Consider the following 87,610-nt stretch of genomic DNA (forward strand, 5'->3'; position numbering starts at 1 on the left):
AACATAGACTTTTTCTTTTTTGTATTGAATTAAATATTTTTTACCGCACCAATTCAAAATATTGATGCTTTAATCTGTACCGTTGATTGTTTGAATGGTACCGTCTTCATTATATTCCATTTCGCATACCTTCAAGCTCCTTAACCATGTTCTACCTCCGGACGGCATGCTATCGTGATGAAACAAATACCATTTCCCCTTAAAGGAACTAATTCCGTGGTGCGTAGTCCAGCCCACAACCGGAGTAAGGATAACGCCTTGGTAGGTAAAAGGCCCGTAAGGGTTATCACCAATGGCATAACAAATACGGTGCGTATTCCCGGTGGAGTACGAAAAATAATATTTCCCTTGATACTTGTGCATCCATGAAGCTTCAAAGAAACGCCTATCGTGATCTCCTGCGGAAATGGGAACCCCGTTAACATCTACAATTACAATTTCTTTAGGGCTTTCGGCAAAAGACAGCATATCGTTAGACAATTTGGCAACCCTTGAGGGCAATGCAGGGCTATTATCTTCTGGTTCGTGTCCGCATTCTATGGCCTTGTTGTTTCGGTAACGCTGCAATTGTCCGCCCCATATTCCGCCAAAATACATGTAATGCGAGCCATCTTCATCCTCAAAAACACACGGATCTATAGAATAACTTCCCTTCATTGGTGCATCAATTGGTTTAAAGGGGCCATGTGGTTTATTGCTTACGGCAACTCCTATTCTAAATATGTCCAGTTCGTCTTTTGCAGGAAAATACATATAATATTTACCGTTTTTATGGGCTACATCGCAATCCCAAAGTTGCCTGTTGGCCCAAGGAATATCTTTAATGTCTAAAGCCACGCCATGATCGGTAATTTTTTCATCAATGGTTTCCATAGACAATACATGGTAATCTTTCATGTTGAAGTGATCGCCATTATCGTTTTCGGGAATGCCCGAATCTATGTCGTGCGAAGGATATATGTACAGTTTTTCATTAAAAACATGTACCGAAGGATCGGCCATGTATAAATGATCTAATAAGTATTTCTTTTGTTTCATCTGTTAATATTTTATTGTTTTTAATGGTCAGATGGAATGTGCCTTTAATTATTATCCCGGTCGGTATCTAAAATTTAGTTATGGGCATTTTATAGTAACCGGGTTATTCTGAAAGCGTTTGCTTAATTATTTTATCTACTATGGGTTTTGGGGCATAATTTCTACTAAATAGCAAAGGATAATCCTTCCTCCCGGGAACAGGCCAATTATTTTTCCAACTATTGGCATCGGTAACGCCCCATAAAGTAACCCTTGTAACGGCTTTTTCATGTTTCTCAAAAAGTTTAAAAAACGATAAATACCTTTGCTCAAAGGCAGTTGTAACCGAGTCTGGAACCGATTCCCGATAGGGATCCATTTGTTGTTTGTACTCAAAACTTTTTGTTACTTCTGCCCCCGCATTTTTGTCGGGGAATGGCAATATGCTTATGTCCATTTCGGTAATCATCACCTTACATCCCAGCGAAGAAAAAGCCTCCAAACTGGCTTCAAAATCTTTAATATCGGGATTGTCCAGACCCAAGTGGGATTGCATCCCAATGGCATCTATGGTTATTCCCTGTTTTTGAAGTTTTTTCACCATGGCCACTACCCCATTCCGCTTTGCGGGAATAGACATGGAATAATCATTGTAATACAGTTCGGCATCGGGATCTGCTTCACGGGCAAATTGAAAAGCCAGTTTTATATAATCTTCACCTATAATTTGATAAAATTTTGAGTTCCTGTATGTTCCATCATCGTTAATTGCTTCGTTAACAACGTCCCAACCCTTTATTTTTCCTTTGTAGCGTGTCACGATGGTTTGAATGTGATTTTTCATTCGGGCTATTAAAGTTTCTTTTGAGACCATTTTTCCAGCATCATCAACAAAAAACCAGTCTGGAGCTTGAGAATGCCAAATCAAGGTGTGGCCCGTTACCACCAAATTATTGTCCGTACCAAATTGAACAAACTTATCTGCCAGGGAAAAGTCAAATTTATCTTCCCGGGGGTGAATCCTCTCGCTTTTCATACAATTTTCGGCAACAATGGCGTTGAACTGCTTTTTTATAATATTGGTGGCCGCCGTATCTTTTCCCATTATTTGATAAGCGTTCATGGCGGCGCCAATTAAAAACTTCCCTTTAAATGCTTCTTTTAGGTTTAACGAAGTTTCTTGTGCATTCACAGAAAAAATTGTGAAGCATACTATTAATATTGTCTTTATTAATTTCATCTATTTAAAATTTCATTTATATCAAGTTATCCAACCCGGCGTTTCTCTAAATCTTCTTGAATTTGCATTTCTTTACGTTTGCCAATTTCATACATAAACAAACTTGTAGCGGCCAGTAAAAAGGTAATGGCCGGATATATGCTTACGGATAATTGTATTCCTAAAACAGCTTTTTCTGATTGTTCGGTTAAAAGTTCGTTATAACCATAAAACCCAAGAATCCCGGCCACCAATGCTCCACCAATACTCAATCCAGCCTTTAGGCCAAAAATCATGGCCGAAAAAATTATGGCGGTGGCACGGCGGTTGTTTTTCCATTCTGAATAATCGGCAACATCGGCAATCATTGCCCACAAAAGCGGTGTGGAAATTCCATAAAAGAAACCATGTATGCACTGTGTAACAAAAACCAAGTAAATAGCCGAAGGACTGTAAAAATAAAAAGCAATTAAGGTAATTGCAGAAAGTACGATGCTGAAGCCAAAAACATTACGCTTTCCGTATTTATCGGCAATGGGCTTAGAAATTCCTATTCCAACAATCATCATTACAATACCAATAGCATTAAAAATGCTAAAACCAGAGGTAGCGGGATCGTCTGGCCATTTAAAACCATGCATTCCCATGGAAACAAGGAGTTTGTTAAGGCTAACTATTAAGGGATTGAACCCAATATCGTTAAGAAACCCCTGAAGACTGGAAACACTTAAATAATTATCAAAATAATAAACATACATGCCCCCTTTTAGGGAAAGGGTTATAAAAATAAAAATGGTGGCCAACAGCATGGCAAACCAAGGTTTATTTTTAAATAAATCTTTTAAATCGTCCTTAACAGAAGTTTTTTGTTCTTCCTTTGGTTGGATCCGTTCCCGGGTGGTCAAAAAAGTAATAATAAAAAAAACGATTCCAATAATGGCAAATATGGTAATAGCCCTTTCAAACCCGAGTGTTTTACTTCCGTCACCAAGAATATAAACCAGTGGCAAAAGCAAACTTTGCACGATAAACTGCGCAATCATAACCGCAGTAAACCTATAGGAAGATATACTGTTCCTTTCTTTCATGCTACCCGTCATGACACCGCTTAACGAGGCATACGGAAGATTGTTTGCAGAATAGATAACAACCAGCAATATATAGGTAATCAAGGCATAGGTTATTTTACCGTTTAAACTGTATTCGGGTGTCCTGAACGCCAAAATTGCCATTAATCCAAAAGGAATGGCCGTCCATAATATCCATGGCCGGAATTTTCCCCATCGCGTTTGGGTCCTGTCGGCAATAATTCCCATAACGGGATTAAAAAAAGCCCCTGTCATTCCGCCAACAAAAATTATGGTAGATGCAATGTTTGGCGGGATTTTGTATACATCTGTATAAAAAAATGCCAAAAAGGTCATTAAGGTTTGAAAAATCAAATTGGCAGCCAAGTCGCCTAAACTATACCCCAATTTTTCCAAAAAGGAAATTTTTTGTTCGCTTCCTTTCATCTTAATCGTGGTTATAATTGGTTAACAGCTTAATAGAAATGCTATTTACGAATGAATTTTTCATCTATTTAATACGTTTACTTCTGAATAAAAAAATTTAGCCCTTTCCATATATCCATGGAAATGGACGTGGTCAACAAATTTATTTTCAAGCTTTTAATACTGCTGAATTATTTGTTACAATTAGTTTACAATAGGTTACACAAAGCATATTTCTTGCTCTTTACAAGCTTTTTTGGCTACCTAAAACATTTTTTATGCTTAAAAACTATTACGGTGCTAACTGTTCTTTTATGTGGAAGTAATTAAAGTCTGCATACCCGCCTGTTGTTTTTGTAGCATAATTAAACAGGCCAAAACGGTAGCCCATAAAGTGGGAAAGGGTATATTTCATTTTTAGTTGATTTCCTATGGAATGCCACGATTTCCCGTCCAAACTATAGTAAAATTGAGCCGTGTCCTTCATTTCCCTGTAATTGCATGCAGCACTGAGGTAAACGGTATTGGCAGTTATCGGGATTTTTGCATGGATCGTGGGTTTACCAGATTCATAATTTACCTGAACGATGTACTTTTTTCCGTTTTTATATTGAACCCCTACATAACCATAATATTCCTGTAAAAGAACCAGTCCGGCCACATCGCCTTCTTTCATTGCAGCAATATCAACAGCAGTGCTCCCGTTGCATATGGGGCCAAAAGTACGTTGGGTCAAGGTGTTTTTTGTTGCCACCACGGAAGAGTCCAAACGGTTGGTTGTCAATCGAAGATACCCCCGTCTATCGGTAACCGACCAATAAACTTCATCCGGGTTATGGTTCCATTGCCATACCAATGGCAAAAAAGGTTCGTTTGCTTCTCGGTTAAACTCGTCGGAATTTACTATTCCGGGAATCAAGCCATTGCTAGCCGGAAGATTTAACGTTGACGGGACTTTGCCGTTAACCCCTAAAACCGGCCAATTATTTTCCCAATGAACAGGAACCAAATAAGGAATGCGGCCTACAGCGCCATTATCCTTAAAAAGATAGGCAAACCATTTGCCATCGGGTGTGTCAATTAATCCTCCTTGAGCTACACCTTTGTCTTGAAAGGTTAACCTACCTTCATACGGGCCGCCAATTTTATCTGCCCGGTGCACGACCACTGTTCGCATGCCCCCTTTTGGCCAGGTAATATTGAATAAATAATATTTGCCCTTCACCTTAAAAAGTTGAGATCCTTCTGCTGGGAGTGCAATATCGTTACCTGCCGGTGCGCTTGCATTTGTTATAAGCGTTCTTTTGGTGCCTTCTTTAAACCCGGACAAATTTTCTTTTAGTTCTACTATTTTAAGGTCTCCGCCACCATAAATCATGTATATTTTTCCATCATCGTCAAAAAACAAGGTATTATCGTGAAAGCTCGGCTTAAAAGAAAGTTCTTTCCATTTGCCACTTTCTATAGTATCGGTTGAAAATATATACGTTTTCCCGGTAGTCGATGAAAAAGTAGAAACATAAAACGTCCCCTCGTGATAACGCAAACTGCTCGCCCATGAGCCTTTTCCGTAGGCATTTTCGCCGCTTTCCAGATTTAGGGCATCGGTATTCCCCAATGTTTCGTAAGCATAAGATGCCAATTCCCAATTTATCAAGTCGGTAGATTTCATAATGGGCACCCCAGGATTCATATGCATGGTCGTACTGCTCATGTAATAGGTATTTTCAACACGAATCATGGACATATCGGGAACATCTGCATAAATAATCGGGTTTTTTGCGGTTTCTTGCCCGGTCGCTATTTCAGAAAAAAATAGAACGAGTAATATTTTTAGATAAATTTTCATATTTATTTTTTGATATTTTTCTACTGATTGGTTTATAGTTGCCTGTATGCTTGCCTACCAAGGTTTAAAACAAATATAGGGTTTGATGCTTTTAAATGATATTTGTATGTTACAAATCCTTAATAATGCGATACATAGTCTATTTACCTACATAAAATGACACCAGTGCTAAGAATCTTCAAATAGGCAAAGGCACTTTTATATGATTTTAAATTTGAACTTCCGCCATCTTTTCTACTAAAATTATTGCCTATATTGCAGGCTTTAACTTATTAAAATTAAAATATGAAAGAATTAATTAGTAAAATCGAAACCGAAATCGAAGCCTTTCAAAAAGATGCAAACAGCCAATTGGAAAGCGGTAATAAAGCAGCTGGAACTAGAGCCCGTAAATCGTCTTTAGAACTTACAAAATTGTTCAAGGAATTTAGAAAGGTTTCTTTGGAAGCTTCAAAAAAGTAAATAAAAAAGAAGAGGTTGCCTTGTCGGGCAACCTCTTTTTAAATAACTTGCTAACTAATTATTCAAAATGTGAAAACTAACTCTCGGCACAAAGTTGGATATATATTTTTTAAGGCATGTTACCTGTAAATTATCAAAATATTAATTTGATCCAACAACTATCCCAAAGCCGTTTTCAGTAAGAATTATTTGTTAATAGCCTTCCATATTTTCTTAAAAATCGATGTGTTTTCAAAAACACCCTTAAAATTTTCCGCTTGCGGGCCATATGCAAAAACGGGCACCATAATTCCGGTATGGTCTACGGTCAAAAAATCGGCTTGTACGGTACCGCTTTCTATATCTCCACCAACAATGCCCAAACCAGAGGTTTCATGGTCGGCGGTAATTACCACCAACGTATTTTTATGAGTATCTGCAAAGCGAAGTGCTTGGGCTATGGCCCGATCGAAATCAAGCATTTCTTTAATTATACCCTGAATGTTATTTGAATGTCCGCCATTATCTATTTGAGCACCTTCAACCATTAAAAAAAACGGTTCCTCTTTAGAACCAAGCACTTCAAGTGCCTTATGGACACTATTTGGCAACGCATTCTCTCTTCCATTTATCATCGAAGGGGCTTTTTCGTCCCCAAGATAAACCGCGATTGGCTGATTAAAATCGGTAAATGAGTCAATCGTTACCGTTTTAAACTGCTTTCCAATGGTATTTTCTTCATTTTTACCCCCTGCCATAAAAAAGTCAAGTTTGCTATGCACGAGGTCCTCCACGATTCCATCTGTATTATCACGCTCTGCACGGTGCGCATAAAAAGATGCTGGGGTTGCCCCATAAATGGCATCGGTAGAAACAATAGCGGTATTAAACCCCTGCTGGTTTGCCATAGTTACTAAATTGTCAAGCGCCTTTCCTGCCGGATCCACACCAATGGCCCGGTTGTTGGTTTTAGTACCGGTAGCCATGGCAGTTGCGCCTGCGGCCGAATCGGTTATTAAATTATCAAAAGATGCCGTTTTGGCCAATCCAACATCCTTAATTCCAGTTAGCGTGAGCTCCCCACGGTTGGCAATCATGGCAGCCGATATTTGTGCAAGTCCGTTTCCGTCGCCAATCATTAAAATGATATTTTGCGGGGTTTCGTCCTTGTTATATCCATAAACCGGCTTGTATATTTCAATTGGCTCTTTTTGGCTATATGTATTATTGGCAAGCTTGCTTAAATACTGTTTTGCAAGGGCTGGCTCATCGGTATTTATGTAGTCTACGCCCAACTTTGCCAAATTGGCCCATGCCGTTTTGGTATCGGGAGTTGCCCAGAACCTAAATGGCCTTGAAACATCATGCGCCTTTTTAATGGCGCCTTCTACCTTTTCCTGCTCCTTGGCCACCATTCTGCCATAACCGTTCCATACAGTGTATGTTTTAAAGCTTACACTTACCAAGGCTACTTTTTTTAAGTCTATTTTGTCCAGATTGTTCAGGTTTTGATGGTCAAACCATATAAAATCGGGATAATTATTGTAGTCTTCAGGCTCAGGCCTGTTTCCCGAAATTACAAAACGTACTTTTTTATTGTCTATAACAGATGGGTACCTTTTAAGGACTTCGACCAATTTATCAAGGGTTTTATAGGCATCGGATTTTATATCGACCAATAATTGCAATTCCCTTAATTCTCCCGACGCCGCCAAACTTTCCAGTTTTTTTAAGTACATGTTTTCCAAAGTGGCCTTGGCATCTATTTCATCTTCGCTATGCGTTACGTAAAGTTCATTGTTTTTAAGAAAAATGTCGGCTTCTATGGAAGCGGCACCATTACTAAAAGCATACCAAAACGGGAGTTGCTGTTCGTAATCGTTGTGGGAATGTACCTTAAAGGTTTCCTGAGCGAATAACGTAAAATTGATTCCGTTGGAAAGCAATAAAAAGTAGGCCAAGGTTAATTTTAGAATATTCTTCATATTTATTTACAGCTTGTTTTATTTATAGCATTCTGGTTTTTTTACCCAAAAACACTAGTATTTCATACAAAAATAAGTATTAGTACCCTTCGTTTTGTTCTAAATATCCCGAAACATTGGAAGCACCATCAATGGCATCCTGCGGGATTGGGAATAGTCTATGGTGAACATCTGCATCGGTTTTTTCTGTCCAGGAATCTTCATAATGACCAAAGCGGATTTGGTCGGTTCTTCTAAAACCTTCCCAATATAGTTCAAAACCACGTTCCCTATAAAGCGTCTCTAGGTCAACAGCCGGTAAAGCCGCTGGAATTGGCGCACGTGCCGTTCTGGAAGTGCGTACCACATTCACATCTGCCAAGGCTCCTGCATTGTCGCCATTTCTCAATTTGGCCTCTGCACGCATCAAATAAATTTCGGCATACCTCATTAGCACCAAATCCACGCTACTATAATTATTTCCGTTAGGCGAAGTATTGCTAAATTGATATTTAGAAGTACGGTAACCATTGGCATGGCGCCTTCCTTCGTTTGAAAAATCAACTTGCAGTATGTGGTTTACATAGCCCACATCTTTGTCGGGGCCATTTCCTTTTGTCTGTTTTACCGGATAGATACGATATCCCCCGTCGCAGGTATAAAAAGATCCGTTTTCGTCTTTTCTAGGCCCCCAAATAATGCCACGTATTATTCCCCTGTCAATTTCAAAATCTTCCGCAGCAGTACAATAATAATGGTCTTCATCGTTCAACGGTGAAAGGCCGGTAAGGTCTTGAAGTGCTTCTGGAATGTCTTGATTCTTTTTATAGAACCTTGCATCGGCTTCTGCTGGGTCTACATTTCCGTAGGCATCTACCCAAGTTTGATAAAAATCGGATGTAATTGCCGGGCCATCGGTACCGTCTGCGCTAGGAAATTCGGGTCTTGGAAACCATGAGCCCGCAAGCGACCAATATGCCCAACGGCTATGTTCGTTGTTCATTACGCCCCGTTGGTCTGCCGCAAAGATCAGCTCGGGATTATCATGGTTATCGTCGTTGAACAAATCGAAATATTCTGAAGAGAATGAAAAATTGCCCGAATTTATTATTTCATTGGTATAGGCTATTACCATGTCCATATCTTCATTGGTGAAGCTTGGAGTTCCATATGGATCGCGATATACGGCCGCATTAAGGTACAATCTTGCCAAAAACCCCCAAACGGCCGCTTGGGTTATCCTTCCGGGGCCTTTTTGGGTATTTATTACATCTACCACCGAGATTAATTCGCTTTCAATATAATCAATAGCTTCCTGCCCGCGGAGTATCTGGGAAATTTCTTCTGAAGATTCTTTTTTAAACGCAATTCCCCAGCTATCCAATGTCAACATATTTAAGTATGCCCTTAAAGCTATCATTTCGTTAAGAGCTCCTTCGGCCTCTGTATTTCCCGCCTCGGCAAGTGGTTTTAATACTTCAATAGCCGAAAGGGTCCTGGAGATATTTTTGGTAAGCTCGTTCCAGGAACTTCCCACCAAATCGTTGCTTGGGGAAATATTATGTGTATGCGCTTCCAGAAATTTACCACCATCGTACCAATCGGTACCGCCACGATAGGGCAAAATAGCCTCATCGGCAGGGATTAACTGTAACCCGTAATAATTAGTATGCCTCCAGGTCCATGCAACCTGGCCATAAGCCGGGGCTATGGCCCCACTTACAGCCTCTGCCTGCCCGCTACCTTCCAAAGATTCGTCTATAACTTCTTCGTCTAAATCGGTACAACTTAAATTGGACAATAAGCTAATCCCGAAAAGTGCAATTATAATTTTATTCTTCATTTTTGAAGTCTTTTTTTGATTAAAATGATATGTTTAAACCGAACAATAGGGTTCTTGTTTTTGGGTAGTTGAAATAATCGATCCCGAAAGTCTGAATACCGTCAATAGTAAGGTTTGAATTAATTTCAGGGTCAAATCCGCTGTACTTTGATATTACAAACAAATTCTGCCCTGTAACCGAAAACCTAATGTTATGGATTAAATCTCCCATTCCTAATAACTCCGGCCTTAAATTGTAACCCAATGTGGTGTTGTTTAACCTCAGGAAATCGCCATCTTCCAGATAACGTGTAGAAACAGTGTTAGAATTGGTAATATCTTCGTTTTCGTATTGTGTTACAATATCGGTGGTATTAAAGTTGGAAGCCAATAGTCCTTTTGTAAAGAGGGACATTGCCGTATGGTTGTACACCTTGTCTCCGGAAACCCCATTAAAGTTAATCCCCAAATCGAAATTCTTGTACTTTAGATTTACGTAAAAGGCATAAATAATATCCGGCAAGGCGCTTCCGGCCACCCTACGATCATCAGACAAAATACTTAGGCCGTCGTCTCCAATGCCCATAAATTCCTGCATGTAAAAAGACCCTATGGCCTCTCCGTTAAGGTTCCCGTTAATGGTGGCATCGGTTTGCCCGGCACCTTGTGCGGCTCCTGTTGTTAAAACTTCATATGGAGAATCTACCACTTCATTGTTGGTGTAAGAAATGTTCCCGCCTATATTAAAAGTAAAGTTATTGCTGAAGTTTCCATTGTAGTCCAAAGAAAATTCTACCCCGCTATTTTTAATTTCCATGTCCGGAATATTGGTCCAATATTTATCGGTTGGCTGAACCGGGTCTGCCGGGGTTACTTCAAGCAATATATTTTCTGATACTTTATTGAAGTAATCTATAGTTCCCGTTAACCTGTTATTAAAAAAGCCAAAGTCCAGACCTATATCGGCTTGTGTTGAAACTTCCCATTGAATATCGGGGTTTGCCAAGCGTGTAAAAATCGTGCCATAAGGATAATCTTCAATAGAACTTTCGTCGCCGTTTATCGGATAAGAATCGTTATCATCTTTACTATCGGTATAACTTAATTTGGTGATTTTTGATGGAATTTCCTGATTTCCGGTCTTACCCCAACTGGCCCTTAATTTTAGGTTGGTTACCACGCTTGAGGCGCTTAAAAAATCTTCGTTCATGATGTTCCACCCCAATGCAACCGATGGAAAATAACCATATTTGTTGTTCTCCCCAAATTTTGAAGAACCATCTCCCCGCATGGTTGCGGTTATTAAATACTTGTCGTTATAAATATAATTAAGCCTCCCAAAAAAAGACTGAAGCTCGTTTTTAACAGCATATGTGTCCATATAAGTCGGGGTGCTTTCTCCACCGATCTGGTCTTGGTATTTTGGGTCGACTCCATTATCAGAGAATCCTTCCATTCTAAAACTTTTTTGCTCCTCGTATGTCTCTTGGTATGTTTGCCCCACTAAAAAAGTGAAGTTGTGCTTATTTTTGAAGAAATTATAGGTCAATGTATTCTCCACCAGCGTATTTTTATTGGTGGTGTAAATAGAATTTAAAGACCCGTTTGTATAATCTTCCAACAAAGAATATGGCTTGTATTGAATATCCCTATTGGTTGAAGAATAATCTACGCCAAGGCTCAACTTATAGGTAAGTCCCTTTACTATTTTAATTGAAGGGGCAATATTTGCCAAAATACGGTTGTTAACCGCCTCGTCGCTATATATTTCTTCTCTAGTAAAAGGATTTAGCATATTTTCCAACAAAGTAGGTTTACCATTGGTATAAACTGGCGTTGTAGGATTAAGCTGAAGCATGTTCCCAACAATTGATTGAGCATCTGCCCTTGAGTTTTCGATCCTGTTTGCGGTTAAATTGTACTCTACCCGCAAATGGTCGTTGAATGCCTTTTGCATGAGATTTAAGCGACCGGAATACAATTTTAGGTCGTTGGACTTTAATATACCCTCTTGATCGTTTACACCCAACGATGCACGGTACGAAAAATTATCGGAAGTATTGCTCAACGAGAAATTTACATTTTGAGAAAAGGCTGTCCTGGTCAATTCGTCCTGCCAATCTGTGTTGGCCCCGCCATCATCTAAAGTTCCCCCAACAGCTACCACTTGCTGCCTAAATTCATCGGCACTAAAAACATCCACTTTATTGGCCAAGGTAGAGAAACCGGAAGTCACGCTCAGGTCCATCTGGGCCTTATCGGTTTTTCCATTTTTGGTTGTTATCACAATTACCCCATTTGCACCCCTCGACCCGTAAATGGCCGTTGCCGATGCATCTTTTAAGACATCTATTTTTTCAATGTCCTGCGAGTTGATAAAGTTTAAAGGGTTGGTGGCCACTCCTGTGGACGAGTTGTCCAGTGCAAAGCCATCGATAACGTACAAAGGTGTTGTTCCCGAGCGCAAACTACCCACCCCGCGAATAATTACATCTTGTGTAGCACCGGGTTCGCCACTAACAACCGACACATTTACACCGGCAACCTTTCCTTGTAAAAGCTGACCGGGGTTTGTTACCAATCCCTTATTAAAGTTTTCGTTATTAACCGAACCGATAGCCCCTGTAACATCGGCCCGCTTTTGGGTACCATACCCAACTACAACAACATCTTCCAATTGCATTTGGTCGGTCTGCATCGCTATTGTAAGCGGTTGGCTGCCCATAACTGTTATGGTTTGGGACTGCATTCCAAGATAACTAAACTTAAGGACATCGCCCCTTTCAGCTTCTATGCTGAATTTTCCGTCAAAATCGGTAACGACCCCTATATTTTTCTTCTCAACGGTTACATTAACACTTGGAATGGGGAAATCGTTTTCGTCTAAAACTATACCTGTAATGGTAGCCTGCGACCAACTTACGGAGGTCCAGCCCATCAATACTAAAATTACTACTAAATTTAGGTTTTTAATCATGCTATTTTAATTAGTTGAATATTAATCAACGAAGTAATAACATGAATTACTAAGGCGGGTTATGCTTAAGTAATGAAAACACTAATGTTAGTAAAAGTGAACGTTAACAACTTTAACAAAAAGTTATGTGCGTAAAAAGAATAAGAAATCCCTTGGCATAAACCTAACCTATAATTTATTATTTATCAAGTATTTGATGTTTATTTATTCCGAAAGAAAAAACTTAAGTTATCAATGTTTCTTTTTGAATATTTTTTTAATAAGAATTACCACGAAAACTGCTACAGATCCAACAATTAAACCAGTAAGGAAATCTTTAATTATTGAAGGCATGTTTGGAAGGATATGATGAAGGTACTCGATATTATGATTAAATATCCCTCCCGAGACCAATAAGAGTGCAAGTGTTCCCACCACCGACAGTCCTTTTATAACCCATGGCAAAGAATTTACGAGGAACCTTCCTATTTTATCGGATATGGTATTGTCCTCATCGTTTAACTTAATGAGCTTATACCCATAATCATCCATTCTAACAATAAGCGCTACAATTCCATAAACCCCGATTGTGGCCAAGATGGCAACTATGCTAACCACAAGAATCCTTGTTACCAAAGGTTCTTCAATAACGGCCCCCAATGCAATTATTACAATTTCTATGGAAAGTATAAAATCGGTTAGTATTGCCTGTTTTATCCTGCTTTTTTCAAATTCTTCAAGTTCTTCCTCGGGAATGGTCACTGGCGTTTCTTCATCAACGGTTGGTGCATGCGGGAAAATAAATTCGTATATTTTTTCGGCTCCTTCGTATGCCAGGTATATTCCGCCCAAAATCAAAATAACAATAATGGCAACGGGCAGGTATGCACTAAGCAAAAAGGCAATGGGTAAAATAATGAGCTTGTTAAGGAAAGACCCCTTTGTAATGGCCCATAATACAGGTATTTCCCTATTGGCTACAAAACCCGTGGCCTTTTCTGCATTTACCGCCAGATCGTCGCCCAATATTCCGGCGGTCTTTTTGGTTGCTATTTTGCTCATGGAAGCAACATCGTCCATTAATGCAGAAATATCGTCTAATACCGCAAAAAAACCTGATGCCATAGAAATATAATTTTTATTGATTGATTAGCTCTTTTTACTCACTATATGAGATTTATAATGCCTCGAATGTTTGCACCGAGGTTGTATACTTCAAACAAAATAAAAGAATATTATCCAAATAGTATACAGAACACGTTATTTAATCGAAAAATTTTTCCGAGTGCCATGTTTCGGTAGAATCTGCTACGTTGGCAACTATTAAATACCCTTCTATTTCGGGATCGTTTTCAATAAACTTCTTGGATTTTTCCTCGCCCATGGCCATACAGGCTGTAGCATACGTATCGGCAATAGCCGATGATTTGGCTTTAATGCTAACGCTAAGCAGGTGATGCTCTACCGGAAACCCGGTTTTGGGGTTTACTATATGCGCATGTTTTTTGCCAAGGCTATCGTAATAAAATTTGCGGTAGCTTCCGGAAGTGCTAAGTCCGGTATTTTTTAAGCGAACAGTGCTTATAACACTTCTTTCTTTAACCAACGGGTCAAAATTAGGGGCTTCAATACCAATTAGCCAAGTTTTGCCTTTTTGGTTTAAGCCACGGCACTGCATTTCGCCACCAATTTCCAACATATAGTTTTTTACCCCGCTTTTGTCCAGAATTGAAGCCAAGGCATCTAGCGTATACCCCTCGCCCATGGCACTTAAATCTATTGCCGCATTTGGTTTTAAAAAAGTTATTTTAGTTGTCTCCACCGTCAAGATACTGTCAAAAGCTGTTAAACCCAGTAATTTGTTTACCTTAAGGGTATCTATCTCTGAACGGTTTTCGAATTTTGACTTCCATGTACTTATTAACGGATAAATGGCAGGATTAAAATAACCATTTGTCTCGGTATAATAATGCTTTGCTTTTTGCAGCATATCCAAAAAGGTTGCCGAAGGATTGTTGTAAACCCCTGTTTTATTAAGAATAGATATTTGAGACTCGGCAACATACGTATTGGCCGCAATATTAACTTGCTGAAAAACGGAATCTATCTGTTTTGTATAATCTTTTTCTGAATCTATTTGAAAGTGATAATACGTACCAAACACATCTCCTTTTAAATCTTGATAGGTGGTACTTTTTTCTTGCTGGCAGGCTATTATAAACAGTGCTGAAAATATGCCCATTGCAACCTTGTAATACATTTTATCTATAATTTTAATGGAATGCAAAAGTAACCAATTTAGTTAATGATGTTTTTTAATTTTTTAACCCTGCCCGATTACCGTTCGGGCAGCGTGGTTAAAAATTCACTCCTAACTTTAAGGCAAATCGGTTTCCTTCCTTAGAATTAAACAGAGACATATCCATATTAATTAGCTTGCTTGCCACTATAAAAACACCTCCGCCAAAAGAGTTGTGCCAAAGTCCGGAGTCATCGTTTTCCAGCCATACCCTTCCACAATCGGCACCTCCGTACAGCCCCAATTGAATTGGGAGTATCCTTGTTTTAAAAGAATTAAAGGTATAACGCAAATCGCCATTGAAAACCAAACTGTTTTTTCCGGTAAACCTATTAATTCTATAGCCCCTTAAACCACTGTTCCCGCCAAGAAAGGGCGCCTGATAAAATTCAAAATCATCGCCAAAGTTTAATTGGCTTTGCACATTTGTTTTTAAAACCAGTTTATGGTCTTTGCTTAAACGGCTATAAAATGTAAGTTGAGGTTTTAGGTAGGCAAAACCATGCCCAGAATTGGATAAGTTGAAAGTATATCCCGTAATTGCATTAAAGAACATCCCCCTGCTTGGGTTAATACCAAGGTCGTAACTTTTGTATGTATAGCCCAATTCCAATGTAGTAAAGTACTTCCAGTTGAAAAAATCATCATCTAAGTTGTATTCCCCTATAAAACGGTCCGGAGTATTATCAACTTGGGCCCCTTCAAAAATAAAGGTTCCTCTAAATGTGCTTCCATACGGCGATCTTTTGGTAAGCCCCAAATATCCTTTAAGGTTACTTAAATTTGTTCGGTAGTAATCCATCCCGAGATCGTCTTCCAGATTTTCGGTTTCATTGCCATATCCATAGAAATTCCTTGCATATGTAGGGCTGTTATATTTAGCGCCAAAAGAGAGGTTTAGTTTTTTTAATAAACCTGCCACTTCTCCATCATAAGTAAATTCAACACCTTGTGTTGCAAAATGATAACGTATCCCAAAGCTGTGCTTTGTAGAAAACGGGTTCCTTTCAAAACCATAATTGGTTATTGTATAATTTAAGCCCGCTATAACTCCGGCATCTGGATTAAAACCTAGCCCGGGAACCAAGGTATATGTTGAATATTTGTTTTTATTGTACGTAAAAATATTGTTCTCGTATATATCAGTAAAGCGTTTCACACCTCCATTGTTAACTGCGACGGTATTGTTTTTTGATTTATAATCGTAAAAACGCACTTTTTTGCCGTTATTGATTTTAAATGTGTCGTTATTTTGGCCTCCAACCAAACGTACCATTATGGGATTTTTAGCCTTGCCGTTCACTTCAAATATATCTTTATCATCCAAGCCATAAATCCATATTTCCTTGGTAATATTGCTGTTAAAAATCCTGTTTACTATTATATCGGCTTTTTTTCCGTCTTTTATCCTAGAAATAACTACGTGTGTTTCTTTGTTTTTGGCACGTATAACTTCAATATAATCATCTTTATCGGTACCAAACAATACGGCTACTTTATTTAATGTTTTGTAATAATTGTTTGCAATATTCCCCAAAAGCACTTTTCGTTCTTTTAAGGTCGTTTTTATTTTTTCTAAAGATTGGTCCTGTACTTCCCGGGGCACTTGTTTAAATGCTTTTTCAATTACATCATCTGTAAGGTTTTCTTGTATATAGGTCGCTTCTTCCTGCCAAACGGGCAAAGTGCTGTTTTGAATAAGAACACGGTCCATTGGCATTGGTTCGGTATTAAACCATTCTATATTTTTAAGCTCAGGTTCGTAACGCTGCATCATTTTGGCCGGTGCTACCAATGTTCTTACTGAACTCAAGAAAGCACCATCAAAATCGGAAAAAGCCTGATCTCTGTCCCTCGGTATGGGGCGGTATATTTTTTTATTTCCTTCATCAAACTCTGCCCACCGCCATTGATCGGTATGCCTGTCCCAGTCGCCAATGAGCATATCGAACAAACGCGCCCTGATGTATGCCCTTTCATCTAAGACATATTTCTCGTCTTCCCGTAAATTATCAAAAAGGTCGTCTGTACTTTCAATATCATCGGGACGGCCAAAACTTTCCAGATCTTGGTGCTCTTTTCCGGGCCGTTCTTCTATTAAATACAGTTCGTTTCCATATTCATCGTTATACTTTCCAAGCCTTTGTTGTTTGGGTATGTAATACAATTTAGGATTTGTATGATAAACCCCAACGGCATTAGACAATATCGGGATTGGGTAGGCAGCATATGGATGTGCCGATGTATAGAAATCCAACAAAAGATCTTCTGGCAGGGTTTGGGTAAGATCTTCCGTAGTTAAAATCTTGTCTTTCAGCACAACACTTTGCAAAAACTGAACGGCACTTTTTTTAACCGCCCTCATGTTGTATTCCTTGCCTCGCTTATCTACGAGCCTTAATGTTTTTGTTTGATGCCCGCCGCCCATGCGTATTGGCGTGAGACCACCGTATAGCGTATCCAGAACAGCTACTTTTGCCTTAATGGGCGTTCCATATATCTCGCGGTAATGGTCGCCCCAAAAACCTTTGTAGGTATTTGAAACTTCTGTTTTCTCTTTGGGGTAAACCGAAGTGGTAATGTAGCTCGGGTAATTTTTAGGGAAATTATAGTTTTTAATGGCCGGAGTAGGCGGATAAACTTCCGTTTGAAAAGCAAGCATTTCCTTACCGTCTACAGCCGTAAAAAACCTCACCCATGAAGATCCGTCTTTATAAACGTCAATAACGGCATATCCCTGTTTCCCCGAACCAAAAATTGCATTTCCGGTTAATTTTGTTGCTGATTCTTTTGAACCAGAACCTGCAATTACCTGTTTTATTTTATTGTTGACGATATATTGTAGGGAATGGTCGTGGCCCGATGCAAATATTACATTTGCCGGCGCTTCTATGGCAATGGATTCTATTCTTTTTTTAAATTCCTGATATCGTTGGTTTTGAGTATCTTGAATAGAAACTCCGCCAGATTTTCTAACATGCTCGATCAATGATGCTATTCCGGGCATGGGAACCTTGCTTTGAAATGGAAACAATTGTTTCCCGGCCGCAAAATACCCACCATGTGTTCCATATGTAAACAATGGATGATGAACCGCCACAATGATGGTTTTTCCTTCATTTTTTTTCAGCATTCCTTCAAACTCGATAAAAAATTTCTTTCTCGTTTTTATTTCACAATCGTCGTTTATGGTCGGGTACTTGTCCCAATCTTCTAAAAACCACTGAGAATCTATCGTTATTAAATGAACCGCTTCAGAAATTTCTATTTCGTCCAAACCGCATGCATCACTGGGCAATAAAATTTTTTTTCTTTTAATAATATCCTCAATAAAATCTTCTTGCCTTTCTATTCCTTTAACCCCGCCATTGTACCAGTCGTGGTTCCCGGGAATAAAAATTACTTTGGCAGCTGCATCTTTTACGGCATTTATTTGGGTGGTTAATTGGTACTCGGCATTTTCCCTATTTGCCTCGTCTTCCGGGGGCATTCCATCGGGATAGATGTTGTCGCCCAAAAAAATGGCAAAATCATTTTTAGTACTTTTAGACACAGCCTTCCGGAAAAGCTTTAAGGCATCAGACGGTTCGCTATTGTTAGAACCTCCCGCATCGCCTATTAAATAAAAACACCGGTCTATTTCTTTATTTTGGGAATCTTCCTTGTAATTTTCCCTTACAAATTTCGACTGGTATGTTGCGCAGGAAAACATACAACACAAAAAAAGGAAGATGAGGGTTTTATCAAAGTATTTTTTTATCATATTTTCAATTAAATGCAGATTTTATCGTAATATTATATTCAAAGATTTAGATATTAAAATTCCATGAACGATATAGTTGATAAGTCGTCGGACTATGTAAAAAACTTACTAATTACGAAGTTAGGTAAAAACTATTTATATCATAATCTGATCCATACAGAAAGAGTAGTTTCGAGTGCAAAAAAATTATGCGAAGCACTTAAAATATCTGCTGAAGATGAAGAAATTATTATGCTTTCTGCTTGGTTCCACGATACGGGATATACGCAAAACCCTACCGAGCATGAAAGGGAAAGCTGTAAAATTGCCAAACAGTTTTTAGAAGAAAATGGCTACAATAATACCGAAAAGCTCAACAAGGTATGCAGTACCATTATGGCCACTAAAATGGGTGCGCTGCCCCAAAATATATTGGAAAAAATAATTAAGGATGCCGATAGTTCCCATTTGTCAAAAGAAAGTTATGTTAATACTTCTGAGATATTGCGACAAGAATTGGCCGCTACCGGTGTGGCCGATTTTTCCATGGACGAATGGAGGAACAAAAATATAAAGCTTTTTGCAACCATGCATCAGTATTATACGGCTTATGCTATTGAAAACTGGAGCGAGGGCAAGATTAACAACCTAAACCAACTGATTAAAAAAAACAAAAAGGACAAACAAAAGGAGAAGAATGAAAAATTAAAGGCCAAGCTGAAGCAGGAAAACCCCGAAAGAGGCATACAAACCCTCTACAGGGTTGCGCTGCGCAACCATATTCAGCTTAGTTCTATTGCAGATACAAAAGCAAACATCCTCCTTTCCATTAATGCCATTATTATTTCGTTGGCCCTTTCCAACCTGATTCCAAAATTAGATAGTCCCTCCAATAGCCATTTGGTGTTGCCTACTTTGGTACTGGTTATTTTTAGTGTTATCTCGGTAGTTTTTGCCATCCTCTCTACCAAACCAAATGTTACACGAGGAGAATTTACCGATGAAGATGTTGCCCAACGCAAGGTAAACCTGCTATTTTTCGGTAATTTCCATAAAGTTCCTTATAAAAAATATGAATCGGTTTTAAGGGAAATGACCAAAGAAAAGGAATATATATACGAATCTTTGACCATGGACCTGTATAATCTTGGGCTTGTATTGGCCAAAAAATATAAACTCTTACGAATTACTTATATGGTATTTATGGTAGGGTTGATACTATCGGTCTTTTCTTTTATTATAGCTTTTTCGTTTATTTAGCAATTACCTTCATAAGATCGTTAAACGTCAATGGGCTCTTTCCTTCGGCATAGGTATACAATATTTCTACCGACATGGCCTTTAGCCCAATAACGCCCTGTAATTCCTCCAATTCATTAATTTCCACCTTGTCATAAAGCATGCCCTTTGCCTGCAATAAACGTATGTACCTTAAATATTCTTCTTCTTCCTTTTTTTGAGAATACACAATGGTAATCTTGCCAGGTTTGGTTATGCGTTCGTTGGTGCCTTTAATATGTGCCTTGTCTATACGTTTCTTTATTATTTCATATCTGGCATTGTAGGTCCCATCGACATCAAAGCGCTTTTCGTCCATTCTAAATTTAATGGTAAGCGGAGAACTGTGCACCAAAATCAAGGAAGTAACGTCCAAAGGCACCCCAAGGCTTGGTTTTAGCTCGTAATATGCATTTTCCATGGCACACATTACCACCAATTGCCATAATTTTAGGTTTTGAAGGTATATATCGCTGTAATTTTTTGTAGGCGCAATAACATTTCCGATGTACATGGTGTGGTCTACCCCATCTGTTTTGTACCTTTCAAAATAATGGGGGAAAATATGCTGGGCCTCGACTTGTTTTTCATCCAGTATCCTGGCCATTTTTTTGTTCATGCTTGTAACGGCATCATCATACTTTCTACGTTGGTCGTAAATCATCTTCAAAGATGGGTCCAATGCCTTTTCATAATGAGTCACCATTGCTGCCAGGGAACTGTTGAATATGGCTATTTGCTCCAACGATGGATGTATTTCTTCTTTTAGAAAATCCATCACAATTTGTTCGGTCCCTGTTTTAAAAGATTTTTTTACTTCTTCTAAATACGACAATACCCTAAATTGATATTCCTCATAAATTGGGAATTTCATCAAACTGGTGACGCGGTCGAATATTAGGCTTAACTGTTCAAGCTGCGTTATTAAATCTTTTTGGGTTGCCTTGTTCCTGGCTATAGACGAGTTTTTAATGTCTATTTGCCCATACAAAGGAAATACATCCTTAAAAACAATATCTTTAAAAGAAATAATATTCCCTCTGTTTTTTTCTTCCAAATAATGTTTTACCTCTTTTACAAATTTCCACTTTACACTTTCGTGAATGGAAGTATACTCATTTTGAATAATCGCCTCAATGGCATTGGCATGCTCGTTTTTATTGCGGATAACCGCTGCGGTGATATACGGAAGAACATCGTTAAGCTTGTTGGCATTGATGCTGTTTAACTCGTATTTTCTTTTAGAAACCAGTTCTAGTACGCCCAAAAGCTCTTTTTCGTTTGTTATGGGAATTAAAATGGCGCTTTTATATCCTTGGTGGTACAATGCCCTGTATGGCATTGCGCCTTGCGATAATTTATAAGCTTTCTCAATATCTGAAATTGAAAAGTATTTTTTTTCGCCTTTGAGGATCTGACTCGATTTTTCGCACAAAATGGTGTCGCAGTCTTCTTCATGCTTTTCCCATAGCAAATAACTGGGCAGCCCTTTGGTTAATTTCTCAAAAACATACGAATGCTCATCGTATCCAGAGAAACCCGTTTGTAAATCGCTAATATTGAAAATAGACCGGAATATTTCCTGAAAACGGTTTAAAAGTATGGCATCGCTGGACGATTGTTCCAACAAGGTCGTTTTTAAGTCGGAAATAGAATCGTCTATGGTTACGTCAAAAATATTAGAAATAACAAAACCGCTCGCAATCCAACTATTGGGCGGAAATTTTTCTTTCCATAACTCAAGGTTGTCAAAACCATCCAAAAGTTCTTCGATATCTTTATCGGTAAGGGTCTTTGCTTTATCGGTCGGGAGAAATTCCATAAAGTCTGCATTGTACTGTATTCTATAATGCCTTAAAATACCGTTCTTGTCTGGAATGTCGTAAAAAAGTGGTTTTTTATAGGCCAGATCGCCTTTTTTATAATAAAACGATAAAATTACGGCACATTGAAGAATGTACATTTGTTCCTCGGGCACGTTCCTAATTTGCAAATCGTAACCGTCCCCTGCATCTTTTAATATTTTTTTAAAACGCTGGGAAGACTTAAAGATGTTATTGTCAAAAGGAAGTCCGGCCGTTTTTATTTCGTTGTTGGAAAGTATGGGCGAAAACGAATCCTGTAAAAGTATTTCTATTTGCTCTTTGTAATCCCCGCATTTGTTCAAGTCTGAAAAACCATGCCTCAATTCCGGATAAGCATCTGCCATTTCAAGTATTTGCCTTGCATTTTCGGCCTGAAGCTTCGAGCCGTTCTTGGCTACTTCTTCGTACATTTCCAAAAGTTTATTAAAACTAATGCTTATTTTAAATGGGGAATCGTGTAAATAGCTTTTCATGCCAAAAGTATTATATCTTTATGTCTGTCGGTAATTCCTACAAAACTTACAATAGCATACTGTAAAAATACAAATAAAATATACGCAGCAATAAAAAGAAATATGCCCCGATAGGTATGTTCAGGGCATTAAACCATATAAAATATTAAGGCCAAGCTTAAAAAATAGCCTTAAATGTTGTGGCTTCATTCACTTCTTCATTTTTATTGTCTTCAAACATGTCCATAAAGTTTTCGGCACTTGTCCAAACGGTATGCAGCATTCCTCTGTACCTGTCTTTCATTTCATCGGTAGCATTGCTTCTTAAATCTTTAAGCATTTGCTGTTGTATTTTTGCCACTTCGGGCTTTCTCCAAGAGCATGTGGCCACATCAAAGCCGTGCATGGCAAAATAAGACGCCGTTGGGTCTGCCCTTTCGTAATGCCAATCGCAAATCATTACATCTTTGGGTATTAAATTAATGGCCCTATACGTATTGTTCATGCTTGCTTCCCACATTCCCATTCCGGTTGTTTTGCCATCAATAAGCCTATCTCCCCAAATCCATAAACGCTTTCCAGAAGCTGCCAAATGGTTCCTTATCTTTGTTACTTCTCCAGCATATAGCTCGGCTTTATCCCTTCCGCCACATCTGGGGCAATTTGGGTCTGCTATATAAAAAACTTCGTCCATTCCTGCATGAAAAGCATCTGCTTTAAAAGCGGCAGTTATTTCATCTACCAAATCAAATACTACTTTGTGCACTTTTGGATGAAGCGGACAATAGCTTTTACAATATAGCCCTTCCTTATTTGGCCATTCGTATTCTTTGGGCATTTCTATTTGTGGGGTTTCGTCAAATTCTGGGTATACTTCCAAAAGCTTCCCCAAAGATCCCGCCCAGGACTGATGCCCCAATAAATTTATCTGCGGAATAATTTTAATACCGGACTTCACGCATACTTCAACAATTTTATCAACATCGGCCTGTGTCAAACCATCTTTTTCTGCCAATTCGGGATGCGATTGGTATTTGAAGTTATAATCTACCCTTAAAACCATGGTGTTGACCTTCCGTGGGGCAACTTCTTCTTCTATAAATTTTACAAACCTGTCCACGCTTTTATGTTGGGGAGCCGCTATGGCCAAACCCCTTAAAGGCAAGGTGTCTTGCGCCAATAAAGTAAAGTTGATGCATAGAAAAAATAATAGCAAATACGTATTCTTCATTTTTTTATAATTTAAGTTTGATATTGATTTTTGATAAAAGGGCGGCAAAGCCAATCATGGCAAATGCCCAAACAACAGAGCCCAAAACTGCCAGTAATACCGATTCTTCCTGCTTGTAAAACAAAATATTCAACCCCAGTCCCCAAATGGTAAAATAAATAATATCGGGGGCAAGATATGTGGTAAGCGAATTTTGCCCGGCGGGTTTAAATATAGCGCTCCATTTTATAAGCTTTAAATAATCTATTATGAAGAAAAGAACACAAAAAACCAAAATGCTTATACCGTTACAGATCATTGCCCAGCTTGGGGTTCCCTGAATTTTTGAAATAATAAACCAGTTTCTCAATATAAAACCGCTTGTTAATACCAATACTCCAAAGGGAATCAATATTTTAAACAATTTATCTGGTTGAAGCTTGTATTTTTTTAAAATCATACCTACCAATAGCCCGCAGATAACAATTGAAGGCACATTCCCACTCACCAAAACTCCAAAATAGGGTGCTACCCCGTCTAAAAAAGTTAAAAGTCCAAGCAGTGAAAGTACATTCAAGGCAATAAAGAGTAACCAGATCAAGCTAACCTTTACAAAGCTTCCTTTTGCAAGCAAATAAGAAACCGAAGCGGCAAAATATCCCCAGCCTATCAAACCTAAAATTCCCCACCAGCTGGTAATTAACCATTGCGGGTCATTGGGGGTTCCTGCTTTAAAAATAAAGGCAAGTATAATTAAACCAATTACGCCAATAAGTTTTAATGCCTTGAAAACAATGTTGTAATTTTTAGAGTTTGGGTACGTATTCCAAATTAAAAATATAGAAATATAAACCAATATGGCCCAAAGGTTTTGGTTTATCCCGGCCAGTTCCGGATTTAACCTATGGATATTGACCATCAAAACCCCAATTAACAACAAGCTCAGGGTTCTAACTGCAATGTGCCAAAGAAGCTTGGCCGTGCCCTCCCCTTTTTTTTGCCTATACATAAAGGCAAATGGTATGGATAAACCAACCATAAACAAAAAGCCCGGAAAAACCCAGTCGGCTAATCCCATGGCGTCTTCGGTAGCTTTGGTGTGCACCATCCATTTTGGCACGCCGGGTTCGTATAAGTCGTTAACAAAAAGCATGAGGAACAAGGTAATTCCCCGCATTATATCGATAGCTAATATCCGATTGAAGTTTTTTGCATTCATCAATTAATATTTAAATACATTTCCTTTTTTATCCGTAGAAACCACATACTTTAAAGCCGCAATTACCATCCTGTTTTGAACAGCTTCCTTAAAAATCCTGCTCCCGTGACCTATATTCATATAAACCATCCTGTATTTTGTGTGCGTCCAAACTACAGGAGTATCACCACCTTGAATAATGTCTTTTAGCCCAAATGGATAGTTGTCTTCCGAAAGGGATGCCAATACTTTTACATCGGGGTTTTCGCGCGGGCTGGGTTTCCACTGGTACCATTCATTAGCTGGTGCTATATAAGTTTTGGGCATGCCTTTGGTTACGGGGTGCATTGTATCTTCAACTATAATTTTTGCGGGCATTGGTGGCCAATTATTAGTATAAAAAACAGCGCCACCCAAAAAATCAACAAACCATGGCCAATTGGCAGTTTTATCGTTGTATGCCGATACATGAAACCCGAGCCATCCACCGCCATTATCCATATATTTTTCAAAAGCTGCTCTTTGCTGTTGGGTATGCGGAAAATCGTTTAACATGATTATCAACGAATACGATTGCAGATCGTCCAACAATAAATCGTCCATATTGGTTGTTGTTTCCAATATAAAACCATCTCCAATGGTTAAATCTTTTAAGTAAGCAATTGCGTCATTAGCAAAATTTACATGGGCTTCTTCTACTTCCGTGCTATAAAAGACCAGAGCTTTAAACCTAGGAAACTGTGCGAAAGAATAAAACGAACATAATAGAACAAAGAGATATAGATTTCTCTTAAAAAAAAGTTGTAATAACATGGTTTTAGGTTGGTTGAATTTACTGAATTCATCTTGACTTTTTTGATTGAAGCCAGGATGAGTTCGTTATAAAACGTTCCTAAATTAAATATTAAATTATTGTAAACAATTAGTTTTCGGTAACTTTTTTTTGCGGTAAAATTGTCAAGGTTGTTTAGCTACAATCTGCTGTTGTTCGTCTAAAAAACAATGTTCGGATTATTTAAAATGAAGATATTAGTTGTTTTTTCATACACTGGGCAATTTCGGCCTGTCCCGTCCCAATTACCAAAAAGCAATCAAAAGGATGTTATTCTTGGCAACGAAACTTAAATTTCCCCTTGAGGTTTTATAGCACGATCCAAATGCACATATCCGCCATCTACATACAGCAATTGCCCGGTAGTGTGGCTGGATTTAGAAGAAAGTAAAAAAGCTGCTGTATTGGCTATTTCTTCCGGGGTTGTCATTCGGTTTTCCAACGGAATACGAGCTGTAATTTCATTTAACTTTTCTTCTGGATTCGAAAACGTATGAATCCACTTTTTATACAAAGGGGTATAACTTTCGGCAACCACAATGGCATTCACCCTTACTTTATAAGGCAATAATTCTACCGCCCATTCGCGCGTTAAGGCATTTCGGCCACCATTGGCGGCGGCATAGCCCGAAGTCCCGCCTTGCCCCGTTTCTGCCGTTTTAGAGCTTATGTTTACAATGGCTCCTTGATTTTTCTTTAATTCCTTCAAACAAAAATGTGCCATTAAGTAGTAATGGGTCAAGTTTTTGTTGATCGAGGCCATAAAACTTTCAAAATTGCCATTTTCGAGTGAAACCCCATCGTTAACCCCGGCATTATTTACCAATCCGTGAATGGTTCCATGAGTTTCTATTACTTTGGCAACAACCTTTTTACAAGCATCCGGATCGGTAAGTTCTGCTAAAACGTAATCGGCTTTTCCACCATTTTCTTTAATTTCTGTTACGGCCTTTAAAACATCTTTTTCCGTGCGTCCAACAATAATAGGCAATGCGTCCTCCTTGGCCAAAACCCTGCTAATTCCAAGCCCAATGCCTTTATCGCCTCCAGTTACTAGTATAATTTTATCTTTCAATGCTAAGTCCATATCCCTAATCTTTTAGTATGCCAATTTCTGCATAAGTTGCCCGCACATCGTCGCCCGCCACTTTTATCGCCTTCAATTTAATATATTGTGCTTCAACGGGCGTAAAATTTACCTCCTGTTTTATTCTGTTGTTTACAATATTCCCAAATTCTCCTTGGGAAATCTTTTTCCAGTTTTTCCCGTTCGTGCTTACCGAAAACTCATAATCGGTTATAATCCCAAATGGAAACCGGGCCTGCATTGGTGTGTACGAAAATCCTTTTATAACTATATTTTCCCCAAAATCTATGCTAATTTCCCTTGCCGTATCGCTGGCATCGGTCGCCCAATACGTTTCAGGGTTGGCATCAATTACCTTTGCAACAGCTGTTTGTTTTCCCGAAGAAGCTTCCAGCACCTTCCAGTTCTTTTTGGCGGTTTCCAGTTTTTTGGTCAACACACCTGTTTGATCCTCTGTTTCGGGATTGTATGCAATTACTTTCAATATTTTTGGTTCGTTCACCATAAACGGTCGGGAATATTTAGGTGAATTTAAAGTAGGTTCTGTTCCGTCAACGGAATAATAAATTTCTATGGCATCATCTGGAACTTGCAATGAAACCATTCCATTTTTATTTCTTTTGATGATGGGCTGCACCAATAAATTAGGGGCATTGTACAAGGCAATATTCGACAGTAGAATAGGTCCTTTTGATGCTTCTATTGCTATTTTCACTTTTGATGCCTCTATCCTATCAAACCTTAAAATCCGTTTATAACCAATGGTTGTTTGTTCGTCGATAAGTTTCCATTTTCCATCTACTTTGGCTTCTATTTTAAACTTTTTAACACGCTGCCCAAGCGGAATGTATTCCTGCAATAAAACCCGGTTTACCATTTGTGGCTTATGGAATGAAAGCGTAACGCTTGCCGAAGTAACCGAATCTTCCGTTGCCCAATACGTGTTTTGGTTGCCATCAATGGCCATGTGGGCCCTGTAATTTTTGCTGCGGCTATTGGAAGCCTCTGTTTTTGCCTCCGAAACCACGTTTTGGGCAAAATCCTTATCCAATTGCCTGCGGAGCTTCATCAGTTGAATTGAATCTTTTTCGTGAACCAGCCCACGTTTGTCTACCGGGATGTTCAACAAGAAAGATGCATTTCTTCCAACCGATTTGTAATAAATATCCACCAATTGCGCCAAGGTTTTTACTTGATGATCTTCCGAAGCATGATAATACCAGCCCGGCCTTATGGAAACATCGGCTTCGGCAGGCAACCAATGTGTACCATCCTCGTGACCGCTTCGCAATTCTTTGTAGCGTGGCCAGCCGGGGTATATTTCATCGCGCCGCATAATGCTCCAATTGGTTTCGTTTGCCCAGCCTTCTTCATTGCCCACCCAACGTATATCGGGGCCGCCATCGCTAAAAATAACGGCTTTTGGCTGTAGTTCCCTAACAATTGCAATGGCCTTTTCCCATTGGTAATAGGTTTTATTGTCTATTTTGCGTTCTTCATTGGCACCGCCGTAATACCCCGTTCCGCCGTTGGCCCCGTCAAACCAAACTTCAAAAATATCGCCGTAATTGGTCAATAACTCCCGTAACTGCTGATGGAAAATAGCAACGTATTCGGGTTTACCATAATTTTTATTGTTTCGGTCCCAAGGAGAAAGGTACACGCCAAATTTCAATCCGTTTTCCTTGCAAGCTTCTGCCAATTCCTTAACAATATCCCCTTTTCCATTTTTGTAAGGCGAATTTTTAATGGAGTGCTCGGTAGTTTTGGTAGGCCATAAACAAAACCCGTCATGATGTTTTGCAGTTAAAATAATGCCTTTCATCCCTGCTTTCTTCACTGTTTTTGCCCATTGCCGTGTATCGAGATGGGTGGGGTTGAACGTTTTAGGCGATTCGCCTCCCAAGCCCCATTCCATGTCTGTAAACGTATTCATATTAAAATGAACAAACGCATAATACTCCAACGGTTGCCATGCCAATTGCCTTTTGGAAGGTATTGGCCCGACGGGCGCAGGTTCTTTCTCGGCACAGGAAATAAAAGCAAGTGCGGTAAAAAATAGCAGGAAAACTTGTTTTGTCATTTTACTTTTCAATTTTATTCAGCCCTTCGCCCAAATACATTTTTGTATTTGCCTTTAGGTTAATTGTTTTTGTAGTGCTTCCGTATTTTACATCAACAGATTTATTTATCGGGGAAAGCAAGGTCAATGTAACCAATTTCCCGTTATTCCATGTTATGCCTACCTCGATATTGCCCCTTGCCATAAGTCCGCTTATCTTTCCTGTTTTCCAGTTTTCCGGCAACGTTGGCAGAATGCGCAAGAAGCCTTCATGCGATTGCAGGAGCAGTTCTGCAACTCCTGCGGTATAGCCAAAGTTCCCGTCGATCTGAAAAGGCGGATGCTCGTCAAACAAATTATCGGCCAGGGAAATTTCAAAAAACTTATTGATATTTTCTTCTGCCGATTGTTTATCGAGCAACCTCGCATTGAAATTAATCATCCATGCCCTGCTCCATCCTGTGCCGGCGCCACCATGTTCCAACCGGTATGCTATAGTTTTTTTGGCAGCTTCAAAGGCTTCGGGGGTTGCTTCGGTAATATCGTCTCCGGGATGCAGTGCATATAAGTGCGATATGTGCCTATGTCCCTTCTCCGGTTCATCATATTGTTTGTCCCATTCTAAAATACGCCCGTCTTTGCCTATAATTACCCCCGATTTTAAATCTTTTTGCTTTGCTTTTACTTCAGCAATAAAATCATCTTCAATATTTAAAACGGTAGCCGCCTGTAAAGTATTGGCAAACACCTCGGCTATAATCTGTTGCCCCATTGCCGTGCCTCTTGACACAGCCGCAGGCTTTCCATCGGTAGCAAGATAGGAGTTTTCGGGAGATGTTTCCGGGTACGAAATCCATTGCCCCGTGGCTTGGTCCTTTTGTAGCCAATCTAAGTAGAATAAGGCCATTTCCTTTAAGTACGGATATGCTCTTTCCTTTAAAAAAACCGTGTCTTGCGTAAAACGGTACTGCTCCCAATAATGTTGGGCAAGCCACCCGCCACCGTGTATCCATGACCCCCAAAAGGGCTGTGCCGCGCGCATAAAGGTAGGCGCCCATAAATCGGTGGTATGGTGCACCACGGCACCGCGATTGATTCCATATTGTTCTTTGGCCGTAACTTCCCCCCTTTTTACCAGTTTATCGGCAAAATCAAATAGCGGCAGTTGGCATTCACTTAAATTGGTAACCCCGGCGGGCCAGTAATTCATTTGTAAATTGATGTTTAAATGATAATCGGCATTCCACGGCGCAACAATATGGTTGTTCCACAGCCCTTGAAGGTTTGCGGGGTTGGTTCCCGGCCTGGAACAGGAAATTAATAGGTAACGCCCATACTGGAAAAGTTTTGCTTCCAGATCCAGATCGGGGTTCCCTGCCTTAAATTTTTGCAACCGTTCGTCTGTTGGAAGTGAATCCAAAGTTTCCTCGCCCAACTTAAAAGCCATACGGTTGTATAACTTACCAAAATCTTCGGTATGCTTTTTTAAAAGTTCATCAAAAGGTTTTAAAGATGCCTTTGCCATATTTTCTTCGGCTACCTTCTCAAATTCTTCATGATAAAACGAGGTTTGCGTTACCAAATAGATTACCGCCTTTTTCACGCCCCGTAATTCCAGCTTCCCATTATTGGATTTTATTGTCCCGGAGTCTGTTTTTGCCTTCAAACGGGTTTGAAAGTGCACCCCATCCTTCATTGGGTGCGGCTGATCGGCTACTTTTCCTTCCAATTGGGTAACGGTGCCATTCATTACCATTTCGTTTTCTTCCGGTGTATGTATTTCCACGGTTGGTTGCCCTGCATCGTCGGGCCTTGATAATTGCAGGTCGAAATCCATTCCCGCGCCTGCCGATGTTTCCAATTGAATAACCAATGCATCATCTGGCCGGGAAGCTATTACCTTTTCGGTATACAATTCCCCATCTACTTCATACGTTACAGAAGCCAATGCGTTTGCAAAGCTCAATCCGCGTTTGTATTTGGTAACTTTGCCCTTGTGCTTAAAATCTATAAGCAGGTCTCCCGCAGTTTGGTGCGACCTTGTAATCCCTTTAAACGAAAATTTATCAACAATAAACTTATCGGCTTCATGCACTTTGCCTTCATCGATTAATCTTCTCAGTTCTTTTAAATCTTCGGGAGTCCCTTTGCTGTTCCCAAGGTTAGCGCCCCCGGGCCACATGGAATCTTCGTTTAACTGTATGTGTTCTTTATTGGTGTCTCCAAAAACCATGGCGCCCAAACGCCCGTTTCCCACTGGAAGTGCCTGCATCCAATCTTTTGCTGGCTGTTTGTACCAGATATCGGTTATACCGTTCTCTTTTTGTACCGATGCCTCCTTGCAGGAAGAAAGAAACATTGCCATAAAAGCTAGGCCAAGGTATTTTAATTTCATGTTGGTCGGTTTTTTTAGTTGTCTATATTATAAAATTGTATGGCGTTTGTACCCATTACCCTTTCCAGTTGATTGCCTTTGAAGTAATTGGTTATAATTTCCTTTACCTCTTTGTATTGGGCAGCGACCAGGCAAACAGGCCAATCGGAACCAAATAGTAATCTTTCCGTTCCAAAGGCATTGGTTGCTACCTCAAGAAAGGCAGTAAGGTCTTGCCCGTTCCATTTAAAGTTTTCTGCCTCGGTAACCAGGCCGGAGACCTTACAAAACACATTTTTATGCAAGGCTAGCCCGGTAATGGCATCTTTCCATTGTGTATCCATACCGTTGGATACTGCCGGCTTTGCCATATGGTCGAGCACAAACTTTTGCCGGGGGAAACTACGTACCAAATTAATTGCCTCGTTTAGTTGCCGGGGCTTAATTAATATATCGTAACTTAGATTATGCTTGCCCAAGGCCTTTATTCCCCTTCGGAAGTTGCTTTGTTCCATAAATCCCATAGGTTCTGCTTGGACAATATGCCGAACTCCCTTAAATTTTTTATACGATGTAAAATGAAGCAGCCGTTCCTCCACATTTTCGGCTAGCAAATCTACCCAGCCTACGACCCCTTTTATAAAATTATGCTCCTCTGCTAGTTTCAACAGGAAATCTGTCTCTTCTTCCGACTGATCTGCCTGAACTGCCACGCAACCATCCATATTATTTTGCTCCAAAACACTTTTTAGGTCGGCGGGCATAAAATCCCTGCGGATTTCCTTCATAGCATCGGTTATCCAAGCATCACGAACCGGGTTGTACTGCCAAAAATGTTGGTGGCTGTCTATTTGCATTGTAATTACACTTTTTGGTATGCCTTTGCCGTTTGTTTGGAAACGCCCAAGCCTTCTATTCCCAATTCTACCTCATCGCCGGGCCGTAAATAACGTTGTGATTTTAAGCCCATCCCTACACCAAAAGGGGTTCCCGTGGAAATAACATCTCCGGGGAGCAATGTCATAAACCCGCTAATATAACTTACAAGGGTCGGGATATCAAAAACAAAGTCGGACGTGCTGCTGTCCTGCATCATTTGTCCATTAAGCTTCAACCATAGGTGAAGGTTGTTTGCATTAGCAATTTCATCTTTGGTAGCAATAAAAGGTCCCAGCGGTGCAAAAGTATCGCAGCTCTTCCCTTTTACCCATTGCCCCGACCGTTCTATTTGAAATTCCCTTTCGCTATAATCGTTGTGCAACACATAGCCGGCAACATGATCCATGGCATCTTCTTTGGCAACATACGAAGCTTTTTTACCGATTACAAAGGCAAGTTCTACTTCCCAATCGGTTTTTTTACTGTCCTTTGGAATAATTAGATCGTCGTTGGGACCCACAATGGCCGATGTTGCCTTAAAAAACAGTACCGGCTCCTTTGGAATGTCCATCCCGCTTTCTTCGGCGTGTTTTGCATAGTTAAGTCCTACGCATATCAATTTTGAAGGCCGTACCAAGGGCGGACCCAAGCGTACCTCGGTTGAAATTTCCGGGCAGTTGGCCTTGTTTACACGCAACCATGCACGCAATCTATCCACACCCCCGTTACCAAAGAAATCTTCGTTGTAATCTTCTCCAAAAGCAGTTACGTCTATGCGTTTTCCATCTTCAAGTTGTATTCCCGGTTGTTCTTTACCTGCTTGTCCAAATCGAATTAGTTTCATCTATATATTTTTTGTTGTATTTATCCGTTTAACTTTATAAACCCGCCATCAATGGGGAAATCTGTTCCCGTAATAAACGATGCTTCATCGCTGCACAGGTACAGGGCAAGATTGGCAATCTCCTCTGGCTTTCCCATCCTTCCCATGGGTTGTGTTTTAGACAACTTCTCAAACATTTCCTTTTCTTTCCCAGGATAATTGCTGGCAATAAAGCCATCTACAAAAGGCGTGTGTACCCGTGCCGGGGAAATGGAATTACAACGGATGTTCGCTGCAACATAATCCTTTGCTACCGAGTATGTCATGGTTAACACCGCACCTTTGGACATGGAGTACGCAAACCTATCGGAAATCCCTACCGAAGATGCTATGGATGCCATATTGATAATTACGCCGCCGCCATTTTTTTTAAACACCGGCACCAAGGCATGCATGCAATTGTATACCCCTTTTACGTTCACGTTGTAAATACGGTCGAAATCTTCTGCCGAAGTGTGTTCCACGTTCCCCACATGCGCAATCCCGGCATTGTTGATTAAAATATCCACTGTATGTCCTGCAACTATCTCTGCTACAACGCCGCTTACCTGTTCCTGGTTGGATACATCGCATTTTTTCCAGCTTCCCTTCCCTCCTTTGGCAAGTATGCCTTCTATGGTTTCCTGTGCATTGACCTCGTTGTGCTCCAAGATGTGCACAAAGGCGCCGTTTTGGGCAAAATTCTCGGATATCGCTTTCCCGATACCGCTTCCGCCACCGGTTATAATAGCTGTTTTATTTTTTAAACTGAATCCCATGTAAATAATCGTTTCTGTTATACTGATTTCCATTCCTTTCCTTCCGGAAAGCTGTAATCTTGTATTGATTTGCTCTTCATAGTAATGCTGTACCCCGGCTTTTGTGGCGGCATGTACGCACCGTTCCTTATAACTACCGGATCCAGGAAATGCTCGTGCAAATGGTCTACATATTCTATCACCCTGTTATCCATAGACCCGCTTATGGCAATAAAATCTATCATCGATAGGTGTTGCACGTATTCGCAAAGCCCAACGCCCCCGGCATGCGGACAAACAGGGATGTTAAACTTGGCCGCCATGAGCATTATGGCAAGATTTTCGTTTACCCCACCTACCCTACAGCTGTCTATCTGGCAAATTTGCATGGCATTGGCCTGCATTAACTGTTTAAAGATAACCCTATTCTGGCAATGTTCTCCGGTAGCTACTTTTATGGGGGCAATGGCCTTTGCAATCCTTGCGTGGCCCAGAACATCGTCGGGACTGGTGGGTTCTTCTATCCACCAGGGGTCGAACCTTTTAAGGGATTCCATGTTTGTAATGGCTTCATCTACGTCCCACTTCTGGTTGGCATCCATCATTAGCTGTAGGTCCCCGCCTATCTCCTCCCGGATAATGGTTGCCCGCCTTATGTCGTCTTCCAGGTTAGAACCCACCTTGATTTTCATATATTTAAAGCCTTCTTTCTTTGCTTCCCGGCACAACCGTCGCATTTTTTCATCGGCATAGCCCAGCCAACCCGCAGATGTGGTATAGGCCGGATATCCTTTTTTAAGCAAATAATCAATCCGTTCCTGTTTTCCTTCTTCTTTTGCCTTTAAAAAGGCAATGGCCTCTGCCGGGGTAACAACATCGGTTATATAGGTAAAGTCTATGCACCTTACCAGTTCTTCAGCAGGCATATCTGCCAAGAGTTTCCACAGGGGTTTCCCTTCTACCTTTGCATAGAGGTCCCATACGGCATTTACAAGGGCACCCGTGGCCAAATGGATAACTCCCTTCTCTGGCCCGAGCCAGCGCAATTGGCTATCGCCCGTTATTAGCTTCCAAAAAGCCCCCATGTTGGCGGTAAAACCCGATAACTTTTTGCCTTTTATTAAATACGACAACGATTGTATGGCCGCCGCGCACAATTCGTTCCCCCTACCTATGGTAAAGGTAAGCCCATGCCCTTCGTACCGCGTATCATCTGTTTTTAGTATTACATAAGCAGCAGAATAGTCGGGATCGGTGTTCATTGCATCAGATCCATCCAAAAATTTACTGGTCGGGAACCGAATATCCTTCACCAAGACATCTATAATAGTAATTTCTTTATCCATCATTAAAATTAATCTTTTCAAATTTATTTTAGAAGGATATTAAATTCCACCCCTGAGATTACAAACCATGATACTTTTTTTGCCCTTGGTGTCTATTGGGCATATAAATCGAGAAATTCAGTAGGCGACATCTTCTTTATCTTTTTAAACTGCCTATTAAAGTTGGAAATGTTGTTAAACCCGCTATCGTAACAAATAGATAGTATCTTTTGCTTCCCCTCCAACAAAAGTTTGCAGGCATACCCTATTCTAATCTCGTTTAAATAGGCTGTAAATGTTTTACGGTGGATGCGTTTAAAGAACCTGCTAAAAGCCGAAGGGTTCATATGGATAACCCGGGCCACATCTGTGGCACTTATGGGGTGATTAAAGTTTTTAAATATGTACTCGTAGACTGCTTTTAGGTTCTTATTGTCCCCTTCGCTAAAAGAAGTCAGGAAACCCTTGCTCGATAGCACACTATAGCCTTTATGACGAGCCAACTGGTCCAGCACATCGAGCAATAACAACAACTTTTTAAAAGGCGACAGCGACGCATCGGCTTCGGTCTTCTTCAATAGGTCTACGGTTTGGGTAGGAAGGTTGTGGAACACCATACCTTGCTGTGCTTTGTCCATAAGATGGTTTATTTGCCTTAACTCTTTGGTGCCCATAAAGGAATTTCCTAAAAAATCCTTTCTAAAGTGAATAGAAATGGCATCTGCCCGTAGTTTGGACCCATCTTGGTAATATGCGGCATCGTTTATCCACATATGCGGAAGGTTTGCCCCTATTAACACCACGTCTCCTTCATGAAATTTCTCGATACTATCGCCAATAAAGCGTGTTCCCGTACTTTTTAGTACCAACACGAGCTCTAATTCGGGATGATAATGCCAAACTTTGAGGAAATGCTTGTGTTTGTTTCTGGTAACCGAAAAAGAATTGAACTCCGTATCTGTCCTGTCTAAATAATGAAGCTTCATGGTGGCCCTGTATTACTGCTATTTAAAAACCGAATGTACAAATATTTATCCTTTCTATCATTTTACCCTTTTTAAATATCAAAAAGCAGTTCTTATGTATTTTATGTACCTGCACACGCATATTTTTTGCCTGCAATCGCATTTTTCACCTCTGCACATGCACATTTTATCCCTGCAATCGCATTTTTTACCCCTGCACACGCACATTTTACCTCTGCAATTGCATTTTTTTGCCTGCTTATCCATTTTTTTGGCTTCCCACGTACAAATTTCAGCTTCCTATGTATCTTTTTCCCTTCCTCATATATATCAAATAACTGATAAATAGTTATAAAGTGTCATTTTTTCTTCTGAAGGAAAACTATGTTTAAGAAAGATTGTATTTTGTGATGCATAACCTATTAATGTCAACCAAAAAAGAATATTTAAGCAATCTTATAACCAAAACATCGATGAAAAACCGTTACTTACTTATAATTACCATTTGCTGTTTGCTGTTGTCGTGCCAAAAACAAGAAACAAACTTGCGTACGCAAATAGATAAGGCTTTACAAACAGCCGCAGAGCAATACATATACATGGCCAACCGCCTGCCCGATGGCCGTTTCCCTAAAACATACCATAAAACTACCGATAGCCTGGAAACAAGCAACTCTGGGTGGTGGTGCAGTGGTTTTTATTCGGGTACGCTTTTATATTTATATGAAGCAATGGGCAATGCCGAATTAAAAAACGAGGCCTTAAAATCGTTGCAGGCCCTTAAAAAGGAACAATACAATACTTCTACGCACGATTTGGGGTTTATGATGTACTGTAGCTTTGGCAATGCCGAACGGCTTGAAGACTCCAAAGCATATAAAACAATCTTGATGAACAGTGCCAGATCTTTGGCTACGCGCTACAACGATACCGTTAAGGCCATACGCTCCTGGGACAGCGCTCCTTGGAACAAGGCCGAAAAAGGCGATCTGGTTGTTATTATAGATAATATGATGAACCTAGAGCTCCTCTTTTGGGCAAGCAAGCATAGCGGAGACCAAAAATATGCCAACATAGCCATTGCACATGCCAACACGACCTTGGAAAATCATTTCCGGGAAGATTACAGCTCGTACCACGAAGTAATTTATAGCGAGGCCACGGGAAAGGTAAAGAAACGCATTACCAATCAAGGTGCCGCAGATAATTCGGCATGGGCCCGCGGACAGGCATGGGGGCTTTATGGATATGTGGTTATGTACCGGGAAACAAAAAATGAAAAGTACCTGCAACAGGCCACCAACATTGCACATTTTATACTGAATCATCCAAATTTCCCCAAGGACGGCGTACCTTATTGGGATTTTAACGCACCAAATATCCCGGATGCCCTACGAGATTCGTCGGCCGCAGCAATTATTGCAGCTGCGCTCATGGAACTTTCTACCTATACCAATGGGAAATACCTTGCCGAAGCCGAAAATATATTAAAAACCCTGCTCTCTCCCGAATACCTTGCACAAAAAGGTACCAACGGCGGATTTATTTTAAAGCACGGCGTAGGGCACATGCCTGCCAACTCGGAAGTAGACGTTCCTTTGACCTATGGCGATTATTATTTGGTGGAAGCTTTGCTAAGATATAAAAAGCAACAGGCCGCCCAGTAACGGGAACGGGATGTTAAATGCATTATAATACCGTTGCCATGTGGCTCGCGAGCGTATCTATTTAATATCTTTGTAACAGTAAACAGCTATATACAACATGGAGCACCTGGAGGACAAGAAAATTATATTATTCGATGGCGTATGCAACCTTTGCAACAGCACCGTGAATTTTGTTATTGAAAGGGACAAGAAAGACGTGTTCCGGTTTGCTTCATTACAAAGCGATATAGGAAAAAAGCTGTTATCCGAAAGAAATATAGACCCCTCGGTAACAGATTCCATTGTACTTATAGAGCCTAATGTGGCCTATTATGTAAAATCGTCGGCCGCCTTGGAAATTGCAAAGGAAATTGGCGGTTTTTGGAGCGTTCTTGGTGTTTTTAACTATATTTTGCCAGAAAGCCTCCGCGATGCCCTGTATAATTTTATTGCCAGGAACCGCTATAAATGGTTTGGCAAAAAAGAAGGTTGCCCGCTCCCTACCCCAGAGCTTAAAGCAAAGTTTTTGGACCAGTACCCATAAAAAAAAGGGAAACCAAGCCATATTGATTGCCCTTTTTTATATGTTTCGTACAAACATTTATACCAGCAACTGGTAACTTTGCTTGGCTATTTCCAATTCTTCGTTGGTAGGGATGACCAAGACCAATACCTTGGACGATTCCTTGCTAATAATCCTGTTCTCGCTGGAGCGTACATTGTTTTTGTAGTTTTCAAGCTCTATGCCCAGATAATCCATATCCTGACAGACCATGCGCCTCAACACACTGCTGTTCTCGCCAATTCCCGCGGTAAACACAATTACATCCAGTCCGTTCATGGCCGCCGCATAGGCGCCAATGTACTTTTTAATCCGGTAAGCGTTCATTTCCAGTGCCAATTGGCATTGCTGGTTTCCGTTGGCGGCGGCTTCTTCTATTTCGCGCAGGTCGCTGTAGCCCGTTAAGCCCAACATGCCACTTTTTTTATGGAGCAGTTCGCTAACATCGTTGAGGGAATACCCCAATGTATTTACCATATAAAAAATAATGGATTGATCTATGTCGCCGCTGCGCGTACCCATAATAAGGCCGTTCACAGGGGCAAAACCCAACGAATGGTCTATACTTTTCCCGTTTTTAATGGCGGTAATGCTGCAACCGTTCCCCAAATGGACGGTAATTACCTTTGATTTCTTTTTACTGATAAAATCCTGTGCCTTCTCTGCAACATATTTATGGCTTGTACCATGAAAACCGTACACCCGGATGTAATTTTCGTCTAATAATTTATTCGGAATGGCATATCGGTATGCTCTTTCCGGCAACGTTTGATGAAAAGCCGTATCGAAAACGGCAATTTGCGTTGCATTGGGAAATACCTGTTCGGCCACCTCAATGCCCGTATAATTATGCGGGTTGTGCAGCGGGGCCAAGGAAAACAAGCGCTTTATGGTGGCCTTTACATCTTTGTCTATTACAATGGTATCGGCAAAATCTTTACCGCCATGTACTACGCGGTGGCCAATGGCATCGATTTCTTCTATATTGGCAATGGCGCCTTTCTCGGTATCCATCAATAAAGCAGCTATTCTTTTTAACCCGTCTTCGTGATTGGCAATTTTAACCTGCTCGGAAATGTTCATCTTCTTCGATTTGTAATGAATGACCGAATTGTCCAGGCCAATTCGCTCAACAAGGCCGGCGGCTATTACTATTTCACCCGGCATTTTAATAAGTTGAAATTTTATGGAAGAACTTCCCGAATTGATGACTAATATTTTTTTCATGTTTCCTTATTCTAATTCTCTGTTTCCTTTATTTTTATTTCTGCTCCCAGTTATATTCCCTGTGCCTGTATTGCGGTTATAATAACCGTATTAAAAACATCGTCTACGGTACAGCCCCGGCTCAAATCGTTCACCGGTTTGTTAAGGCCCTGCAACATGGGGCCTATTGCCAAAGCACCGGTTTCCCTTTGCACGGCTTTGTAGGTATTGTTTCCCGTATTCAGGTCGGGGAATATCAATACGCTTGCCTGTCCGGCTACTTCAGAGTCGGGCAATTTGCTTTTTCCTACGGTAATGTCTACGGCGGCGTCGTACTGAATGGGGCCTTCGACCTTTAAGTCCGGGCGCTGGCTTTTTACTATTTCGGTGGCCTGCCGCACCCTGTCCACATCGGCTCCTTTCCCCGATGTACCGGACGAATAGGAAAGCATGGCTATTTTAGGTTCGATACCAAAGGCGCTACTGCTTTCGGCCGATGAAATGGCAATTTCGGCAAGTTCTTCGGCGGTAGGGTTTGGGTTAATGGCACAATCGCCAAAAATAGACACACGATCTTCGAGGCACATAAAAAATATGGAAGATACCACCGAGACCCCGGGTTTGGTTTTTATAAACTGAAGCGCCGGGCGAATGGTATGCTGTGTGGTATGTACGGCGCCAGAGACCATTCCGTCTGCGTGCCCTTTGTAAATCATCATGGTGCCAAAATAAGAGACATCGCTCATCCAATCTCGGGCAATGTCCAAGTTTACGTTTTTATGCTTCCGCAGTTCGTAGAAAGTAGTAACGTAATCGTTAAAATGTTCTGATTCTGTAGGGTTTACAATATGTAGTTTTTCAACATCGAGCACAATTCCCAGATTGTTTATTTTATCCAGGATCTTGTCCTTCTCGCCAAGCAGTGTGATATCTACAATATCAATGGCCAGTAAACGGGCCGTGGCATGTAAAATCCTGTCGTCGGTACCTTCGGGCAGGACAATGTGCTTTTTGGCCTGCCGCGCGCGGGTTATAAGTCCGTACTGAAACATTCTTGGAGTAACCCCTTTTGTTTTTTTAAAGCTGGTAAGGCGTTCTGCAAGTGTATCTATGGAAACATGGCTCTCGAAAGTACTAATGGAGGTTTCTATTTTCGGGATGCTATCCGCATAGATATTCGATTTTATATTCCCTACCTTATTGGTTACGCCAAATGTACCGCCTTCGACCGAAATAATGGGAACCACCTGCGACAAACCATCTATTAATTTTAAAATAGGCTCTTCCGGGATAAGTCCGCCCGTTAAAATAATACCCGATATACGCGGATAATTACTGGATATGTTTGCCTGCAAGGCGCCCAAAATAATGTCTGCCCTGTCTCCGGGGGTAATAACCAAGCTGTTGTGCCTTAATTTGGTAATGTAGTTTCTTAATTGCATGGCCCCAACGCCAAAACTCCCTGTTTGATTGTCCAGAAATTCTTCTCCAAAAAGTACTTTCCCGTCCAGCTCCAGAACAATTTCTTTTATAGTTGGGTTCGCCAGCGATTCTAGCCGCGGAATTGCAAATACATCCACATCTTCCGGGAGAAAATTTCTAAGCTCCTTTTTAGCAACTTCCAAGTTTTCGGCATTTATTTTATTGGCAATGACCGCTATTACGTTTACATCTTTATTGATAAATGTATTGTATGCCAATTGCAAGCTCCCGGCCAAGTCTTCTTTTGTTTTATGTACACCACTGGCAACCAAAATGGCAGGAATGCCCAGATTCTTGGCTATTAACACATTTACATCGAACTCAAAAACACTTCCTTCACCAGAAAAATCGGAGCCTTCCACCAAGATAAAGTCGAACTGTTCTTCAAGTTGCTTGTATTTTTGAATAATGGTATCGATAATTTCTCCGGACTTTCCTGTATTTCTTTTCTGGATTACTTGGTTTCTGGTAAATGCATACGCATCATCATAAGACATATCAACATCAAAATAAGAAAGTACCGTATCTATATGGTTGTCCTTTTCTCCTTTTTTATCATCTATAACCGGCCTAAAATAACCTACTTTTGCCGTTTTTCCCAACAGGGTGCGCATTAAGCCCAATGTTATGAGGGATTTACCACTATTGGATTCTAATGTAGCAATATAAATGCCTTTATTCATTGTTCTTTTTTATAATTTGGAATAAACGCGGGGGATGGTATCGCTTATATTTTTCATTTTCATATCAAAAATACGCTATATAAAACAGCTTTCCTAAATGTTTTAATACCTTTATCGCCTAATTTGAATTTATAAAGATGTCCGCACGGAAATTTAAACTTTGTTCGGCAAAAATTAAAATTTCATTTTTTGTGCAAACAGCTGAATTATAATTAATTTCAATATACATGAAACGATTGTTCATAAATATAAAAGAATTATTGCAAGTAAGGGAAGCCAACACGCTTAAAGTAAGCGGAAAGGATATGAAGGTATTGCCAAGCCTTAAAAATGCCTTTCTCCTTGTTGAAGGCGATACCATTGCAGCATATGGGGCCATGGAGTCGGTCGATACAAAAAATGCAGATGAAGTAATTGATGCTACCGGAAAAATGATACTCCCTACATGGTGCGACAGCCATACACATTTGGTATATGCCGGAAACCGCGAGCAGGAATTTGTAGACCGGATAAACGGGTTGACTTATGAAGAAATTGCCAATAAAGGGGGCGGGATTTTAAATTCGGCAAAAACCCTGCAACAAACCCCGGAAGAAGAACTTTATGAACAATCCAGAAAACGGCTGGAAAATGTTATGAAACTGGGCACCGGGGCCATTGAGATAAAAAGTGGTTACGGACTTACCGCCGAAGCAGAAATTAAAATGCTCAACGTAATAAAAAAATTAAAAGAAAACTATCCGGCAACCATAAAAAGCACCTTTTTGGGCGCCCATGCCGTTCCCGAAAACTATAAAAACAATAAAGACGGGTATGTACAAAAGGTAATTGACGAAATATTACCGGAAGTTGGCAAAAGCAAACTGGCCGATTACATCGATGTGTTTTGCGAAAAAGGCTATTTTTCGGTAGCCGATATGGAAGCTATTTTAGAAGCTGCAAAAACATATGGATTGACACCCAAAGTCCATGTAAACCAATTTAATGCCATTGGTGGGATTCAAGCTGCCGTAAAGCACCGTGCACTAACGGTAGACCATTTGGAGGTAATGCCAGATGAAGATATTGAAGCCCTAAAAAAGACCGTGACCATGCCCGTGGGGCTTCCGTTATGCTCTTATTTCCTGAGCATTCCTTATGCCCCGGGAAGAAAGCTTATTGAAGCAGGACTGCCTTTTGTTCTGGCAACCGATTACAACCCCGGTTCATCGCCCAGCGGAAACATGAACCAAGTTGTTGCGGCCGCCTGCATAAAAATGAAGCTTACCCCGGCAGAGGCCATTAACGCGGCTACCATAAACGGTGCCCATGCCATGGGAGTATCCAGAACCCACGGAAGTATTACCAAAGGAAAGAAAGCAAATATTATTTTAACCAAGGAAATACCTTCATACGGATTTTTACCATACGATTTTGGAAACAATAATATAGATAAGGTGATGATAAACGGAGAGTTTGTATCGTAATTTTAATTTAGTTATATGTAAAATATCAACTTTACAACTTTCAACTTTACAACTTTCAAACTTATAAAAACACATGAAGACCACTCAACCAAAAGCCATCATCATTATGGGGGTTTCCGGATCGGGAAAAACAACCATTGGCGAACTGCTTTCTTCCAAAACCAACATTCCCTTTGCCGATGGCGATAGTTTTCATCCGCAGGAAAATATAGACAAGATGGTGGCCGGGCATCCTTTAAACGACCAGGACCGTTTAGGCTGGCTACAGGAAATTAATAAGTTTTGCACCAAAAACATTAAACAGGGCAAAAGCTGTATTGTGGCCTGTTCTGCCCTGAAACAATCTTACAGGGCCATTTTGCAAAACGGTATTGAAGAACAAATGGTGTTTGTATATCTTTTGGGCACTTTTGAGCTTATACAAGAACGCTTGGGCAAGCGGAAGTCTCATTTTATGCCTGCATCGCTGCTTAAATCGCAATTTGAAGCCTTACAGCCCCCAAAAGATGCAATTACAGTGGATATTGACAATACACCGACTGCAATTGTGGAAAAAATCATGGAGCAATTGCCATAATTTTATATAAAAAAAGCATCAGCTGAAAGGACAACTGATGCTTCTCTATGTAAATTGGTTAGTTACTATGTTTAGCGTAGGTCAAACTCAGTAGAACCCAGTTCTTTTAAATTCTGGTCGTACACTACAACGCTATATTTTCCTTCAACAAAATCTTCCCCTTCTTTATTGATAAAATCGCATACATCCAACGTAGTATTTTCATAATAAAAGCTGGAAGCCTTGCTATAAGTCACACTTACAGACTCGGTAGTTTCATCGCCTTCTTTGGCGGCTACGGCACGTTCTCCCATTATAGTCCCTTGAGGGTCTGTTACCTGGATATAAAACTGCTTAGCACCTGGCTTTGTAATTTTATTGGCACCTACGGTATAGCATATTTTAAGTTTATCTGCCCTTCTGTTGTTTTTTACCGAAACAATTTTACCGCTATTACGCTCTTTTACGGCTTCAGCAGAAAATTTAGAAAGCCCTAAAGCAGCTCCGGTTTCTACAACCTTGGCCAATTGTGTGTTTTGCATAATTAAAGAATCTGCAAACATGGACTGCTCTTGTAAAGCAACTTTCGTGCTGTCTCTTTGCATGGCCAACATGGTATTTGACGTTCTAAGCGAATCGTTTTGGGCAAGCAAATATTCGCGTTCTTTGGTAAGTTGCTGTACCTGCCTTCTATAACGGGAAAGCGAGCTTATATCGGCTTTCATTTGTTTTACAGAGTCTATATAGGTAGCAATTTTATTACGTGCTTCTACCAATTCGGCATTTGCCGATTCACTTTCTGAAATAGCCCTGTCGTAATCCGACTTTAAGTTATTAAGGTCGTCTATCACGAGGTTTTTCTCTTTATTAAGCTTCTGTGTTGTTTCTTTCTTATTGTTATACAGGCTAACTGTATAAATAAGGGTACCGATTAAAGCGGCAGCTAGCAAACCTGCTATAACTTTTAAACCATTATTGTTCTTTGTTTCTGTCATAAGTTTGTTTTTTTTAAAATTTGGTTCAGCAATTTAATCAATCTTTTTTAAATTGCTTTACGAATATATATACGCATAAAAAAAAGATTTAGATTATTTACATTCTTTTAATTGTACCTTAACATTATCTTATGGCATCTAATTTGGTTGTATACGACCTAAAAAAAATAACTGCTTTAATTGCTCCCAGAAAGGGAGAGCAAAAGCTGGGGGAACACATTGAACTGCTTCATATAAACGATACTTTGGAGACACAGCTTAGCGGTTCTGATGCTAAGTATGTATTACTGGGAATACCCGAAGACATTGGCGTTTCCGGAAATTTAGGCAAGGTCGGTACCCGAAATGCATGGAATACTGCCCTGCCCTTTATTTTAAACATACAGCATAACAGCCACACAAAAGGAAACAAAATACTTTTGCTCGGACACCTTGATTTTTCTGGGGAACTTGAATATATAGACTCCTTGAGCGGTGAACAAAAAATAGAAGAAGCCAGAAAGATTACCGAAAGCATAGACAAAGAGGTGGCCGACCTTATATATAAAATAATAGCCAGTGGCAAAAAGGCCATTGTTGTTGGCGGTGGCCATAATAATGCCTACGGATTGCTAAAAGGTACCTCGCTCGCAACGGGAAGTGCAATTAACTGCCTGAACGTAGATGCGCATACCGATTTTAGAAAACGTGAAGGAAGGCATAGCGGGAACGGGTTTTCGTATGCTTTCCACGAAGGTTTTTTAAACAATTACTATATTTTTGGAGTACATGAAAATTATACCTCAAAAAAAATATTCAAGGCCATTGAAAAGGAAAAAAAGATCAAATACAGTACTTTTGAAGACCTTTTTATAAGAAGGGACAAAGGTTTTGATTTTGAACTCAATGAGGCCATAGACTTTATAAAAACCGAGAAATACGGACTGGAAATCGATATGGACTCTATCGAAGGGATGCCCAGCAGCGCCAGGACAAGTTCTGGTTTGTCATTAAATATGGTGCGGGAAATTGTTTTTAAAGGCAAAAAAAGTAAAAACAATGCCTACATACATATTTGTGAAGCGGCACCCAATACAAAAAACAATACCGAAATAACCCAAGTGGGCAAGGCCATTGCGTATTTGGTATCCGATTATATAAGAAAATAAATGAACGTTGAAATAATTCCCTTCCGGCAGGAATATGCTATTGATTTTAAAAACCTGAACATAGAATGGCTTGAAAGGTTTTTTGTTGTAGAACCCCATGACCACGATGTACTGCTTCATTGCAAGGAAAACATTATAGACAAGGGCGGGGCCATATTTTTTGCGAGACTCAACAATGTCATTGTTGGCTGTTTTGCCCTTATGAAAATAGAAAGTGGGGTATTCGAGCTTACCAAAATGGCAGTTTCTCCCAACTACCGCGGCCATAAAATTGGTCAGAAATTATTAAAGTTTTGCATAAGCCATGCAAAAGAACAAACGTTTAAAAAAGTTGTCCTGTACTCCAGCACCAAACTGGAAAATGCCATTTATCTGTACCGAAAATATGGTTTTAAGGAAGTACCGTTGGAAAAAGACAATCCATACATGCGGGCCGATATTAAAATGGAATTGGATGTTGCTTTGCACCCAACAAACCACCTCAATAGGTAATCACAATGCTTTTTCAAAACATACGCTCATAGCTACACCTTGATATTGCCCATAATTAGGGATTGGTAAATATCCGTTTTTTCTATATATATGTATGGCCCCGGCATTATCCTTGTCGGTTTCCAAAACACACTTTGAAAACCCCAATTCCACAGCCCATTTTTCCAGTTCGTTAAGTACTGACAGTGCAATTCCCTTACCCCTGTATTCGGCACGGGTATACATCCTCTTTACTTCCATAACTTCAGGATTATACTGCTTTATGGCCCCGCAGCCAACGGCCATGTTGCCATTATACGCCAATACAACATGTTTTATGGCGTCAAGGGTGTTAAACTGACCATAAAACTCCTGATTTTCACCATTCTTTTTGGCCAAATGTTTATCTAGTTTCCCAACCAAGGAAATAAAGTCCTTATCGGTAGACGTTGTCCTTCGGTAAACGAGCATGCTATACAAATTTTGCAATTTCTCTGGCGTCAATCTGTCCATGGGATTCATTATGGACAACCTTTCCGCCTTTTATAAGCAATAATTGCGGACTTTCGTGAACGATGTCGAATTTTTCGGCCACGGCATTTGATATGTCCCGATACGTCAAAATATCCAAAAAATACAACTTTGCCGAGGCTTCCGGAATATTGTAAGAAGCTTCAAAATTGTTCAATGCAAACCTGCTAATGCCACAACGGGTGCTATGCTTGAATATAACCGCGCAGACAGATCGAGATTCTTCTATAATTTCATCAAGCTGTTCCATGGAATTTAAAGGATTCCATGCAAGACTTTTTTTATTGTTTTCTTCGGAGCTTCCAAAGATAGATTTAAAAAAATTCATAACTTTAAAGTATCTATTTTCCTACTACATTATTCATGAAAATGTCAAAATGGCGTTTATTTTTTTTAGAAAAATGTCAAAATGACAGTTATTGAAATCGGAACGCAAATTGCTAAAACAAAGAAAAGTAATTAACATACAAAAATACATATGAACTTAAATAATTTTACAATAAAATCTCAAGAAGCCATTCAACAGGCCCAGCAAATTGCGCAGGGTTATGGGCATCAACAAATAGAGAACGAGCATATTTTTAAAGCCTTGTTTGATGTTGACGAGAACGTGCTTCCCTTCATCTTAAAAAAACTAAACGTAAATGTACCCTTGCTCAAGCAGGTTTTAGACAGTACCTTAAATAGTTTTTCCAAGGTAGAAGGCGGAGAGCTTATGCTGTCCCGTGATGCAGGGGCAACATTGAACGAAGCAAGTATCATTGCAAAGAAAATGAACGACGAGTTTGTTTCGGTTGAGCATTTGTTATTGGCCATTTTCAAGTCTAAAAGCAAGATTGCCCAAATTTTAAAAGACCAAGGCGTTACCGAAAAAGGGTTAAAAGCGGCCATTGAAGAACTCCGTAAGGGAGACCGTGTAACTTCTGCAAGTGCAGAAGACACATATAACTCTTTAAACAAATACGCCAAAAACCTCAACCAGTTGGCCAACGACGGCAAACTGGACCCCGTTATTGGCCGCGATGAAGAAATACGCCGTGTATTGCAAATACTTTCCAGAAGGACCAAAAACAACCCCATGCTCGTTGGCGAGCCAGGTGTTGGTAAAACTGCTATTGCCGAGGGTTTGGCACATAGGATCATACAAGGCGATGTGCCTGAAAATTTAAAGGACAAACAGATTTTCTCTTTGGATATGGGCGCGCTTATTGCCGGTGCAAAATACAAGGGTGAGTTTGAAGAGCGCCTAAAAGCCGTAATAAAAGAAGTCACTTCTTCAGACGGGGATATCGTACTCTTTATTGATGAAATCCATACGCTTGTGGGCGCCGGGGGCGGCCAAGGAGCCATGGATGCCGCCAATATTTTAAAACCGGCACTGGCACGTGGGGAATTGCGTGCCATTGGAGCAACCACCTTGGACGAATACCAAAAATATTTTGAAAAAGACAAAGCCCTGGAGCGGAGGTTCCAGAAAGTAGTGGTAAACGAACCAGATACCGAAAGTGCGATTTCTATTTTAAGGGGGATTAAAGAAAAATACGAAACCCACCACAAAGTCCGCATTAAAGACGAGGCCATTATTGCCGCCGTAGAACTGTCGCAACGGTATATCACAAACAGGTTTTTGCCCGATAAGGCCATCGACTTAATGGATGAAGCAGCTTCCAAACTACGAATGGAAATCAATTCTAAACCAGAAGAACTGGATGTGCTGGATAGAAAAATCATGCAACTTGAAATTGAAATCGAAGCCATAAAAAGGGAAAACGACGAAACAAAACTGAAATCCCTTAATGCCGATTTGGCCAACCTTAAGGAAGACAGGAACGAAACCTTTGCCAAATGGAAAAGCGAAAAAGACATTGTAGACGATATACAGACTACAAAAGAGAATATTGAAAACTTTAAGATTGAAGCCGAACGCGCTGAGCGTGACGGAGATTATGGTAAAGTAGCCGAAATACGCTACGGAAAGATAAAAGAAGCCCAAGAAAAACTGGAAACGCTCCAGAAACAGCTTCAAGAAGAACAGTCTCACGGCAGCAGTTTAATAAAGGAAGAAGTTACCAACGACGATATTGCCGAAGTGGTTGCCAAGTGGACGGGCATACCCGTAACCAAAATGCTACAAAGCGAACGCGATAAACTTTTAAAACTAGAAGATGAGCTCCACAAAAGAGTTGTTGGCCAGGAAGAAGCCATACAATCGGTTTCTGATGCCATTAGAAGAAGTCGTGCCGGGCTTCAGGACGCAAACAGGCCAATTGGCTCCTTCCTTTTTCTAGGGACCACTGGTGTTGGTAAAACCGAGTTGGCCAAAGCGTTGGCAGAATATCTTTTTGACGATGAAAGTGCCATGACACGTATCGATATGAGCGAGTACCAAGAACGGCATTCGGTAAGCAGGTTAGTAGGCGCACCTCCGGGATATGTAGGTTACGACGAAGGCGGCCAACTTACTGAAGCGGTACGCCGCAGACCTTACTCGGTAGTTTTGCTCGACGAAATTGAAAAAGCGCACCCAGATACTTTTAATATTCTTTTACAGGTTTTAGATGAAGGAAGGTTGACCGATAACAAAGGCAGGCTGGCCGATTTTAAAAACACCATTATTATCATGACCAGCAATATTGGTAGCCATATCATCCAGGAAAAGTTTGAAGCCACCAAAGATATTGAAAGCGCAACCGAAGCCGCTAAAGTTGAAGTGCTCGGGCTATTAAAACAAAGCGTGCGCCCGGAATTCATCAACCGGATTGACGATATTGTAATGTTTACACCGTTAACACAGGCAAATATCAAGGATATTGTACGCCTTCAGCTTAAAGGCATTACCAAAATGGTCGCCAAGCAAAACATTACCCTGGACGCAACCGAAGAAGCAATTACGCATCTTTCCAAAGTAGGGTACGATCCACAATACGGAGCCAGGCCCGTAAAAAGGGTTATACAGAAGGAAGTGCTAAACAACTTATCCAAAGAAATCCTTAGCGGAAAAGTAAATGCAGACAGCATTATATTGCTGGACGAATTTGATGGAGAACTGGTTTTTAGGAACCAAACAGATTTAATAGAAAATTAACACTTGTAACGTGTAAGAATATATAACATTAAGCGACTGAACAGGTGAATGTTATGTAGAATAATAAGCACTTTGGTTAGTGAGTAATAATATTTAAGATTAAAGTTAGGTAATTCGTTTAGAATTATTTAGTTTTAAGTTGGTTGGTTAGTTAAGGCACCCGTGATTTTCATCACGGGTGTTTTATTATATAATGTTACAAAACAGATAAATAAAACGTGCTATCGTAAAAAACATACCTTTCAGTATTATTTTATTATATTTGATTATAATTCCCAAAAAAGCAATGACAACCAAAGCAGAAAAAACTACCCAATTTATAATTAAAACCGTTGCCCCCATTTTCAATAAAAAAGGCTATACCGCTACCAGTTTGAGCGACATTACAAAAGCCACCGGACTTACCAAAGGGGCCATTTATGGAAATTTCGACAATAAGGAAACGCTTTCATTACATGCATTTGATTACAATGTAACAATGATACTTTCCCGTATAGAGCAATACATGGAAAAAGGAAATACCCCACTTGAAAGGTTGATGTATTTTGTAAGGTTTTATAAAAATTATTACGACTTTACCAGCAATTTTGGTGGGTGCCCCATAATTAATACCGCAGTAGATGCCAAAAACATGCACCCGGAATTATTGGAAAAAGTTCAGGACGCCATTAATAAAATCGAGGGTTATATAGCTTCTGAAATCGAAAAGGGAAAAATTATCGGTGAAATCCGCAAGACCATCCCCGGGGATGTTTACGGAAAACGCTTTTTTAGTTTGATACAGGGAGCCATATTCATGAGCCAGACCACAAACGACAAATCTTACACCACCGATTGTTTAAACGTAATTATAGACACCATTAACCAACGGTTTAAGTAGTTTATGGGAGGCTAAAATAAATGTTAACTTCTTCATTTACCTTAATTATTATACATTAATCCAATTTTTTCTTAGGTACCCGAAATAATAACACGATTCCTAATAAAAAGAAAATAAACAGGAACAAAATAGAATTACGCATACTTCCGGTAATTTGATCTATTGTTCCATAAATCAACATACCAATTACAATTCCTATTTTTTCGGTAACATCAAAAAAGCTAAAATATGATGTTGTATCTTTTGTTTCGGGCAAAAACTTGGAGTATGTAGAACGCGCCAATGCTTGAATACCACCCATTACCAAGCCCACAATTGCAGCTGCTATATAAAATTCCATGGGTGTTTCCATAAAATAGGCATAAAAACATAAGCCCATCCAAATAACATTTACAAATATTAAGGTTTGAATATTACCAAATCTTGCAGATGCCCTTGAAGTTAAAAACGCCCCCAAAATAGCTATAATCTGTATGATTAAAATACTTCCTATTAAACCCATTGTTTTAGCTTCACTACTTCCCCATTCAATTTCTTCTTCACCAAAATAAACTGCTACCAACATAATGGTTTGAACAGCCATACTAAATACAAAAAATGCATACAAATATCGCTTAAGCCTTATATCTTGCTTAAGGGCTTTCCATACCTTTTGTAATTCCTTTATTCCGTTAAAAATTACTTTTTTAGTGACTTTGTTTTGTGAAGAAACTCCTTTTGGCAACCAATAAAATGTATATTGACTAAATAATATCCACCACAGGCCAACGGTTATAAACGAGTAACGCATCATCTGTATTTTAGCGGCCCCATCTTCGGGAATCATTACCATTACCAAATTTATGATAAGTAAAATAACACTTCCAAAATATCCTAATGAAAATCCTTTGGCGCTAATTTTATCTTGTTGTTCCGGGTAAGCAATATCGGGTAAATAAGAATTATAGAACACCAAACTGCCCCAGTAACCTATTAGGCCCATAAAGTAAAATAATATGCTAAGATATATATGTTCTAAACTAAACCAATACAAACCTATACACCCTATTCCCCCGATATAACAAAAAAACTTTAAAAAACCTTTTTTATTGCCTGCAAAATCTGCAATTCCAGACAAGATGGGCGATGTAAAAGAGACTACCAAAAAAGTAAAAGCCGTTACAAATGTTATTAAAGCCGTACTTTTAAACTCCATTCCGAAAGCCTGTACCTTCTTTATTTCTGAAACAAATAACGCAGAGTAAAATATTGGAAAAATTGAAGAAGCAATAGTTAACGTATATACCGAGTTGGCCCAATCGTAAAAAGCCCATGCATTTAATAATTTCTTGCTTCCTTTTTGTAGTTGTACTGCCATATTTTAAAAATTAAAAAGCAAGACATGTTTGTATGTCTTGCTTTCAAATATACTTAAATATAAAATTTCCAAGGTTAAAAAAACATTATTCAAAAGAGGTAACGCCAAATTTAGCGGCTTCCTGCTTGGCCGCAGGCACCAGTTGCTTTAAATTTTGAATCCTTGTTTCGTTAGACGGGTGGGTGCTCATTATTTCCGGTGGCGCCTCTCCCCCCATTTGACTCATACGTTGCCACAATTTTACGGCCTCCTCTGGATTGTAGCCGGCAATAGCCATTAAACGCAATCCAATAGCATCGGCTTCAGATTCATGGCTTCTGCTAAAAGGGAGCATTACCCCTACTTGAGAGCCAATACCATATGCTTGGTTAAAAAGTTCTACGGTCTGTGCACTGCTGCCGCTCATCCCCAAGGCCAAATTTCCGGCCAAAGCACCATATTGTTGCAACGTGGCGGCGCTCATACGTTGTGCACCGTGGTTTGCCAAGGCGTGCGCTACCTCATGCCCCATTACCACTGCTATTCCGGTATCGGTTTTGGTAACTGGCAAGATGCCCGTATAAAACACTATTTTGCCACCGGGCATACACCATGCGTTTACAGCTTCATCTTGTACCAAATTATACTCCCAACGGTAATCTTTTAAATATCCTTCGTAACCATTGGCATTGAACCAGCGCTCAGCAGCCTTGGCTATTCGTTGCCCCACGCGTTTTATAGATTCGGCATCGGCTGTGCCCGTAATTACTTTGTGTTCTTTTAAAAACTGATCGTATTCTGCAAATGCTGTTGGAAAAATTTGATCGTTCGACTGGAAGTTCAGTGTACTTTTACCCGTAAAAGGGTTTGTTGAACAAGAAACTACCAAAACGGTAAATATCAATCCGGAAATAAATTTTCTCATCTCTTATATTAATTTGTTGCTTTATGCAAAGTTATACCTACAACACTAAATTAAGCAAAATATTATAATCCTTTAATATGAAGTTCTGTGAAATCTTTTTTTATTGTCATGTTTGTATCACCATTGAGGATGATGTCCTGTAACGGAATTTCGACATTGTCTACCTGAACCGATTTTACTTTGAAAGGCAATCCTATTAAGTTGATTTTAAATACCTCATACGGGGTTTCGTATTTCCCTTCCTTAAACTGTTGAATGATGAGCTCTTTTTCTTTTCCGGTCAGTTTAAACATCCGTAAGCTATATCTTCCTTTTTTATAGTCGAAACCATCGCCGGTATCTTCAAAAACCTGCGATTCTTCTTTTCCCAGCTTATAATATATGTCTAATGTAAGCTTGTCTATTTCTTTTTCTCCCACATATTGCTGTACTGGATATTTCGGGATAATGGCACCTTCTTTTATGAAAATCGGGATTTTATCAATATCTGCTTCCACCCAACATTCTTTTCCTCCTTTGGTGATTTCACCGCCCCAGAAATTATACCAGTTTCCTTGCGGAAGGTACATCCGCCTTCCTTTGGAATTGGGCTCCAAAATAGGACAAACCAGTATTTGGTTCCCGAATATAAACTCGTCGTTCCTGTAATGGGTATGTGTATCTTCTTGATCATAATACACCAGAGATTTCAACATGGGGATCCCGTATTCTGTATATTCGTAGAACATGGTATATAAATACGGAAGCAGCTGATATCTTAACTCAATAAATTTCCGGGTAATGTTTGTTACTTCTTCATCAAACGACCAAGGTTCCTGGCTTCCATGATCACCGCTGGAATGGACCCTACAAAACGGATGGAATACCCCCAGTTGAATCCACCGGGCAAAAAGCTCTCCCGATGGTTGCTCTGCAAAGCCCCCGATATCGGTACCGGTAAAAGACATCCCGCTCATGCACATTCTCTGTACCTGCACGTTGGCAATCCATAAATGCTCCCAAGTGGCCACATTGTCGCCGGTCCATGACGAGGTAAACCGCTGTGTTCCCGAATAAGCCGACCTTGTTATTACAAAAGGACGTTTGGGGAACGTAAACTTTTTAACGCCCTCATGTGTGGCCCTTGCCATTTGCATTCCGTAAACATTATGTGCCTTTCTATGGCTGCAATGGTGCCCGTCGTAATTATGGCGCACATCGTCCGGAAATGTTTTTCCGGGCACTTCCATCACGGCAGGTTCATTCATGTCGTTCCAAACACCTTTTATGCCTATGTCTGCAATCAATTCTTTATAAAGTCCTGCCCACCATTCCCTTACTTTCGGATTTGTAAAATCGGGGAAATTACATTCCCCCGGCCATACTTTACCTTTCATATAAGGTCCATCGGCCCTTTTACAGAAATAATCGTTTTCAACAGCTTCGTTGTATACCCAGTAATTTTTATCAATTTTAATTCCGGGGTCAATTATCGCCACTGTTTTAAAACCGTCTTCGGCAAGTTCGCTTACCATACGCTTGGGATCCGGGAAATATTCTTTGTTCCATGTAAAACACCTAAAGCCTTCCATATAATCGATATCCAAATAAATAGCATCGCAGGGTATTTTTAAGTCCCTGAATTTATTGGCAATTTCTTTTACTTTGCTTTCGGGGTAATAACTCCATTTGCATTGGTGAAACCCGAGTACCCATAAAGGCGGCAATTCTGGTTTCCCTGTCAGGTCGGTATAACCCCCAACCACTTCGGGCATGGTAGGCCCGTAAATAAAGTAATAATTCATCTCTCCCCCGTCGGCCCAAAAACTTGTAATGTTGCGCCGTTCATGACAGAAATCGAAATGTGTTTTAAAAGTATTGTCGAAAAAAATTCCGTAGCCAATGCTATGGTGCATCCCAATATAAAAAGGGACCGCCTTGTATAACGGATTATGGTCTTTACCAAACGCATATTGGTCGGTTGCCCAATTGTGCACCCTTTTTCCGCGTAGGTTTAATTGAGAGGGCTTATCGCCCATTCCGTAAAAGCTTTCGGATTCCTGAGAGAACTTACTCATTTTCACTATGTTTCCCCCAAATTCGTAACTTTCTTCCCAATGAAAGCCCAGTTCGTCTTCATTTAAAATATTTCCTTCAAGGTCTAATATTGCTAACCGAAGGTCTTTTTTTGATACCTTGACTTCCAGTTTTGAGGTTTTCATGGCAAAATGGTCGTCGTTTTCCTTAATTTCCAAATGGTTGTATCCATACGTAGCATCTTCTGAAATTGCATAGGAAAAATCGGGTTCAAAATCCTGTTCCACCGCGTAGCGGAAACGCAAAACGCTGTCCCTTAAAAATGAAATTTGCAATGCTACATTATTCCGGGTATAAAACGTTATTTTATCGACTTCTTTTTTATGGTCTATAATTTGGGCAGGAAATAGGTTCCCTTTATACTCAAGCTCAGTATTGGTAATCATAATAATTTCTTTTTCAATAGTTTACAAAGAAACTAATTTGTGTTCAATAAATAAATCGATGTTTATAAAATGTTGAAAACGGTTACAGCTAATGGCGGTAGAATGATAGCTGCCGAAAACTCCCTTCCGTTGTACGGAACTGCTTCAATTTTAACTTCTTTAGCGTTGCTCACGCCACTTCCGTGGTATTTTTTAAAATCGCTATTGAAAATCTGCTTTAGTTTTCCATTCCTTGGAACTCCAATGCGATAGTTTTCCCGTACAACTGGTGTAAAGTTACAAACAATTATTAAATCATTTTCAGCATCATGCCCTTTTCTTATATATGAAAGTACAGAATTATCAGAATCTCCATAATTTATCCATTGAAAACCTTCGGCACTAAATTGTTTTTCATGCAGGGCCGGTTGTTTTTTGTACAATTTGTTTAAATCTGCCACTAGGTTTTGTAAGCCTTTATGTCCATCGTATTGCAATAAGTGCCAATCGAGGCTGTTTTGGAAGTTCCACTCAGAAGATTGTCCAAATTCCCCTCCCATAAACAATAAATTGGCCCCGGGGTGTGTAAACATGTAACCATAAAGCAACCGGAGGTTGGCAAAGCGCTGCCATTCGTCTCCCTGCATACGTCCATAGAGAGATTGTTTTCCGTGTACTACCTCATCATGGCTTAGCGGCAGCATGAAATTTTCGGTAAATGCGTAGGTCATACTAAACGTAATGTCGTTTTGGTGGTAACGTCTATGCACCGACTCCTTTTTAAAATATTCTAGGGTATCGTGCATCCAGCCCATCATCCACTTCATTCCAAAGCCAAGACCGCCCAGATAAACCGGTTTAGAAACCATTGGGTAAGAAGTGGATTCTTCAGCTATTGTTTGTATACCTTCAAAATTACCATAAACGGCTTCGTTCATTTCCTTTAAAAAAGAAATAGCTTCCAGATTTTCCCTTCCGCCGTATATATTAGGTTCCCATTCGCCGTCTTTTCTAGAGTAATCAAGGTAAAGCATCGAGGCCACGGCATCGACCCGCAGTCCGTCTATATGATATTTATCCAACCAAAAAATGGCATTGCTGATTAAAAAAGAGCGCACCTCGTTCCTTCCATAGTTAAAAATAAGGCTTTTCCAATCGGGGTGATACCCACGCCTCTTGTCGGGATGTTCATAAAGATGCGACCCGTCAAAAAAACCCAACCCATGCGCGTCATCGGGAAAATGCGATGGAACCCAATCCAAAATAACACCAATACCTTCCTGATGAAGCCTTTCTATTAAGAGCATTAAGTCTTCGGGTTTACCAAATCGTGAAGTTGGCGCAAAATACCCGGTTAGCTGGTACCCCCATGAAGGATCGTATGGATATTCCATGATTGGCATGAACTCTACATGTGTAAAGTGCATTTCTTTTAGGTAATTTACCAGTTCATTGGCCAGTTCCACGTAATTAAGGGCGCGCCCGGATTCTTCTATTTTTCTTCGCCATGATCCCAAATGGACTTCGTATACCGAAAATGGTTTGTCGAGCGCATTTGTATCTTTTCTAGCGGCCATCCATTTATTGTCTTTCCACTCATGCTTAGCTTCCCAAACAATAGAGGCTGTTTGTGGTGGTTGCTCGCAATAAAACGCAAAGGGATCGGCCTTCTCTGTTTTAATATCCTGGTTGTGCGAATGTATCTTGTATTTATATTTGGTACCTTGCTCTATGCCAGGTATAAAACCTTCCCAAATACCAGATTCGTCCCATCTTACCTGTAGCGGGTGGTCGCCTTCCAACCAATAGTTAAAATCGCCTATCACAGAAACCGATTTTGCCGTTGGCGCCCAAACGGCAAAATAACAGCCTTTTACACCATCCTTCTCCAAAAGGTGCGCGCCCAGTTTTTCATAAAGCCTGTAATGCTTCCCTGCTTTAAAAAGGTCAATATCGAAATCTGTAAATAAACTATGTAAAATAACGTTGTTCATGTGCGTTGGTGGTTAATTTATTTATTATTTGGAAAACCAATATTCATTTCTTCATAGGCACAGCACGGCATTATTCATCTTCTTTTAACAAGCTCATAATTCCGCCCAACGGGATTACCGCCCACCTTGGCCTAGAGTTCATTTCGTAACCAAGTTCGTATACCGCTTTTTCCAGCATGCAATACCTCAACAAATAAACACGTTCCTGTACATACCCAATATTGAGGTTATTTTCTTGAATAAGACTTACGTATGTTTCCAAAAATACGCCAATAAAATAACGATACAGTAATTCCCCGGCATGAAAAAGGTCTTCTTGCGGGTATGGGTATTTGTTGCCATTGTTAAAAATCGTGGCATATATTGCATAATGAAACGACCTGAACATTCCGCCTACATCCTTGAGCGGGGGTTGTTTTACCTTTCTGTCGCGAATGGTGCTTTCGGGCTCTCCTTCAAAATCGATTAAATAAAAATCGTCGTCTTTAACCAAAACCTGCCCCAAATGATAATCTCCGTGTACGCGTATGCGCTCTCCCTTCAATTTTGTCCAGTCGAACGACACAAATTGCTTTCTTATTTCATTTTTACGCTCCAAAAATTCGTTTGCCAGCTCTAAAGCCAATCCTTCCAGTTTATGCAGATTGTTCTCTACACTGTTAATCCTGTTTTGAAATTGGTACAACAGCCTGTTTTTAAGCCAAACCGTATAGTCGTCGTTAAAATGTGTTGGGGTAAAGGCGGTATCTTCAAATTCCGACCCAAGTGCAATGTGCATTTCTGCGGTTCGTTCTGCCAGTTTTTGAAGCTTTAAGAAAATATTAAGCCCTGCCCAATCTATAATTTCCGGTGGAACATCGCGAATTTTTAAGCGTTCGAACAATTTTACCTTCGGAAGCTGATATACGTTTATACTTTTGTATTCAAGGTTACTGTATATTTTATGAAGCTCGTCCAACATAAATTTCCATGCATCGCCCTGATTGGGCACCATTTCCTGCATGAGCGCAATGGTCACGTTTGTATTGCTTGCATCCATAATGCTTAAGCTTCCGCTATAGGCGGGAACATTTTTAAATGCTTTTTTTTCCGACAGAAAACGGCTCATTTCGTAATCGGGGTTCTTGCTTGCATAAATCCTCCTAAAAAACTTAATTATATATTTTTCGTTGATAATAATGGAAGTGTTGCTCTGTTCCAGCCCCATTGGCCGGGAGGACACATATTCCCGATCGGTTAAAAATTCGCTTTTATGGTAGCGTACACGTGTGGTATCGTTAGGAACTGAATTTAATATTCTTTGAAACACCAATTTATTGAACGATTCCAAGTTTACCGCATCAATAATATTGCCTTCAGTGCCATTTAATGTAATTGGCAGGATAGCGCCCATTTGGGCAAACCGCTCATCGGTTACAAATGCAATGGGCAAAAAATAGTGCTGGTAAAATGCCTCTTTAAAATTCACGTCCAACAAAAGTCCGTAATACACCTCTCCATCCTGCTGGATTTTAAAATATTCCTGTAGTTCTATATACTTTAACTTGCTCGATTTGCCGCCGTACCAACGCTGATTAACAATATATTTTTCCAGCACATCTGATAAGAATATTTTTAAAAACGGTTCGTTTTCCATTAATTCCTCCCATACCACATCAAATTGATACGGTGGCTGTAAAATTGGAGTCTCTTTTTTCTTTGCCATAACATATTTATTTATGAATTTTAAACAAATGAAAAGGCAAAGCAGGATGTAGCTCTATATAATTCCATTCTTTATCCCAGATATAACTGCTTCCGGTAATAAGGTCTTCCATTCTAAGTTGATGTCCTTCCTGTACGCCAAGTTGATGCAGGGGCATCTTTACCCAACCTTGTTTCATTTTGTTTGCATCCATGTTAACGACCATAAATGTTTCGTTACTTTTTTGGTCGTCGTATTTATAATACGCCATGAGCATATCGTTATCGGTATCGCAAAAATCAATATTGTTGGTCTGTTGCAAAGAAGTATTTTGCTTTCTAATCTGGTTTATCTTGGCAATAATACGGGTAAGCTTGTTTTCCAGGTTCCAGTCCCAATTTTGTATCTGGTATTTTTCAGAGCTATTGTATTCTTCCTTTCCCGGAACGGCATCGCAAACCATTTGCTCAAAAACAGGTCCGTATATGCCCGTGTTCGAGCTTAATGTAGCCGCCAAAAAGTATTTTTGCAAATACATGGCCTCATTGGCAGTTTGCAGTGCATATGGGTTAATGTCCGGCGTATTGGGCCAAAAGTTAGGTCTGTAATATTCTTTTTGCTCTGTTTTGGTAAGTTCGTTTACATAGCTTGTTAATTCTTCTTTTGTATTCCGCCAGGTAAAATAAGTATAGGATTGCGAAAAACCCTGTTTCCCCAACTCCTGCATTACTTTTGGCTTGGTAAATGCTTCGGACAGAAACAATACTTCCGGATGTTTTTTCTTTACTTCGGCTATCAACCAGCCCCAAAAATTAAACGGCTTTGTATGCGGGTTATCTACCCTAAAAATTCCAATTCCACACTCCTCCACCCAATACAGTGCAATGCTCAATAATTCTTCCCAAAGATTTTTCCAATCGTCTGTTTCAAAATAAATAGGCAATATGTCCTGATATTTTTTCGGTGGATTTTCGGCATATTGAACCGTGCCGTCCGGCCGCCATTTAAACCACTTTGGGTGTTCTTTTACATAAGGATGGTCGGGAGCGCATTGCAGGGCAAAATCCATGGCAATTTCAATTTTGAAGTCCTTTGCCTTTTTCACCAGTTGCTTAAAATCATCCAGATTGCCCAAATCGGGATGAATGGCCTTATGACCACCGTGTTTTGAGCCTATGCCCCATGGAGAACCAACATCGTTTTTTTGGGCATTGGTGGCATTGTTTTTTCCTTTTCGGTTGATTTCCCCAATAGGATGCACTGGTGGAAAATAGAGCACGTCAAAACCCATTTCTGCAACCTTGGGCAATAACCGTTCGCAATCCTTAAAAGTTCCGTGTTTATTTTTTTCTTCTGAAGTTGATCTTGGAAAAAATTCGTACCACGTTGAAAAACGGGCCTTTAAGCGTTCAACATTCACCCCAAATGAAGCCGAGCTGGTAATGGTGGTCTTCACGGGATAATCAAGCAACAACTTGTGAAATTTTTCTGAGCTTACTTCTGCTATTGCCTGTTGGTATTTTGAGCTGTCTCCAAAAATGGCAATACAATTATTAATATAAACATGTTCCCTATTGGGCGATATTTTTTTTATGGCTACCAAATATTCTGCTCCTTCCAGTAGTTCGGATTGTACCTGTTGACCGTCGTTTATTTTTAAAACAATCCCGTGATGCCAGTTTAAGGCGTGGTCTACCCAACCTTCTACAACATAGGCATACAAACCCTCCCTTTCAACTATAAAATTGGCCTTCCATGCATCGTTTACGGTAGGGGTCATACGTATTTCCCGCCATTTTTTATCTTTTTGAGCCTTGTATTTTACAGAAGCCGATACAATATCATGCCCGTCCGAAAAAATATCGGCAGTTACCATGACCTTTTCACCTGGCACCCTTTTTATATAAAACGCACCTTTATTAACTTGCGGTTGTACATTTTCAACAATTACACGTTCTTTATTTTGCATATAAACATGGAAGGTTAGTATATTATCTCTATTTTTGAGCTTTCTATAGTTTACAGAAAGAGCCTTTGTATTTTTTAAAATGACCGATTTTTAAATAAATACACGTGCTCGTATTAAATGTATAAAAAAAGTATTAAAATTTTACGCATTTCATAATCAAATTCATACTAAATGGCATTAAAAGAGAAAGAAAACTATCAACAAAGCGTAAAAATCCCCAAACCAATTACCTATTCTGCCAAAGCCTTACAGGCCATTTCAACAAAACTTGCCAGTAAATTTGTAAAAAAACTATTTGCAACCCCCATAAAACACCCCATTCCAAAAAGAGAGCTTTCCATGGATGCTGCCGCGCTAAAAGAAAAAATGTATGTGCCGTCAATAAAAAAGGAAATTGTAGTTTATAGCTATGGAGAAAATACAAAAAAGGTTCTTTTGGTGCATGGTTGGAGCGGTCGTGGCACCCAATTGGCAAAAATAGCCGATGCGCTGTTGAGTGAAGGTTTTTGTACCGTTAGTTTCGATGCCCCGTCGCATGGGCGATCGCCGGGAAAAACGTCCAATATGCTGGAATTTATTGATGCCGTAATGGAAATCAACAAACATTATGGCCCTTTTGAAACGGCCATTGGTCATTCCCTCGGGAGCATGGCCCTGCTAAATGCCGCAAAAAAAGGACTCCCCTTAAAAAATATGGTCTTGATCGGGAGCGGCGATTTAATAAACGATATTATTTACGATTTTACCCGCAAGCTTGGGCTCAAGGATAAGGTAGGCAAAACACTTAAGCAGGAATTTGACAAGCTTGCCAAGGAAGACGTAAATAATTTTTCGGCCAGCATTGCAGCAAAAGACGTAGCAATTCCTGTATTATTGTTTCATGATAAAGATGACCCGGACTCCCCTATAGCCTCATCCAAAAACATACATAAAAACCTGAAAAACTCCCAACTTATTGTTACCAAAGGTCTTGGACACCGAAAAATACTAGGAAACGATCAAGTAATTAATAAACTTGTTGAGTTTATTAAGATAGATTGATAGAAAAGTTTTAATTTTATTTTCTCAAATCTCCTGACCAGAAATGAAAAAGATATATTCAAACTTGGCATGGCATTTGTTAAAAACATAGATATAAACTCAAAAAACAAAAAGATTATGAAAAAAATATTCGCATTATTATTTGTATCAGTATTTGCATTTACAGCCTGTGAAGGACCAGAAGGGCCGGAAGGTCCTCCGGGGGAGGATGGTGTTAATATAGTTGGAGAAACTTTTGAATTTGAAAATGTAGATTTTTCGCCTCAAAATGATTTTTACGAAGCTAGTTTTGACCCGCCATTGGTAGAAGGAGATGTTATGCTTGCATACAGGTTAGAAACAGTTGAAAACGGACAAGACGTATGGGAGCCATTGCCGACTGCCACTATATATTTTGATAATGGCGGATATTTACAATACCGTTTTAATTTTACCAGAAATGATGTTGTAATTATATTGGAAAGTGATGATATTTCTTTATTAGCACCTGAATATACACAAAATCAGGTTTTTAGAGTTGTTATAGTCCCTTCTGATTTAATTAATTCGGTTGACACATCTAACATAGATGCAGTAATGAAAGCCGCAAATATTAAATCGGTTCAAAAACTGAACTAAAATTATATTTAATACCTCAAAAAAGTCCGAAGCAAAAAAACTTCGGGCTTTTTTTATGCCCTAAAAATGCAAGGAACATAAAACGGTACCGACAAAATTTTCGTAAATAGTTAAAAAAGAAAGATGAAACATTTTATGCTATCGCTTGTATGTATGGCGCTGTTTAGTTGCAATACCAAAGCACAAAACAAAAAAGAAACAACTTCGCAAGAAACTCAATTCCCCATTACCAAAACCGACGCCGAATGGAAGGCTCAACTTACTCCAGATGAATATGCCGTGCTTCGCCATGAAGCTACCGAACGGCCTTTCTCAAGCAATTTGCTGGAAAACAAACAAAAAGGCACCTATGTTTGCGCTGCTTGCGGGAACCCGCTGTTTAGAAGCGAATACAAATTTAACTCGGGTACTGGCTGGCCAAGTTTTGACCGTGCCATTAAAGGGAACGTTGCTTATGGCGTGGACAATAAAATTGGAGTTCCAAGAGACGAGGAACACTGCGCGCGCTGTGGAAGCCATTTAGGACACGTTTTTGACGATGGACCAAGTAATACCACCGGAAAAAGGCATTGCATAAATGGCGTGGCGCTAAATTTTGTTCCCGATAAGTAAGGGGTTTCTAGTTCAAAGTTTAGAGTTAAGGGTTGAGAGGTTATAGGTTGTTACGCTGTTATGTTGTTATCTAGCTATGATGCCATGATGTTACGTTGTTATGATATTTAGCGTTGAGAGTTGAGAGTTTCAGGTTTCAAATATCGGGAGCATAACTCCTTTCCCCTCTTCCCTAATAACAATTAACCATTAGCAAATAACTAATCCCTTTTCGCTTATCACTACACTATTATTCAAGTTTTTTTTGTTGTTATGCTGTCATCATGTTACGCTGCTATGTTGTTGAGAGTCCGGAGTTGAGAGGTTCAAAGTTGCAAAGGTTATCTAACAACTATCAACGAGCAAAGATCCAGTTACTTTGAGTCGCTTTCCATGCTTTTAAATTGTTTTATGGCATCGTTGGGGGCTATAATGTTGTATCCTTCCCAAAAACTCGGGTCGTAATTTGGCAAATACGTTGGAATTATATCTGGTTTGGGCTCAAAATCATCAAAAGTGGCCTGTTGAAGGTCGTCTGTTTCAAAAACCACTAATTCCCTTTTAACAGTATTTGTTAGTGTAAAGTCTAAATGTGTACTCACTTCGTTTTGTTTCCTCCTTCCTTTTACATGTTTGTTCTTTTCAATGATTTTTATAGGCCTGTCAAAGCCAATTTTATGCGCTTCGGTTTCTTCCTGATATTTTAAACTGTATTTATCGCGGTTATTTTTAGCATATAAAAAAGTGCCCTTTTGTTGGTAATGCATGTACGAAACCCCAAAAAGGTTAAACTTTTTCAATGGTTTTACATTTTCATAGTCAATACGTATCACCGCAAAATCATCGGCGTTTACATATAGCATCCCTTTATAATCGGCTCCTCCACGGGGCTCAAAGCTAAGTTTGTACACCAGGTCGTCGTTAAGGTAAGTAAGGGCTTTTAGTTCAAAATTATATTTTCTTGATTTATGAATTACATTAAAATCGGTGTCTTCATATATAAAATTATCTTTCAAAAAGCCCGAAATGCTCCCCGTCCGGTATTTTAAAAAGTTTTCTTTCTTTTCTTTTTCCTTCTTCCGTTGTGCTTCCACCAAGGTATCGGCATCATCTTCAAAAAAAGAAGAATCTATTTCGGTCTTGCCACCTATTATCCCCGATTTTATTTTAAAGTAAGAGTCGCGCTTTACGTGTTTCCGCATAATCCCCTGTAATTTTTCTTCAACGGCATCAAAAGTCAGTTCATTATCTTTATCATACAGTTCGCAAGCCTTTATAATATCCAGTTTTACCTGTTGTTCCTCTGCTTTCATTTTTCCATAAAGGTTTCCTAAAATTTCCACATGGTAGGCAAAATCATTGGGATAATTATTGGTGAGGCTATCAACAAAGGCCTGATTGATTTCCGGAATGCTGCTTTCCTTTATTTTTACGTTTTTTTCAATAATATGGTTATAGTCCGATGCACGATAAAATACCTTTTGCTTCACATAATCGGTATCGTAATTTTTTTCAAGGCTGTCCTCTACCCTTTCCATAATCTCATCGACCGATAATTCCCTGTTCAGCAAAACAATTTCATCAAGTTCAATGTCTTCATTGTTTAAATAAATAATGGGGGTTTTTACCTGTGTTGCAGCAATGCGTTTCTCTTGATACCCTAAACAACTTATAAACAGCGAATCTTTTTCTGTTGCTGGCTGGTCCATGTTTAAAATAAACATTCCGTCTTCGGCACTTACAACCCCAATTTTATCATTCAGTGTAATGGTTGCGAACGGAACGGGTTTTTGAGTGGCTGAATCGATAATTTTTGCTGAAATGGACTGCTGAGAAAAGCCTTTAAAGCCAAGGAAAGCACTTATAACGAAAAAGTAGTAATGGTATTTCATGTACAATATTTTTGATGAAAATAGTTGAAGTATGTAGAATAATGAAACTAATTAAGCTTTTATTAAACAACATTAGCAATTATTTAACAGGAAGCTGGGCTTAGGTTTTTGTTGTTGAGGGTTCAGAGGTTCAAAGGTTCAAAGTCGCAAAGGGCAGAGGTGACTGGCTCCAGGTTTCAGATTTCAAATATCGCCAAGAAAGTGTTCAATTAACTAATCCCTAATCACTTTTCACTTTCCCCTAATAACAATTAACCATTAACTATCAACTATTCCCTAAATAAGCAGAAGCATTAAACAGACAATGACTACGCCAAATCTTCAAAAAAATTTACCCTTTAGAAACTTATTGCTTAACTTCGTATCCGCAAAAATTAAGATCATTAAAAAATCTACAATATGAGTAAATACGACGTAATCGTTCTTGGAAGTGGCCCCGGCGGATATGTTACAGCCATTCGTGCTTCGCAGCTTGGTTTTAAAACGGCTGTAGTTGAAAAAGAAAACCTAGGTGGGGTATGTTTAAACTGGGGGTGTATCCCTACCAAAGCCCTGTTAAAATCGGCTCAGGTTTTTGAATATTTAAAACATGCCGGCGATTACGGTATCAAGGTGAAAGATGCAGACAAAGATTTTGAAGCCGTGGTAAAACGTAGCCGTGGCGTAGCCGATGGAATGAGCAAAGGCGTACAGTTTTTAATGAAAAAAAACAAAATTGACGTTCTTGAAGGTTTTGGGAAACTAAAGCCCGGTAAAAAAATAGACGTAAAGGATAAAGACGGAAAAACCACCGAATACAGTGCCGACCATATTATTATAGCAACAGGGGCGCGTTCGCGCGAATTGCCAAGTTTGCCACAGGATGGCAAAAAAGTAATTGGCTACCGCGAAGCCATGTCGCTCAAGGAACAACCTAAAAAGATGATTGTTGTTGGAAGTGGCGCCATTGGTATTGAATTTGCCTATTTCTACAATTCCATGGGAACCGAAGTTACCGTGGTAGAATTCCTACCGAACATTGTTCCCGTTGAAGACGAAGATGTATCCAAGCAATTGGAGCGCAGCTTTAAAAAGGCCGGGGTAAAAATTATGACCTCTGCCGAAGTGACCAAGGTAGATACTTCCGGAAAAGGTGTTAAAGCAACCATAAAGACCAAAAAAGGAGAAGAGGTTCTAGAGGCCGATATTGTACTTTCGGCAGTTGGCATTAAAACAAATATTGAAAATATTGGACTGGAAGATGTTGGCATTGCAACCGACCGTGACAAAATATTGGTAAACGATTATTACCAAACCAATATCCCGGGCTATTACGCCATTGGAGACGTTACGCCGGGACAGGCATTGGCACATGTTGCTTCTGCCGAAGGCATCCTTTGTGTTGAAAAAATTGCCGGTATGCACGTGGAAGCATTAGACTATGGGAACATCCCCGGATGTACATATTGTATGCCCGAAGTTGCTTCTGTTGGACTAACCGAAAAACAGGCCAAAGAAAAAGGATACGATATAAAAATTGGTAAATTTCCTTTTTCGGCAAGTGGAAAGGCCAAGGCCAGTGGAAATGCCGATGGCTTTGTAAAAGTTATTTTTGATGCCAAATACGGCGAATGGCTTGGCTGCCATATGATTGGTGCCGGAGTTACCGACATGATAGCCGAAGCCGTTGTAGCCAGAAAACTGGAAACTACCGGACATGAAGTATTAAAGGCCGTGCACCCGCACCCAACCATGAGCGAAGCTGTAATGGAGGCCGTTGCCGATGCTTATGATGAAGTAATTCATCTATAAAAATAAACAACCCACTTTTTGAAAACTGCTTAAGACAAAATACCTTAAGCAGTTTTTTTTATTTCTATAAACATCATTTACAGACCTAATAAAAACAAGTATTTTCATATATAAATGTTAAATTTATTTTCTAAACCTTTGAAATATAAAATCATACATTTTAATTAAAATTAAATAGTATAAAAACTTTCTATTTATAAATATTTTCTACATATGTTTGCACCGTATTTATAAATTTTAAGAATCATGAAAAAACTTTTTTTACTTGCTGTGCTTTGCTTAGGTACAGCAATTACTATGAATGCTCAAGAATTTTATTTTGGTCTTAAGGGAGGGACAAGCTTGTCTACCATTTCTGGTGAGAATAAGCTTATGTCGAACAACTACCGAACCGGACTTTATGGAGGAGTGTTTGCAGAAGTTGTAATGTCTGAAAAAATTTCTATACAACCGGAAGTCCTCTATTCAATGTTGGGCAGTCATGAAACATATAAGCAATTTTTAGCAAATGGTGTTCTTTCTAATGAAATAACCATCAAATTAAGGTACATTGATGTTCCCGTAATGGTAAAGTACCGTGTTTACAAAGGCCTAAGCGTTCAAGCAGGGCCACAGGTTAGCTTTTTGCTGGATTCCCAAGGAGAATACGAAACCGGTTTTGCAGGGCTGGCAACGGGCACAAGCCGCACAAACCTAAACGAATACTTTACTGACGCTAGTTTTGGTGTAAACTTTGGACTAGGATATGAGTTTGACAGTGGATTATTTGTAGACGGAAGATATAGCTTGGGTGTTTCTAACATTGCCCAAAAAGAAAGTGAAACAGGAGAGCTTAACAATCATTTCTTCGAGTTTGGGGTTGGGTATAAATTCCTATAAAATACCCCTGACTTAAAATCAACCTTCCCGAAAAGGAGTTTGGTTACTTATTTTTTTACTATTTTCGTTTAAATTGCATAAGTCCCTAAAACGTACGTTTTAGGGACTTATTTTTTATAAAGGTCGCAATACCAAAAAGCCGTATCCCAATTTACAGCATCCTTAAAGCACTCATCTTTATTGCCATTTATCTTAAACTCCTTTAATACCTTCTCTCCTTTTTCAAAATCTACGGGCTGCTTAAAAATAGGACCGTCAAAAACAAAAGTATGGAACTCGCCATTTTCCCCACACGGATCAACATTTTCTGGTAAATCTTTTAAAAAATCTTCATCTATAATTCTTCCAACAAAAGACTTATTGAGCAATTTGGCATTTACACTTACGGTAATTGCTTTATAACCATGTGCTATAAATTGGTTTATCAGTTTTTTGGTATCCTGTTTCCACAACGGAAACTCGGCGTCAATTCCAACTTCTTTTAATTTAGTTTCCCTAAACGCTTTAAGGTCTTCCAGAAAAATATCGCCAAATACGGTATGTGTATATCCTTGGGCCTTTATACTTTTCATAAAATCTTTCATTATGGCATTGTAACCTTCCATGGAAACCTCTCCGGGCAATTCAATTGTTTGTAGTGGCAACCCTATTTGTTTGGCCTGCTCTACCAAGAGCTCATTCCTTAAACCATGCATGGACACACGGTTTAGCTCGGTATTGACCGTTGTAACAAGGGCATCTATTGAAAAACGGGGATCGCTGTTCATTTTATAAAGCGCCAAGGCACTGTCTTTCCCGGTGCTCCAATTAAAATAGGTTTTATGTGCCATTATTTGGTATTGTATCTTTTGGAGTTTAATTGGGAATTTATTTCCCGGATTTCTTTAATCGATTATTTATTTAAAAAACTTTGAATGGCCAGTTCGTAACTCTGCATCCCGAAACCTAAAACTACCCCCTTTGCATTTGGGGAAATATACGATTGATGCCTAAAAGACTCCCGCCCAAAAGTATTGGAAATATGGACTTCTATCACAGGTGTCGCAATTCCCTTTATGGCATCGCCAATAGCTACCGAAGTATGGGTATAGGCTCCGGCATTAAGTATAATGCCATCATAATCAAACCCGACTTCATGTAATTTATTAATGATTTCGCCTTCTACGTTCGACTGGTAATAATCCAACTCCAACGAATTATACTTTGTTTGAAGCTTCTTGTAAAAATCTTCAAAAGTATCGGAACCATAAATTTCGGGTTCGCGTTTTCCCAAAAGGTTGAGATTGGGGCCGTTTATGATGATCAATTTCATGTATGTTTTTTTACTTGCATTTAATCTTCAAATGAAACATTCATGTTTTACAACGTTAATGTTGAACTGAAAATATGCATGGATATTTCTTTGAATTGCTTAGTTTTTAGTAAAAGTAAAAAATTAAACATAAAAAAACGGAAGCAATTGCTTCCGTTCCTATGAATTTGTGGTTTGGCTTCTATAAAAAGAAATACCCAACAGCAAATTGAAAAACACCGTTTTTCACATCGCCATCTTCGTAATCTGCTATATTCGAAAGCCCTAAATTATACCTTCCATCTATAAACAAACCGTTTTCAAATTGATAGCCAAGTCCGAAGTTTAAACCAAAATCAATTGATTTAAAATTATCTTTAATGTCCTCTTCCGCAGAGAAATCTCCAACTTCAGCCTTTGATTTAGCCGATACCAAAAAACCAATTTGCGGGCCCGCTTGTATGCTAAAACCTGGAGCAACATAATATTTTGCCATTAATGGAAGATTTATATAGTCTAACTTAGCTGTTAAATCAATATTCCCCGAAAGAGATTCGTCATAATCTGAAGCATCTTCTTCTCCTTTTGCTCCTTGTGCAGAATATAATAATTCTGGTTGGAAAGAGAATTTTTCAGAAATAGGGAATTCGGCCACTGCTCCTAAGTTAAAAGAGGTTCTTGAATCTAATTCTTCTAGGTCGTCACCTTGTAAACTGGCAATGTTTAACCCTACTTTTGCTCCAATTTTAAATTCTTGTGCGGTTGTAGTAAACGCAAATGCTGTAATAGCAATAAGTACTAGTAAAGTTTTTTTCATTTTAAATTTGATTTTTAATGATTTAAAGTGCTAATATATATTTTTTATTCTATAAGTGAAATTTTTTTCGCACAAAAAAAGAGGCAAAAGCCTCTTTTAAATTGTAATGTTTTGATTCTTAAAAGAATAAAGAAAATCCTACATTTAGTGATAATCCACTTGCTCCGTCAGCATCATCGTTAATATCTATATCGTAACGGATACCAGGCTCCAATGCAATATTATTGGCCACAAACCAAGCGTATCCACCTTGTAGGCCTAAAAATAGCGGACTGTAATCATCTCCAGTGCTTCCGTTAAAGTCAATCTGTACCGGGAACTGAGAAACTACATAATATTTGGCGCCAACCTTATAGGAAAAATTCCCGTCAGAATTATCGCTGTCGCCATAGCCCAACCCGGCTTTAAGTGCAAGGTCGTCCATAATAAAATAACCGCCTTCAAAACCTATGTTCCATGCAGTATAATCGTCTGAAGTATTTAAACTAAAACTTGTGTTGGCGGCATGTGCCCTCCCAAAATTGGTATTGGCCTCTACCAACCAACTTCCTTCAGACAAGGCACTGTTGGATGTACTACTTTGAGCATTAGCTGTTAAGAATGCTCCCACTACAAAAGTTGCTGTTAATAACGCTTTTTTCATGTTTATAATTTTTGGTTTATTAGATCAAAACTAAAGACATTCGCTACAATTTCCAATGATATTTGTCATTTTATAACTTTAAAATTATCTCCATTTACTAAATTATATTAGTAGTTTTAAGGCATGAAATGGATGGATGCCATAACCGATTATGAAAGCTATTTAAAGATAGAACGTGGCCTGTCTTTAAATTCCATCGAGAATTATTGCCTGGACATTCAAAAATTGTTGAAGTACTTGGAAGTGCATCAAATAACCGACTCGCCCCTTCAAATTTCACCTGAAACGTTGCAAGGCTTTATTTACGAAACCGCAAAAAATATCAGTCCGCGATCGCAAGCAAGGTTAATTTCCGGTTTAAAGAGCTTTTTTAACTATTTAATTTTTGAAGATTACAGGGCCGATAACCCGCTCGAACTCATCGAATCTCCTAAAATTGGCAGAAAGCTTCCCGATACGCTTTCAGAAACAGAAATAGACCAAATTATAAAAACAATAGACCTTAGCACGCCCGAAGGAGAACGAAACCGGACCATGCTGGAAACCCTGTACAGTTGTGGGCTTCGGGTTTCGGAGTTGGTTAACCTAAAAATTTCCGATTTGTTTTTTGAGGAAGGTTTTATAAAAGTAAGCGGAAAAGGAGACAAACAACGCTTTGTGCCCATTGCGGCAAATACCATAAAATACATAACCATTTATGTAAAAGAAATACGCCCCCTTATTCCTGTTCAAAAAGGGTTTGAAGATTTTGTTTTTTTAAACCGAAGGGGAAAGGGCCTAACACGGGCCATGGTTTTTACCGTAATAAAAAGAACAACCGAAAAATCGGGCATCAAGAAAAATATAAGTCCGCATACGTTTAGGCATTCTTTTGCAACCCACTTGTTACAAAACGGGGCGGATTTAAGGGCTATCCAGCAAATGCTGGGCCACGAAAGCATAACCACCACCGAGGTCTACATGCATCTAAACCGGAAAGACCTAGCCAAAGTAATTGATCAGCACCATCCGAGAAAGGATTTTTAACTTTTCCTTATCTACTTTTTTGCGATTTTATATTGAACTTTACTTGATAATCGAGCATTTGGTTGCTCTTGGTTTTACCTCGGAGTCAAAATATTTTTCCAGATAAATGTTTGGTGAGCTTGTCCCCGAGGGAGTTTATTTTTATTACCGAATTAAATAAAATTGCACTTATATGAAATTCTATACATTAAAGAACGAACAAAAACTTCCAGCAATTGGGCTGGGGACATGGAAATCGGCTCCGGGTGAAGTTGGAAAGGCAGTAATAGAAGCATTGAAAGCCGGGTATAGGCATATAGACTGTGCGGCAACATATGGAAATGAAGCCGAAGTTGGTGAAGCCCTAAAAACTGCTTTTGCACAGGGAATTGTAGAAAGACAGGATATTTGGGTAACATCCAAACTATGGAACAACGCACATGAAAGCGACAAAGTAATTCCCGCGCTGGAAAAAACGCTAACCGATTTACAGTTGAATTATTTGGACCTCTATCTTATCCATTGGCCGGTTGCCTTTAAGGCCGATGTGAATTTTGCTACCAAGGCCAATGAATTTCTAACCCCCAATGAAGCCCCCATTATAGATACATGGAAAAAAATGGAAGAAGCTTATGAAGGCGGATTGGTAAAAAGCATAGGAGTATCCAACTTTAGCATTCAAAAATTAAAGGACCTCATGGTAGATGCCACCCATCAACCCGAAGTAAACCAAGTGGAACTGCACCCATTATTGCAACAAAACGAACTTTTGGAGTTTTGCAATAACAATTCCATCATTATTACCGGATATTCTCCTTTAGGCTCGGGAGACCGCGCCACAAGCATGAAAAAAGATAACGAGCCTAGTTTGCTTAACAACAAGATTATTAAAGATATAGCCAACGACCATAACTGCACTTCGGCACAGGTATTAATTGCATGGCATTTAAGCAGGGGTACCGCCGTAATACCAAAATCTACCAATCCGCAGCGGATAAAACAGAATTACGAAAGCTATGAAATAGAACTTACCGATAGCGATCTGGAAAAAATTGCTGCTATGGACAAAAATTACCGATATGTAGACGGTACTTTTTTTGAAGTAGCCGGAGGCCCCTATAAAAATATTTACGATGAATAGCCACAACTAAAAAATACGACCATAAAAAACAAAAAAAGGCCTAGGCCTTTTTTTGTTTCATGGTATTCACCTTCATTTTTGGTTTTTTATAAGGACGGATAATTAAACGGGCTTCGCGGTCAAAACGTACATAATTATAGACCCAATTGATAAATACCACCGCCCTGTTCCTAAATCCGATTAAAAAGAACAGGTGCACAAACATCCAAACAAACCAAGCAAAGAAGCCCTGAAATTTATATCGGGGCAAGTCTACAACGGCCTTGTTCCTGCCTATTGTTGCCATGGTTCCTTTATCATGGTATGCAAAAGGCTTCATAGAACCTTTTTTTTCGATTAACCGCAACAAGTTATCTCCCAAATGAGCGCCTTGCTGAAGTGCAACCTGCGCTACCATTGGATGACCGTTTGGCATATCTGGCGTAACCATGCAGGCCACATCGCCAATAGCAAAAATATTGTCAAAACCCGTTACTTGGTTGTATTGATTTACTTTTATACGGTTGCCGGGTACCAAAAGTTCCTTGGCATCCAGTCCATTTACGGTCTCTCCATGAACCCCTGCCGCCCAAATTAAAGTAGCGGTCCTAAAAGTAAGGTCGGTTGTCGTGGTAACCATATCGCCATCGTACCCAATTACCCTGGTATTTTTCCATACGTTTACACCCAATTTCTCCAAAAAGTCTTCTGCCTTTATAGATGCTTTATCGCTCATCCCCTTAAGAATGGTATCGCCAGATTGTACAATGTTAATTTGTGCCCTGCGCGTATCTAGGTCGGGGTAATCTTTTGGCAAAATCCCTTTTTTTATTTCGGCCAGCGCACCCGCCAATTCTACCCCAGTTGGCCCGGCACCAACAATTACAAAGTTCATTAGGGCATCTTGTTCGTCTAAGCTATCGGTGAGCAATGCTTCTTCAAAGTTTTCTAAAATCAAACTCCTTAAGTTGAGCGCTTCCGGTACGGTTTTCATAATCATGCTATTGGCTTCAATTTCCTTGTTTCCAAAAAAATTGGTACGAGAGCCCGTAGCCAGCACCAAATAATCGTATTTTAATTCACCTATATCCGTACTTACCTTTTTCTTGGCAGTGTCTATGGCTTCAACCAGCGCCAATCGGAAATAAAAATTGGGGTATTTAGACAATATTTTTCTTATGGGGTAAGCAATAGAATCGGGTTCCAGACCGCCGGTGGATACTTGGTACAATAAAGGCTGAAAAGTATGGTAATTATGTTTGTCCAGCAATACAACCTGCATTTCCTGTTTGGCTAATTTCTTTGCCAAGGCAATGCCTCCAAAACCTCCTCCTATAATTACAACTCTGGGGTAACTTGTTTGTGGTATATTCATATATACTGTTTATTACTCAAAAATAAAGTTAATAAGTGAGAATACTTCATATCTCCTTATTTTTATGATAATCAAACAGATATTAACTAAATTTTATAAGTAGAAATTAAGCAAGCCGAATAGAACTATTTTATGTCTGTTCTTTTTTAATCCATTTAGGCACGATTACGGGTTGGTAGTTTTTCATTTTAGTCAGTAATCCATCTATTGTTTCGTCTATAAGAAGAAGATCGTAGTTTTCCTGTTTTAAAAAGCCTTTGGCCACCATTCCGTTAAACAAAGCTATCATATCGTTGTAAAACCCGTTAATGTTTAAAATACCAATGGGCTTTTGGTGCAGGCCCAGTTGCCCCCAAGTAACAATCTCAAAAAGTTCTTCCATAGTGCCAAAACCGCCCGGCAGCGCTATTACCGCATCCGAAAGCTCGTTCATAAGCAATTTGCGCTCGTGCATGTTTTGGGTGGTACGGATTTCGCTTATTCCTGTGTGCACAATTTCCCTGGTTTTTAAAAATTCGGGAATAACACCAATTACTTTTCCATTGTTCTCCAGGGCCCCTTGGGCTACTTTTCCCATAAGGCCAAGTTTGCTACCGCCGTACACGGTTACAAGTTTATTTTTAGCCAATGTGCTTCCAAGTTCTTTGGCCATTTCTCCGTATATGGCATCGTTTCCTTCACTGCTTCCGCAAAATATTACTACACTTTTCATTATTGTTATTATTTATTTTACAGCCTTTAGCATCCTATCGTTACCAAAAAGATCCTTTTTAAGTTCAACATCATAAAAGCCGTTCATTTCCATAAGTTGTACCATTTCCGTCCCTAAATACTGGTTGATTTCAAAGTACAATTTCCCACCTTTTTTTAAGTTTTGTGTAGCCAATTGTGTTATTTTTTTATAAAATATAAGTGGATTTTCGTTGTCAACAAACAAGGCCGATTCCGGTTCGTGCCTTAAAACATTGTTCTTTATTTCTTTTTTTTCAAGGAGACGGACATATGGTGGGTTGGAGACAATAACATCAAACTTAATTTCCTCTTTAAACAACTCCGAGAGGCTTTCTGTATGCAATATGTCTTTTTCCCTAAACTTAATTTCTACCTCATTGTTTAAAGCATTTTTCTGGGCGGTTTTAATAGCTTCCCCCGAAATATCTACCGAAAATACTTTAGCCTTTGGAAGGTGTTTTGCCAAAGTTATGGGGATGCAGCCCGAACCAGTACCAATATCAAGTATATGCCTGCTTTTTTCCTTTGATGTTTCTTTGATAATCCAATCGACCAATTCTTCGGTTTCGGGCCTTGGGATTAAAGTATGTTTATTTACTTCGAACTCCAATCCGTAAAAATAGGCTTTCCCTAAAATATATTGTATGGGCTTTTCTTCCTTTAGCTCTTTTAAGGCCAATAAAAATTGATTTTTCACTCTACCTTCCAAATAATCATCACTGTTTTGAGTAATTTGATATGGTTTATATCCCAAAAACGATTCGCACAACCAATTAAAAAAGGTTTGGATCTCTTCTACCGGATAGATTTCCTTCAGCTCATTTTTAAACTGCTCTTTTATAGCTTTTAGCTGTGTATTTTTGGTTTCTTGCATTTTTCCTTGTTTCAGTTTTTTTTTTGTTGTTACGATGTTATGTTGCTATGATGCTATGTTGTTGGTTGTTGGTTGTTGGTTGTTGGTTGTTGAGGGTTGAGGGTTGAGAGTCCAGAGTTGAGAGATGCAAAGGTGCAAAGTTTCAGGTTTCAAATATCCCTAACATACAACAATTAACAGTTAACAATTAACTACCCCCCTAATCACTTTTCACTCTTCACTCTGAACTCTTAACTATAAACTTCAAATATCAATCAATAATTCGTGCTACAAATCTTTCAGCATCCAAACCGGACATGAATAATGACCTGTATTCCCCATAGGTGCATCGATGTAATAAAATCCGGCTTTTTTATATAATTTTTGTGCATCTGTCATATACGGCATCGTTTCGATATAGCATTTTGAAAAACCAAATTCACGGGCGGCACTTAAGCACGTTTCCATCATTTTCATCCCGTACCCTTTCCCCCTTACGGTGCTTAAAAAATACATTTTTTGCAATTCGCAAACGGTTACCCCCTCGTTGGGCAAATGTGCTATCCCGGCCCCACCAACAATTTCGCTTTGATCCTCGATTACAAAATAAGCAGCCCTCTCTTTGTTGTATGTGGCAAATAGATCGTCCAAGGCCTTATCTTCATATGCGGTTCCAATTTTAGGCGCTCCCATTTCTACAATAACTTTTCTTACTATTGCAGCCATGCGCAAATTATCGGTTGGTTGAATTTTTCTTATGTTCATAAGATTTTTACAATGATTTAATAACCTGAGTTCGGTTATTCTGACTTTGTCAAAACGCTTTTAGATAGTGAGATGCAAAGCTTTTTTTTAATAAAGCATCTGCTTCCTACGTTAGTTTTTCACGAGATAGCGAGCTATCCCTTAGAAAACCTGCTTTGTAACCAAATACTTTTATTAATTTTGACTTTGTAATAATAATCGAACTCAGGTTAATAGTATTTTTGCTTCTATAAATATCGGGATGAAGATACATGAATTCTACATAAAAAGAGCCATTCAACTGGCCAAAAATGGACTTGGCAACACGTATCCAAATCCTATTGTTGGCTGTGTTATCGTTGCTGATGATAGAATTATAGGTGAAGGTTTTACCAGCCCAGCGGGGCAAAATCATGCCGAGGTAAATGCCGTGCAATCGGTTAAGGACCAAACGCTATTAAAAAAAGCCACCTTGTATGTTACTTTAGAGCCGTGCTCTCACTACGGAAAAACGCCTCCTTGTGCCGATTTAATTATAAAGCACAGAATTCCAAATGTTGTTATAGGTACTTTGGACACCCATGAAAAAGTATGCGGGCGGGGCGTAAAAAAATTAATGGAAGCCGGTTGCAAGGTAACCGTTGGCGTTTTGGAAGAAGCCTGCAAGGAAGTCAATAGGCGTTTTTTTACCTTTCAGGAACAAAAACGGCCGTATGTTATTTTAAAATGGGCGCAAAGCGAAAATGGATATGTGAGTCCGCTTCAAGATACACAAAAAAGGGCTCCCATATGGATTACCAATGAAATTTCCCGGCAGCTTGTGCATAAATGGAGAACAGAAGAAAACGCTATTTTAGTGGGCACGAACACTGTTTTAAAAGACAATCCAAGATTAAATTCCAGGGACTGGAAAGGGAATTCGCCCATTAGAATTGTAATTGATAGGAGTTTGAAAATCCCGAAAGCTTCTTTTGTTTTAGATGAAAGCATCCCGACGATTTGCATTACCGACAAAAAAAACAAAAAAAAGCCACAAGGCAACTTACTTTTTGAAGCTATTGATTTTAACCTCCCCATTGCAGGACAAATAGCGGGAATATTGTACAACAGCAACATGCAAAGCGTTATTGTTGAAGGCGGAAGCAAAACCCTGCAAACTTTTATAAATGAAGGTATTTGGGACGAAGCAAGGGTTTTTGAAGGAAAAACAATGATTGAAGAAGGCACGAAAGCTCCTTTACTGAACAAATACAATACTGTGGAAAAGCATCAGTTTATGGAAGATGTTTTAAAAATTTATCAGAAATGATCCAGAATATAATATTCGACTTTGGAGATATCTTTATCGATTTGGAGAAAGCGGCTTCCTTGAACTTAATTCTTGAAAAATATCCTGATTTTAAACTTTCAGAAGAAATCATTCAACTAAATAATCAATACGAAATGGGGCTTTTATCTACAGATGCATTTATAGCAGCCTACCAAAAATTTCTTCCGAAGGAAAACAAAACGGGATTAAAAAATATATGGAATTCCATAATCCTACATATCCCGGAACATAGAATGGAGTTTATCGAGACCTTGGCCAACGAGAACAAATTTCGCCTGTTCCTGCTTAGCAACACCAATGACCTGCACATAGAACAAGTAATAAAAAATATAACCCCTGCCAATTACGAGCGCTTAAAAAACTGTTTTGAAAAATTTTATTTATCGCACGAAATAAACTTAAGGAAACCAAATAAAGATATCTTTGAATTTGTTTTAGAGCAAAACAAATTAATTGCCCAAGAAACCCTTTTTATAGACGATACCGCAGAAAATATAGAAACTGCCAAAAAAATTGGACTGCATACATGGCACTTAATTCCAGGGAAAGAAGATATTGCATCCTTATTTAAAAAAGACTTCCCTTTTTCTTAAAAATAGTGTTGGTAACTTACCTTGGCAATTATTAACAATTACTAAGTTTGTAAAAACAAAAAGGAGCATTATTTTGAAAGATACTTATAAAACTATTGCCAAAAAAGCGCCCGAAGTTTTGTTCAAGGACAAGGGAAGCAAATTTTTTGGTTATGCTTTTCCTGTTTCTACCGAAGACGATATAAAATTATATCTGGAAGAAATTAAAACAAGCCACAACAGTGCCCGCCATCATTGCTATGCATGGCAACTTGGTACCGGTGACGGGCAAGTACAATACCGTGCCAACGACGATGGAGAACCATCTAACACAGCCGGGATGCCAATTTATGGGCAAATACAATCGTTTAACGTTACCAATGTTCTTATTGTTGTGGTACGCTATTTTGGCGGGGTGAAACTAGGTGTTGGCGGACTTATAAACGCATATAAAACAACCGCCCAAATGTGTTTGGAAGCATCTTCTATTATAGAAAAAACGATTGATAACCGGTATTTAATAGCATTTCAATATAAAGACATGAATAATGTTATGAGGGTCATAAAGGAAAAAAACTTACAAATAGAAAGTCAAAAAATGGATTTATCATGCAAAATAACCGTTAGCATTAGAAAAAGTGAGGCCAAGCAAGCAATGAAGGCATTCGAGCCTTTTTATGAAGTAAATATAACAGAAGTATAAAATTTTTCACAATTTGTTAAGAATATAATCAGGACATCTCATTGGTCGAAAGGTTTTAGCATTTATGAATGCCAAAACGGTGTTCCCTTCGGCTATTATTTCGTTACTTTCATCGAAAATTGTATAGTCAAATTCAATCTTAACAGAAGGTGTGTTTTTAAGCCTTGCCTCCACCGTTAAAACATCGTCGTACCGTGCAGATTTCCTATAATTAAGCTGCAAGGAAACAACCGGCAGCATAACCCCGTTTTCTTCCATCCACCTATACGAAACGCCCAGTTCCCTTAACCACTCTACACGTGCCATTTCCAGATATTGCGCGTAATTCCCGTGATAGACCACCCCCATCTTGTCAGTCTCACTATATCTAACTCTTATGTTAATTTTATTTGTTTTTTCCATATAAAAATGTATTTTACGTATGTTAAGAAAGTATGAACAGAAAGTTAACAAGCATGCGAAAAAAAAAGCATAAATTCAACCCCCTTTCATTTTTTTTTTCAGTTTTTTGTTCACATATTTGTTAAACCTTTTACGATAGTTGATTTCTAAAATTCTATTCGCTATCAAACCTGACTAACTATTAAAAAATAATATCAAAGAATGAACGTAACTGCGGAATCCGTATGGGAAAATTGTCTACATTTTATAAAAGACAACATACAACCCCAAGCATATAAAACTTGGTTTGAACCCATAAAGTCTGTAAAGTTAACCGATAATGCTTTGAGTATCCAGGTTCCCAGTAAATTTTTTTATGAATGGTTGGAAGAACACTACGTTAAGCTTTTAAAAGTTGCCTTAACGAGAGAGTTGGGCGAAAACGCCAAATTGGTATATGTAATAAGAATGGAGAATACATATGGCAACAAACAGCCGTTTACAGAAAGTATTCCCAGTTCCAACCGGGCAAATATGCAACCTCAGGAACTCGATGTTCCCGTAAAGCACAAAAACCCCGAATTGAAAAACCCGTTTGTAATTCCGGGAATACGGAACATTAAAATAGAATCTCAACTCAATCCTAATTATAGTTTTGATAATTTCCTGGAAGGCGATTCCAACAGGTTGGCGCGTTCGGCAGGGCTGGCCGTTGCCAATAAACCCGGCGGCACCTCTTTTAACCCATTGTTGGTATTTGGTGGTGTTGGTTTGGGGAAAACGCACCTTGCACATGCCATCGGGGTTGAAATAAAAGATAAATACCCAGAAAAGACCGTGCTTTATATATCTGCCGAAAAATTTACACAGCAATATATAGAATCCGTAAAAAAGAATACCCGAAACGATTTTATACATTTCTATCAATTAATAGATGTGCTTATTATAGATGATGTCCAGTTTTTTTCAGGAAAATCCGGGACCCAAGATGTGTTTTTCCACATCTTTAATCACTTGCACCAAAATGGAAAACAGGTTATCTTAACTTCGGATAAAGCTCCGGTAGATATGCAGGACATTGAACAGCGTTTGCTCTCCCGTTTTAAATGGGGGCTCTCGGCCGAATTGCAAAGTCCGGATTTTGAAACACGCATTTCCATCTTAAAAAACCGATTATACCGTGATGGCGTTGAGATGCCGGAAGAAATTGTAGAGTGCGTTGCCAGAAACATAAAGTCAAACGTTAGGGAACTGGAAGGTGCTATTATTTCTTTAATTGCTCAGTCTTCTTTCAACAAAAAGGAGGTAACCATAGAACTGGCAAACCAAATTGTTGAAAAATTTGTCAAGAATACAAAACGGGAAGTTTCCATTGATTACATCCAAAAGGTAATTTCTGATTATTTTCAAATGGATGTGGAAACACTTCAGTCAAAAACAAGAAAACGCCATATTGTTCAAGCCAGGCAATTGGCCATGTTTTTTGCTAAAAAATACACCAAGGCATCCTTGGCCAGTATCGGTTCGCAAATAGGGAAAAGAGACCATGCCACCGTGTTGCATGCATGTAAAACTGTTGATAACTTAGCAGAAACCGATAAACAATTCAGGAAATATATTGAAGACCTCAGTAAAAAATTTGCCCAGTAATGCAGGTTAGAGTTCTTATGGTATGTTTGGGAAATATTTGTAGGTCGCCACTTGCGGAAGGTATTTTAAAATCTAAAATAAATACAGAAAAAGTTTTTGTTGATTCTGCCGGAACGTCCAATTACCATCTTGGCGCTAGTCCAGATCCTAGGTCAATACAAACCGCTGCCAAATATGGAATTGATATTACAAACCAAAAGGGAAGACAGTTTAGCAGTAAAGATTTTGACGATTTTGACCTGATTTTTGCAATGGACAAGAACAACTACAAAAACATTCTACAACAAGCTAGGAACGAAGCCGATAAAAACAAGGTGCACCTTATTTTAAACAAACTCACTCCCGGTGAAAACATGGATGTCCCCGACCCATATTACGGTGGGGTTTCGGGTTTTGACAATGTTTACAAAATGCTCGACGAAGCCACTGATATTATTATAAAAGAGATTTCAGTTTTATAGTTTCTTTGTATCTTCGGTTGTTATAAATCATTTTCCCAAATGAGCACAACAAACAGCAATAAAGGTAAACTCTATTTAATCCCAACCACTTTGGGCGATGTAGAACCGTTGGAAGTATTACCGCTTTCCATAAAACGGGTTATCGAAAACGTCGATTTTTATATTGTTGAAAACGAAAAGACCGCAAGAAGATTTATAAAAAGGATTAGCCCTAAAAAATCGCAACCCTCCCTCAAAATTCAAGTCCTAAACAAATATACCAAACCAGAGGAAATCCCTACTTTTATAACGCCATGCCTTAATGGTTACGATGTGGGAATTATCTCTGAGGCAGGATGCCCCGGCGTTGCCGATCCCGGTGCCGATGTTGCCGCCATAGCCCATGAAAAAAACATTCAGGTGGTTCCCTTGGTTGGCCCCTCCTCTATCCTTTTGGCCTTAATGGCCAGTGGAATGAACGGGCAAAGTTTTGCCTTTACGGGATACCTTCCCATTGAGAAGTCTGAAAAGAAAAGGACCATCAAAAAACTCGAAAAAACTTCCAAAGATCTCAACCAGTCACAAATTTTCATGGAAACCCCTTATCGAAACGATAAACTTTTGGCAGATTTAATAGCAACATTAGCTCCAAATACTTTGTTGTGTGTTGCCAGCGATATTACCTTGGGTACCGAGTATATTAAAACCCAATCTGTAGCACAATGGAAAGGATCCTCGGTGGAACTTCATAAAAAACCCACCATTTTTATAATCCATGCCAAGTAAGTAAAATACACAAAAGAATCGTTGCCATAAACCAAGAATGAAAGCCTAGACCCCGCCCAAAAGCGGGGTTCGTTCGACCTTCAAATTGCAATGCGCCTTTGGCTTTTGAAATTCGGGCGCCGTGGGTAAAATGGTCAAGTTCAGCGGAAAATCAGAAAATCGGAACAAAAAATAATAACACCGGACCCCGCCCGAAAGCGGGGTTCGTTCGGCCTTCGAATTGCAATGCGCCTTCGGCTTTTGAAATTCGGGTCTCACGAAAAAAAAAGGCCTCAAAACATTGTTTTGAGGCCTGTATAAAGATCTTTTGTACCTATTATATCTTAGCAGCTTTATTAGCTTCTACATGCGATACGTCGTACCCTGAGAATTTGCGCATATAATATCGTATAGATGCGCCGTTAGCGTCAGCAAATCCACTTGCTCCATGGGTTCGTAAATATCTTTTTACATTTCCAGGTCCAGCAAGGTGTGCTGCTGCCAAAATTCCCGATTCTGTAACTTTTACACCGTTGAATGTTCTACCAACATACCACTCTATATCGCGCCTTAAAACCCATTTGTTTCTTTCAAGATTGGCTATAAATGCTCTTTCCTGCAATTCTGGATCATTAAGAAAGTCTGATTTAGAATGAACGCCTATTGTTCTCAATGTAGAGGCACCAAATTGGTATTTTCCCATATACCCCAAAGAGTTTACCGTAAAGTAATCTCCTCTGGACTCTTTAAAAGCCAATGCTTCTTTAAACCCGTTAAACGACTTCCCTAAAAATGGAGGCTGCATTGGGGTTTCTTCTACATCACTGCTTTCTAAAGATACCGTATACGCCAAAGGCTCAGTTACTCTATTAATGTTATGAACGTTTTTTTTGGCTTTTTTTAATGAAGAAAAACCTAAACTCCCTGCAATTACTAAAATTAAAACAGCTACTAAAACATTAAATTTTAATATTTGTTTTTTTCTCATGCTTTTTTATTTCTTTAAGCCTTACATTTTACACAATTTACTCTTATGTATAACCGCTTAAAATTGAGCATGCAAATATACATAAAAATTAATAATCAGAAAACCAATAAGTTAAAGTAATCTTAAAGTTAAATTTTACCGCTTTATAGCCTGAGAATTAAGCCATTTTACATACGCTTGTTTGTTTACATTATGCTGGGAAAGGGTTTTGGCAAATTTATGATACCCAAAATTATTGACATCCGCCACAAAATATAGGTAGTCATTTTTTTCATAATTTAACACAGCATCAATTGCCGAAATATCCGGCATTGCTATGGGGCCTGGCGGCAATCCTGCATATTTATAGGTATTGTAAGGAGAATCTAATTCCAGGTCTTTATACAATACTCTTTTTATCACTTTATCATAATCGTTCGCTTCTTTTCGCAAAGCGAAAATAATGGTGGGGTCTGCCTGTAAAGGGATATTCCTGTTCAATCTGTTCATATAAACTCCCGCCACACGTGGGCGCTCGTCTACCATTGCCGTTTCTTTATGGACTATGGAGGCAAGGGTTACTACTTCTATTGGTGATAAACCTATGGCTTTTGCCCTGTTCAGGCGCGTTTGGTTCCAAAAACGGTTGTATTCTTTTAGCATGCGGTCCCTAAAAGTTTCAGCTGAAGTGTTCCAGAAAAACTCATAACTGTTCGGTATGTACATGGCTATGGCAGTTTCGTTGTTAAACGGACTGTGATCCATAAAATTAGCATCCGTAAAACTATTCAATAAGGAAATACTGTCGGCCTCAATTTGTAAAGCTATTCTTCCGGCAAGCTTTGCCAATGTTTCCTGATTGTTAAAAGAAAGTGTTACAGGTAAATTTTTACTGCGGAGGGAATTAACAATCTCGTTATTGTTCATCCCTTTTCTAATAGCATATTTCCCAGCTTTTATGTTGCTTACATAACCTTTGCGTTCGGCTACCTTACTAAAAGTCTCCATATTGTCGAGCAAAGGCGTAAGCTGATCTTTTACATTAACAAAGCTATCGTCTGATTTTATATAAACAAAGGCTTCTTCGTTTTGAAAAGCTGTATTTGGTGAAAAAACGGCATTGTACACATAATACACAAAAATAAAGCCCAGAATCCCCCCTATTAGCGCTATGGCCACTAAAATTTTTTTTATATACATTATTTATTGATCTTTTGATATAGAATTTCGTTTTGAAATTTTCCTGAAGTATAATTCCAGTCTTTTTTTATCCCGACCCTTTCAAACCCTAAATTTGAAAACAATTGAATGCTCGGTTTGTTTTGTTCGGATATATTTGCGAAAAGCTGATGCAAATCTAAATGTTTAAAGGCATATGCTATTAATAATGAAAGGGCCTCCCTTCCAATCCCCTTGTTCCTGTTTCCTTCTTCTAAAATTATTATGCCCACTCCCGCCCTTTTGTTTTTCGGGTTAAAATCATACAGGTCGATAAAGCCCAAAAGTGTTTCGGCATAATTGGAAATAGCCAACCGTAACTGCTTCACCTCAAAAATATCCTTATGGCTGTTGGCCAGATATTCTTTTAATATGTATTTGGAATATGGTGCCAAGGTTTCACTAACCTCCCAAACCGTCTCGTCGTTTTCAAGCTTGTACAGAAAATCCAGATCCTCTGGTTCCAAGGCACGTAAATAAATGGTATTTCCAGACAGTGTTATCATTATATGGTGATTGTACCGGAGAATACTTGTGTAGCAGGCCCTACCAAATGTATGTTTTTATACCCGCTCCCATTCTCCTCAAATGAAACTTTTAATTCCCCTCCCAGGGTTTTTAAGGTTACGCTTGAACTTTCTGTTTTCTTTGTTTTGTGCATAGCAATTGCTACTGCCGTAACACCGGTCCCGCATGAAAGCGTTTCGTCTTCAACGCCACGTTCATAGGTGCGCACAGCAAAAACACTGGAATCTTTTTGCTCTACAAAATTAATATTGCTTCCGGTGCTCCCATATTTGCCGTAACGCAATTTTGCACCATCACTTTTTATGTCCATTTCGGTAAGGTTCCCCACCAATTGGACATGGTGCGGCGAGCCCGTATTTAAAAAAGTATAATTATCAAACAAATCAATGGTTTTTACATCTTGCATGGCTAAGCTAACTATACCATTATTAATGGTTGCATGGTGCATGCCATCTACGGCCATGAAAGCACAACTCCCGTTTACGACTTCTAGAAAGTTGGCAAATGCCACCAAGCACCTTCCCCCATTTCCGCACATGGAACTTTCGTTTCCATCGGCATTGTAATATACCATTTTAAAATCGGCTTCATTACAATTTTCCAAAAGTATAAGTCCGTCTGCACCGACACCAAATTTTCTGTCGCATAAAAAATTTATCGATTTGGTATCGTTTTTTGGAAACCCCAACCCACGGTTGTCAATCATAACAAAATCGTTTCCGGTGCCTTGGTATTTATAAAAGTCTAGTTTCATTTTTTAATTGTTATGGATAATGATTTTAAAGGTTTTGTTAAAAACACCGCCATGGATTTTTTTTATAAACAATTGTAATTCAACTAAAAAAATCCCCGCAATAATTCATCAATCCCTCAAATAGGATAGAAATAGCGTATTTTACCTCTTTTCATCAATTTACAAATATACAATATTGCATATGGATATTTCATTGTTAAAGTGCGTTAAAGTTGAAAAAAACACTGAATTATAAAGTAATTTTATGTGTTAATTAAAATAAATATAGTAGATAAAGCCATGAAAAAATTTTTGAGTCTATTACTAGTATCCATGCTGGGTGGCGCTCTTACATTAGGTATATACAAATTAGCTTTTGAAAAAGAGATTCCCCTTTTGGAAAATCAACCAGCCCAATCAAAATTCGTTACCGCAAGTTATAATCCAGCCTCCTCGGTTGCCGATGATGTAGATTTTACAATCGCTGCCGATAAAACCATACATGCAGTGGTTCACGTAAAAAACATGACCATCAGCAGGGGGCCATCGAGCATTATGGACTATTTTTATGGTTCGGGAGGACAACCAAGGGCACAGATCGGTACAGGATCGGGGGTAATTATATCCCCCGATGGATATATTGTTACCAATAACCATGTTATTGCCAATGCTACCGAATTGCAGGTTACCCTTAATAACAACAGGACGTACCGTGCCGAACTGGTTGGTACCGACCCCGAAACCGACATTGCGTTAATTAAAATTGATGCGGACGAAGACCTTCCTTATCTTGCCTTTGGAGATTCCGACAATTCTAAAATTGGAGAATGGGTATTGGCCGTGGGAAATCCATTTAACCTTACCTCTACCGTAACCGCAGGTATTATTAGTGCCAAAGCAAGGGATTTGAACGAAATGGACGGCAAGTTCCAGTCTTTTATTCAAACCGATGCCGCCGTAAATCCCGGGAACAGTGGTGGTGCCTTAGTGAATACCAACGGCGACCTTATTGGCATTAATACAGCCATAACCTCACAAACGGGCTCTTATATAGGCTATTCTTTTGCTGTTCCCAGCAATATTGCAAAAAAAGTGGTCGATGATATCATGGAATTTGGAAACGTACAAATGGGCACCCTTGGCATTAAAGGACAGGATTTAGGAGTTTTAAGTAACAGTGAAGAAGATTACAATGAATCGCAGGGGATTTTAATTGCCGAAGTATTTAAAAAATCCGGTGCGGACAAAGCTGGGCTAAAACCGGGCGATATTATTAAAAAAGTAGACCACATTCAAATAAACAAATTCTCCGACCTTACCGGATATTTAAGAAGCAAACGCCCCAACGATAACGTACAATTAACCATTTTACGAGACAACAATACCATGGAACTGCCCGTTACCTTGCTAGATAATAGTTCTTATGTGTACACCATTGATGAAATTGGGATTTCGGTACAGGAACAGACAAAAACCGACAAAGATCGTTTTGATGGACAAAATGGCGTTGTTATATACGGTTCGAATGAATACAATAGAAGGTTGGGATTGGACGGAAAACTCTTGATTGGTATTAACGACGATAAAATTAAAAATGTAGACGATGTAAAAAAAGCTGTTGCAAAAGCAAAATCATACGGAATGATGAGCATTGTATACATTAACGAATATGGGGAACGCGAACGTTTGGTTTTTCGTGAGTAAATTAAAATTACAACAACATTTAATTTTTTAAAAATTTATGAAAAAAGAGCTTCTTGTACAGAGGGCACTGAAAAAGATATCCTTTTTGTAGATAGCGATGAAAACAAAACGGTCTTGGAATTCAATTTCCTTGACCCTTTTTCTTTGCGATTTTGTTGAAAAATGACTGGCTACTGGTTTGAAAAGCCAAAATTGGGTTGAAATGGCATCACCTGAGC

The 87,610-nt window shown here is 39.3% G+C and carries 72 protein-coding genes (1 of these 72 running past the window's edge); 24 read left to right on the plus strand and 48 right to left on the minus strand.

Features of this window, described 5'->3' with window-relative positions; translation table 11 throughout:
- The 5 genes from UXI14_RS08725 to UXI14_RS08745 form a co-directional block, all read right to left on the minus strand.
- On the minus strand, positions 1–5 hold the 5' end (the start) of the coding sequence (locus tag UXI14_RS08725; protein WP_335965803.1) for a glycoside hydrolase family 43 protein. Its footprint begins 1,765 nt before the window's first position; only the first 5 of its 1,770 coding nucleotides appear in the window; the start codon lies at positions 3–5; its stop codon lies beyond the left edge, outside the window.
- Positions 6–69: 64 nt separating this feature from the next.
- Positions 70–1,038, minus strand: coding sequence for a glycoside hydrolase family 43 protein (locus tag UXI14_RS08730; RefSeq protein ID WP_335965804.1), 969 nt, complete (start codon positions 1,036–1,038; stop codon positions 70–72).
- A 103-nt stretch (positions 1,039–1,141) separates the two neighbouring features.
- Positions 1,142–2,209: an endo-1,4-beta-xylanase gene (locus UXI14_RS08735; RefSeq protein WP_335965805.1), complete on the minus strand. Its 1,068-nt coding sequence runs from the start codon at positions 2,207–2,209 to the stop codon at positions 1,142–1,144.
- Positions 2,210–2,283: 74 nt separating this feature from the next.
- A complete protein-coding gene (locus UXI14_RS08740; protein ID WP_335965806.1) occupies positions 2,284–3,750 on the minus strand; it encodes an MFS transporter in 1,467 nt (488 codons plus the stop codon).
- A 271-nt stretch (positions 3,751–4,021) separates the two neighbouring features.
- On the minus strand, positions 4,022–5,578 hold the full coding sequence (locus UXI14_RS08745) for a glycoside hydrolase 43 family protein (RefSeq protein ID WP_335965807.1): 1,557 nt from the start codon (positions 5,576–5,578) through the stop codon (positions 4,022–4,024).
- 285 nt (positions 5,579–5,863) lie between these two features.
- On the opposite strand from UXI14_RS08745, the gene UXI14_RS08750 reads away from it, so the two are divergent.
- Entirely contained in the window at positions 5,864–6,040 is a 177-nt protein-coding gene (locus tag UXI14_RS08750; RefSeq protein WP_277899511.1) for a histone H1, read from the plus strand.
- A gap of 185 nt (positions 6,041–6,225) precedes the next feature.
- On the opposite strand, the gene UXI14_RS08755 is transcribed toward UXI14_RS08750, so the two are convergent.
- The 6 genes from UXI14_RS08755 to UXI14_RS08780 all read right to left on the minus strand — a co-directional run bounded on the left by UXI14_RS08755 (position 6,226) and on the right by UXI14_RS08780 (position 18,823).
- Entirely contained in the window at positions 6,226–8,004 is a 1,779-nt protein-coding gene (locus UXI14_RS08755; protein WP_335965808.1) for an alkaline phosphatase, read from the minus strand.
- A 79-nt stretch (positions 8,005–8,083) separates the two neighbouring features.
- On the minus strand, positions 8,084–9,826 hold the full coding sequence (locus UXI14_RS08760; RefSeq protein ID WP_335965809.1) for a RagB/SusD family nutrient uptake outer membrane protein: 1,743 nt from the start codon (positions 9,824–9,826) through the stop codon (positions 8,084–8,086).
- A 19-nt stretch (positions 9,827–9,845) separates the two neighbouring features.
- Positions 9,846–12,782, minus strand: coding sequence for a TonB-dependent receptor (locus UXI14_RS08765; protein WP_335965810.1), 2,937 nt, complete (start codon positions 12,780–12,782; stop codon positions 9,846–9,848).
- Positions 12,783–13,013: 231 nt separating this feature from the next.
- Positions 13,014–13,886, minus strand: coding sequence for a DUF808 domain-containing protein (locus UXI14_RS08770; RefSeq protein WP_335965811.1), 873 nt, complete (start codon positions 13,884–13,886; stop codon positions 13,014–13,016).
- 139 nt (positions 13,887–14,025) lie between these two features.
- A complete protein-coding gene (locus UXI14_RS08775; RefSeq protein ID WP_335965812.1) occupies positions 14,026–15,021 on the minus strand; it encodes an FAD:protein FMN transferase in 996 nt (331 codons plus the stop codon).
- Between the two features lie 97 nt (positions 15,022–15,118).
- On the minus strand, positions 15,119–18,823 hold the full coding sequence (locus UXI14_RS08780; protein ID WP_335965813.1) for a metallophosphoesterase: 3,705 nt from the start codon (positions 18,821–18,823) through the stop codon (positions 15,119–15,121).
- 63 nt (positions 18,824–18,886) lie between these two features.
- On the opposite strand from UXI14_RS08780, the gene UXI14_RS08785 reads away from it, so the two are divergent.
- A complete protein-coding gene (locus tag UXI14_RS08785; RefSeq protein WP_335965814.1) occupies positions 18,887–20,062 on the plus strand; it encodes a Pycsar system effector family protein in 1,176 nt (391 codons plus the stop codon).
- Here the strand turns inward: UXI14_RS08785 and UXI14_RS08790 are convergent.
- From UXI14_RS08790 to UXI14_RS08845, 12 genes are all read right to left on the minus strand, one after another.
- A complete protein-coding gene (locus tag UXI14_RS08790; RefSeq protein ID WP_335965815.1) occupies positions 20,055–22,418 on the minus strand; it encodes a GAF domain-containing protein in 2,364 nt (787 codons plus the stop codon). The genes UXI14_RS08785 and UXI14_RS08790 overlap by 8 nt on opposite strands.
- 157 nt (positions 22,419–22,575) lie before the next feature.
- On the minus strand, positions 22,576–23,628 hold the full coding sequence (locus UXI14_RS08795; protein WP_335965816.1) for a family 20 glycosylhydrolase: 1,053 nt from the start codon (positions 23,626–23,628) through the stop codon (positions 22,576–22,578).
- Between the two features lie 4 nt (positions 23,629–23,632).
- Positions 23,633–24,826, minus strand: coding sequence for a DUF5009 domain-containing protein (locus UXI14_RS08800; protein ID WP_335965817.1), 1,194 nt, complete (start codon positions 24,824–24,826; stop codon positions 23,633–23,635).
- Positions 24,827–24,829: 3 nt separating this feature from the next.
- Entirely contained in the window at positions 24,830–25,618 is a 789-nt protein-coding gene (locus UXI14_RS08805) for a ThuA domain-containing protein (protein WP_335965818.1), read from the minus strand.
- 308 nt (positions 25,619–25,926) lie between these two features.
- A complete protein-coding gene (locus UXI14_RS08810) occupies positions 25,927–26,724 on the minus strand; it encodes an SDR family oxidoreductase (RefSeq protein WP_335965819.1) in 798 nt (265 codons plus the stop codon).
- Positions 26,725–26,728: 4 nt separating this feature from the next.
- Positions 26,729–28,807: an alpha-L-fucosidase gene (locus UXI14_RS08815; RefSeq protein WP_335965820.1), complete on the minus strand. Its 2,079-nt coding sequence runs from the start codon at positions 28,805–28,807 to the stop codon at positions 26,729–26,731.
- A 1-nt stretch (position 28,808) separates the two neighbouring features.
- A complete protein-coding gene (locus UXI14_RS08820; RefSeq protein ID WP_335965821.1) occupies positions 28,809–31,181 on the minus strand; it encodes a glycoside hydrolase family 95 protein in 2,373 nt (790 codons plus the stop codon).
- Positions 31,182–31,195: 14 nt separating this feature from the next.
- Positions 31,196–32,017 carry an amidohydrolase family protein gene (locus UXI14_RS08825; RefSeq protein ID WP_335965822.1) on the minus strand — a complete coding sequence of 274 codons (822 nt, stop codon included), beginning with the start codon at positions 32,015–32,017 and terminating at the stop codon, positions 31,196–31,198.
- 5 nt (positions 32,018–32,022) lie between these two features.
- Positions 32,023–32,883, minus strand: coding sequence for a fumarylacetoacetate hydrolase family protein (locus UXI14_RS08830; RefSeq protein WP_335965823.1), 861 nt, complete (start codon positions 32,881–32,883; stop codon positions 32,023–32,025).
- Positions 32,884–32,903: 20 nt separating this feature from the next.
- Positions 32,904–33,680, minus strand: coding sequence for a glucose 1-dehydrogenase (locus UXI14_RS08835; RefSeq protein WP_335965824.1), 777 nt, complete (start codon positions 33,678–33,680; stop codon positions 32,904–32,906).
- Between the two features lie 17 nt (positions 33,681–33,697).
- The gene (locus UXI14_RS08840) at positions 33,698–35,005 is read right to left on the minus strand and encodes an L-fuconate dehydratase (protein WP_345786377.1); all 1,308 of its coding nucleotides are present in this window, start codon (positions 35,003–35,005) and stop codon (positions 33,698–33,700) included.
- A gap of 92 nt (positions 35,006–35,097) precedes the next feature.
- On the minus strand, positions 35,098–35,970 hold the full coding sequence (locus UXI14_RS08845) for an AraC family transcriptional regulator (RefSeq protein ID WP_335965826.1): 873 nt from the start codon (positions 35,968–35,970) through the stop codon (positions 35,098–35,100).
- Positions 35,971–36,374: 404 nt separating this feature from the next.
- Here UXI14_RS08845 and UXI14_RS08850 point away from each other — a divergent pair, with 404 nt between their 5' ends.
- Together UXI14_RS08850 and UXI14_RS08855 are read left to right on the plus strand one after the other, a co-directional pair.
- Positions 36,375–37,616 carry a glycoside hydrolase family 88 protein gene (locus UXI14_RS08850; RefSeq protein ID WP_335965827.1) on the plus strand — a complete coding sequence of 414 codons (1,242 nt, stop codon included), beginning with the start codon at positions 36,375–36,377 and terminating at the stop codon, positions 37,614–37,616.
- Between the two features lie 97 nt (positions 37,617–37,713).
- Positions 37,714–38,139: a thiol-disulfide oxidoreductase DCC family protein gene (locus tag UXI14_RS08855; RefSeq protein WP_277899532.1), complete on the plus strand. Its 426-nt coding sequence runs from the start codon at positions 37,714–37,716 to the stop codon at positions 38,137–38,139.
- Positions 38,140–38,196: 57 nt separating this feature from the next.
- On the opposite strand, the gene UXI14_RS08860 is transcribed toward UXI14_RS08855, so the two are convergent.
- Positions 38,197–39,384, minus strand: coding sequence for an acetate kinase (locus UXI14_RS08860; RefSeq protein ID WP_335965829.1), 1,188 nt, complete (start codon positions 39,382–39,384; stop codon positions 38,197–38,199).
- A 50-nt stretch (positions 39,385–39,434) separates the two neighbouring features.
- A complete protein-coding gene (gene pta / locus UXI14_RS08865; protein ID WP_335965830.1) occupies positions 39,435–41,528 on the minus strand; it encodes a phosphate acetyltransferase in 2,094 nt (697 codons plus the stop codon).
- Between the two features lie 227 nt (positions 41,529–41,755).
- On the opposite strand from pta, the gene hutI reads away from it, so the two are divergent.
- Together hutI and UXI14_RS08875 are read left to right on the plus strand one after the other, a co-directional pair.
- The gene (gene hutI, locus UXI14_RS08870) at positions 41,756–42,994 is read left to right on the plus strand and encodes an imidazolonepropionase (RefSeq protein ID WP_335965831.1); all 1,239 of its coding nucleotides are present in this window, start codon (positions 41,756–41,758) and stop codon (positions 42,992–42,994) included.
- A 73-nt stretch (positions 42,995–43,067) separates the two neighbouring features.
- On the plus strand, positions 43,068–43,571 hold the full coding sequence (locus UXI14_RS08875; protein WP_335965832.1) for a gluconokinase: 504 nt from the start codon (positions 43,068–43,070) through the stop codon (positions 43,569–43,571).
- A gap of 71 nt (positions 43,572–43,642) precedes the next feature.
- On the opposite strand, the gene UXI14_RS08880 is transcribed toward UXI14_RS08875, so the two are convergent.
- Entirely contained in the window at positions 43,643–44,545 is a 903-nt protein-coding gene (locus UXI14_RS08880; RefSeq protein WP_277899537.1) for a hypothetical protein, read from the minus strand.
- Between the two features lie 131 nt (positions 44,546–44,676).
- Between UXI14_RS08880 and UXI14_RS08885 the strand changes: the two genes are divergently transcribed.
- On the plus strand, positions 44,677–45,693 hold the full coding sequence (locus tag UXI14_RS08885) for a formimidoylglutamase (protein WP_335965833.1): 1,017 nt from the start codon (positions 44,677–44,679) through the stop codon (positions 45,691–45,693).
- Positions 45,694–46,185: a GNAT family N-acetyltransferase gene (locus UXI14_RS08890; protein ID WP_335965835.1), complete on the plus strand. Its 492-nt coding sequence runs from the start codon at positions 45,694–45,696 to the stop codon at positions 46,183–46,185. It begins immediately after the preceding gene.
- Here the strand turns inward: UXI14_RS08890 and UXI14_RS08895 are convergent, their stop codons facing one another.
- Both UXI14_RS08895 and ytxJ read right to left on the minus strand, forming a co-directional pair.
- Positions 46,186–46,635 (minus strand): GNAT family N-acetyltransferase, encoded by a 450-nt coding sequence (locus tag UXI14_RS08895; RefSeq protein ID WP_335965836.1) that lies wholly within the window; start codon positions 46,633–46,635, stop codon positions 46,186–46,188.
- A 1-nt stretch (position 46,636) separates the two neighbouring features.
- A complete protein-coding gene (gene ytxJ, locus UXI14_RS08900) occupies positions 46,637–47,023 on the minus strand; it encodes a bacillithiol system redox-active protein YtxJ (RefSeq protein WP_335965837.1) in 387 nt (128 codons plus the stop codon).
- A gap of 150 nt (positions 47,024–47,173) precedes the next feature.
- On the opposite strand from ytxJ, the gene clpB reads away from it, so the two are divergent.
- Together clpB and UXI14_RS08910 are read left to right on the plus strand one after the other, a co-directional pair.
- Positions 47,174–49,780 carry an ATP-dependent chaperone ClpB gene (gene clpB, locus UXI14_RS08905; protein ID WP_335965838.1) on the plus strand — a complete coding sequence of 869 codons (2,607 nt, stop codon included), beginning with the start codon at positions 47,174–47,176 and terminating at the stop codon, positions 49,778–49,780.
- A gap of 286 nt (positions 49,781–50,066) precedes the next feature.
- Positions 50,067–50,660, plus strand: a complete 594-nt coding sequence (locus UXI14_RS08910) for a TetR/AcrR family transcriptional regulator (RefSeq protein WP_277899543.1) — start codon at positions 50,067–50,069, stop codon at positions 50,658–50,660.
- A gap of 55 nt (positions 50,661–50,715) precedes the next feature.
- Here UXI14_RS08910 and UXI14_RS08915 read toward each other — a convergent pair whose 3' ends face one another.
- From UXI14_RS08915 to UXI14_RS08940, 6 genes are all read right to left on the minus strand, one after another.
- Positions 50,716–52,017 (minus strand): MFS transporter, encoded by a 1,302-nt coding sequence (locus tag UXI14_RS08915; RefSeq protein ID WP_335965839.1) that lies wholly within the window; start codon positions 52,015–52,017, stop codon positions 50,716–50,718.
- An 85-nt stretch (positions 52,018–52,102) separates the two neighbouring features.
- The gene (locus UXI14_RS08920) at positions 52,103–52,921 is read right to left on the minus strand and encodes a M48 family metallopeptidase (RefSeq protein WP_335965840.1); all 819 of its coding nucleotides are present in this window, start codon (positions 52,919–52,921) and stop codon (positions 52,103–52,105) included.
- Between the two features lie 62 nt (positions 52,922–52,983).
- Complete coding sequence (locus UXI14_RS08925; protein WP_335965841.1) at positions 52,984–55,383, minus strand: glycoside hydrolase family 31 protein; 2,400 nt, start codon at positions 55,381–55,383, stop codon at positions 52,984–52,986.
- A 62-nt stretch (positions 55,384–55,445) separates the two neighbouring features.
- Positions 55,446–57,356, minus strand: coding sequence for a 1,4-alpha-glucan branching protein GlgB (glgB, locus tag UXI14_RS08930; RefSeq protein WP_335965842.1), 1,911 nt, complete (start codon positions 57,354–57,356; stop codon positions 55,446–55,448).
- Between the two features lie 70 nt (positions 57,357–57,426).
- On the minus strand, positions 57,427–59,061 hold the full coding sequence (locus tag UXI14_RS08935) for a trehalose synthase (RefSeq protein WP_335965843.1): 1,635 nt from the start codon (positions 59,059–59,061) through the stop codon (positions 57,427–57,429).
- Between the two features lie 7 nt (positions 59,062–59,068).
- The gene (locus UXI14_RS08940; RefSeq protein WP_335965844.1) at positions 59,069–61,009 is read right to left on the minus strand and encodes an alpha-1,4-glucan--maltose-1-phosphate maltosyltransferase; all 1,941 of its coding nucleotides are present in this window, start codon (positions 61,007–61,009) and stop codon (positions 59,069–59,071) included.
- Between the two features lie 171 nt (positions 61,010–61,180).
- Here UXI14_RS08940 and UXI14_RS08945 point away from each other — a divergent pair, with 171 nt between their 5' ends.
- From UXI14_RS08945 to msrB, 3 genes are all read left to right on the plus strand, one after another.
- On the plus strand, positions 61,181–62,050 hold the full coding sequence (locus UXI14_RS08945; protein ID WP_335965845.1) for an alpha/beta hydrolase: 870 nt from the start codon (positions 61,181–61,183) through the stop codon (positions 62,048–62,050).
- Positions 62,051–62,167: 117 nt separating this feature from the next.
- Positions 62,168–62,668 carry a hypothetical protein gene (locus tag UXI14_RS08950; protein WP_335965846.1) on the plus strand — a complete coding sequence of 167 codons (501 nt, stop codon included), beginning with the start codon at positions 62,168–62,170 and terminating at the stop codon, positions 62,666–62,668.
- Between the two features lie 123 nt (positions 62,669–62,791).
- Complete coding sequence (msrB, locus tag UXI14_RS08955; RefSeq protein ID WP_335965847.1) at positions 62,792–63,280, plus strand: peptide-methionine (R)-S-oxide reductase MsrB; 489 nt, start codon at positions 62,792–62,794, stop codon at positions 63,278–63,280.
- A gap of 353 nt (positions 63,281–63,633) precedes the next feature.
- On the opposite strand, the gene UXI14_RS08960 is transcribed toward msrB, so the two are convergent.
- On the minus strand, positions 63,634–65,151 hold the full coding sequence (locus UXI14_RS08960; protein WP_335965848.1) for a carboxypeptidase-like regulatory domain-containing protein: 1,518 nt from the start codon (positions 65,149–65,151) through the stop codon (positions 63,634–63,636).
- Positions 65,152–65,550: 399 nt separating this feature from the next.
- Here UXI14_RS08960 and lpdA point away from each other — a divergent pair, with 399 nt between their 5' ends.
- Both lpdA and UXI14_RS08970 read left to right on the plus strand, forming a co-directional pair.
- A complete protein-coding gene (lpdA, locus tag UXI14_RS08965; RefSeq protein ID WP_335965849.1) occupies positions 65,551–66,942 on the plus strand; it encodes a dihydrolipoyl dehydrogenase in 1,392 nt (463 codons plus the stop codon).
- A 246-nt stretch (positions 66,943–67,188) separates the two neighbouring features.
- Positions 67,189–67,821, plus strand: coding sequence for a porin family protein (locus UXI14_RS08970; RefSeq protein ID WP_335965850.1), 633 nt, complete (start codon positions 67,189–67,191; stop codon positions 67,819–67,821).
- Positions 67,822–67,928: 107 nt separating this feature from the next.
- Here the strand turns inward: UXI14_RS08970 and UXI14_RS08975 are convergent, their stop codons facing one another.
- From UXI14_RS08975 to UXI14_RS08990, 4 genes are all read right to left on the minus strand, one after another.
- On the minus strand, positions 67,929–68,651 hold the full coding sequence (locus tag UXI14_RS08975; RefSeq protein WP_335965851.1) for a diphthine--ammonia ligase: 723 nt from the start codon (positions 68,649–68,651) through the stop codon (positions 67,929–67,931).
- A 62-nt stretch (positions 68,652–68,713) separates the two neighbouring features.
- A complete protein-coding gene (aroQ, locus tag UXI14_RS08980) occupies positions 68,714–69,133 on the minus strand; it encodes a type II 3-dehydroquinate dehydratase (protein ID WP_277899557.1) in 420 nt (139 codons plus the stop codon).
- Positions 69,134–69,314: 181 nt separating this feature from the next.
- Positions 69,315–69,929 (minus strand): porin family protein, encoded by a 615-nt coding sequence (locus tag UXI14_RS08985; protein WP_277899558.1) that lies wholly within the window; start codon positions 69,927–69,929, stop codon positions 69,315–69,317.
- 118 nt (positions 69,930–70,047) lie between these two features.
- Entirely contained in the window at positions 70,048–70,572 is a 525-nt protein-coding gene (locus UXI14_RS08990) for a hypothetical protein (RefSeq protein WP_277899559.1), read from the minus strand.
- Positions 70,573–70,695: 123 nt separating this feature from the next.
- On the opposite strand from UXI14_RS08990, the gene xerD reads away from it, so the two are divergent.
- The gene (gene xerD, locus UXI14_RS08995) at positions 70,696–71,598 is read left to right on the plus strand and encodes a site-specific tyrosine recombinase XerD (RefSeq protein ID WP_335965852.1); all 903 of its coding nucleotides are present in this window, start codon (positions 70,696–70,698) and stop codon (positions 71,596–71,598) included.
- Positions 71,599–71,770: 172 nt separating this feature from the next.
- Positions 71,771–72,718: an aldo/keto reductase gene (locus tag UXI14_RS09000; RefSeq protein WP_335965853.1), complete on the plus strand. Its 948-nt coding sequence runs from the start codon at positions 71,771–71,773 to the stop codon at positions 72,716–72,718.
- A gap of 40 nt (positions 72,719–72,758) precedes the next feature.
- Here UXI14_RS09000 and UXI14_RS09005 read toward each other — a convergent pair whose 3' ends face one another.
- The 4 genes from UXI14_RS09005 to UXI14_RS09020 all read right to left on the minus strand — a co-directional run bounded on the left by UXI14_RS09005 (position 72,759) and on the right by UXI14_RS09020 (position 76,422).
- The gene (locus UXI14_RS09005; protein ID WP_335965854.1) at positions 72,759–74,072 is read right to left on the minus strand and encodes an NAD(P)/FAD-dependent oxidoreductase; all 1,314 of its coding nucleotides are present in this window, start codon (positions 74,070–74,072) and stop codon (positions 72,759–72,761) included.
- Positions 74,073–74,202: 130 nt separating this feature from the next.
- Positions 74,203–74,784 (minus strand): TIGR00730 family Rossman fold protein, encoded by a 582-nt coding sequence (locus UXI14_RS09010; RefSeq protein ID WP_335965855.1) that lies wholly within the window; start codon positions 74,782–74,784, stop codon positions 74,203–74,205.
- A gap of 12 nt (positions 74,785–74,796) precedes the next feature.
- Complete coding sequence (gene prmC / locus UXI14_RS09015) at positions 74,797–75,678, minus strand: peptide chain release factor N(5)-glutamine methyltransferase (RefSeq protein WP_335965856.1); 882 nt, start codon at positions 75,676–75,678, stop codon at positions 74,797–74,799.
- 267 nt (positions 75,679–75,945) lie between these two features.
- On the minus strand, positions 75,946–76,422 hold the full coding sequence (locus tag UXI14_RS09020; RefSeq protein ID WP_335965857.1) for a GNAT family N-acetyltransferase: 477 nt from the start codon (positions 76,420–76,422) through the stop codon (positions 75,946–75,948).
- A gap of 241 nt (positions 76,423–76,663) precedes the next feature.
- Between UXI14_RS09020 and ribD the strand changes: the two genes are divergently transcribed.
- The 3 genes from ribD to UXI14_RS09035 all read left to right on the plus strand — a co-directional run bounded on the left by ribD (position 76,664) and on the right by UXI14_RS09035 (position 79,006).
- Positions 76,664–77,710 carry a bifunctional diaminohydroxyphosphoribosylaminopyrimidine deaminase/5-amino-6-(5-phosphoribosylamino)uracil reductase RibD gene (gene ribD, locus UXI14_RS09025; protein ID WP_335965858.1) on the plus strand — a complete coding sequence of 349 codons (1,047 nt, stop codon included), beginning with the start codon at positions 76,664–76,666 and terminating at the stop codon, positions 77,708–77,710.
- Positions 77,707–78,324 carry an HAD-IA family hydrolase gene (locus UXI14_RS09030; RefSeq protein ID WP_335965859.1) on the plus strand — a complete coding sequence of 206 codons (618 nt, stop codon included), beginning with the start codon at positions 77,707–77,709 and terminating at the stop codon, positions 78,322–78,324. The genes ribD and UXI14_RS09030 overlap by 4 nt, the downstream gene beginning before the upstream one ends.
- A gap of 73 nt (positions 78,325–78,397) precedes the next feature.
- On the plus strand, positions 78,398–79,006 hold the full coding sequence (locus UXI14_RS09035) for a YigZ family protein (RefSeq protein WP_335965860.1): 609 nt from the start codon (positions 78,398–78,400) through the stop codon (positions 79,004–79,006).
- A gap of 6 nt (positions 79,007–79,012) precedes the next feature.
- Here the strand turns inward: UXI14_RS09035 and UXI14_RS09040 are convergent, their stop codons facing one another.
- Positions 79,013–79,408 carry a thioesterase family protein gene (locus UXI14_RS09040; protein WP_335965861.1) on the minus strand — a complete coding sequence of 132 codons (396 nt, stop codon included), beginning with the start codon at positions 79,406–79,408 and terminating at the stop codon, positions 79,013–79,015.
- A gap of 201 nt (positions 79,409–79,609) precedes the next feature.
- On the opposite strand from UXI14_RS09040, the gene dnaA reads away from it, so the two are divergent.
- From dnaA to UXI14_RS09055, 3 genes are read left to right on the plus strand one after another with little or no spacing between them, the layout of a single operon-like run.
- Positions 79,610–81,037 (plus strand): chromosomal replication initiator protein DnaA, encoded by a 1,428-nt coding sequence (gene dnaA / locus UXI14_RS09045; RefSeq protein ID WP_335965862.1) that lies wholly within the window; start codon positions 79,610–79,612, stop codon positions 81,035–81,037.
- Positions 81,037–81,498 (plus strand): low molecular weight protein-tyrosine-phosphatase, encoded by a 462-nt coding sequence (locus UXI14_RS09050; RefSeq protein ID WP_335965863.1) that lies wholly within the window; start codon positions 81,037–81,039, stop codon positions 81,496–81,498. The genes dnaA and UXI14_RS09050 overlap by 1 nt, the downstream gene beginning before the upstream one ends.
- A 39-nt stretch (positions 81,499–81,537) precedes the next feature.
- Positions 81,538–82,263: an SAM-dependent methyltransferase gene (locus UXI14_RS09055; protein ID WP_335965865.1), complete on the plus strand. Its 726-nt coding sequence runs from the start codon at positions 81,538–81,540 to the stop codon at positions 82,261–82,263.
- 316 nt (positions 82,264–82,579) lie between these two features.
- Here UXI14_RS09055 and UXI14_RS09060 read toward each other — a convergent pair whose 3' ends face one another.
- From UXI14_RS09060 to dapF, 4 genes are all read right to left on the minus strand, one after another.
- Complete coding sequence (locus UXI14_RS09060) at positions 82,580–83,230, minus strand: peptidoglycan-binding protein LysM (protein ID WP_277899573.1); 651 nt, start codon at positions 83,228–83,230, stop codon at positions 82,580–82,582.
- A gap of 135 nt (positions 83,231–83,365) precedes the next feature.
- Entirely contained in the window at positions 83,366–84,409 is a 1,044-nt protein-coding gene (mltG, locus tag UXI14_RS09065) for an endolytic transglycosylase MltG (RefSeq protein WP_335965866.1), read from the minus strand.
- Complete coding sequence (locus UXI14_RS09070; protein WP_277899575.1) at positions 84,409–84,933, minus strand: GNAT family N-acetyltransferase; 525 nt, start codon at positions 84,931–84,933, stop codon at positions 84,409–84,411. Before UXI14_RS09070 ends, mltG begins: the two co-directional genes overlap by 1 nt.
- The gene (gene dapF, locus UXI14_RS09075; protein WP_335965867.1) at positions 84,933–85,709 is read right to left on the minus strand and encodes a diaminopimelate epimerase; all 777 of its coding nucleotides are present in this window, start codon (positions 85,707–85,709) and stop codon (positions 84,933–84,935) included. The genes UXI14_RS09070 and dapF overlap by 1 nt, the downstream gene beginning before the upstream one ends.
- Positions 85,710–85,988: 279 nt before the next feature.
- Here dapF and UXI14_RS09080 point away from each other — a divergent pair, with 279 nt between their 5' ends.
- Positions 85,989–87,392 carry a trypsin-like peptidase domain-containing protein gene (locus UXI14_RS09080; protein WP_335965868.1) on the plus strand — a complete coding sequence of 468 codons (1,404 nt, stop codon included), beginning with the start codon at positions 85,989–85,991 and terminating at the stop codon, positions 87,390–87,392.
- Positions 87,393–87,610 lie beyond the last annotated feature (218 nt).

The sequence above is a fragment of the Galbibacter sp. PAP.153 genome, from assembly GCF_037029175.1.
Taxonomy (GTDB): Bacteria; Bacteroidota; Bacteroidia; order Flavobacteriales; family Flavobacteriaceae; genus Galbibacter; species Galbibacter pacificus.

Coding starts and splice junctions, on each gene's coding strand:
- prmC (WP_335965856.1), bottom strand. CDS start 75,678: ATGCAAGAAACCAAAAATACACAGCTAAAAGCTATAAAAGAGCAGTTT.
- UXI14_RS09020 (WP_335965857.1), bottom strand. CDS start 76,422: ATGAACATAAGAAAAATTCAACCAACCGATAATTTGCGCATGGCTGCA.
- UXI14_RS09080 (WP_335965868.1), top strand. CDS start 85,989: ATGAAAAAATTTTTGAGTCTATTACTAGTATCCATGCTGGGTGGCGCT.
- UXI14_RS08750 (WP_277899511.1), top strand. CDS start 5,864: ATGAAAGAATTAATTAGTAAAATCGAAACCGAAATCGAAGCCTTTCAA.
- UXI14_RS08950 (WP_335965846.1), top strand. CDS start 62,168: ATGAAAAAAATATTCGCATTATTATTTGTATCAGTATTTGCATTTACA.
- UXI14_RS08875 (WP_335965832.1), top strand. CDS start 43,068: ATGAAGACCACTCAACCAAAAGCCATCATCATTATGGGGGTTTCCGGA.
- UXI14_RS08730 (WP_335965804.1), bottom strand. CDS start 1,038: ATGAAACAAAAGAAATACTTATTAGATCATTTATACATGGCCGATCCT.
- UXI14_RS08775 (WP_335965812.1), bottom strand. CDS start 15,021: ATGTATTACAAGGTTGCAATGGGCATATTTTCAGCACTGTTTATAATA.
- dapF (WP_335965867.1), bottom strand. CDS start 85,709: ATGAAACTAGACTTTTATAAATACCAAGGCACCGGAAACGATTTTGTT.
- dnaA (WP_335965862.1), top strand. CDS start 79,610: ATGAACGTAACTGCGGAATCCGTATGGGAAAATTGTCTACATTTTATA.
- UXI14_RS08795 (WP_335965816.1), bottom strand. CDS start 23,628: ATGAAGAATACGTATTTGCTATTATTTTTTCTATGCATCAACTTTACT.
- UXI14_RS08855 (WP_277899532.1), top strand. CDS start 37,714: ATGGAGCACCTGGAGGACAAGAAAATTATATTATTCGATGGCGTATGC.
- UXI14_RS08945 (WP_335965845.1), top strand. CDS start 61,181: ATGGCATTAAAAGAGAAAGAAAACTATCAACAAAGCGTAAAAATCCCC.
- UXI14_RS08830 (WP_335965823.1), bottom strand. CDS start 32,883: ATGAAACTAATTCGATTTGGACAAGCAGGTAAAGAACAACCGGGAATA.
- UXI14_RS08990 (WP_277899559.1), bottom strand. CDS start 70,572: ATGAAAAAAGCGTTATTAACAGCAACTTTTGTAGTGGGAGCATTCTTA.
- ytxJ (WP_335965837.1), bottom strand. CDS start 47,023: ATGAATTTTTTTAAATCTATCTTTGGAAGCTCCGAAGAAAACAATAAA.
- glgB (WP_335965842.1), bottom strand. CDS start 57,356: ATGAACAACGTTATTTTACATAGTTTATTTACAGATTTCGATATTGAC.
- UXI14_RS08780 (WP_335965813.1), bottom strand. CDS start 18,823: ATGATAAAAAAATACTTTGATAAAACCCTCATCTTCCTTTTTTTGTGT.
- UXI14_RS08915 (WP_335965839.1), bottom strand. CDS start 52,017: ATGGCAGTACAACTACAAAAAGGAAGCAAGAAATTATTAAATGCATGG.
- UXI14_RS08880 (WP_277899537.1), bottom strand. CDS start 44,545: ATGACAGAAACAAAGAACAATAATGGTTTAAAAGTTATAGCAGGTTTG.
- hutI (WP_335965831.1), top strand. CDS start 41,756: ATGAAACGATTGTTCATAAATATAAAAGAATTATTGCAAGTAAGGGAA.
- UXI14_RS08890 (WP_335965835.1), top strand. CDS start 45,694: ATGAACGTTGAAATAATTCCCTTCCGGCAGGAATATGCTATTGATTTT.
- UXI14_RS08845 (WP_335965826.1), bottom strand. CDS start 35,970: ATGAAGCTTCATTATTTAGACAGGACAGATACGGAGTTCAATTCTTTT.
- ribD (WP_335965858.1), top strand. CDS start 76,664: ATGAAGATACATGAATTCTACATAAAAAGAGCCATTCAACTGGCCAAA.
- UXI14_RS08925 (WP_335965841.1), bottom strand. CDS start 55,383: ATGATTACCAATACTGAGCTTGAGTATAAAGGGAACCTATTTCCTGCC.
- UXI14_RS08935 (WP_335965843.1), bottom strand. CDS start 59,061: ATGGCAAAGAAAAAAGAGACTCCAATTTTACAGCCACCGTATCAATTT.
- aroQ (WP_277899557.1), bottom strand. CDS start 69,133: ATGAAATTGATCATCATAAACGGCCCCAATCTCAACCTTTTGGGAAAA.
- UXI14_RS08800 (WP_335965817.1), bottom strand. CDS start 24,826: ATGAATGCAAAAAACTTCAATCGGATATTAGCTATCGATATAATGCGG.
- UXI14_RS08805 (WP_335965818.1), bottom strand. CDS start 25,618: ATGTTATTACAACTTTTTTTTAAGAGAAATCTATATCTCTTTGTTCTA.
- xerD (WP_335965852.1), top strand. CDS start 70,696: ATGAAATGGATGGATGCCATAACCGATTATGAAAGCTATTTAAAGATA.
- UXI14_RS09055 (WP_335965865.1), top strand. CDS start 81,538: ATGAGCACAACAAACAGCAATAAAGGTAAACTCTATTTAATCCCAACC.
- UXI14_RS08820 (WP_335965821.1), bottom strand. CDS start 31,181: ATGAAATTAAAATACCTTGGCCTAGCTTTTATGGCAATGTTTCTTTCT.
- UXI14_RS08785 (WP_335965814.1), top strand. CDS start 18,887: ATGAACGATATAGTTGATAAGTCGTCGGACTATGTAAAAAACTTACTA.
- UXI14_RS08770 (WP_335965811.1), bottom strand. CDS start 13,886: ATGGCATCAGGTTTTTTTGCGGTATTAGACGATATTTCTGCATTAATG.
- UXI14_RS08740 (WP_335965806.1), bottom strand. CDS start 3,750: ATGAAAGGAAGCGAACAAAAAATTTCCTTTTTGGAAAAATTGGGGTAT.
- UXI14_RS08835 (WP_335965824.1), bottom strand. CDS start 33,680: ATGGGATTCAGTTTAAAAAATAAAACAGCTATTATAACCGGTGGCGGA.
- UXI14_RS08960 (WP_335965848.1), bottom strand. CDS start 65,151: ATGAAATACCATTACTACTTTTTCGTTATAAGTGCTTTCCTTGGCTTT.
- UXI14_RS09040 (WP_335965861.1), bottom strand. CDS start 79,408: ATGGAAAAAACAAATAAAATTAACATAAGAGTTAGATATAGTGAGACT.
- UXI14_RS08970 (WP_335965850.1), top strand. CDS start 67,189: ATGAAAAAACTTTTTTTACTTGCTGTGCTTTGCTTAGGTACAGCAATT.
- lpdA (WP_335965849.1), top strand. CDS start 65,551: ATGAGTAAATACGACGTAATCGTTCTTGGAAGTGGCCCCGGCGGATAT.
- UXI14_RS08815 (WP_335965820.1), bottom strand. CDS start 28,807: ATGACAAAACAAGTTTTCCTGCTATTTTTTACCGCACTTGCTTTTATT.
- UXI14_RS08840 (WP_345786377.1), bottom strand. CDS start 35,005: ATGGATAAAGAAATTACTATTATAGATGTCTTGGTGAAGGATATTCGG.
- UXI14_RS08790 (WP_335965815.1), bottom strand. CDS start 22,418: ATGAAAAGCTATTTACACGATTCCCCATTTAAAATAAGCATTAGTTTT.
- UXI14_RS08860 (WP_335965829.1), bottom strand. CDS start 39,384: ATGAAAAAAATATTAGTCATCAATTCGGGAAGTTCTTCCATAAAATTT.
- UXI14_RS09000 (WP_335965853.1), top strand. CDS start 71,771: ATGAAATTCTATACATTAAAGAACGAACAAAAACTTCCAGCAATTGGG.
- UXI14_RS08885 (WP_335965833.1), top strand. CDS start 44,677: ATGGCATCTAATTTGGTTGTATACGACCTAAAAAAAATAACTGCTTTA.
- UXI14_RS08910 (WP_277899543.1), top strand. CDS start 50,067: ATGACAACCAAAGCAGAAAAAACTACCCAATTTATAATTAAAACCGTT.
- UXI14_RS09010 (WP_335965855.1), bottom strand. CDS start 74,784: ATGAAAAGTGTAGTAATATTTTGCGGAAGCAGTGAAGGAAACGATGCC.
- UXI14_RS08745 (WP_335965807.1), bottom strand. CDS start 5,578: ATGAAAATTTATCTAAAAATATTACTCGTTCTATTTTTTTCTGAAATA.
- msrB (WP_335965847.1), top strand. CDS start 62,792: ATGAAACATTTTATGCTATCGCTTGTATGTATGGCGCTGTTTAGTTGC.
- UXI14_RS09005 (WP_335965854.1), bottom strand. CDS start 74,072: ATGAATATACCACAAACAAGTTACCCCAGAGTTGTAATTATAGGAGGA.
- UXI14_RS09030 (WP_335965859.1), top strand. CDS start 77,707: ATGATCCAGAATATAATATTCGACTTTGGAGATATCTTTATCGATTTG.
- UXI14_RS08985 (WP_277899558.1), bottom strand. CDS start 69,929: ATGAAAAAAACTTTACTAGTACTTATTGCTATTACAGCATTTGCGTTT.
- UXI14_RS08940 (WP_335965844.1), bottom strand. CDS start 61,009: ATGCAAAATAAAGAACGTGTAATTGTTGAAAATGTACAACCGCAAGTT.
- UXI14_RS08810 (WP_335965819.1), bottom strand. CDS start 26,724: ATGGACTTAGCATTGAAAGATAAAATTATACTAGTAACTGGAGGCGAT.
- mltG (WP_335965866.1), bottom strand. CDS start 84,409: ATGTATATAAAAAAAATTTTAGTGGCCATAGCGCTAATAGGGGGGATT.
- UXI14_RS09050 (WP_335965863.1), top strand. CDS start 81,037: ATGCAGGTTAGAGTTCTTATGGTATGTTTGGGAAATATTTGTAGGTCG.
- UXI14_RS08850 (WP_335965827.1), top strand. CDS start 36,375: ATGTCAACCAAAAAAGAATATTTAAGCAATCTTATAACCAAAACATCG.
- UXI14_RS08765 (WP_335965810.1), bottom strand. CDS start 12,782: ATGATTAAAAACCTAAATTTAGTAGTAATTTTAGTATTGATGGGCTGG.
- UXI14_RS08975 (WP_335965851.1), bottom strand. CDS start 68,651: ATGGCACATAAAACCTATTTTAATTGGAGCACCGGGAAAGACAGTGCC.
- UXI14_RS09070 (WP_277899575.1), bottom strand. CDS start 84,933: ATGATAACACTGTCTGGAAATACCATTTATTTACGTGCCTTGGAACCA.
- UXI14_RS09060 (WP_277899573.1), bottom strand. CDS start 83,230: ATGAGAAAAAAACAAATATTAAAATTTAATGTTTTAGTAGCTGTTTTA.
- UXI14_RS08920 (WP_335965840.1), bottom strand. CDS start 52,921: ATGAGAAAATTTATTTCCGGATTGATATTTACCGTTTTGGTAGTTTCT.
- pta (WP_335965830.1), bottom strand. CDS start 41,528: ATGAATAAAGGCATTTATATTGCTACATTAGAATCCAATAGTGGTAAA.
- clpB (WP_335965838.1), top strand. CDS start 47,174: ATGAACTTAAATAATTTTACAATAAAATCTCAAGAAGCCATTCAACAG.
- UXI14_RS08760 (WP_335965809.1), bottom strand. CDS start 9,826: ATGAAGAATAAAATTATAATTGCACTTTTCGGGATTAGCTTATTGTCC.
- UXI14_RS08895 (WP_335965836.1), bottom strand. CDS start 46,635: ATGCTCGTTTACCGAAGGACAACGTCTACCGATAAGGACTTTATTTCC.
- UXI14_RS08825 (WP_335965822.1), bottom strand. CDS start 32,017: ATGCAAATAGACAGCCACCAACATTTTTGGCAGTACAACCCGGTTCGT.
- UXI14_RS08755 (WP_335965808.1), bottom strand. CDS start 8,004: ATGAAGAATATTCTAAAATTAACCTTGGCCTACTTTTTATTGCTTTCC.